This window comes from Actinorugispora endophytica, from assembly GCF_004363075.1.
In the GTDB taxonomy this organism is placed as follows: Bacteria; Actinomycetota; Actinomycetes; order Streptosporangiales; family Streptosporangiaceae; genus Actinorugispora; species Actinorugispora endophytica.
On record NZ_SNYN01000014.1, the window covers coordinates 1 to 103,551 of the forward strand.

47 protein-coding genes are annotated in these 103,551 nt (G+C 73.3%); 19 read left to right on the forward strand and 28 right to left on the reverse strand.

What is annotated here, in order from left to right; all coding sequences use genetic code 11:
• Nucleotides 1-100: 100 nt before the first annotated feature.
• From EV190_RS15900 to EV190_RS15910, 3 genes are all read right to left on the reverse strand, one after another.
• Entirely contained in the window at nt 101-1,258 is a 1,158-nt protein-coding gene (locus tag EV190_RS15900; RefSeq protein ID WP_243742608.1) for a methyltransferase domain-containing protein, read from the reverse strand.
• Between the two features lie 375 nt (nt 1,259-1,633).
• A complete protein-coding gene (locus tag EV190_RS15905; protein ID WP_208113202.1) occupies nt 1,634-2,206 on the reverse strand; it encodes a DUF6069 family protein in 573 nt (190 codons plus the stop codon).
• A gap of 123 nt (nt 2,207-2,329) precedes the next feature.
• Nucleotides 2,330-3,643, reverse strand: a complete 1,314-nt coding sequence (locus EV190_RS15910; RefSeq protein WP_133742360.1) for an aminotransferase class I/II-fold pyridoxal phosphate-dependent enzyme — start codon at nt 3,641-3,643, stop codon at nt 2,330-2,332.
• Between the two features lie 95 nt (nt 3,644-3,738).
• On the opposite strand from EV190_RS15910, the gene EV190_RS15915 reads away from it, so the two are divergent.
• Complete coding sequence (locus EV190_RS15915; RefSeq protein WP_133742361.1) at nt 3,739-4,320, forward strand: hypothetical protein; 582 nt, start codon at nt 3,739-3,741, stop codon at nt 4,318-4,320.
• A gap of 214 nt (nt 4,321-4,534) precedes the next feature.
• On the opposite strand, the gene EV190_RS15920 is transcribed toward EV190_RS15915, so the two are convergent.
• The 5 genes from EV190_RS15920 to EV190_RS15940 form a co-directional block, all read right to left on the reverse strand.
• Nucleotides 4,535-5,395: an ABC transporter ATP-binding protein gene (locus EV190_RS15920; protein WP_133742362.1), complete on the reverse strand. Its 861-nt coding sequence runs from the start codon at nt 5,393-5,395 to the stop codon at nt 4,535-4,537.
• Between the two features lie 22 nt (nt 5,396-5,417).
• Entirely contained in the window at nt 5,418-6,485 is a 1,068-nt protein-coding gene (locus EV190_RS15925) for a FecCD family ABC transporter permease (RefSeq protein WP_133742363.1), read from the reverse strand.
• The gene (locus EV190_RS15930) at nt 6,482-7,468 is read right to left on the reverse strand and encodes a FecCD family ABC transporter permease (RefSeq protein WP_243742609.1); all 987 of its coding nucleotides are present in this window, start codon (nt 7,466-7,468) and stop codon (nt 6,482-6,484) included. The genes EV190_RS15925 and EV190_RS15930 overlap by 4 nt, the downstream gene beginning before the upstream one ends.
• Nucleotides 7,469-7,753: 285 nt before the next feature.
• Nucleotides 7,754-8,032, reverse strand: a complete 279-nt coding sequence (locus EV190_RS15935) for a hypothetical protein (RefSeq protein ID WP_208113203.1) — start codon at nt 8,030-8,032, stop codon at nt 7,754-7,756.
• Between the two features lie 288 nt (nt 8,033-8,320).
• Nucleotides 8,321-10,648 (reverse strand): molybdopterin-dependent oxidoreductase, encoded by a 2,328-nt coding sequence (locus tag EV190_RS15940; RefSeq protein ID WP_133742365.1) that lies wholly within the window; start codon nt 10,646-10,648, stop codon nt 8,321-8,323.
• Between the two features lie 119 nt (nt 10,649-10,767).
• Between EV190_RS15940 and EV190_RS15945 the strand changes: the two genes are divergently transcribed.
• The gene (locus tag EV190_RS15945) at nt 10,768-11,730 is read left to right on the forward strand and encodes an HpcH/HpaI aldolase/citrate lyase family protein (protein WP_133742366.1); all 963 of its coding nucleotides are present in this window, start codon (nt 10,768-10,770) and stop codon (nt 11,728-11,730) included.
• A 70-nt stretch (nt 11,731-11,800) separates the two neighbouring features.
• Here the strand turns inward: EV190_RS15945 and EV190_RS15950 are convergent, their stop codons facing one another.
• Nucleotides 11,801-12,235, reverse strand: a complete 435-nt coding sequence (locus tag EV190_RS15950; protein WP_133742367.1) for a hypothetical protein — start codon at nt 12,233-12,235, stop codon at nt 11,801-11,803.
• Nucleotides 12,236-12,438: 203 nt separating this feature from the next.
• On the opposite strand from EV190_RS15950, the gene EV190_RS15955 reads away from it, so the two are divergent.
• Both EV190_RS15955 and EV190_RS15960 read left to right on the forward strand, forming a co-directional pair.
• Complete coding sequence (locus EV190_RS15955) at nt 12,439-13,137, forward strand: response regulator transcription factor (RefSeq protein ID WP_133742368.1); 699 nt, start codon at nt 12,439-12,441, stop codon at nt 13,135-13,137.
• Nucleotides 13,134-14,561 (forward strand): HAMP domain-containing sensor histidine kinase, encoded by a 1,428-nt coding sequence (locus EV190_RS15960; protein ID WP_133742369.1) that lies wholly within the window; start codon nt 13,134-13,136, stop codon nt 14,559-14,561. Before EV190_RS15955 ends, EV190_RS15960 begins: the two co-directional genes overlap by 4 nt.
• Before the next feature lie 25 nt (nt 14,562-14,586).
• On the opposite strand, the gene EV190_RS15965 is transcribed toward EV190_RS15960, so the two are convergent.
• On the reverse strand, nt 14,587-15,363 hold the full coding sequence (locus tag EV190_RS15965) for a hypothetical protein (RefSeq protein WP_133742370.1): 777 nt from the start codon (nt 15,361-15,363) through the stop codon (nt 14,587-14,589).
• A 57-nt stretch (nt 15,364-15,420) separates the two neighbouring features.
• On the opposite strand from EV190_RS15965, the gene EV190_RS23455 reads away from it, so the two are divergent.
• Complete coding sequence (locus EV190_RS23455) at nt 15,421-15,597, forward strand: hypothetical protein (RefSeq protein ID WP_166655475.1); 177 nt, start codon at nt 15,421-15,423, stop codon at nt 15,595-15,597.
• A 202-nt stretch (nt 15,598-15,799) separates the two neighbouring features.
• Here the strand turns inward: EV190_RS23455 and mnhG are convergent, their stop codons facing one another.
• The 6 genes from mnhG to EV190_RS15995 are packed head-to-tail and all read right to left on the reverse strand — an operon-like array spanning nt 15,800 to nt 22,401.
• The gene (gene mnhG / locus EV190_RS15970) at nt 15,800-16,141 is read right to left on the reverse strand and encodes a monovalent cation/H(+) antiporter subunit G (RefSeq protein WP_133742371.1); all 342 of its coding nucleotides are present in this window, start codon (nt 16,139-16,141) and stop codon (nt 15,800-15,802) included.
• Complete coding sequence (locus tag EV190_RS15975) at nt 16,138-16,434, reverse strand: monovalent cation/H+ antiporter complex subunit F (protein WP_133742372.1); 297 nt, start codon at nt 16,432-16,434, stop codon at nt 16,138-16,140. Before EV190_RS15975 ends, mnhG begins: the two co-directional genes overlap by 4 nt.
• Nucleotides 16,431-17,012: a Na+/H+ antiporter subunit E gene (locus tag EV190_RS15980; RefSeq protein WP_133742373.1), complete on the reverse strand. Its 582-nt coding sequence runs from the start codon at nt 17,010-17,012 to the stop codon at nt 16,431-16,433. The genes EV190_RS15975 and EV190_RS15980 overlap by 4 nt, the downstream gene beginning before the upstream one ends.
• The gene (locus tag EV190_RS15985) at nt 17,009-18,652 is read right to left on the reverse strand and encodes a Na+/H+ antiporter subunit D (protein WP_133742374.1); all 1,644 of its coding nucleotides are present in this window, start codon (nt 18,650-18,652) and stop codon (nt 17,009-17,011) included. Before EV190_RS15985 ends, EV190_RS15980 begins: the two co-directional genes overlap by 4 nt.
• Entirely contained in the window at nt 18,653-19,465 is an 813-nt protein-coding gene (locus tag EV190_RS15990) for a Na(+)/H(+) antiporter subunit C (protein WP_133742375.1), read from the reverse strand. It abuts the gene before it with no gap.
• The gene (locus tag EV190_RS15995) at nt 19,462-22,401 is read right to left on the reverse strand and encodes a Na+/H+ antiporter subunit A (RefSeq protein ID WP_133742401.1); all 2,940 of its coding nucleotides are present in this window, start codon (nt 22,399-22,401) and stop codon (nt 19,462-19,464) included. Before EV190_RS15995 ends, EV190_RS15990 begins: the two co-directional genes overlap by 4 nt.
• 118 nt (nt 22,402-22,519) lie before the next feature.
• Between EV190_RS15995 and EV190_RS16000 the strand changes: the two genes are divergently transcribed.
• Complete coding sequence (locus EV190_RS16000; protein WP_133742376.1) at nt 22,520-22,963, forward strand: MarR family winged helix-turn-helix transcriptional regulator; 444 nt, start codon at nt 22,520-22,522, stop codon at nt 22,961-22,963.
• A gap of 180 nt (nt 22,964-23,143) precedes the next feature.
• Entirely contained in the window at nt 23,144-24,028 is an 885-nt protein-coding gene (locus EV190_RS16005; RefSeq protein WP_133742377.1) for a DMT family transporter, read from the forward strand.
• Between the two features lie 28 nt (nt 24,029-24,056).
• Here EV190_RS16005 and EV190_RS16010 read toward each other — a convergent pair whose 3' ends face one another.
• The 4 genes from EV190_RS16010 to EV190_RS16025 all read right to left on the reverse strand — a co-directional run bounded on the left by EV190_RS16010 (nt 24,057) and on the right by EV190_RS16025 (nt 27,639).
• Entirely contained in the window at nt 24,057-25,700 is a 1,644-nt protein-coding gene (locus EV190_RS16010; protein ID WP_133742378.1) for a trypsin-like peptidase domain-containing protein, read from the reverse strand.
• A gap of 296 nt (nt 25,701-25,996) precedes the next feature.
• A complete protein-coding gene (locus tag EV190_RS16015) occupies nt 25,997-26,848 on the reverse strand; it encodes a sulfurtransferase (RefSeq protein ID WP_133742379.1) in 852 nt (283 codons plus the stop codon).
• Between the two features lie 22 nt (nt 26,849-26,870).
• Nucleotides 26,871-27,284, reverse strand: coding sequence for a hypothetical protein (locus EV190_RS16020; RefSeq protein WP_133742380.1), 414 nt, complete (start codon nt 27,282-27,284; stop codon nt 26,871-26,873).
• Nucleotides 27,274-27,639, reverse strand: coding sequence for a hypothetical protein (locus EV190_RS16025; RefSeq protein ID WP_133742381.1), 366 nt, complete (start codon nt 27,637-27,639; stop codon nt 27,274-27,276). The genes EV190_RS16020 and EV190_RS16025 overlap by 11 nt, the downstream gene beginning before the upstream one ends.
• Before the next feature lie 344 nt (nt 27,640-27,983).
• On the opposite strand from EV190_RS16025, the gene EV190_RS16030 reads away from it, so the two are divergent.
• The gene (locus tag EV190_RS16030) at nt 27,984-30,110 is read left to right on the forward strand and encodes a HelD family protein (RefSeq protein WP_133742382.1); all 2,127 of its coding nucleotides are present in this window, start codon (nt 27,984-27,986) and stop codon (nt 30,108-30,110) included.
• A gap of 12 nt (nt 30,111-30,122) precedes the next feature.
• Here the strand turns inward: EV190_RS16030 and EV190_RS16035 are convergent, their stop codons facing one another.
• Nucleotides 30,123-30,776 (reverse strand): DUF998 domain-containing protein, encoded by a 654-nt coding sequence (locus tag EV190_RS16035; RefSeq protein ID WP_133742383.1) that lies wholly within the window; start codon nt 30,774-30,776, stop codon nt 30,123-30,125.
• A 260-nt stretch (nt 30,777-31,036) separates the two neighbouring features.
• On the opposite strand from EV190_RS16035, the gene EV190_RS16040 reads away from it, so the two are divergent.
• From EV190_RS16040 to EV190_RS16055, 4 genes are all read left to right on the forward strand, one after another.
• Nucleotides 31,037-31,945, forward strand: a complete 909-nt coding sequence (locus EV190_RS16040) for a universal stress protein (protein ID WP_133742384.1) — start codon at nt 31,037-31,039, stop codon at nt 31,943-31,945.
• Between the two features lie 385 nt (nt 31,946-32,330).
• Entirely contained in the window at nt 32,331-32,570 is a 240-nt protein-coding gene (locus EV190_RS16045) for an acyl carrier protein (RefSeq protein ID WP_166655476.1), read from the forward strand.
• A complete protein-coding gene (locus EV190_RS16050; RefSeq protein ID WP_133742386.1) occupies nt 32,570-33,793 on the forward strand; it encodes a beta-ketoacyl-[acyl-carrier-protein] synthase family protein in 1,224 nt (407 codons plus the stop codon). Before EV190_RS16045 ends, EV190_RS16050 begins: the two co-directional genes overlap by 1 nt.
• Before the next feature lie 58 nt (nt 33,794-33,851).
• A complete protein-coding gene (locus EV190_RS16055) occupies nt 33,852-35,690 on the forward strand; it encodes an acyl-CoA dehydrogenase family protein (protein ID WP_133742387.1) in 1,839 nt (612 codons plus the stop codon).
• A gap of 79 nt (nt 35,691-35,769) precedes the next feature.
• Here the strand turns inward: EV190_RS16055 and EV190_RS16060 are convergent, their stop codons facing one another.
• Nucleotides 35,770-37,395 carry a peptide chain release factor 3 gene (locus EV190_RS16060; protein ID WP_133742388.1) on the reverse strand — a complete coding sequence of 542 codons (1,626 nt, stop codon included), beginning with the start codon at nt 37,393-37,395 and terminating at the stop codon, nt 35,770-35,772.
• A 134-nt stretch (nt 37,396-37,529) separates the two neighbouring features.
• Between EV190_RS16060 and EV190_RS16065 the strand changes: the two genes are divergently transcribed.
• Nucleotides 37,530-38,516, forward strand: coding sequence for an NADPH:quinone oxidoreductase family protein (locus tag EV190_RS16065; protein ID WP_133742389.1), 987 nt, complete (start codon nt 37,530-37,532; stop codon nt 38,514-38,516).
• 176 nt (nt 38,517-38,692) lie between these two features.
• On the forward strand, nt 38,693-39,481 hold the full coding sequence (locus EV190_RS16070) for an SDR family oxidoreductase (protein WP_133742390.1): 789 nt from the start codon (nt 38,693-38,695) through the stop codon (nt 39,479-39,481).
• Nucleotides 39,482-40,340: 859 nt separating this feature from the next.
• Here EV190_RS16070 and EV190_RS16075 read toward each other — a convergent pair.
• Genes EV190_RS16075 through EV190_RS16085 form a run of 3 tightly spaced genes read right to left on the reverse strand, consistent with a single transcriptional unit; the run spans nt 40,341 to nt 42,851 of the window.
• Nucleotides 40,341-41,603 (reverse strand): Dyp-type peroxidase, encoded by a 1,263-nt coding sequence (locus EV190_RS16075; protein WP_133742391.1) that lies wholly within the window; start codon nt 41,601-41,603, stop codon nt 40,341-40,343.
• On the reverse strand, nt 41,603-42,166 hold the full coding sequence (locus EV190_RS16080; RefSeq protein ID WP_133742392.1) for a copper chaperone PCu(A)C: 564 nt from the start codon (nt 42,164-42,166) through the stop codon (nt 41,603-41,605). The genes EV190_RS16075 and EV190_RS16080 overlap by 1 nt, the downstream gene beginning before the upstream one ends.
• Before the next feature lie 37 nt (nt 42,167-42,203).
• On the reverse strand, nt 42,204-42,851 hold the full coding sequence (locus EV190_RS16085; protein ID WP_133742393.1) for a copper resistance CopC family protein: 648 nt from the start codon (nt 42,849-42,851) through the stop codon (nt 42,204-42,206).
• A gap of 201 nt (nt 42,852-43,052) precedes the next feature.
• Between EV190_RS16085 and EV190_RS16090 the strand changes: the two genes are divergently transcribed.
• The 4 genes from EV190_RS16090 (at nt 43,053) to EV190_RS16105 (ending at nt 47,089) form a co-directional block, all read left to right on the forward strand.
• Complete coding sequence (locus EV190_RS16090; protein ID WP_133742394.1) at nt 43,053-43,535, forward strand: DUF3592 domain-containing protein; 483 nt, start codon at nt 43,053-43,055, stop codon at nt 43,533-43,535.
• Between the two features lie 498 nt (nt 43,536-44,033).
• Nucleotides 44,034-45,458: a hypothetical protein gene (locus tag EV190_RS16095; protein ID WP_133742395.1), complete on the forward strand. Its 1,425-nt coding sequence runs from the start codon at nt 44,034-44,036 to the stop codon at nt 45,456-45,458.
• A gap of 25 nt (nt 45,459-45,483) precedes the next feature.
• Nucleotides 45,484-46,173, forward strand: coding sequence for a hypothetical protein (locus EV190_RS16100; RefSeq protein WP_133742396.1), 690 nt, complete (start codon nt 45,484-45,486; stop codon nt 46,171-46,173).
• Nucleotides 46,174-46,390: 217 nt separating this feature from the next.
• Nucleotides 46,391-47,089 (forward strand): DUF11 domain-containing protein, encoded by a 699-nt coding sequence (locus EV190_RS16105; RefSeq protein WP_133742397.1) that lies wholly within the window; start codon nt 46,391-46,393, stop codon nt 47,087-47,089.
• Nucleotides 47,090-47,365: 276 nt separating this feature from the next.
• On the opposite strand, the gene EV190_RS16110 is transcribed toward EV190_RS16105, so the two are convergent.
• From EV190_RS16110 to EV190_RS16120, 3 genes are all read right to left on the reverse strand, one after another.
• Nucleotides 47,366-50,695 (reverse strand): right-handed parallel beta-helix repeat-containing protein, encoded by a 3,330-nt coding sequence (locus EV190_RS16110; protein WP_133742398.1) that lies wholly within the window; start codon nt 50,693-50,695, stop codon nt 47,366-47,368.
• Between the two features lie 94 nt (nt 50,696-50,789).
• On the reverse strand, nt 50,790-52,508 hold the full coding sequence (locus EV190_RS16115) for a hypothetical protein (protein WP_133742399.1): 1,719 nt from the start codon (nt 52,506-52,508) through the stop codon (nt 50,790-50,792).
• Between the two features lie 384 nt (nt 52,509-52,892).
• Entirely contained in the window at nt 52,893-102,350 is a 49,458-nt protein-coding gene (locus EV190_RS16120; RefSeq protein WP_208113204.1) for an ADP-ribosyltransferase, read from the reverse strand.
• A gap of 636 nt (nt 102,351-102,986) precedes the next feature.
• Between EV190_RS16120 and EV190_RS23740 the strand changes: the two genes are divergently transcribed.
• Nucleotides 102,987-103,551: hypothetical protein (locus EV190_RS23740; protein ID WP_208113205.1), on the forward strand; the 565-nt coding region annotated here is incomplete at its 3' end.

The following is a 103,551-nucleotide window of genomic DNA, read 5'->3' on the forward strand; positions in this document are numbered from 1 at the left end:
TCTTGGGCTTTCTGCCCTTCCCGGCCCCGAAACGGGCAGAAAGCCCACGACCGTCAACAAAACCACCGGTGCCCGAATTCACCCCCGCGCCGGAGCCTCCCTAGCCCGCGCGTTCCTTCCCGGGGTCGGGTACGAGGTCGAGGACGCGGTCGGGGGTGTCCGTCCACAGGTGCTGGCGGCCGTCGGGGGTGACGGTGAGGCCGAACCGGTCGTGCGCGGGGCGTCCGATCCGCCGCCACCAGTCGTAGGCGGCGGCGAGCTCGTCGAAGAGCGCGCGCGGGCCGTGCTGGCGCACCCGGTACCTTCCCCGGGGCCGGGGGGTGATCCGCCATGACGCCCACGAGTCCGATCCGGGGTCCATCAGGTAGACGGTGAACCGGCCGTCGGCGGGCGCGCCGTCGTGGACGACGGTCGCGAGCATGCCGGGAACGCGCAGGCCGATCGCGAAACCGGCGTCGAAGTCGGACACCGGCTCGTAGGGGTGCAGGTCGGTGGTGCTCTCGGTGTGGTCGTGTCCGGGGAGGACGCGCTCCTCGACCGATCCGTGCGGGGTGCGCTCCGACCGGGTCCACATGAACCCGACGTCGCCGCCGAAGCGGCCCGACGCGGTTCCGTCGTCGCGGACGTCCAGGCGCAGCAGGGTCCCGTTGTGGAACGCGGTGCCGAACGGGGTGACGATCCGTCCTCCCGGGCGGGTCTGGGCCACCCACGCGTACGGCACGCGCCGCACCGCCGCGGTGGCGATCACCCGGTCGTAGGGGGCGTGGCCGGGCCAACCGGCCATCCCGTCGGCGGCCACCACGGCCGGGCGGAACCCCGCCCGGGCGAGCCGGGCGCGCGCGAGGCCGGCCAGGACCGGGTCGACCTCGACGGTGGTCACGTTCCCGTCACCGAGCCGGGCCGCCAGCAGGGCGGCGTTCCAGCCGGTGCCGGTGCCGATCTCCAGCACGCGCATGCCCTCGGCGACGTCGAGCTCGTCGAGCATCAGCGCCACGATCGACGGCATCGACGCTGACGAGGAGACGTATCCGACGCCGTCCGGCGCGCCGTCGTCGAGTTGGGTGACGACCGGGGCGTCGCGGTGGACGAGCCCGCTCCACCGGCCGGGCTCCCGGGCGCGGTGGACCGGGCGGCGGTCGTCGTCCCAGACCAGGTCGGGGACGAAGGCGTCGCGGGGCACGCGCTCGAAGACGCTCCGCCACTCCCCGGGCAGGCCGCCCGCCTCGACGAGCCGGGCGACCAGGTCGGCGTGTCCCACCTACCTGCCGCCGTCCTTCTTCGGCTCCGGCGGCGGAGGCGGCGGGACCGGCCTCTCGGGCTTGTGCCCGTCGTGGTTGGAGCTGTCCTCGTGCTTACCCATGGGGACCTCCTCGGAATTCTCCGGAATCGTAGCCGGTCAGGCGCGCTCCACCAGTGGGAACGGCCGACTCCGGCCAGAAGGGGCGATCCCGCTCCCCCTCGCCTTCCCTCGCCGATCTTGACCTTTTCGGGGTCTCGGAAGCGGTTGAGACCCCGAAAAGGTCAAGATCAGCGGAGGGAGAGCGGGCGGACCCCGGGAAGCGGGGGGCCGCCGGGGGCCGGACCCCCTTTTCGAGGTCCGGCCCCTGGTGCGTTCGTCAGGACGGGTCCCGGCTCAGTCCCGGTACAGGCGGGTCCGGCCGAGGTAGGTGTCGGGCGGCAGCGCCGCCGGGCGGCGGGCGTCGTAGCCGGTGCCCGGGAGCGAGCCGTCGCTCCTGGTGGGGCGGCGCTGGAGGCGCCGCCTGCCCGGGCGCGAGGACGCGCCCACGTTGCCGAGCAGCGACAGGACGACGGAACCCACGGCCAGGTTGACCAGCGAGGTACCGATCGCGTCGGCGGGGGACGCCCCCCGCGTGAACGGGGTGATGGCGGCGACCACCGTCGCCAGGCCGACGATCCAGCCGAAGAAGGTCAGCGGACGGGGCGCGCTCAGCAGCAGAAGGTGCAGCAGGCCGGTCGCGGACAGCGCCCCGAACGCGGCCAGCGCGGTGTGGGCGGCGGTCCCGGTGCCGCCGAAGCGCCCGGTCTCCTCCGGCGCCAGGACCGGGATGCCGAGAAGCCCTCGGATGATCAGCGTTCCGACCAGGACGACGAGTGCCGCCACCACGGCCGTGGCCAGTCCACCGGCCCACAGCTTCGTCGGATCGGTTCGTCGTTTGCCCCCGACGTCGGGTCCATATTGGGCCATGCCGTTACCCCCCGATACGGCGCCTATACGGTCGATTCCGCACATACCCCCTGGTCAGTGGGGGGTAACCCCGGATCGGGCAATGCTCGCCAGGGGAGAGTGTGGGAGGCGCGCCGCGCGTTTTCACACATGTGGACCGGAAATGTGGACGGACGCGGCGATGTCTGCGGCCAGGCCGGGCATGTCCTCGACGTCGAGGCCCGAGACGGTCACCCGAATCCCCGGGGGAGAGCCTGTCCGAAACCTGCCACCGGGGGTGACCGCCCAGCCGTCGGCGAGCAGCCGTGCCACGGCGGTGGCCTCCTCGGGCACCTCGACCCACACGTTCAGCCCCGACCGGCCGCGCCCGGTCAGGCCGTGCTCGCGCAGCGCCCCGATGAGGGCCGCGCGCCGTTCGGAGTAGTGCGCGTCCACCCGCGCGGGGTCCACGGCGCCCGCGCGCCACAGTTCGACGAAGGCCTCCTGCAGCACGTGGCTGACCCAGCCCGGACCCAGCCGGTGTCCGGCCCGCACCCGGTCCACGGTCACCGGGTCGCCGGTGAGCAGCGCCAGCCGCAGGTCGGGGCCGTAGCTCTTGGTCACCGAGCGGACCACCGCCCAGTGCCCGGTCGCCCCGGCCAGGAACGCGAAGGGCCGGTCGACGAAGCCGAAGCCGTGGTCGTCCTCGATGGTGAGCACCCGGTCGTGCCCGGCGAGCGCGGCGCGCAGGGCGGCCGCGCGCCGGGCCGAGAGCACCGACCCCATCGGGTTCTGCGCCCGGTTGGTGACGATGACCGCGCGGGCCCCCGACCGCAGGGCCCCGGCCAGGTCCTCGACCAGCATGCCCTCGTCGTCCACCCGGACGGGCAGCCGCCTGAGGCCGAGTGAGGCGACCAGGTCCAGTTCGCTGTGCCAGCCCGGGTCCTCCACCGCGACCGCGTCGCCGGGCCGCACCCCCGACCGCAGCAGCCGCTCGATCGCGTCCAGCGCCCCCGAGACCGCGGTGACCTCCTCGGCGGGGACGCCGTCGGACGCGAAGAGCTCACGCGCCACCGCCAGCAGCCGGGGGGAGAGCGCGGGGGCGTCGTAGAGGGGGTGCCGCCCGTTCCGGGCGGCGGCCACCGCGGCCAGCGCCGCGCCCAGGTCCGGCAGCAGCCGGGGGTCGGGGTTGCCGTTGGAGGCGTCGCGCGCGCCGGGCGGGACCGTCCGCACCCCCGGCTCGCGGGGGGCCTTCGCGGACTGGGCCCGGACCCGCGTGCCGCGCCGCCCCGCGGTCTCGACCAGGCCGCGGTCGCGCAGCAGCCGGTACGCGGTGGCCACGGTGCTGGCGTTGACGCCGAGCTCCCCGGCCAGGTCCCTGATCGGGGGCAGCGCGGCCCCCGGCCCCATGCCCCCGGTGATGATCGCCCGCTCGACGTTGTCGGCTATCTCGTGCGATCCGCGCCCGGTGATGACCATGCCCCCATTGTGCAGGAGCGGGTGGCGCGCTCCGCGAGGGTGTGCTTTCCAGAAGGATTATCACGAAGAGTGGCGGATGCGATACTTTGTGGCGCATGTCGTCGAACGCACTGACGACGTGGCGGAAAGACCGCCACTCCCGAATTGATCGACTTCTCACCCTGCACGCCCGAGTTCGTGGCCCAGGCGAGGAAATCGAGGAGTTGAACCACGCTGTCGTCCTCAGGCTCGCAAGCGAGTTCCAGGGGTTCAGCAGACAGTTGCACACCGAATCCCTGGACTTCCTCAAAGGGAGACTCCTGCCCGGACAGCCGCAGTTCTGGACCTATCTCCTGGTTCCTTACACCAAGGCGAGCATCCTGAACACGGGCAACGCCACGGCGAAAGCACTGGCCGAGGACTTCGGCCTGTTCGGTGTCCTGCTCTGGGAGAAACTGAGGCAGACCTATCCTGGTCAAGTGGATGCCTGGCGTCGAGAGCTGAACTGGCTCAACAAGGCGCGTAACGCGCTGGCGCATGAGGACTACAACCAGTTGGTGAAACTCACTGCGGACAGCGTGTCGATCGACGACGCGCGAGCGCGGAAGTGGAAGACAGTTCTGGATGAACTCACTGAGGGTATTGACCGGATCGTAGGAGACCACTTCGGAATCGTGTTCGGAGTGCGGCCTTGGTAGGAGGATTGATGGACAGCGCTCCCGAGATCGCGGACAGGGTTCGGGTTCCATGGGGTGTCGACCACGTGGAAGGCGTGGTTACCGAGATGATCGGGATGCCACGGGAACCATGGGCGCAGGTCGAGATCCTGCTTGAGGGGATGGAGGAGCCGATGTACATCAACTTCCCCATCTCCATGATCGAACCGGCCCAGGCCGCCTGACGCCCCTTTCCTCAGTTCACCCGGGACCTCAGGGCCTGGCCGGCCCTCTTGGCGGCGAGGCGCCGGGTGATCCTGCCCTGGCGGTCGCTCGGAACCACCAGCGGGGTCCCGGTCTCGGGGTCGGGGATGACCCGGCAGGGCAGGCCGAAGACCTCCTCCACCAGTTCGGCGGTGACGATCTCGTCGGGGTCGCCCTCGGCCACCACCGCGCCGTCCTTCATCGCGATCAGGTGCGTGGCGTACCGGCACGCGTGGTTCAGGTCGTGCAGCACCGCCACCAGGGTGTGCCCGCGCTCGTGGTGCAGCTCGGCGCACAGGTCCAGCATGTCCATCTGGTGGGCGATGTCCAGGAAGGTGGTCGGCTCGTCCAGCAGCAGCAGCGGGGTCTGCTGCGCGAGCACCATCGCCAGCCACACGCGCTGGCGCTGGCCGCCGGAGAGCTCGTCCACCATCCGCCCGGACAGCTCCGACACCCGGGTGGACTCCATCGCCTCGGCGATGATCCGCTCGTCGGCGCGCGACCACTGCTTCAGGAACTTCTGGTGCGGGTACCGCCCCCGGGCCACCAGGTCGGCCACGGTGATGCCGTCGGGCGCGATCGAGGACTGCGGCAGCAGCCCCAGCCGCCGCGCGACCTCCTTGGACGGGTACGAGCTGATCAGCCGCCCGTCCAGGTGCACCGCCCCGGCGGAGGGCTTGAGCATCCGGGACAGCGCGCGCAGCAGCGTGGACTTGCCGCACGCGTTGGGTCCGACGATGACGGTGAAGGAGTTGTCCGGGACGGCGATCCCCAGGTTCCGGGAGATGACGCGCTGGTCGTAGGCCAGCGTCAGGTTCTCCCCCCGCAACCGCTCCTGATGGGGCTGGGACATGTCGTCTCCTCGTCGTTCTCCGTCAGGCACGGCCGCCCCGCCATTCCGAGTAGAGCAGCCAGACCAGATACGTTCCGCCGATGACCGCGGTGACCACGCCCACCGGGAGCTGGACGGGCGCCAGCAGCCGCATCGCCGCCAGGTCCGCGCACAGCATCAGCGCCGCGCCCATCAGGGCCGAGCCGAACAGGGTCGTGCCGTTGGCCCGGGTCAGCCGCCGGGCCAGTTGGGGCGCGGCCAGGGCGACGAAGGAGATCGGCCCCGACACCGCGATCGCGAGCCCGGTCAGCGCGCTGGCCGCGACCAGCGCCAGCACCTGGGTCCGCTGCGTGGACACGCCGAGCGCGTGCGCGATGTCGTCGCCCATCTCCATCAGCCGCAGCCGTCGGCCGAGCAGCAGGAGCAGCGGGACCAGCACCGCCGCGCCGGCGCCGACCGCGGCCACGTGCCCCCAGGTGCGGGCGTTGAGGCTGCCGATCAGCCAGACCTGCGCCGTGGACGCGTCGGTGAGTTCGGCGCGGGAGACGAGGTAGTGCGTCGCCGCCGACAGCATCGCGCTGACGCCGATGCCGACCAGGACCAGCCTGTACCCCTGCACGCCCCGCCGCAGGGCCAGCAGGTAGACGGCCCCGGCCGTGGCCACGCCGCCGACGACGGCGCCCAGGGACACCTGGAGCATGCCGCCGTTCAGGACCAGGATGGTCAGGACCGCGCCGGTGGACGCGCCCTGGGTGAAGCCGATGATGTCGGGGCTGCCGAGCGGGTTGCGCGACAGGCTCTGGAACACCGCGCCCGCCACGCCCAGCGCCGCGCCCGCCAGGATCGCGGTCAGGGCGCGGGGCAGGCGGACCCCCCGCACGAAGAACGTGTCGATCCGCTCGCCCCGGCCGAGCAGCGCGTCCAGCACGGCGGGCGGCGGGATCCGGTAGTCGCCGACCATGAGGGCGGTCAGCAGGGCCGTCGCGATCAGGGCGGCCAGGGCGAGGCAGGAGCCGAAGAAGCGCGGGCGAAGCCGGAAGTCCAGGGGGCCGAGGCGGACCGCGCGGGCGGGGCGGGGCGCTCGGGCGGGGCGGGGGAGCGTCGCGGTCACGGCTGGGCCGCCCTCGTGCGCCGGACCAGGGCGATGAAGACCGGGGCGCCCACGAACGCGGTGATGATGCCGACCTCCAGTTCGCCGCTGGGCAGCACCACGCGGCCCAGGGTGTCCGCGCCCACCAGCAGGACCGCCGCCAGCACCGCCGAGTAGGGCAGCACCCAGCGCTGGTCCGGGCCGGTGACCAGGCGCGCGACGTGCGGCACGGCCAGGCCCACGAAGGCGATCGGCCCGGCGGCGGCGGTGGCCGCCCCGCAGAGCAGGACGACGGCGAGCGCGGTGAGCAGCCGGATCCGGTTGATGTTCGCGCCGAGCGCGGCGGCGAGGTCCTCGCCCAGGGCGACCGCGTTCAGCGCCGGGCCGAGGAACAGCGAGACCGCGATCCCGGCCAGCAGGAACGGGGCGACCTGGGCGAGGACCTCCAGGTCGCGCCCTGCCAGGGACCCCACCTGCCAGAACCGGAGCTCGTCGAAGACGAACTCGTTGACGGTGATGACGGCGTTGACGAGGCCCAGCAGCACCGCGCCGACGGCGGTCCCGGCCAGGGCCAGGCGCACCGGGGTCGCGCCGGTGCGCCCCCGGGTCCCCAGGAAGTAGACCAGCGCGGCGGTGAGCGCGGCGCCGGCGAAGGAGAACCAGACGTAGACGCCGGGGTCGGTCAGGCCGAAGACGAAGACCGCCGCCACCACGGCGGCGGTGGCGCCCATGTTGACGCCGAGCAGGCCGGGGTCGGCGAGCGGGTTGCGCACCAGGGCCTGCATGAGCGCCCCGGCCAGGCCCAGCGCCGCGCCGACCGCGACGCCCAGGACGGTGCGGGGCACCCGAAGCTCCATGACGACGGTGTGGTCGTAGGAGCCGTCGAAGCGCCACAGGGCGTCCCACACGGTGCCGACGGGGATGGACGCGGCGCCGACCGCCACGCTCAGCAGGGCCAGGAGCGCGAGGAGGCCGAGGGCCAGCAGCAGTCCGACGGCTCGCAGCGCGTGCGTCGTGGCCTTCGCGGTGGTGCGCCGGGCGAAGGCGGTCCGCGCGACGGAGGCGTCGTCCGTGTCGGAGAGGTCCGCGACGACCGAGGCCGGTCGCTCCAGGCTCACGGGGAGCCGCACCCGGGCACCGGGGCGGGGTGCCGAAACCGCAGGGACAACACAGGCCTCCGTGGACGCGTCGTCAGAACTTAGACAAGGCTAACCTATGTCCCATGCGGCCTGAAGGGGAGGGGAGTGTGCGGTACGTCGCCGACGCGCGCGGGGCCTCCCCGGAGGTGCTCACGAGGGTTCGGCGTCGTGCGCCCCGCCCGCCCGCCGGTGCCCTTTGCGCCGCGACCGGGAGGCCGCGTGGTGCAGGTGGTGCAGCCACCAGGCCCCGGCGCACACGACCGCGCTGACCCCGGTGAGCACCCACGACGCCGTGGTCCCGCCCGTCATGGTGTTCACCAGGAGCGACCCGAGGGTGAGGGCGGTGGCGACGACCGGCAGCGCCAGCCGCAGCAGTGGCCCGAGGGAGCGCTTGCGCCGTGGGGGGCGAGAAGGGTTGCGACGTTTCATGATGGTTCGCACTGTAGGGGATCGGGGGTCGGCGTGGTGCTGGAAAAGGGGGGAATGGGGGAGGCTCCGGCGCGGGGTCCGAGGGTCGGTCCCGCCCCCGCTCGGAATGATCACGGGCTTTCCGCCCTTCCATGCCCGGAAACGGGCGGAAAGCCCAAGGCCGTCAACGAAACCCCCACGCGACGGACATGATGGGCGCGGCCCGGCGCTTGAGTTCGTGCCCGCCGCACCCGCCCCCGGTGGACGCCTTTCCCGCCGCGCGCCCGGGCGCGCCCACGGCGCCGGGCCCTAATCCGCCGGTCCGGTGATCCTCGGGGGCTCGAAGGCGCGGACCGGGGGGACGGGGCCGTCGACGCGGGCGGCCTCCACCAGGGCCAGCTGGCCCGTGCAGCCGTGGCTCAACCGGGACGTCCCCACGTCCGTGGTCAGCGCGTTGGGGTTGCCGTGCGCGCAGGTCACCTCGGTCGAGGACGGGTCGAACCAGGCGCCCGTGGACAACTGGACCACGCCCCGGCGCACCCCGTCGTCCAGCACCGCCCCGGCCAGGCAGCTGCCCCGGTCGTTGAACAGCCGCACCACGTCGCCGCCCGCGATCCCGCGCGCCGCCGCGTCGGCCGGGTGCAGCCGCACCGGCGCGCGGTCGGCGACCTTCTGCGCGCGGCTGTGCGCGCCCATGTCCTGCTGGCTGTGCAGCCGCCCGTCCGGCTGGTTGGCGACCAGCGTCAGCGGCCACTCCCCCGAGCGCGCCGACCCCGGGCGCTCGGCCGGGTCCAGCCAGGCCGCGTGCCCCGGGCAGTCCGGGTACCCGAACCCCGCGACGGTCTCCGAGTACAGCTCGATCCGCCCGCTGGGGGTCCCCAGGGGGTTCGCCGCCGGGTCCGCGCGGAACGCGCCGAACAGCGCCGCGTCCTCCACCCGGTGGGGGATGTCCACGCCGCCGTCCGCCCAGAAGGCGTCGAAGTCCGGCAGCGGCGCCGCGCCCTGCCGCCCGCGCCACTCCTCGTACATGTGCCGCAGCCATTCCGCCGAGGTGCGGCCCTCGGTGAACTCCGCGCCGACGCCCAGCCGCCCGGCCAGCGCGGCGAACGTGTCGTACTCGTCGCGCGCCGATCCGTGCGGGGGAACCGCCCGCCGCATCACGCGCAGCCGCAGGTCGCCCTGGCTGGCGGTGAAGTCGTCGCGCTCCAGCGTGGTCGTGGCGGGCAGCACGATGTCGGCGTGCCGGGCCGTGGCCGTCCAGTGCGTCTCGTTCACCACCACCGTGTCCGGCCGCCCGAACGCCCGCCGCAGCCGGGCCAGGTCCTGGTGGTGGTGGAAGGGGTTGCCGCCCGCCCAGTACACGAGCCTGATGTCGGGGTAGCGCAGCCGCCGCCCGTCGAAGTCGAATGGCTCGCCCGGGTGCAGCAGCATGTCCGAGACCCGGGCCACCGGGATCAGCGAGTCCACCGGGTTGGTCCCCTGGGGCAGCCGGGGCGGCGCGACGGGGGTCGCCCCCCCGCCGTAGTTCCCGCTGGAGCCGTACCCGGTGGCGAACCCGCCGCCGGGCAGCCCGATCTGGCCCAGGCAGGCGGCCAGCGCGATGCCCGCCCACATCGGCTGCTCGCCGTACCGGGAGCGCTGCACCGACCAGCCCACGTTGACCAGGGTGCGCCGCTCCGCCATCCGCCGCGCCAGCGCGCGCAGCACGTCGGCGTCCAGCCCGCTGATCGCGCCCGCCCATTCAGGCGTCTTGGGGGTGCCGCCGTCCTCGCCGAGCACGTACCGGCGCAGTTCGGGCCAGCCCGTGGTGAAGCGCGCCAGGAACGCGGTGTCGGCCAGGGAATCGGTGACGAGCACGTGGATCAGCGCGAGCAGGATCGCGGTGTCCGTGCCCGGTTCCGCCGAAAGCCACCGGGCGCCCAGTCCGGCGGCGGTGTCGTCGCGCAGCGGGCTGATCGAGACGATCTCGGTGCCCGCGCGCGCCGCCGCGCGCATGCCCGGCTCGGCGGTGCGCGCGGCCCGCCCGCCCGAGGCGGTCCAGGTGTTGGAGACCCGCAGCCCGCCGAAGCTCACCAGCAGTTCGGTGTGCTCGGCGACGGCCTCCCACGTGGGCGCGCGCCGCAGCAGGTCGTGGGTCCCGGCCGCGCCGACCACGTGCGGGAACAGCACCTCCACGGCCGCGTGGCTGTAGGTGTTGACCGACCGGGTGTAGCCGCCGAGCGTGTTGAGGAAGCGGTGCAGCTGGCTCTGGGCGTGGTGGAACCGGCCCGCGCTCGCCCAGCCGTAGGAGCCGCCGTAGACCGCCGCGTCGCCGTGCTCGCGGCGCACCCGGTCCAGCTCCCCGGCCAGCAGGTCCAGCGCGGTGTCCCAGCCCACCGACACGTACTCGTCGTCGGGGTCCCCGCGCCGGGGGTCGGGCCCGGGGCCGTTCTCCAGCCAGCGCCTGCGCACGACGGGGCGGTCCACCCTGGTGGCGTGGTGCTGCGCGGCAGGCGCGTTCCCGATCATCGGGGAGGGGTCCGGGTCCCGCGGGTCGGGCCGCACCCCCACCACCCGGCCGTCGCGCACCAGCGCCTCGTAGACGCCCCAGTGCGAACTCGTCGGGTGGGCCGTCGTCGGCCCGGTGTCGCCCGCCATCGTCTTCTTCCTCCCCGAGTACGGAAAATCCCCGGGCCAGCTTATGCAGCGGCGGCCGCGCCCCGGCGCGGAGGGTTTTGCCAGGATGGGGCAACGCAGTCGATGGGGAGGAGCCGCGCATGAACGCGGTCGTGGCGCGCTCGCGCAGGTCGGTGCTCGCGGTCCCGGGGTCCAACCCCCGGTTCGTCGAGAAGGCGCGCGGGCTGGAGGTGGACGCGTTCTTCCTGGACCTGGAGGACGCGGTGGCGCCGCTGGAGAAGGACGCGGCCCGCCACGCGGTGGTGGCCGCGCTGAACGAGGGCGGCTGGGGCGGCAGGGTCCGCTCGGTCCGGGTCAACGACATCGCCTCCGAGTGGACCTACCGCGACGTCATCACGGTCGTGGAGGGCGCCGGGGCGAACCTGGACTGCCTGGTCCTGCCCAAGGTCTCCGACGCCTCCCAGGTGCGCTGGCTGGACACCCTGCTGTCCCAGATCGAGCGGGCGGTCGGCCTGGAGCAGGGCCGCATCGGGATCGAGGCCCAGATCGAGGACGCGCGCGGGCTGGTCAACGTCGACGAGATCGCCGCCGCGTCGCCCCGCCTGGAGAGCCTGGTCTACGGTCCGGCCGACTTCATGGCCAGCATCGCCATGAAGACGCTGACGGTGGGGGAGCAGCCGCCCGGCTACGACGTCGGCGACGCCTACCACTACGTCCTGATGCGCATCCTGACGGCCGCGCGCGCCAACGGCCTCCAGGCCGTCGACGGTCCCTGCCTCCAGATCCGCGACGTGGAGGCGTTCACCCGCTCGGCCCGGCGCACCGCCGCGCTCGGGTTCGACGGCAAGTGGGTGCTGCACCCGGGGCAGGTGGCGGCCGCCAACGAGGTCTACGCCCCCGCCCAGGAGGACTACGACCACGCCGAACTCGTCCTGGACGCCTACGAGTACGCCACGACGGTGCGCCGCCGCGGCGCGGTGATGCTCGGCGACGAGATGCTCGACGAGGCGTCCCGCAAGATGGCCCTCGTCGTCGCGGGCAAGGGCCGCGCGGCGGGCCTGGAGCGCACCACCGCGTTCGTCCCGGAGGAGTCCCCTCGGTGATCCCGGCGCCGGCGTCCCGGCGGTCCCTGCTTCGGGGACGCCGGCGCCGGGACCGCCACGGGGAGGGGCGTCACACCCTCGGCCCGCAGGCCTCCTTCCCGGCCAGGCCGTCGAGGAGCAGGGCCAGGCCGATGCCCAGCAGCCAGCTGTCCTTGGCCAGGGCGATGCCCTGGGGGGAGGGGCGGATGCCGTCCGAAAGGCGGGCGTCGGGGTCGGTGAGGTAGAGCCGGACCAGCCCGCTCGCGAAGCCGGTGAGGGCGGCGCCCGCCAGGGCGCTGGGGACGACCGGCAGCAGCAGGGCCGCGCCGAGCGCGATCTCGGTCGTGCTCAGCAGGCGGGTGAACTTCTCCGGTTCCATGTCCTTCAGCGGCGGGAAGACGCGGGCCCCGCCGCTGTGCAGGTAGGCGGCGGTGCCGGGGTCGGCGCCGCGCTTGCCGAGGCCGGAGTTGAGGATGAACGCGCCCGAGATCAGGCGCAGCGGCAGGTGAGCGGGACGGATGCCCATCATGGTCCTCCACGGGAAGCGGTCGGGGAAAACATCCCCCCACCCCTACCCGCCCGGCGCGCGCGGCACCTCCCCGCCACGCGGTCCGGACCGCTTCTTTGCCGATCGGGAGGTCCGGGAGCGGTGTCCGTCCGCCGGGCCTCTTACCCCGGTCGACGTGTCCTCTTACCGATCGCTAACCCCCATGGGCGACGATGAGGTCCATGAGCCCCGCCTGCACCGTGCTGATCGCCGACGACGACCGCGCCATCCGCGAATCCCTCGAACGGGCCCTCCAGTTGGAGGGCTACGAGGTGCGCGTCGCGGCGGACGGGGTGCAGGCGCTCGCCGCCGTGCACGCCGACCCCGTCGACCTGCTCGTCCTCGACGTGATGATGCCCGGGGTCGACGGCCTCGGGGTGTGCCGGGTCCTGCGCGCCGAAGGCGACCGCACCCCGATCCTGATGCTCACCGCGCGGGTGGAGACCCCCGACCGGGTCGCCGGACTGGACGCCGGAGCCGACGACTACCTGCCCAAGCCCTTCGACCTGGACGAGCTGCTGGCCCGGATGCGGGCCCTGCTGCGCCGGGCCGCGCCGCAGACCGGCGAGGGGACGGCCGAACCGCTCATCCAGGTCGGCGACCTGCGGATCGACCCGGGCGCGCGGCGGGTCTGGCGGGCCGGGCGCGAGGTCGAGCTCTCCAAGACCGAGTTCGACCTGCTCGAACTGCTGGCCCGCAACGCCGGCATCGTGCTCGACCACGCCACCATCTACGACCGCATCTGGGGCTACGACTTCGGGCCGGAGTCCAAGAACCTGGCCGTCTACATCAGCTACCTGCGCCGCAAGCTGGAACCGGCGGGCACCTCCCCGATGATCCAGACCGTCCGGGGCGTCGGCTACACCGTCCGCCCCCGATGAGCGGGACGTCCGGGGAGGGCGCCGTCCGGGGCTCCCGGACCAGGCTCGGCGAGGCGAGCCTGGGAACCCGCTTCGCGGTCACGTTCGCGCTGGTCGCGGCGGTGGTCATCGTGCTCGTGGGGTCGCTGGCCTACAACGCCGCCGCGACCCTGGTCCGCAACAGCGCCCAGCAGGAGTTCGACAGCACGGTCTCGGGGGTGGCGCAGACCCTGAGCGCCTCGGCCGAGGGCCGGAGCGGCTTCAACGAGCTCAACCTGGTGCACTCCAAGACCTTCTCGTTCCAGGTGGTCGACGGCAACGGCGACGTGATGGTCCCCCTGGGCGGGGGAGCGGCGTCCGACGCGCTGCCCGTCACCGACGCCGACCGCGCCGCCGCCGCGCACCGCGCGGCCGGCCTGGTGAACGTGCGCCTCGACGGGTCCCGCGGCGAACCGCTCCGCGTCGCGACGGTCTCCTTCGGCCAGGGCCTCGGCGCCGTGCAGATCGTCCAGCGGCTGAGGCCCACCGAGCAGCTCCTGGACACCCTGGCCTGGCAGATGGTCATGGTCGGCATGGTGGCGCTCGCCGGCGCGGGCCTCGCGGGCTGGCTGGTGGCGCGCCGCGTCACCGGCCGCCTGGTCCGCCTCACCGAGGCCGCCGAGTACGTCACCTCCACCGGGCGCCTCGACCGGGTGACCTCCACCGACGGCAACGGCGGCAAGGACGAGGTGGGCCGCCTCGGCAACGCCTTCAACGCGATGCTGGCCCGGCTCGCCGCCTCGAAGGAGGAGCAGCGGCGCCTCGTCCAGAACGCCTCGCACGAACTGCGCACCCCGCTGACCAGCCTGCGCACCAACGTCAGCGTCATGAAGCGGTTCGACCGGCTCTCCCCCGACGCGCGGAGGCGGCTCGTCGACGACCTCCAGGGCGAGACCCGGGAGCTCACCGACCTGGTCAACGAGTTGGTGGGGCTGGCCACCGAGACCCACGAGGACGAGGTCGCGCAGGAGGTGGCGCTGCGCGAGGTCGCCGAGCGCGTCGCCGCGCGCGGCCGCCGCCGCACCGGGCGCGAGATCGTCGTGGACGCCGACGGCAGCGTCGTCGAGGGGCGGCCGAGCGCGTTGGAGCGCGCCCTGTCCAACCCGGTGGAGAACGCCGCGAAGTTCGACCCGGAGGGCGCCGCCCCGATCGAGATCAGCGTCCGCGACGGCGTCGTGGAGATCCGGGACCGGGGCCCCGGAATCGACGAGGCCGAGCTCGCGCACGTCTTCGAGCGCTTCTACCGCGCGACCTCGGCGCGCGGCCTCCCCGGTTCGGGCCTGGGCCTGTCCATGGTGCAGGACATCGCCGAGTCCCACGGCGGGACGGTCCGCGCCCGCAACAGGGAGGGCGGCGGCGCCGTCATCGAGATACGCCTGCCCGTGGTGCGGGACCCCCACGGGTGAACCGGCCCGGCCGCCCGCGGGCGGCCTACGCGGTGGGCCGCCTGCCGTTCCCGGGCCGCGCCGCCGGGGCCCGGCCCGGTCGGGGCGGGCCGCCCTCCGGCCGGGCTCCGCGTCGCACGGTCCCGCGCAGCCCCTGCCCCGGGGGGTGGTCGAGCGCCCCCGCGCCCACCCCGGGCGGGACGGCTCCCAGGTCGCCGCGCCACCGTTCGATGGTGTCGAAGAAGTCCTCCCCGCGCCGGGCGTCCTCCGCGGCGGACGGCAGCCAGACGCGCACCCCCTCGTCCTTCAGGAAGGTGTGGAGTGCGAACGGTTCGAGCGCGCGGTTGATCTGGTCCGGGTCCAGGACCCCGTGCCGCAGGAGGGGCCGCGCCAGCGCGTCGTTGGCGGCCCGGAGCCGGTCGGCACCCAGGATTCGCGCCGCGTCGGCCGCGGCCCGGTCCAGGTCGACCACGTCCTCGGGGAAGGCGCGCCGGAGCTGCTCGACGTAGAAGTGGTCGTGCCGCGGGTGGACCCGGGTGACGGCCGAGACCAGGCGGGGGTGCGTCGCCGCGGTCACGCCGTTGCGGCCGAGGAGGTCGAGTTCCGCCCGGTAGCCGGCCATGGCGGCGATCGCCGCCTGCTGGAGCTCCGCCTCGATCTCGAAGAGCGCTCCGCCGGCGAGCGGGAGCCCGCTCCGGGGGTGGCGCCGGGCCGTCCCGTCGAGGCTCAGCCAGAGCTCCCTCGGCTCCGCCCCGAACACGCTCGCCACCGTCATATGGCCGCACTCGTGTTCGGCTCGCTGGCGGTTCCGTTCCAGACTCAACAGCGCCTCGCTCCCTCGGCCCGGCAGGCTCGCGGGCAGTGCCTTTAGGGTAGGCGCATGAAGTCTTTGGACGACGGCCAGAGCCCCGCCGACGACGGTCCGACCCCCGCCCCGGGGAAGCCCTCCCGCAGGCGCCGGCTGAGTGTCGCGCTCGTGACGCCGGCCGAGGACGTCACGGACGAGGGGTTCGGCGCTCCCGAGCTCCTCCCGAAGGACGCCCCGGAAGCGCCCTAGCGTCCCGCGTCCGGCGCTCCTCTCGAAGGACGCGCCGGACGCGGGACGCCAGAGCGCTTCCGGGGCGGAGCCCGCTCCGTTGTGTCAGGGTTTCGTTGACGGTCGTGGGCTTTCTGCCCGTTTCGGGGCCGGGAAGGGCGGAAAGCCCACGACCGTCAACAAAACCACCGGTGCCCGAATTCACCCCCGCGCCGGAGCTTCCCTAGTCCCGGTCGAGCTGCTCCTGGAGTTCGTCGACCGCGATCAGGTCGCTGCGGACACGGCCGGTGCGGTAGGCGACGCGGCCCGCGATGTGCGAGGCGACCGGGACGGTGAAGATCTGGAACAGCAGGATCAGCGCGAGGACGCCCACCCTGGGGTCGGGGTACAGGCGCAGCCCGATCCCCGCCAGGATCAGGGCGAGCCCGACGATCTGCGGTTTGGCGGCGGTGTGCATCCGCGACAGCAGGTCGGGGAAGCGGACCAGGCCCACACCCGCCGCGAACGACAGGGCGGCCCCGGCCAGCAGCAGCACGATGGCGATCCAGTCGAGGACCTCTGTCATGGCGTCCCGCTCCTTTCGTGTGACTCGGCCTTGTCGCGCTGCTTCCTGGCGACGAACCGGGAGATGCTGATCGACCCCACGAAGCCCAGCAGCGACAGCACCAGCAGGACCGGCAGCACCGTGGGGTCGCGGTGGAACGCCGCCCACGCGCCGATCCCGGCGATCGCCGAGGCCAACAGGACGTCCACGGACAGCGCCCGGTCCAGGATGGTCGGCCCGACGACCAGGCGCGCCATGCCCAGCAGGGAGGCGGCGCCCAGGAGAACCGCGATCGCGATCCACAGGTAGGTCATGACAGGCTCCCCGATGATTCCAACCGTTCGATCTCCGTCCGCTTCCCGAACGCCCGGACGATGCGCTCCTCCAGCGCCAGGAGGTCCCGCCGCGCCTGCTCGACGTCGTCGGCGCCCGCGCCCAGCACGTGCGCGAACAGGGTGAAGGTGCCCGAGCGGACCTCCACGATCACGCTGCCGGGGATCACCGAGACGCAGATCGCGGTGAACGTGAACAGCAGGTCGGACCGGGTGCGCAGCGGAACCGCGATGATGGAGCTGTGCAGCGGACGCCCGAACGCGAACGCCTGCGTGACGACCCGGGCGCTCGCCAGGACCATGTCGACCACGAACCGGAACAGGAACACCGCCGTGCCGACGGGGTGCAGCCGAAACCCCGAGTCCAGCGGCGGCAGCGGGAACACCAGCGTGACCGCCAGGCCCACCAGCAGGCCCGACACCACCGTGTCCACCGAGAGCTCGCCGAACAGCAGCACCCACACGATGGTCAGCGCGAGCAGGGCGGGCAGCTGGACGACGCGCCGCCCGACCCGGACGCTCAGCGGCGGCAGGTCGGGGGCGGAGGGGGAAGTACTCATCGGACGCCTCCCGGGAAGACCGCTTCGACATAGGGGGTCCGGGCCAGCAGTTCGGCGGCGGTGGCCTCGCTGTACCCGATCAGGGGGCCCGCGAACACCGTGTACGCCACGCCCAGCACCACCAGCGCCACCGTCGCCGCCAGCATCAGTGGCGGGAAGACGTCGGAGGTCATCACCGCCTTGCCGCCGATGCCGATCGGCGGGCGGGTCCCGCCGACCACCGAGATCCCGGCCGGGGAGGAGGGCCCCATGACCGAGTCGTCCTCGGAGCTCTCCAGCAGGGTGCCCAGCGCCACGGGCCTGCCGTCGTCGGGATCGCGCCAGAAGGCGTAGTTCCACATGCGCACGATCGAGAACAGCGTCAGCAGGCTGGTCAGCACCGCCCCCGCCACCAGCAGGTACGCCAGCGGCGTGCCCTCCCGGACACCCGCCTGGAGCAGCCCGAGCTTGCCCAGGAAGCCCGACAGCGGCGGGATCCCGGCCAGGTTCATCGCCGGGAGGAAGAACAGCACGCCCAGCATCGGGGAGAGCTTCGCCAGCCCGCTGAGGTCGTTCAGCGAGGTGCTGCCGCCACGGCGCTCGATCAGCCCGGTCACCAGGAACAGGGTGGTCTGCACGGTGATGTGGTGGGCCACGTAGAACACCGCGCCGGACAGGCCGTGCAGGCTGGCCAGCCCGATCCCGAACACCATGTAGCCGATGTGGCTGACGAGGGTGAACGACAGCAGCCGCTTGATGTCGTTCTGCGACATCGCGCCGAAGATGCCGATCACCATCGTGGCCAGCGCCGCCCACAGCAGCACGCCGTTCAGCGCGTCGTTGTCGAACAGCAGGGTCTGCGTGCGGATCATCGCGTACACGCCGACCTTGGTCAGCAGGCCCGCGAAGACCGCCGTGACCGGCGCGGGCGCCGTCGGGTAGGAGTCCGGCAGCCACGCCGACAGCGGGAACACCGCCGCTTTGATCGCGAACGCCAGCAGCAGCATGACCTGCAGGACCAGTTGCAGCTGGACGGGGAGCTCGCCCAGCCGCACCGACAGCTGCGCCATGTTGACGGTTCCGGTGGCGCCGTAGATCAGGCCGATCGCGACCAGGAAGATCACCGAGGACACCAGCGACACCACGACGTAGGTGGAGCCCGTGCGGATGCGCGCGGCCGTGCCGCCCTGGGTCAGCAGCACGTAGCTGGAGGTCAGCAGGATCTCGAAGCCCACGTACATGTTGAACAGGTCGCCCGCGAGGAAGGCGTTGGAGACGCCCGCCACCAGGATCAGGAACGTGGGGTAGAAGATCGCCAGCGGGGTGGCCTCCTCCTGGTCCGCCGCCCCCTGCCCGACCGAGTACACCAGCACGCACAGCGTGATCGCCGAGGACACCGTCACCATCAGCGTCGAGAGCCGGTCCGCGACCAGGGTGATCCCGATCGGCGCCTCCCAGCCGCCCACCTGGACGACCTGCGGCCCGTAGGCGTCCACGCCGAACAGCAGGACCAGGCCGATCACCAGCACCGCGGCCAGCGCCACGACGCTGACCGCCTGGCTGAGGCGCTGCAACCGGACACCGAGGGCGAACTTCAGCCCCGCCGCGAACAGCGGGAGTACCACCGGAAGCGGTACCAGGTAGTGGAGAAACGCTTCCATCTAGTCGGCTCCCTGCAGGTCGCTGTCCTCGGCGCGGGCCAGGCGCTCGCGTTCGGCGCGGATCTGCGAGCGCACCTGCCGCTTCTGCGCCCGGATGCGCCGGCGCAGCTCTTTGCGCTGGCGCCGCTCGGCCTCCTTGTCGGCGCGCAGGTGCGAGGCCAGTTCGTGGCGGGAGGCCCGCACCCGTCCGCGCGCCTTCTCGATGGTCGCGCGCACGCCCTCGGTCCGGTCGTCGATGTAGCGCTGGCGCGTCTCGTCGTCGTGGTCGTCGCTGAGGCAGGCGTCGAGGTCGCGCTGGGCCGCGGCGAGCTGCTCGCGGATCTCGGCGCGTTCGGCCTCCTCGCGCCGGTCCTCGGCGGCGATCCGCGCCTTCAGGTCCGAGCGTTGCGCCTTGATCTCCTTGTACAGACCCCGGCGCTGCTCGCGTATGCGCCGGCGCAGCTCTCTGCGCTCCCCTCCGGTGGAGATGCGCCGGTCCTCGGCGTCGTCCTGGACCTCGTCGTGGCCCTGCAGCTGCCAACTCCGGTAGGCCATGGCCAGCAGGAACGCGGTCACCCCCAGGGTGATCACGATCGCGGTGAGGATCATCGCCTGCGGCAGGGGGTCCGACATCTCCTCGACGGGGGTGAGGCCGAGCAGCGGCGGGCCGCCCGCGGCGCCCCCGGTGGACAGGATCATCAGGTTGACGCCGTTGCCCAGCAGGATCACGCCCAGCAGGATCCGGGTCAGGCTGCGTTCCAGCAGCAGTGCCACCCCGGCGGCGACCAGGACGCCGACCACGACGACCAGCAGGATCGTGGGGGTGTCGTTCACGCGGTCACCTCCTCGCTCTGCGGCGCGCGCCCGGCCTGGCGTTCCCGCTCCATCTGTTCGTCGATGCCCGATCCGAGGCTGTACAGGATGTCCTGGATGAGCCCGACCACCAGCATGTAGACCCCGAAGTCGAAGGCCAGCGCCGAGGTGAGGTGGACCGGCTCCATGAACGGCAGGTGCAGGTCGTAGGCGCCCCCCGCCAGGATCTCGGTGCCGAAGACCGCCCCGGCCAGGGCCGTCCCGGTGGTGATGGTCATCCCCAGGCCGATCAGCACGCCCGGCTGGAGCCCCAGCGTCAGGTACAGCTCGTGGCGGCCGCCGGCGAGGTAGCGCACCATCAGGCCCAGCCCCGCCACGATGCCGCCGGCGAAGCCGCCGCCGACACTGCTGTGGCCGGTGACGAGCAGGAAGACCGAGAGCACGAGGATCACGGGGAACAGCAGCCGCGCGACCACCTCGAAGATGATCGACCGGCGCTCCTGCGACAGCGCCAGCACGCCGGGCAGCCACAGCGGCTTGGCCTCGGCGCGCACGGTGACGATGTTCTCGGCGACGCCGAGGGGCAGCGGGCTCCACTCCCCGTCGGTCTGGGCGGAGCCCGTCGCCGACGAGACCGGGACCGAGAGCCGGCCGGGAACCGCGGGGGCGCGCAGCCGCCGGGTCCGCCGCCGTACGAACAGCAGGCTCGCCACGCCGGCGGCGACCGAGGCCAGCACCGAGATCTCGCCCATGGTGTCCCAGGCGCGCACGTCCACCAGCAGGACGCTGATGATGTTGTGGCCGCCGGCCTCCTCGGCCGCCGCCGGGTACCCGCCGGAGATCGTCTCGGCGCGGCGTCCGGCCAGCGCGAAGTAGGCCATGGACGCCACCAGCAGGCCGGTGGCCGCGCCGATCAGCAGGTTCAGGACGCGGCGGGTGCGCAGTACGGGGGTGGAGAAGCGCGGCGGCAGGCGGCGCAGCACCAGCACGAACACCACCAGGCTGACCGTCTCGACCAGGAACTGGGTGAGCGCCAGGTCGGGGGCGCCCTGGAGGGCGAACAGGGTGGCGGTGCCGTAGCCGGTCATGCCGGCCAGCACCACCGCGAACAGCCGTCCGCGCGCCATCAGCGCCCACAGCGCCGCGGCCACGATGACGGCGGCCGGGATGAACTGGACCGGCGTGTCCCACCAGCGGACCGGGGGCGCCTCCAGGGTCCACAGCCGACCCTGGATGATGGGCAGGGCGCTGGCCGCGACCAGCGTCACCAGGATCGTGCCGAGGTAGATCGGCAGCGAGCCGCGCTGGGTGGCGCCGGTGACCTGGGTGGCGAAGCTGACGATGTAGTAGACGATCCGCCGGTACACCGCGGCCGCGTCGGGCAGCGCGAACCGGGCGCCCGCCCAGGCGACGGCCGTCCGCCACCGGAACAGCGCGAGGCCCCCCGCCAGGCACAGCGCGGACAGGAGCAGGGGCAGGTTGAAGCCGTGCCACAGCGCCAGGTGCGCGGGGTCGTTCCCCGCGTTCCACGGGACGGTGTCGGCGTAGGCGGCCAGCACCGGGTCCAGCAGGGACGAGGCCGGGCCGCCGACGAGCCCGAGCAGGCCCAGGAGCAGAGCGGGGGCGACGAACAGGGGGGCGGGGGGGTGCACGGGGGTGGGCGGGACGTCGGGCTTGTCGAAGAACGCGCCCCACAGGAAGCGCAGGCTGTAGCCGACGGTGAAGACCGATCCGACCACCAGCCCGACGAGGGCGACGAGGAGGACGGGGCTTCCGGAGTGCTCGAACGCGCCGAAGACGGCCTCTTTGGCCGCGAACCCGGCCATCGGCGGCAGGCCCGCCATGGAGGCGAGCGCGAGCACCGACGTCCAGAAGACCGCGGGCATGCTCCGGCGCAGCCCCGACAGCTCGCGCAGGTCGCGGGTGCCGGTGCTGTGGTCGATGATGCCGACCACGAGGAACAGCGGCGCTTTGAAGACCGCGTGCGCGCACAGCATGGCCAGGCCCGCGAGCGCGGCGTCCCTGGTCCCCGCGCCGAGGACGGCGGTGAGGAAGCCGAGCTGGCTGACCGTTCCGTAGGCCAGGAGCAGTTTCAGGTCGTTCTGGCGAAGTGCTTTCCAACCGGCCGCGACCATCGTCACCGTGCCGAAGGCGAGCGTCGTGTACTGCCACACCGCCAGGTCGCCGAAGCCGGGCGTCAGGCGCGCCACCAGGTAGACCCCGGCCTTGACCATGGCGGCGGCGTGCAGGTAGCCGCTCACGGGGGTGGGCGCCTGCATGGCGGACGGCAGCCACAGGCTGAAGGGCAGGATCGCGGACTTGGACAGCGCGCCCACCAGGACCAGCGCCAGCGCGACGGTGGTCAGCGGCCCGCCGGGCGGGTCGGCCAGCAGCTCGGAGATCAGGTAGGTGCCCGCGGCCTCGCCCAGCATGATGAGGCCGACCAGCATCGCCAGCCCGCCCAGCGTGGTCACGTTGATCGCCAGCGCCGCGGCCCGCCTGCTGTCACGCCGCTCGGTGTAGTGGCCGATCAGCAGATAGGAGAAGACCGTGGTCAGCTCCCAGTAGACGTACAGCTGGATCAGGTCGTCGGCGAGCACCAGGCCGACCATCGCGCCGGCGAATCCGGTGAGGACCCCGGCGAAGCGGCCCAGGCCGGGTTCGTCGTCGGTGAAGTAGCGGGCGCAGTAGACGAGGATGAGGGTGCCGATCCCGGCCGCGATCAGCGTCATCACCAGGCTGAGCGTGTCCATTCGGAACGCCAGGGTGAGGTGGTACTCGGGTGCCCACGGGATGCGGACTCCGACCGGTGTCCCCGCGACCACCCCCAATGCCTGCGCCAGCGCCCAACCGGTGGTCGCGGCGGGAACCAGCGCGAGTGCGAGGAAGGCGTTGCGCCCCCACCACCGCACCAGTAGTGGAGCCAACGCCGCGGCCGCGAAGTGCGCGGTCAGCAGCCACACCAATGTGCGTCCCCCCTTCACATTGACCGTGTGTCACTTAAGTTTCTTTTATGTACAGTAGCTATTTAATGTCTATGCTATCTACAGGTCAAGTGCTGGACGGGGCAGTCGGGTGGAGCGTGGCGACGCCGATTTCGCGAGGTTCTCGCAGGCGTGGGGCGAGTTGGTGAGCGCGGTCGCCCGCGCTCGGAGTCGTGGCGCGGCGGCGGCTGAGGTCGAGCTCACCTTCGCCCAGGCGCTGTTGTTGGAGATCGTGGCCGGGCTGGAGGAGCCGACGGTCGGGGAGGTCGCGCACGCGGCGGGCATCGCCTCGCCGTCGGCCACCCGCATGCTTCAGCAGCTCGAACGCAAGGGCATGGTGGTCCGCCGCCATCCCGAACGGGACGAACGTGTGACTGTCGTCACAATGACGAAGGCGGGAGGGCGGGCGCTCGCGGAGCACCGTCAACGTGTCGGGGAGCGGCTCCGGGAGCTCTTCGCGGGGGTGGAACCCGGTCTGCGGCCGCTTCTCGTCGAACTCCTCCACGACATGCGCGACGCCGTCAACGAGATGTGACCGCCTCGAGGCCCTCGGCGACGGCCCCGGCGGCGGAGTCCCGCCCCGGGCGACGGCGAAGGTCAAGGGCGTTTCGACAGGGCTCCCGAAGCCAGTAATCTCACGTTGTTCCCGTTTCCGTGCCCGCCTTCCGCGGGGGTCGCCCGCCGTGCGGTCAGATTTCAGGCAAGGGGCTGGTACATGACGTGGGCCATCGTCGTGGCCGTCATGGGGGCGGTGTCCTTCGCGGGCGGCGCGGCCCTGCAGGAGCGGGCGGCCATGAACGCCCCGGCGATCGGGGTCAGCCAGCTCCGGCTGCTGCGCCACCTGGCGCGGAACTCCGGATGGCTGCTGGGGATCGGGCTCACCGTCGCGGGTTTCGCCGCCCACGCCTGGGCGCTGTTCCACGCGCCGCTCACCGTCGTCCAGCCCATCGGGGTCAGCGGACTGCTGTTCGCGGTGGTGTTCTCCGCCCTCCTGCACAAGCGGCCGCTCACCCGGAAGCAGGTCGTCGGCTGCGTCGTGGTCACCGTCGGCCTCACGGCACTGCTGGCCGTGCTGCCGAAACCGCCCGACCATCCTCCGCCTCCCCCGCGCGGGCCGCTGACCGTGCCGCTGGTGTCGATGGCCGTGATGCTCGGCTGCCTCGCGGTCGCCGGCCGGACCAGCGGCGCCGTCCGGGCCTGGACGCTCGCGTTGGCCGGGGGCGTGGGCTTCGCGGTCACCTCCGCCCTCGCCCGGATCGTCGGGGTCGCCGCGCTCCACGACCCGATGACGCTCCTGAGCCCGTTCACGCTGTTCGCCGTGTTCTTCGGGCTGTTCGGGGCGGCCGTGGTGCAGAACGCCTACCGCACCGACCACTTCGCCCTCGCCTACGCCACCATCCTGATCAGCGACCCGATCGCGGCCGCGCTGATCGGGGTGGTCATGCTGGGCGAGTCCCTGCCGTCGGGGGCGTTCGGTTCGACCGTCGCCGTCCTGGCCGTCCTGGCCGTCGCCGCCGGAACCGTGTCCCTGGCCCGCTCCTCCCGCCCCGCCGCCCCGCACCCGGGGGCGGCCGGACTCCCCCAGCCGGTCCGCGACTGACCGGCGTCCGCCCTCCGCGCGGAGCCCTCTACTCCCCGATGGCGGAGGCCGACTGGCCGGACAGGGTGACCAGGGCTTCGGCGGTCTCGCCGTCGCGCTGGTAGGTGACGGTGACGGTGTCGCCGGGACGGTGCGAGCGGATCTCCGCGATGAGCACGTCGGGGTCGCTCACCACCCGGTCGTCGACCTTGGTGATGACGTCGTCCGCCCGGAGCCCGGCCTGGTCGGCGGCGCCGTCCGGGTTCGCCTCCACCACCCGCGCGCCCGGGGCGTCGTCCTCCGGCACGGTGATGGTCGCCTCGATCGCCGCGTAGCTGGCCTCCCCGTCCGCGATCAGCTCCTCGATGATGGGCCTGGCCTGGTTGACCGGAATGGCGAAGCCCAGGCCGATGGAGCCCGACTGGCCGGCCGAGCCGACGCCGCTGCTCGTCGTCGCGATCGCCGTGTTGATCCCGATGACCTCGCCGCTCATGTTCATCAGCGGGCCGCCGGAGTTGCCGGGGTTGATCGGCGCGTCGGTCTGGATGGCGTCGATGACGGTGGACATGCCGACCCGCGGGGCGGACCGCTCCTGCTGCTCGGGAAGGCCGAAGGGGCCCTCCTGTCCCTCCTCCTGCTCCCCCTCCTCGGGCTGCTCCTGGGTGGAGCCGGTGTTGACCGGCCGGTCCAGGGCGCTGACCACGCCGGAGGTGACGGTCCCGGACAGGCCCAGCGGGGAGCCGATGGCCACCACGTCCGCCCCCACCTCGACCCGGTCCGAGTCGCCCAGGACCGCCGGGGCCAGCCCGGACACGCCCTCGGCCTGGATCACCGCGAGGTCGGACACCGGGTCCGTGCCCACGACGGCGGCGGCGGCCTCGGTGCCGTCGTCGAACCGCACGGCCAGCTCCTCGGCCCCGGACACGACGTGGTTGTTGGTGACGATCAGGCCGTCGGAGCTGACGACGAACCCGCTGCCGCCCCCGGTGGCGGTGCTGATGGACACCACGCTGGGCAGGGTCGTGTCGGCGACCGTGCTGACGCTCCCCGAGGACGCCGATCCCCCCGCCGTCTCCAGCGAGCTGATCGGGCCCTGGTCGGACAGCAGCTGACTGGTCGCCACGGCCGCCGTCGGGCCGACGACCAGGCTCGTGACCAGCGCCGTCGCGGCGGCGATCAGGGCGGTGCGGCTGCGGCCGGACCGCTGGTCCGCCCCGGCGGGACGCGGTGCGGGCCAGGAAGCCGACGGGTCCTGGGGGAACGGGCCGTGCGGCGGGACGGGCGGGGCTCCGAAGCCGCCGCTGTACGCGGTGAACGGGCCGGTCGGGGACGGGTCCCGGGGAGGCTCGGCCCAGTGGCCCCGCGACGGGTCCGACGAGGGCTGCCCGGCGGGGCCCGTCGGGCGCGCCGCGCCGGCCCGCGGGAAGAGGGAGCGCCCCCGCGTGGGCCGCTGTGGCACGGCGGACCGCCCGATCGGGGCGGCCTGCGGTTCGGGACCGGGGGCGGCCCGGTCGAAGGAGGCGGCCGGCCCGGCGTCGAAGGCCTGCGGCCGGGAGGCCGGGGCCCCGTGGACCGGGCCGGTCTCCTCCGCCCCGGTGATGTCGGCCGCGCGCTCCGGACCGTCGTCCTGCGGGACGCCGGTGTTCTCCGGCTCCTCGACGGGGGAGCCGTTGTCGCGGTCGAATGCGCTCATGGTTCTTTCCTCCGGACGCTCGTCGCTACTCCCCAAGAATCGGCGGGCAGGGTTAGAGCACGGTGAGACGGCGGATAGGCCCGGTTTCAAAGGATCGGGGAATTTCGGTCGGTCCCTCCCGGGGCGCCGGATGTACCCGTAAAGGCGGTCACGCCCGGTGTCCGGCGCGTCGCGCCGGCCGTCCCGCGGATGTGGCCGACCATGGAGGTGTTCCTGCCTCTGCCGAGTCCACCGCGTGGCCGCCCACTAACCCGAGACACCAGGCCACGCGGTGCTCCCCTGTGGAGGGGCCGGTGTCAGTCCCCCGTCTCGGCGGGCAGCGACTCGTCCGCGCCCCACGCGCTCCACGACCCAGGGTAGAGCAGGGCCCCGCCGAAACCGGCGTGCTCCAGGGCCAGAAGGTCGTGGCAGGCGGTCACGCCGGAGCCGCAGTAGGCGGTGATGCTCTCCGCGGCCTCCGCGCCCAGCGCCGCGAAGCGCGCCCGCAGCACCTCGGGCGCGGCGAAGCGGCCCTCGGAGTCGAGGTTGTCCTGCCACGCGGCGCTGCGCGCGCCGGGGATGTGGCCGGGGCGCGGGTCCACGGGGGCCGGGGCCTCGCCGGTGAACCGGCCGCGCGTCCGGGCGTCCAGCAGGAGCCGGGAGCCGTCGCCGGTCCGCGCGGCGACGGAGTCCCGGTCGGCGATCCGGTCGGCGGGCCACGGGCGCGGGGTGCGCGGTCGGGGCCCGGGGATCACCGCTCCCCGCTCGAGCGGGCCGGGCCAGGCCTGGATCCCGCCGTCCAGCACCGCCGCCCGCGAACCGAGCACGCGCAGCAGCCACACCAGCCGCGCCGCCGTCGAGCCGCCGGTGTCGTCGTAGGCGACGACGGTCGTGTCGTCGCCGATCCCCGAACGGGACAGCGCGGCGGCGAAGTCGTCGGGACGGGGCAGCGGGTGCCGTCCGCCCTCCGGGGTCGCGGGGGCGGCCAGGTCGGTGTCGACGTCCAGGAACACCGCGCCCGGCAGGTGCCCGTCCAGGTACGCGGCCCGTCCGGACCGCCCGTCCAGGTACCAGCGCACGTCGGCGACGACGACCTCGCCGATGCGTCCGCCCAGCCAGTCCGGGCCGACGACGACGGGAAAGGCGGAAGAGTCTTCGGAGCGATCCATGCGGGCCAGGGTATCCGCGCGGTCACACCGCGCGCGGCCGTACGCGCCGCAGCCAGAGCAGGCCCAGGACCGGAAGCACCAGCGGGACGAAGCCGTAGCCCCGGCCGAACGCGGACCAGACCGTGTCGTGCGGGAACGCCTCGGGGACGGCCAGGGTGAGGGCGCCGACCGCCACCACGCCGGTGAACTCGACGAGGCAGCAGACCACCGCCACCCAGTAGGAGGCGCGGCCCGCCCGGGCGATCCCGACCGTCGCGACGACGTAGACGACGGCGGCCACCGCCGACAGCGTGTAGGCCAGCGGTGCCTCGTCGAACCTGGTGAGGATCTGCACGGCGGAGCGGCCCGTGGCGGCCACCGCGAACACGGCGTAGACCGCGACCAGCAGCCGTCCCGGTCCGGTGGTCCGCGCGGCCGGGGTGGTCTCAGACGACAAGCGGGTTCCAGATCTGTTCGAGTCGGACCATCAGAACGGGCAGGACGAGGCAGGCGAACGCGATGACCGCGGGCCCCCACCTGCTGCGCTCCGTGAACCCCCACACCGCGCAGGCGACGGGGGCCAGCACGGCGGTGGCGAGGTAGCTGACGAAGGTGGGGGTGTCGGCCGGGCGGTGGCCGTCCGCCATCAGCGTGATCGACACCACGAGCTGGACGAGCAGCAGCACCTCCAGGACGGCGATGCCGACCAGGTGCGGCACCAGCATCGGCTTCCCCCGGAAGGACGAGACCAGGCACCACACGGCCAGGACCAGGGACGCCGTCTGGATGGTGGTGGTCAGGGCGTCAACCACGACTGCCTCCGCGCATCGCCTCGTCCATCCCCCGCCGACTCGTCCGCCCAGGTCCGCCCAGGTCTCCTACGCAATGTAGTACGGGCCGGCGCAGGGCCCAAACCGGGGTGGGCCCCTCCGCCGCGGCCCCGCGGCCTCCCCGGCGTCCGCCCGGGAGCCGGGGGCGGGGCGCGGCGGAGGGCACGGGTTGCCCGGGGTAGCGGATTGGAATAGATTCGTCTCTCCAATTCGGGCGGCACTCAATTCTGCGCGCTGAGGATCGGCACGAACCGGCACCCCCGGGGCGGGACCCACGCACCGCCGCCTTCCCACCGTCCCGCAGACCCCCGCAGAGGTGCCGTCCCATGCTCGACCCAGGCCACAGCCATGCCCTCGACGCGGCCGCCGACGCCGTCGCGCCCGATCCCGAGATCCAGGCGGAGCGCGACCACCTGGCCGCCTCCCGCGAAGCGCTGCACCGCATGCGCGAGGACGTCATTGGCACCGGGACCGCCCTCGGCGACGCCGTCGCGGACAAGGTCACCAACGAGGTCCTGCGGCGCGCTCGCAAGAAGCGGGCCGAGGAGCTCGTGGACCTGCCGGACGTGCCGCTCTTCTTCGGCCGCCTCGACTACGCCCCCGGGGACGTCTTCGAGGCCGGCCCCGGGGAGGGGCACACCGCCACCCGGACCCCCGAGGCCGACCGCGTCTACATCGGCCGCCGCCACGTCCACGACCGCGCCGGGAACCCGATGGTCCTGGACTGGCGCGCGCCCATCTCCATCGCCTTCTACCAGGCGACCGCGGATGATCCGATGGGAGCGCGGCTGCGCCGCCGGTACGGCTTCTCCGGCCGCGCCGAACTGACCGCGTTCGAGGACGAGCCCCTCACCCCCGGCGCGGCCGCTCCGGGCGGCGGACGGCTGCTCGCCGCGGAGATCGAGCGCCCCCGCTCGGGGCCCATGCGCGACATCGTCGCCACCATCCAGCCCGAGCAGGACGACCTCGTGCGCGCCCCGCTGGAGCGTTCGCTGTGCGTGCAGGGCGCGCCGGGGACCGGGAAGACGGCGGTGGGCCTGCACCGGATCGCGTACCTGCTGTACGCCGAGGGCAGGCGGCTGGGCCGCGGCGGGGTCGCCATCGTCGGGCCGAACCGCTCGTTCCTGTCCTACATCCGCAACGTGCTCCCGGCGCTCGGCGAGGTCGACGTGCGCCAGACGACGGTGGAGGACATGCTCGGCGCGGTGCCGGTCCGGCGCGCCGAGGACCCCGAGGCCGCGCTGGTCAAGGGGGACGCGCGGATGGCCGAGGTGATCCGCCGCGACCTGTGGTCGACGCTGCGCGAGCCGGTCGAGCCGCTGGTGGTGCAGCGGGGGTCGCGCCGGTGGCGGCTGTACCCCGAGGAGATGTCCGAGATCCTGTCCGAACTGCGCGGACGCGGCGTCGCCCACGGGTCCGGGCGGGAGCTGCTGGCGCACCGCCTCGCGCACGCGGTCCTCACCCGGATCGAGGAGGCGGGGGAGGCCTGCGACGACCGCACGCACAACCAGGTCCGCCGCGACCGCGCGGTGCGCGCCGCCGTGCTGTGGATGTGGCCCAAGGCCGACCCGGCAAAGCTGGTCCTGGGACTGCTCACCGACCCCGAGCGGATGGCCCGCGCGGCCGAGGGCGTGCTGACCCCCGAGGAGCAGGCGGTGGTGATGCTGCCGGGCCGCCCGCGCGGCCCCCGGTCGGCGAAGTGGTCCCTGTCGGACCTGGCCCTCGTCGACGAGGCCGCCGGTCTGATCGAGCGGCCCGCCTCGCTCGGCCACATCGTCGTCGACGAGGCCCAGGACCTCACCCCCATGCAGTGCCGCGCGATCGGCCGCCGCGCGGCGACCGGGTCGGTGACGGTGCTCGGGGACATTGCCCAGGGCACCGCTCCGGGGGCGGCCACCGACTGGTCGGTGCTGCTGCGCCACCTCGGAAAGCCGGACGCCCTGCTCTCCGTGCTGGACCGCGGGTACCGGGTGCCGGCGCAGATCATCGACTTCGCGGCGCGCATCCTGCCCCGGATCGCCCCCGGCCTGGGCGCCCCGGTCGCGGTCCGCCAGGCCCCGGGCGCGCTCACCCTGGTCGACGCCGCGGAGGGCGGCCTGGCCGAGGCCGTCGTCCGGGCCTGCCGCGCCGAACTGCGGAGGGAGGGGTCGGTCGGGCTGATCGCCGCCGACGCGGACATCCCGGCGCTGAACCGGGCCCTGGCCGACGCGGGCCTGGAGGCGGCGGTGCTGGGCGAGACCGAGGACGCGCTGGAGGCCAACCGCCTGGTCTGCGTTCCCGCGACCCTGGCCAAGGGCCTGGAGTTCGACGCGGTGGTCGTGGCCGAACCGGCCGCCGTCGTCGCGGCCGAGCCCCGGGGCCTGCACCGCCTCTACGTGGTCCTCACCCGCGCGGTGTCCAGCCTGACCGTGGTCCACGCGGCCCCCCTGCCCGAGGCCCTCACGGACCACTGATCCCCGGGCCGGTCACGCGCCGCCGGTCCGGGGCCACCACACCCCCGGCAGGTACGCCACCGCCACCAGCCACGCCGCGACGCCGCCGGACCGGATCCGCTGGACCAGGCCGAAGCCCTCCACGGGCTGCCCCGAACCCGCCGACAGCAGGAGCAGCACCGCGATCATCGCCACCGCCTGCGTGCCCAGGACGCCGGCCGCCGCCAGGAACGGCCTCCCGCCGCGCCCGCGCAGGGCGATGGCCAGGCCCGCCGCGCCGACCAGTGCCGCCGCCCCGGCCAGGCCGCTGCTCACCGTGTGCCAGGCGTGCACCGCGGACAGGGTCCCGGCGGTCTCGGCGGCGGCGCAGGCGGTGTCGGCCGAGACCGCGCAGTCCATCGGCAGGAACGAATCCACGGCCACCGCCAGGCCGAAGCCGCCGAGGCCGAGCCAGCCCACCCGGTGCCACCGGCCGCGTTCGCCCGACCACAGGCCGAGCACCGCGGCGAGCGCGGCGAGGACCCCTGTCGCGCGGTCGCCCGCGCCGAACAGCCAGGCGTACGGCTGGTCGGCGGCGGCCAGTTCCCCCACGAAACTCAGCGAGGGCCGGAGCCCCGTATCCAGCCCGAACTCCAGCAGCCACAGCGAGTAGCAGCCCGCCGCGATCAGCGCCGACGTCCGGCCCATCGCCCGCGCGGCGTGCGTCCGCCCCGCTCGCGCCGCATTCGCCGTGACATCCAATGACTACCCCCAGTTTTCATTGACTACTATCAGTAATTTACTGAGGTGGTCGCCGAGCGGGGGCAGACCCACCCGCCGGTCCTTGGACACGGGGGCCGCGGGGCCGTCGGCCCGGTGGCTGATCCGGGATCCTCTGGGTATACGACCGGAGTCGCCACCGGGTGGAGGCGGCGGCACGACGGCGAGGCAGGGACGGGGCGGAGCGGATGAACGGGACGGCCGAGGCGCGCAGGGTGATCGTCGGGGTGGACGGTTCCGACTCCAGTCGGTACGCCCTCGAGTGGTCGGCGAACGAGGCGCAGCTGCGCGGGCTGGGGCTGCACATCGTGACGGCGGTCGAGGCGGGCGAAAGCGACGGACCGTTCGGCGGCCTGATCGCCTCGTACTCGGAGGCCGAGGAATCACCGCAGGTCAAGGACGCGCAGGCGCTGCTGGACTATGCCGCGGGCTGGATCGGCCGCCTCTATCCCGAGGTGGACGCGCGGACCCGGCTGATCCTGCGGCGCCCCGTCGACGCGCTGCTGGAGGTCGCCGGGGAGCCGGGGGCCGCGGCGATCGTCGTCGGCTCGCGCGGGCGCGGCAGTCTGGCGTCGGCCTTCGCGGGGTCGGTGGGCGTGGAGCTGGCGGCGCACGCCCCCATCCCGGTGGTGGTGCTGCCGAAGAAGCACGAGGCCGTGCGCGGGGCGAGGGCCCGCATCGTCGTCGGCGTCGACGGCTCGGAGAGCGGGATGCGCGCCGCGGAGTTCGCCTTCGCGCAGGCGGACACGCGCGGCATCGACCTGATCGCGGTCTGCGCCTGGCAGCCCATCACCGCCTTCGCCATGACCATGGGGCCGCTTCCGGCCGAGGTCTTCGACGAGGAGTCCATCGCCACCAGCGCCCGGGAGACCCTCGAAGCGGCGATAGCGGACCTGCGCGCGCGGTACCCGCGGGTGCGGGTCGACGCCCGCGAGGTCCGCGCCCATCCGGTGGTGGCCCTGCTGGAGACCGCGACCCCGGCCGACCTGATCGTCGTCGGCTCCCGGGGCCGGGGCGGCTTCGGAGGACTGCTGCTGGGCTCGGTGAGCCAGTCGGTCCTCCACGGCGCCCACGGACCGGTCGCGGTGGTGCACTGACAGGGCTCGGCGGGGCGAGGGGGCGTCGGCCGGACCCCGCTCGACGGTGTCCTCAACCGGTCGGCGCGGCCGTGTCCGGGGTTTCCCCGGAAGCCCTGCGACCACTGTGATCTATTTAACTGATCTTGACAAATGGTTGCTGACCTTGAGATTCTTCGAGCGTTATCGGAATTCGACCCGGTCGTGGAGATGATTGGCGCAGGCTGATCGGAAGTTCGGCTGTGCCTTGATTGTCGACCGCTGTTTCCCTGTTTCGACCTCGGAGTTCATCCTCGGTTCCTTTGCTGTCGAATAGCGGCGGAGGTGAGGGAAGAAGAGCTCCGACGGCATGGGGAATTGTCGATTTCCTTTTGAAAATATTCCCCTCCGCATCCCTGGTGGTTTTGTGTCCAAGACGATTGAAACAGTTGCCGGAATTCTCTCCGCAAAGTTCAGTGTTCCCGAAGGGGAGGTAAAGGAGAACGCCGAACTCGGCGAGCTTCTGACCGACTCCCTGGACCTGGTGGAGTTCTCGGTGGTCGTCAGCGACCAGTTCGGGGTCTTCATCAGCGGTGAGGAAATGGCAGCGGTCGTCACGGTCGGTGACGTCGTGGAGCTGGTCGACGGCAAGACCGGTCCGGCCTGATGGTCGACCAGAGCGTGGTGATCACGGGGCGGGGACTGGTCACCCCCGCCGGGATCGGCGTCACCGAGAACTGGACGCGCCTGTGCTCCGGCGAGTCCGCGGCCGTGCCAGGACCGGACCTGGGCCGACTCGGCGCGCAACTCCAGTGCCCCGTCCCGGGTTTCGACGCGGACCTGCTGCTGGGACGGCCCGCCGCCCGCCGCCTGGACCGCTTCAGCCAGCTGGCGATCGTGGCGGCCCGGGAGGCCGTCGGCGACGCCGGACTGAGCCCGGACACCTGGGACGGCGCGCGGGTGGCGGTGGTGATGGGATGTTCGGTGGGCGGTATCGCCACAGTGACGGCCCAGCACGTCAGGCTGCTCGACCGGGGCCCGGAGGCGGTCTCCCCGCTGACGCTGCCGATGGGACTGGGGAACATGGTCGCGGGCCATCTCGCGATCGACCTCCGCGCCACGGGACCCAACCTGACCGTGTCGACGGCCTGCGCCTCGGGGGCCACCGCGATCGGCACCGCGCGGCAGATGCTGAGGTCCGGCGCGTGCGACATCGCCGTCGCCGGAGGGGCCGACGCGTCGCTGGACCGGCTCATCCTGTCCGCCTTCGCCCGCATGGGGGCCCTGACGAAGCGCACCGCGGACCCGGCCACCGCCTCGCGGCCCTTCGACCGCGACCGCGACGGGTTCGTGGCGGCGGAGGGGGCGGGCGTCGTGGTCCTGGAACGGGAGGGCGACGCCCGGGCACGCGGCGCGCGCGTCCACGCGCGGCTGGCCGGCTACGGGGCGTCCGCCGACGCGCACCACGTGACCAGCCCCCATCCGGAGGGAGTCGGCGCGCTGGCGGCCATGCGCGCCGCCCTCGCCGACGCGGACGCCGCCGGCCACGACGTCGACCACGTCAACGCGCACGGGACGTCCACGAAACTGAACGACCTCGCCGAGGGCCGGGCCATCCACGCGCTGTTCGGGGAGGAGGTGTCGGTGACCTCGACCAAGGGGGTCACCGGACACATGCTGGCCGCGGCCGGTGCGGCCGAGGCGGTCTACTCGACCCTGAGCATCGAGCACCGGATGGTGCCGCCCACCGCCAACCTCGAAGTCCTCGATCCCGAGATCCGAGTGGACGTGGTCGCCTCCGCCCCGCGTGCCCAGAGGGCCGACATGGTGATGAGCACCTCGTTCGGGTTCGGCGGCCAGAACGCCGCGCTGCTCGTCGCGGCCCCCTGACCCGCGTCGACCGTAGAGCCCCCCGCACACTTCCGCGCCAGGAGCACTGATGCCCTCCGTGAACACTTCCCCCCGCCCGCCCCTCCCCGGAGCCGGGCAGATCCCGTATGAGGCAGCGGCGGAGCTGCGCCTTCTGCTGAGCGACGGCCGCTGCGTCGACGACGAGCGGTTCGCCGACCTGTTCGCCGACGAGCTCTTCACCCCCGTGGACGGCATGAGCCCCGCGGAGAACGCCGAGCGCTCCTACCGCGGGCTCCGCCATGTCGGCAGTCGGATGGAACCGGCGCGGGAGCTGGTCTCCACCGGCGCGGACCGCTTCTTCTCGTTGCACGAGTGGGCGGCCGTCGTCGACCCGACCATGGTGTCGATGATGACGATCCACTACAACCTCTGCATCGGCACGATCGCCGCGCTCGGTGGAGGCCGCCCCGAGATCGACGCCCTGCTCGGGGAACTGGAGCGCATGGACTCGATCGGGGTCTTCCTGGCGACCGAGCTCGGCTACGGCAACAACGTGGCGGCGATGCGGACCAAGGCGGTCTACGACCGGGAGGCCGATGAGTTCGTGATCACCACGCCGGGTCCGGAGGCCCGCAAGTTCATGCCCAACACGGGGCTCTCCGGGGTGGCGAAGCTGGGCGTCGTCCTCGCCCGGCTGGAGGTCGAGGGGAGGGATGAGGGGGTCTTCCCGTTCGTGGTGCGAATCCGGGACGGGGACGGCACGTGCCCCGGCGTGCGCGTCCAGCCGCTCGGGGACAAGCCGGGGCTGGCGCTGGACAACGCCATCACCACGTTCGACGGGGTCCGGGTACCACGCGCCCACCTGCTCGACGGCGGTGAGGACGTGGTCGCGGGCGGGGGCGCCGGCAGCGCCAGCACCAGACGCCTGCGGTTCGCGCGCGCCATGCAGCGGGTGCAGACGGGGAAGGTGTGCCTGACCTCCGGGGTGGTCGCCGCCGCCCGGGCCGGGGTGTACATCGCCGTCCGCTACGGCAATCGCAGACGGGTCGCCTCGTCGGGGCGGTCCGTGCCGGTCATGGCCCACCGCACCCACCACGACGCGCTGCTCGCCGCGATGGCGGAGATGTACGCGATGACCTTCCTGGTGAACGCGGCGAAGCGGCTCCACTCCAGCGGCCGGGACGCCGGTTCCGGCGAGGCGAAGCACGAGCTGGCCATCACCAAGGCGGTCGCGTCCTGGGCGGCCCAGGACGCGATCGCGACCTGCCGTGAGCGCTGCGGGGCCCAGGGCATGTTCTCGCGCAACCGCATCGCGACCTATGTCGCGCTGGCCCAGGGCACGGTGACGGCCGAAGGCGACAACCAGGTGGTCCTGCTCGACGCGGCGCACGAGATGCTGCTCGGGCTCGCCTACACGCCGCCGGCCGACGCCGCGCCCGACATGGCGGCCCCCGACTCCCTGCGGACCCCCGAACAGCTCGCGCGTCTCTTCCGCCACCGTGAACGCCGCCTGTACGACGACGCGCGCTCTCTCCTGGCCGACACCCGGAGGAGCGGGGCGGACGCGTTCACGACCTGGAACACCACCAGTCCGAGGGCGGCCGAGTTCGGCAGGGCCCACGGCGTGCGCCGCGCGGTCGAGGAGTTCGCGGAAGCCGTGGCGCGCGCGGAGCACGAGGAGAGCCGGGAACTGCTCGGGTCCGTCCTCCTCCGCTTCGCGCTGGCCGAGGTGTCCCGGGACGCGAGCTGGTACCTGTGCGAGGGCGTGCTCTCCCCCGACCAGGTCCGGGGCCTGCCCGACCTGGTGGCAGAGCTCGACCTGCGGCTCCTGCCCCACTCGGAGGAGCTGGTGGGGGCGTTCGGCGTCTCCAACGACCTGCTCGGCGCGCCCATCGCCTCCGACGACTACTTCGCCGCGTACGACGACGCCGGGTGACCCCGGCCGTCCGCCGGTCCGGAGCGCCGTCCGCGGGGTTCGGGCCGGCGGACGGGGCGCCGCGGGCGCGCGTCCGCCGTCAGCCCTCCTCCTCGACGCCTCCGGCGAGGAGGACGTCGAGGGTGAGGTCGGGGTGGTCGCGCTGGATGACCTTGAGCCGCCACTTGTTGTGCACCAGGACCAGCAGCTCGTTGTCGGAGCGGCGGGTCAGGACCTCGGCGCCGGACAGGCCGTGCAGGGCGGGGGCGGAGTCGGGGTCGGTGCGGCGGGCGGTGCCGTAGTCCAGGTGGGCGAGTTCGATGGGGGCGTTGAACTCGTGCTCCATGCGGTGCTTGACCACGTCGAACTGGAGCGGGCCCACGGCGGCCAGGACGGGGGCCTGGTCGCCGCGCACGTCCGAGACCAGGACCTGGACGACGCCCTCGGAGTCGAGCTGGTCGATGCCGCGGCGGAACTGCTTGTAGCGGCTCACGTCGATGGCGCGGGCCACGGCGAAGTGCTCGGGCGCGAAGCTGGGGATGGGCGGGAACTCGACCTTGGGGCCGTCGTAGAGGGTGTCGCCCACGCGCAGCGACTGGGCGTTGACCAGCGCGATCACGTCGCCCGCGAACGCGGTGTCGATGGTGTGGCGCTCGCTGCCGAACACGGCCTGGGTGTACTTGGTGGCGAAGGGCTTGCCGGTGGCGGCGTGGGTCAGGACCATGCCGCGGTCGAAGCGGCCCGAGCAGATGCGCACGAACGCCATCCGGTCGCGGTGGGCCTTGTCCATGTTGGCCTGCATCTTGAACACCAGCCCCGAGAACGGCGCCTCGACCGGGCGGGGGCGGCCCTGGTTGTCGGCGCGGGGGGTGGGCGCCGGGGCGATGTCCACGAGGGTGCGCAGCAGCTGGGCGACGCCGAAGTTGGGCAGCGCCGCGCCGAACATCACGGGCGAGGACTTGCCCGCCAGGAACGACTCGGGGTCGTAGTCCGCGCCGATCTCGGTCATGAGTTCGAGCTCCTCGACCGCCTGCTCCCAGGCCGGGCCCTCGAGCCGGGCGGCCTGCTCGTCGGTGAGGCGCTCCTCGCGGGCCTTGGTGGCGCCGCCGGGGGTGCGGTGGAGTTTGACGTAGCCGCCGCCGTTGCGGTCGACGAGGCCGCGGAAGTCCCCGGCGATGCCCACGGGCCAGTTCAGCGGGGTGGGACGCAGCCCGATGCGCTGCTCGATCTCGTCCAGCAGCTCCAGGGGCTCGCGGCCGGGCCGGTCCCACTTGTTGACGAAGGTGATGACCGGGATGCCCTGGTTGCGCGCCACGTCGAACAGCTTCAGGGTCTGCGGCTCCAGGCCCTTGGCCGAGTCCAGCAGCATGATGGCGGCGTCGACCGCGGCCAGCACCCGGTAGGTGTCCTCGGAGAAGTCGGCGTGGCCGGGCGTGTCGAGGAGGTTGAGCACGTGGCCGTCGTAGTCGATGCGCAGGGCGGCCGAGGTGATGGAGATGCCGCGGGCCTGCTCCATCTCCATCCAGTCCGAGGTCACGCCCTTGCGGTCGCCCTTGCCGTGCACCGCCCCGGCCGAGGTGATGGCCGCCGCGTGCAGCGCGAGCGCCTCGGTGAGGGTGGACTTTCCGGCGTCCGGGTGCGAGATGACCGCGAACGTGCGCCGCCGCGCAGCCTCACCGACCGCTTCGGAGTTCTTGCTGGTCGGGGTATGCGCTGCAACAGTCACCGGTACTCGTCTCCTCGTCGACTTCCCCAGCGAATCTACCCCAAAGGCGTCGGCCTCCGGGCTTGACGGGAGGGCCCGCCAGACGATTCACTCGTGACCGACTGGTCGGTATCCCGGGATGTCGGAGGCAGACGGTGAAAGCGTTGCGGGTCCACGAGCTGGGCGAGCCCAAGGACGTCCTGCGCCTCGACGAGGTGGCGGTTCCCGAGCCGGGGCCGGGCCAGGTCCTGGTGCGGGTGCGCGCCGCCGGGGTCAACTTCCCCGACGCGCTCATGTGCCGGGGGCTCTACCAGGAGAAGCCGCCGCTGCCCTTCACCCCGGGGGTGGAGCTGTGCGGCGAGGTCGCCGGCCTGGGCGACGGCGTCACCGGGCGGACCGAGGGCGAGCGGGTGATCGGCTCCCCGGCACTGCCCGCCGGGGCGTTCGCCGAGTACGCGCTCATGGACGCGGGCCGGGTGTTCCCCGCCCCGCCCTCCCTCACCGACGAGGAGGCGTCCGCGCTGTTCATCGGCTACCAGACGGGATGGTTCGCGCTGCACCGCCGCGCGGGGCTGCGCCGGGGCGAGACGGTCCTGGTGCACGCGGCGGCGGGCGGGGTGGGCAGCGCGGCGGTCCAACTGGCCAAGGCCGCGGGCGCGCGGGTGATCGGGGTGGTCGGCGGCGCGGCGAAGGCCGGGTACGCCCGGGACCTCGGCGCGGACATCGTCGTGGACCGGCACGCCGACGACTTCGTGTCGGTGGTGAAGGAGGCCACGGAGGGGCGCGGGGCCGACGTCGTCTACGACCCGGTCGGCGGGGACTCCTTCACCCGCTCCACCAAGTGCGTGGCCTTCGAGGGCCGTATCCTGGTCATCGGCTTCGCGAGCGGGACCATCCCGACCCCCGGCCTCAACCACGCGCTGATCAAGAACTACTCGCTGGTGGGCCTGCACTGGGGCCTGTACAACAAGCGCGACCCCGCCCTGGTGGCCCGGTGCCACGAGGAGCTGACCGCACTGGCAGAGCGAGGGCTCGTCAGGCCCGCGGTCAGCGAGACCCTCGCCCTGGAGGCGCTGCCCGACGGCGTCCAGCGGCTCGCCGACGGGGGGAGCGTGGGGCGGCTGGTGGGGGTGCCCGCGTAACCGCGCCGGACCGCCCCGAAGACACACCCCGCCCTCCCAAAGGGGGGCCGCCCGCACCCGAATCGTGAAGCCGCCTGCTCCCGGCTCCCACCATCCCCGGCGCCGCCCTGGCTCCGGGGCCAGACAGTACTTACCTGTGGACAACCCGAGAGGGCCGCGTAGAGAGGACCCCTTCCATGGGCCGACCGTTCATCTTCCCCGGCCGGACGATCGTCGTCACCGGTGGCGCGAACGGCATCGGGTACGCGCTCGCCGAACGCTTCCTCGCCGAAGGCGCGGCGCGCGTGGTGATCGCCGACCTGGACGGCGAACGCGCCGAGGCCGCGGCCGCCGGGCTTGGCGGGAGCGCGCGGGGGTGCGCGCTGGACGTCACCGACCCCGCCGCCGTGGCCGGGGTGATCGACGCGGTCGAGCGGGAGGGCCCCATCGACCTGTGGTGCTCCAACGCCGGGGTCGGCACCGGCGGCGGGCTGGGCTCCGCCGACGAGTGGGACGTCACCTGGCGGCTCCACGTCCAGGCGCACGTGCACGTCGCCCGCCTGCTGATCCCCCGGATGGTCGAACGCGGCTCCGGCCACCTGCTCGTCACCGCGTCGGCGGCGGGCCTGGTCACCAACATCGACTCGGCCCCCTACTCGGTGACCAAGCACGGCGCGGTCGCCCTCGCCGAGTGGCTGGCGATCCGGCACGGCGACGAGGGCGTCGACGTCTCCTGCCTGTGCCCCCTCGGCGTCAACACCGCGATGACCGCCGACGACGGACCCGACGCCGCCACCCGCCTGGGCGGCGACTACCTCGAACCCGCCGACGTGGCCGAGTCCGTGGTCGCGGCCCTGACCGAGGGCCGGTTCCTGATCCTGCCCCAACCCCAGGCCGCCGTCATGGAGCAGCGCCGCGCCTCCGACCGCGACCGCTGGCTGTCCGGCATGCGCCGGGCCAGAGCCCGGTTGCGAAGCGGGAGCTGACCCCGGGCGCACGTCCCGCGCCGAGCGCCCCCCGCGACCCGCACAGGGGTTTCTACCGGTCGCGGGGGTGTTCCGGGCTCTGTCGGGTCGGGGTCCGCTCGGGGCCTGTGACGGCGGGCGGCGACGGCGGGTGGGACTGGAGGCCCGCGCGTATCCGCCGGACGTCCGTGACGCGGCGGGCAGGGAACCACTCCTGCCCTCGCTCGCGACGATCATGGGCTTTCCGCCCTTTCAGGATCCGAAACGGGCAGAAGGCTCAAGATCATCGATCGGCGTCCCCGAGATCCGCGTCTCCAGATACAGGACCTGGCCTCGAGCAGGAATCGTGATCACCTGGAATCCCGCCATGAGCACCGAACCAGGGCCTTAGCCGCCAACTGCCAACACAGCTGGAGACTCGATGGAGCAGGCTGCTCCCGTCCCGAAGCCGTCACCCTGCCGCCTCGCCGTTCCGGCGGCGGGCCGGTGAGCGTCTGCCTCACCTCGTTCCCCGGGGTGGTGGAGAGCGTCGCGCCCGCGCGGCGGTTCGTCACCGGGGTCCTGCGGATCGCCCCCGGGGTCACCGTCCCCGAGGCGTTCGTGGACCGGGCCGAGCTGATCACCTCGGAGCTGGCCGCCAACGCGGTGCCGCACACCCGGTCTCCCTCCGCTGATCTTGACCTTTCCGGGGTCTCAACCGCTTCCCAGACCCCGAAAACGTCAAGATCGGCGGAGGGAAAGCGAGGGGAAACGGACACCACGGACAACCGGGGAGCCACCCGCCCGCCTGCTCATCCGAGGGCGGTGCTGAGGGCGGGGCGGTCGGTGCGGCCGTGCTCGCCGTCGAGCGCGCGAAGGGCGGACCCCCGTCCGCTCCCGGTCAGGCGTCGAACAGGGTCTCGCCGACGAAGCCGCCCTCCTCGCAGCCCGGGGGGATCGCGAAGACCGCCGACCCGATCGGGCTGATCCACTCGTTGAGCAGGTCGAGCTCGTCCAGGCGCTTCTGGATGGGAACGAACTGGCGGTCCACGTCGGCCTGGAACGAGGCGAAGACGAGACCGGCGTCCTGGCCCTCGGACCCGGTGACGGGCAGGTCGTAGTTGTACGCGCGGCGGAAGATCCGTTCGGCGGGGTCGTCCGTTCGCGCCCGGCGGATGTGCGCGAACTCGGCGATCACCGGGAAGCCGAGCGGTGTGACGGCGTCGAAGTCGGGCTCGTCGTGCTCCCGGGAGCCCGTCAACGGGGCCCCGTCGGCCAGGCGGCGGCCGACCGACTCCTCCCGCCCCGACCGGTCGAGGCGGTCCCACTTGTCGAGGTCCATCGCGATCCGGCGGATGACCAGGCTCGTGCCGCCGCGCAGCCAGTCGGGGTTGCCGCCGCCGTCCCAGACGATCCGCTCGAAGTCGTCGGTGCCCGGGGCCGTGTTGACGGTCCCGTCGACCTGCCCCATGAGGTTGCGCATCGTGGTCCCGGCGGCCTCCGAACCGCGGGCCCGCCGGAAGCCGGCCTGGACCCAGCGCACCGCGCCGAACGCCCGCACGTCCTTGGTCAGCATCCGGGTGGCGTGCGCGACGGTCAGGGGGTCGTCGGCGCAGACCTGCAGCAGCAGGTCGCCGTCGCTCCACTCGTCGCGCAGCCGGTCCACGGCGAACTCCGGCAGTGGCCGGAGCCAGGACGGCGCGGCGTCGGGGGCGACGCGCTCGACCAGGCCGGGACCGAACCCGAAGGTCACGGTCAGCCGGGCCGGGACGTAGGCGAGTTCGGGCTCCGAGTCGGCCAGCGCGGCGTCGCCCTGGGAGAGCTTCGCGACGTCGTCGGTCAGCAGCGTCAGCAGGCGGCGCGTCCTCTCCCGGTCGACGTCGGCGGCCAGGTCGAACGCGACGAAGTTCGCGTGCGCCTGCGGCGGGGTCTCGACCCCCGCCTGGTGGGGGCCGTGGAACGGGACGGTCTCGCCCCCGTCCGGCTCCTCGGGCGCGGGCGCGGGCGAGGGCGCGGGCGCGGGTGGCTCGCCCCGGCCGGCGAGCAGGTCCGCGCCCACCAGGGCGGACGCGCCGAGACCGGCGGCGGCGCCGCCGAGGAGGAGGTGCCGCCGACTGAACGGCGTCCGGGGTCTTTCCGCGCTGCCCTGCCGGTCGCCGTCCATCAGTGCTCCGCGTGGCCGTCGTCGTGGCCGTCACCGTGGCCGCCGTCGTAGTTCTCGTTGGCGCCCTCGTACGCCTTCACCGGCGCGGTGAACTCCGCCGTGGAGCCGTCGGAGAACTCCAGCGCCACCGCGACCTCGGTGCCCGGCTCCAGGTCCTTCTCCAGGGCCATCAGCATGATGTGGTCCGCGCCCGGTTCGAGGACGTGGGTCCCGCCCGCCGGGATGGTGAAGCCGCCCTCCTTCTCCCGCATGACCGAGTTGCCGTCGTCGCCGGTGACGACCTCGTGCAGCTCGACCATCCCCGCGCCCGAGGCGGTCGCCGAGACGACGGTGGCGTCGGTGCCGGAGGCGTTGCCGAGGATCCCGAAGGCGCCGGTCATGCCGTCGTCCTCGGTGGCGGCCTTGACCCAGGCGTCCTCCGCGCTGAACGACTCCGCGGCGGTGCCCGTGGCGTCCTCGGCGGCGGCCGGGGCCTCGGCGTCCGCGACAGGGCCGCCGCACCCGGTGAGGGCGATGGCGGCGGCCGCCGCCATCGCGGCGAACGCGGTCTTCGTGGTGCTCATTCGAGTCTCTCCTCAGGCCGGACGCGGCCGGCCGTGGTCACTGGTCCTGGTGGTGGGGGGCGCGCCGGGAGCGCCGTCGGGCGGCGAACACGGCGACGCAGTAGACGCTCAGCCCCGTGGCCGCGCCCAGCAGGGCGAGGACGACGGTCCGGACGGGAAAGGACGTCTGGGAAGAGGCGGCCGCGTCGGCGGCCGGTGAGGGCGGGGGTGGCGCGGTCCCGCCGTCGGCCGTGGCCGGAGGAGGCCCGTCGGTCTCCTCGGGCACGTCGCCCGCGATGAAGTCGAAGGTCCCGCTGATGGGGTGCCCGTCGCCGGAGACGACCCGCCACCGCACGGTGTAGGCCCCGTCGGGCAGGTCCGGCGGCAGCCCCTGGACGACATCGGGGCCGTCGACGCGCGCCTCGCCCTCGGCGACCGGGGTGGATCCGCTGTCCAGCACGGTCACCGCCGCGCCGAGGTCGAGGACGTCGCCGCTGAAGGTCAGCGTGATGTCCTCCGGGGCGCTGTCGAGCCGCTCCCCGTCCTCCGGCGTCGACGCGATCAACTGGTCGTGCGCGGCCGCGGGCGAGCCCGCGAGCACGACACCGCCCAGCGCCGCGCACCACACGGCCGCCGCTCCGGCCGCGAGCCGCAGGCCCGGACGGAGCCTCCGCCGGGGCCTTCTGTCTCCTCGCCAAACAGTCACGCCTCAGAAGTCGGACGCGCACCCCGAGAAGTTCCCGGCGATCTTGACCTTTCCGGGGCCTCAGAAGCGGTTGAGACCCCGGAAAGGTCAAGATCACCAGGAAAGGGGGGTAAGGGACACCGGAACCGCCCGAAGGCCGAAGGCGTCCCAACCGTTGTCACGCGTTCCGACGCGTTCTCTTCCGACTGACAGGGGACGGCCATGAACTCCTCCGACCGCAGCGTCCGGATCTCGTTCGGGGGCGGGGGGAACCCCGGCGGGTTCGTCCTGGGGGTGTTCGGCCTGGTACTGCTGGTCCTCGGGGTGGTCTTCACGCTCGTGGGCGGCTCGGACTACTCCGACCACACCGGGCGGGCCGAGGCGGTCGTGGTGGAGAGGGAGGTCGACACCAGGCGGAGCTCGGACGGCCGGAGCAGGAGCGACGTCGACGTCTACGTCAGCTACGAGGTGGAGGGGACGCGGTTCGAACACGTCTCCCTCAGCGGTCTCGACCCGTCGGACCACGACGAGGGGGAGCGGCTCACCGTCGCCTACCACCCGGACTCCCCGGAGTCTCCCGTCACGGTCGGGAGCACCGAGCCCGGGGCTTTCGATATCTTCCGGTACATCGGGATCGCCGCGGGGGTGGCCGGGCTCGCCTGTCTGGGCGGCGCCGCGGCCCTCTTCCTGCGCAAGCGGTCCTGAACAGCCTGGCAGCGAGTTCCGGTCAGGTTTACAACGGATGAGTAAGCGGCCGGATGTGGCCACTTCTGCCCCGACTTCACGGGCTCCGCAGCCCAGGAAAAGGTGGGATCGGTTTGTTCGCAGCGTGTTCGAATAATGACCGTACGGTCTGTAAGCGCAGTTCACCGGGCTTTTCCAGGAGAGCTTCCGAATCTGTCTCCAGCCAGGGCGCGCTGATCGGACGGCTGATCCTCCTCTCCGCAAAACGCAGGCCATCCCGGTTTCGGATCGGTATGATCGCACGTGTCGGCGGGCAATCGCCTCTGTCCCCCAGCAGCCCCCCCGGCCCCCTGTCGGCTCCCTCCGACCACACGAACCGCTCCCGCGTTTCCGGGGCGCGCACGCACCGTACACGGACGGGTTCGAAGCAGCGATGATCACAGCGCCTCTACCCCCAGAGGGCCGCGACGTGCTTCCGGCCTCGCCGTGCCCGGCCGCCCGATCCGACTCGGAGGTGTCATGAGCGGCAACGGCACCCCGCCCCACGTCGAGGAGCGCGTGACCGTCGTCATCTCCCCGGACGAGATGAGCGCCGATGTCACCATCCAGGGCCAGACCCGGACGGTGCGCGGCGGCGACGCCAAGGAGACCCGCAGGGCGGCCCTCGACCACGCCGCGGGGTACGCCACCCACATCGGCCGCCCGGTCATCATCGAGGCGCGCGACGCGTTCAGCGTCCAGCGGTTGCAGGCGCTGCCCGGAGGGGTCATCCGCGGCCTGACCGAGACCCCGCCCCCGAGTCGGCCCCGGAAGGCGCCGAAGCCGCGCGGCGGCGGCAGCGGCAGGCTCCCGGTGGTCATCACCGCGGTCGTGCTCGCGGTCGTGCTGGTCGCGGTCGTCGGGATCATCGTCGTCCGGTTCATGCCCGATTCCACGGCCGCCCAGGAGGAGACCGGGACCGAGGTCGAGACCGTCCCCTTCGACGCGCGGCCCGCGCCGGCGGGCTTCTCCGACGAGGCCATCTGGCGCATCCCGCTCTCCGAGGGCACCCGCCCGGCCGTCGCCGACGACGGCAGCAGGGTCGCCGTCATCGGTGCGGACGGGAAGCTCGCGGTCATCGGTGCGGACGGCCGACGCACCTGGGAGGCCGACCTCCCTCTCCCCGTGGGCGACCTCCAGGGGCCGCTGAGGTTCGCGGCGGCCGAGGACGGCTTCCACGTCGTGGCCGTGGGTTCCGCAGGGCTGTGGATCTGGCCCGTCGAGGGAGGCGAACCCCAGGACTACGAGCTCTCGGAGGACGCCCAGGTGACCTTCGGAGGCAGCGGTCCCCTCGTCACCACCGAGGACGGGGCGTCGCTGCCCGTGGACGGTGAACTCGTCCCGGTCGAGGCCCCCGACGACACGGGCGCCATGCTCGCCCACCAGTCCACGGTGCTCATGGCCTCCGCCAACGACGCGTGGTTCTGGGCGCCGGCCGAGGGCGAGCCCGACAGGGTCGCCCCCGCCGAACCGGAGAACGCCGGAGACCTCGACAGGGTGATCACCGCTTCCGAGAACCACGTCGTCGTGCGGTGGGAGAGCGAGGAGGACGACCGCGTCATCCTCGCCGTCCACGACGCCGACGACGGCTCCGTCTTCTCGTCCACGGTGATCGCGGCCGGAGAGCTGGCGGACGCGCGCTGGATCGAAGGTCCGGACGTGGCCGCCTACGGGCCGATCGTGGTCGACCTGGGTTCCGGGGAGAACCGGGTGCTGCCCGGGTTCAGCCCGCTCAGCGCGGCCGGCGGCACGCTCTACGGTGAACTGGACGACGGCCAGGTGGCGGTCGGAGCCGACGGCGAACCCATCGAGATGGACCAGGACGCCGCCCGTCCGTGGGGCCTGCTGGACGGCCACGCGATCGTCCTGGCCGACAACGACCTCTATGCCCTTTCCCCCAACTGACCCCCGTTCAAAGAACAGGAGACACATGTCCTATACGGCACGTGCGATCGGCGTGACGGCCGCGGGCCTGCTGGCCTTCGGCTTCACGACGGCGCCGGCTATGGCCGACACGGTCGAGGAGGCGCCTGAGACGGCGCTGTCCGTGGAGCTCGTGGCCACCCTCGACCTTCCGATCGACCCGCCGATCGACCCGCCGGTGGACCCGCCCGTGGACCCGCCGGTGGACCCGCCGGTGGACCCGCCGGTGGACCCGCCGGTGGACCCGCCGGTGGACCCGCCGGTGGACCCGCCGGTGGACCCGCCGGTCGACCCGCCGGTCGACCCCCCGACGGACCCGCCGGTGGACCCGCCCACGGACCCGCCGGTGGACCCGCCCACGGACCCGCCGGGTGACGGCGACGACGAGAACCCGCCCGTCGACCCGACTCCGCCTCCCGGCGGCGGTGGCGACGACCGTCCCGGTACCGGTGGCGACACCGATGGGGGCGGCGACCGTCCCGCTGGCGACACCAACGGCGACGTCGACGACGCCGACAACGGCGACCGCGACGGCTCCTCCGACGACGGCGACGAGAGCGACGACGAGGCCGACGAGGAGCTGCCGGTCACCGGTATCGACCTCAGCGGCTTCGTGCTCGGTGCCTCGATCATCACCGGAATCGGCGCGGTGACGGTCTTCGCGACCAGCCGCCGCCCCATGCGGGTCCAGCAGTAGCAGCACCGGATCCGGCCGGACGCGGTCGGAACGGGTGAAAGAGCCCCCTGCGCGCTTCGGTGCGCGGGGGGCTCCGCTTTTCCCGCTCCTCGTCCACTGCCGCCGTGATCAGGACGGCAGGGCGCGAAAGCGGGGGTGCGGTGTCGCTCCGTGTTGATATGGCTGCTCTTGGTTATCCTCGTGTTGTTCGATCGGACATCGTTGGGGAGTGCGTGGAATGGCCGTCCTGAGCAGCGACTTCGTCGCGCGTGGTGCCGCAGTCCTCGTCGCGGTGGGGAGTGTCGCCGCGATCCAGGCCGGCGGGGTGGCGCTGGCGGGCGGGAGGCCCGAAGCCCCGCCGCCGTCCCCCTCCAAGCCCCCGCCGCCCGCTCCCGAGCTCTCCGTCGCCATCACCGACGCCCGCGACCAGATGGCCGTGGGAGAGGAGACCCGGTACATCGTCACCCTGCGCAACGAAGGCGAGAAACCGGTCAAGGACATCGTCCTGGCGCAGACGGCCCCCGTCCAGCTGGAGTTCCTGGCCGCCGACGAGAACGGCGAGATCCACGAGGGGACGGCCCTCTGGCGCGTCTCACTCGACCCCGGCCAGGAGGCCACGCGGACGGTCACCGCCCGCCTGGACGAGGCCACCTCGGACCTGTGGCGCGTGGCGACCACCGTGTGCGCGGGGCGGGAGTCGGACCCGGCCCCGGTCGTGTGCGGCACCGACTCCAACCTGCTGCCCGCCGCCACCCAGGCGAGCACCGCGAACACGGGGTCCACCGGACTGCTCGCGCCGCTGCTCGCCGGTGCCGCGGGCATGGCCGCGGTCGTGCTGCTGGCGGCCGCCGGGGCCTTCCTCTTCGTCCTGCGCAGACGTAACCGCGAACGCCGCGCCCGGGCGATCCGGGTCCTGAGAGACCTCTCCGACCAGTAGGGACCGGCCAGGGCCCGCTAGGGAAGCTCCGGCTCGGAGGTGAATTCGGGCACCGGTGGTTTTGTTGACGGTCGTGGGCTTTCTGCCCGTTTCGGGGCCGGGAAGGGCAGAAAGCCCAAGACCGTCAACGGACCCCTCACGCAACGGACATCATGGGCGCGGCCTTGACCCTCACCCGCCGTCGCCGCCCGCCGTGACCCCGCGATCCGCGTGGCGTGAGGCCGAAAGACCCCCCGAAGCACCGGCACGCCGAACCACCCCCGCGTCGGAGGCTTCCTAGGGCGCGGGGACGTCCTCGGGGAAGAGGGTGGTGAACGCCTCCAGGTCCGCGGCCCCCGCCATGTTGACGAGGCGGCCCGCCTGGCGGGTGATCATCCGCTCCATCACCTGGCGGGCGTAGCGCGCGTTGCCGAAGGAGGCGTCGCGCTGCACCGAGGAGAAGTGCTCGGCCAGGGCGGCCAGCGTCTCCTCGCCGCACACGTACCCCGAGCTCTTCGCCATCCGCTCGACGATGGTGACCAGTTCCTCGTCGCTGTAGTTGCCGAACTCCACCCGGTGGCTGAACCGGGACGCGAGACCCGGGTTGGAGTCCAGGAAGCGCTGCATCTCGTTGGTGTACCCGGCGACGATCACCACGACCTCGTCGCGGTGGTCCTCCATGAGCTTGACGAGGGTGTCCACGGCCTCCTGGCCGAAGTCGTTGCCGCCGCCCTTGGGGGTCAGGGTGTACGCCTCGTCGATGAACAGCACGCCGCCCTTCGCGCGCTCGAACACCTCCGTCGTCATCTGCGCCGTGTGCCCGACGTAGCGGCCCACCAGGTCCGACCGCGCCGACTCGATGACCTGCCCCGAGGAGAGCACGCCCAGCGTCTTCAGCAGGCGGCCGTACAGCCGCGCGATCGTGGTCTTACCGGTACCGGGGGCGCCCGCGAACACCAGGTGGTGGCTCATCGAGGGCACCGGCAGTCCGAGGGCCTTGCGCTGGTTGGACATGACCAGCAGGTTCGCCAGGTCGTTGACGGTGGCCTTGACCTCGCCCAGGCCGATCATGGAGTCGAGTTCGCCGCGCAGCACGGTCAGCTCGTCCGTCGGCTCCCCGTCGGGGCCGGCCTCGGAGACCTCCACGCCCAGGTCCACGGGCAGCAGCAGGGTGAGGTCCCCGGGGTTGTCGGGCGGCTCGCTGCCCAGGCGGAACGCCTGCCGGTCGATCATCTCCTCGAAGATCTTGCGGGCGGTGCGGCCGTTGCCGAACGTCGCGTCCCGGTGCATGTCCTCGAAGTGCGCCCGCAGCGCGGTCTTCGTGTCCTCGGCCAGCTCGTACTGGTGGGTGGCGCACATGCCCTCCACGATCCGCACGAGCTCGTCCACCTCGTAGTTGGGGAACTCCACCGTGCGGCTGAACCGCGAGGCCATACCCGGGTTCGCGGCGAGGAAGCCCTGCATCTCCTCGGTGTACCCGGCGACGATCACCACGACGTCGTCGCGGTGGTCCTCCATGAGCTTGACGAGGGTGTCGATGGCCTCGCGGCCGAAGTCGGGGCCGCTGCCGCCGCCGTCCTTCTTGCCCGAGAGCGTGTACGCCTCGTCGATGAACAGCACACCGCCTTTGGCGCGCTCGAACACCTCGGTGGTCTTGATGGCGGTCCCGCCGACGTACTGCGACACCAGGTCCACGCGCGCCACCTCGACGACGTGCCCGTAGCGCAGCACGTCCAGTTCGGCGAGGATGCGGCCGTAGAGGCGGGCCACCGTGGTCTTACCGGTACCGGGAGGCCCGCCGAACACCAGGTGCCTGCTCATCGGCGGAGTCGGCAGCCCCATCTCCGCGCGGCGCTTGGCCATCTGGTTGCGGTTGATGAGGGTCTTGACCTCGTGCTTGACGTTCTCCAGCCCGATCAGGGACTCCAGCTCGGCCAGCGGCCCCTCCGGCTCGGGCTCCGTGCCTCCGGCCGGGGCGCCCGCGGCCGCGCCCGGGACCCCTCCGGGCATCGGCGGGGCGGGGGCCCCGGCGTCCTCCCCGTAGGCGTCAGGCGCGCCATTGCCGCTGCTCAGCAGCTCCTCGGCGCGCATCCGCTCGCTCTGCACGGTCTGGCGCAGGCCCGCGCGGCTGTTGTCCCGCACCGAGCAGTCCTCGATGAGCACGTCCTCGGTGCTGTGCACGAGCACGCCGTCCCCGGCGTTGCCGAAGACCTCTGTCCTGCGCAGGGCGGCCTTGGCGCCCGAGGCCACCAGCACGCCGTTGCGGCGGCCGTTGTAGACCCGCGAGCGCAGCACCGAGACGTCGCCGCCGTTCTGCACGGCGACCCCGTCGCCCGTGCACTCGGAGATGTCGCAGTCGCGCATGTCCACCTTGGCCTCGGCGCCGACGGTGACACCGCTGTCGCGGCTCTCGCGGATCTGCACCCCCGTCAGCAGGGGCCGGGAGCGCTCGTCGGCCTGCACCGCGTTCTTGCCGGTCCGCTCGAACGTGACGTCCTCCAGACGCCCCTGGCCGCCCTTGCGGAACCGCACGCCCTGGCCGCGCGTGTCGACCACGGCCACGCCCCGCAGGAACGGGCTGCTGGCCTCGATGACGAAGCCCGGCCCCTTGCTGCCGGTGACCAGGCCCCGGTCGAACTCGACCGTGCTGTTGCCGCCGATGCTCACGCCGGTGCCGCCGCGCACCGTCAACCCGATGAAGGACGTGGCGGCGCGGTCCTCGGCGCGCACGCCGTCGCCTTCGGGCTCCTCCACCTCGCAGTCGGTGAACAGGCCGCGCGCCTTGCCCCAGAGGTGGATGCCGACGCCCTTGGAACGGGCCACCACCACCCGGTACAGCTGCGGGTCGGAGCCGTTGTACACGCCCACGCCGCGCCCGCCGACGTCCTCGAAGCGGCAGTCCTCGACCGTCGTCCTGGCGCGGGTGGAGATGGCCAGCCCGTCCTCGGAGGTGTCGTGCACGCGCACGTCGCGCAGGGACGTGCTCGCGTTGTCCTCCAGCGCGATCGCGGGCTTGGCGCAGCCGGAGATGTCGCAGTCCTCGATCGACCCGCCGGCCTGGCCGCTGGCGAAGACCCCGTTGCCGCGCACGTCGCGGAACACGCACGCGCGCACGACGGGCCGCCCCCGGTCGCTGATGACCAGGGCGCTGGTCTCGACGTCCTCGATGACGCAGTCCTCGATGATGCTGGGCTCGGCCGTCGTGATCACCACGCCGGCCCCCGCCGAGCAGGTGACCCGGCTCTCGCGCATCGCCAGCGCGCCGGTCTCGCGGACCACGACGGCGGTCCACGCCGAGCCGTCCACCTCGCAGTCGGCCATCTCCGCCTGCCCGGCGGGGATGTCGACCACGGGGCGCTCCTCGTCGCGGCCGCGCAGGACCAGCCCGGAGAGCTTGACGGCCTCGGCGCCCGAGATGACGGCGCTGCCCGACTCGGCGATGACCTCGACGCTGCCGCGGCCGTCCCGCGCCAGCAGGGTGACGACCTTCAGCAGGACCAGGCTCTCCTCGTAGCGTCCTGGGGCGATGGTGATGAGCGCGCCGCTCTCGGCCGCGGCCACCGCGGACTCGATCGTGGCGTACCCCGTCGATCCATCCGGAGTGACCGTGAGGAGTTGCCTGGCCATCTGCGGTTCCTTTTCTCGTTCCGGGCCCGGGACGGCCCTGTTCACGTGCGGGCGGAGTCGGCGCGCGCCGACCCCGCCCAATGCTGCTCCGGCGTCAGGAGCACGTGGCGCGGACCGCCGAGGCGGCGACGTGCGTGCTCGTGTTCTCCTGTCCCGCAAGGGGGTTCTCACCGATGTTGGTGAGCTGGACGGTGAACTGCTCGGCCGGTGAGGTGAAACCGGTGACCTGCACCCATCCTCCCTTGACCTGGGACTGGTTGATGCCGAAGACGGCGACGGCGTCGCCCTCGGCCTTGTCGCGGGGGAAGATCTGGTACCTGGCCTCCTGCTCGCCGATCCAGAGCGGGGACTCGTCGTCGGGGACGTGGACGTACAGTTCGCACTCCGCGTCAGCGTATCCGGGGGAGAAGGTCCAGTACGCGAACTGGCCGTCCCCGTGCTCGGGATCGCCCGACACCGGGATCGCGTCGTAGCCGCCGGCGCAGCCGTCCTGGTCGTGGCCGCCCTCGCGGGTGGCCCAGCCGGCGGTGCTGTTCTCGGGGTACCACGATCCGGCCTGGCCGTAGGCGCCGCCGTCGGTGGCGCAGCCGGGACCGGCCAGGGCCGAGTACCGGTCGCCGGAGGGCGAGGCGGAGGGCGAGGCGGAGGGCGACGGGTCGCCGGAGGGCGAGGGGGCGCCGGAGGGGGAGGGATCGGCCGAGGGCGACGGGTCGCCGGAGGGGGAGGGGGCCGAGTTGGAGGGCTCGCCGGAGGGGGAGGGCTGCCTCTCCTCGGCGGAGGGGGAGCTGTCGGACAGGGCGGAGAACGTGCCCGCCTCCTGATCCCCGGAGTCGTCGGAGGGGGCCGAGCGCTGGTTCGAGTCCTCCTCGTCCCCGCTCTGCTCCTGCCGCTCCTCCTCTTCCTCCTTGTCCGAACCCGCGGTGTTCACGTCCGGCAGGTCGTTGATGATCCCGCCGTTCGCGGGGGTGTCCGCGTCCTCGGACCCGCCGGCGGCCTGGCTGCCGCCGCCGTTACCGCTGTCGTCCTTGTCCGCCGTGCGGGAGCTCCCCTTGGAGGAGTCCCCTCCGCCGCCCGCGGCCACGTTGCTGCCCGCGCCGCCGGTCTCCTGCTCTCCGCCGCCGCTCCCGCCGCCGTCCTCGGGGGAGGACGACGGGATCCCGGCCTGCTGCTCCATGGCCTCGGGGACGTAGCCCGGACCGGGGTCCGGCGCGTTGTTGACGCCGCCGCCCCCGCCGCCGTCCGGCGCGCCGCCGCTGTCGGCCTGGCCCTGGTCGGCGGAGCCGCCCTGGCCGCCGGTGCCGGAACCGTCCGAGGAGGTGTCCTGCTCGGAGCCGGTCTGGCGCTCGTCCCCGGTCTGCTCGTCGTCTCCGGCCGGGCCGCCCCCGGAGAGCGGGACGATGTCGAGCGAGACGCCCTGGACGCCCGCCGAGACCGCGAACGGCGCCGCGATGAGGAGCAGGCCGGCGATCGCCGCGCCCGCCAGGACGGGACTGCCCGGTCGCCCCGGACGGGGGGAGGCGTCCACGGGGGCCAGCGGTTTGACCGCGCGGGCGCCCACGGCGTCGATCTGGGGGCGTCCGGCCTCGGCCGTGTCCGCGGCGGTGGCCGTCGCGGCGTCGGCCCTGGTGCCGGGTTCGGTGGGCGGAGGCGCGGAGAGGTCCTCGGTCCCGCCGGGCCTGAGGCTCTTGGGCGCGGACGCCTGCCCGGCGTCGGTGTCCGGCGAGGCCGCCGGACGGGCGGTGAGCGAACCCCAGTCCGCGGACAACGCGGAGGAATTCGCCTTGTCGGGCTCACCCTTGGATTTGTCGGTCATTGACGAGCGTCCTTTCGAAACCCCTCGGCCGATCGTGTGGTCGCCTTGCGGGGGCGTGTCCTCAAAACACCTGGGTCGATGTCCGGTCCGCGGTCTGGGGGTGGGAACGGCGTCGAGGGTCTCACGGCCCGGAGGGCCTGGTACCCGGGCGCCGACGGGCCATTGTGCGGTTCCTGGACGGGGTGACGCGATAAGGGCCGGGCCTAGGGCTGGTGTTCAGGCCCATTCCTGGTGCTGCCGCACCCTTTTTACCATCCTTCGCCCTAATAATTCTTCTGGCAATAGTTGGTTTTGTGTAGGTGTCGTGTCGGTTTTGTGTCCGTTTCGTGTTTCCGGCCCGTGCTTCGGTGTCCTGCGGCAGGGCCGGGGCCTGGTGCTTCCCGACTATCCGGCGTCCCCGCTTCCCTCCGCGGAGGCGCCGGAGGGCCGGGGAAGCGTGTCGAGGAGCCCGGCGGGGACGGGGACGCCGCGTGCGGCGAGCGCGCTGAGGGCCTGGTAGAGGGCGCCGCTGTCGAGCCAGAGGCGCCACTGGGCGTTCGCGGTCTCCGCGGCCTGCCCGGCGGTGACGGCCCCGGAGACGAAGGGGGCGAGCGCCTCGTCGAGGGGGCGGCCGTTGACGTGGTGGTCGTAGTAGGCGTTGAGGAGGGGCAGGGCGAAGCCCTGGTCCAGACCGGGCAGCAGGTCCGCGCCCAGCCCCTCGGCCACCGGTCCGAGGTCCTGCCCGGAGAGCGGCGGGGCCACGGGGCCGCTCTGGGTCTGCTGGGCCGGGAGCTCGTCGAAGTCCCAGGACAGCAGGTCGTGCGGTTCCACCTCGGAGCCGGGCTGGTAGCCGTGGTGGGCGTCGCCCCGGGCGGCGGGCTCCCAGTCGTCGCCGGGGGTCCAGTCATGGGGGACGAGCTCGATCTCGATGAACCACAGGTCCTCGACGGGGAAGAGCGAGCCCTTCTGGGCGCTGCGCTGGTAGACGGAGTGGACGACGAACCTGGTCTCGCGGGGCAGCAGGATCTCGCGCTCGGAGCCGCCGAACCCGGAGAACGGCTTGGCGTCGAGGGCGGGGTGGCCCTTGGGCGCGCGGATCACGAAGTAGGCGTCGTAGGGGTGGCGGGACCTGGCGCCGATGGAGGTGGAGGAGTAGCTGCGCTCGACGTGGGTCGTGCCGACGAGCCCGTACATCGAGGCGGGGTCGCCGAGGTCCGCGCCCATGGTCTTGATGTAGGAGGCGTCCACGCCCCGGTGCAGGACGACCGACTCGGGGAGGACGGGGGAGGCGGCGATGGCGGAGTCCAGGTTCCGCACCAGGTCGACGTAGTGGTCGTCGTTGCCCTCGTGGACGACCCCGTTCCGCAGCCCGTCCTTGAGAAGGGCATAGCCCGACCCGGTGTAGTCGTAGACGGATTCCTTCTGCTCTTCGGTCAGGACCTCGCTCATGGGCCTGCCGTCCACGGACGACATGTTCCTGGACGCCCACTCCGCGCCGTCGTCGTTGGTGAACAGGACGGCGTCCCGCATGCCTTCGCCGGAGGGCTCGCCGGGGCCTCCCCGCCAGTGGGAGGGCTGGGGAAGCCTGGGGAGGACGGCCTCGGCGTACGGCAGGACGGGGCGCTCCCTCCGGTTCCTCGCCACGGGGTCGTCGTCGTTCCCGAAGACGTCCTTCAGCCACTGGTCGGTGTCGGTCGGAACCGGGGCGTCCGGCTGCTCCGGAAGCCGGGTGTCCGCCTGGTCGGGCAGGGAGTCGAAGTCGAGGTCGGGCAGGTCGGGGTTCTGGGCGGCGGCCCAGTCGGCGAGGTTCTGGAGATCCTCGGGGGAGAGCGCGGACAGGTCCAGGCCGATGTCGGGCAGGGAGTCGAGGTCGGGCATCGGCTCGTCCGTGTCGGCCGGGGGCGTCGCGGCGGGCTCCGTGTCCGGCGCGGGCGCGGGGACCGGTTCGGGTTCTGGGGCCGGTTCGGGTTCCGGGGCGCCGAGCAGAGCCTGCTTGAACAGGTCGGTCATGCTCGGCGGTTCGCTCCGGGGCGCGGAGGCGCCGGAGTCGCCGCTGCCCGTGGCGGTCCGCGGAGCGGCCGAAGCCTCCGTGGCCCCTTGCGGGGCCGGGGCCGGGGCCGGTTGCGCGGTGGGGGGCGCGGGGGTGCCGTTGTGGGCCGGGGCGGCGGGGGCCGGGGCCGGGGAGCCGCCGGCCGCGGCCTCGGTCCAGCCCGTGGACGTCCTGGTCCAGGCGCGTCCGTTGTCGGCGAGGAGTCCGGCGGCGTCCGGTCGTGCCGGGGCCGTGGACGGGGCGTTCTGGGCGCCGCCCTGGGCGGTCTGGCCGGTGGGGACGAGGAGGGCAGCGGGGAACTCCTCCGTGATCACGGTGTGGTCGCCCTCGACGGTGACGTCGTGCGAGCCGTACCGCAGGGTGATCCGGAGGGCGGCGGGGGTCTCGGCGACCGCGTACCTGCGGTGGGGGCCGGGGGTCCCGGGGGCCTGGTCGTGGATCGAGGTGATCCTGGGGGCGCGGCGGACGGTCTCGACGGTCGCGGTGGCGGAGCGGGTCTGGCCCCTGGCCTCGGCGCGGAAGGAACCGGAGGAGCCGCTCCCGTCGCGGCGGCTGCCGACGCGGGTCTGCAGGGCGCGGAGCTTGACGGGCACGGAGACGCGGTCGGAGGCCCCTTGGAGTTGGGCGGTGACCTGGGCCAGGATCGTCTCGCGGCTCCGTCCGGTGAGCTCGTAGTTGTCGGCGCGCAGCCCCTCGGTCAGCTTGTCGACGGTGGAGCCGGCGGAGGAGGGGGCCGGGGTCCTGTCGAGGAGGCGGCCCTGGTCCGCGGAGTGGGGGTCGACGCGGAACTGCCCGGGGCGCAGGCCGCTGCCGGGAACGGGGTGGTCGAGGGTCTGGCGCCAGCCGTTGGACGGGCGGGGGAACCCTCCGTCGGCCAGGCGCCGGGTGGTGACGTCGAGGGCGCCGGCCAGGCGCCAGTGCTCCCACTGGCCCAGGAGCGCCTTCCGCTGCTCCTCGTGGGTGCCTCCGGGGAGGTGGCGGGTGTTCTCGCGGGTGAGCGCGTCGATGTCGCGCCGGTGGACGTGGTGCTGGTAGAAGGCGTCGAACACCGCCCGCTTGGCGTGGGGGGAGACCCCGGGGGTGAGCGTCCAGCCGGAGGACAGGTCGGCCAGGTGGGCGTCCAGCGGGGGACCGGTGAGGTCCTCCAGGCGGGGGACGCGGTCGGCGGGCAGGCCGTGGCCGCGGAGTTCGGCCAGGGCCGAGTCGGCCGCGCCGTTTCGCTCCCAGCCGGTCCAGAGCTGGTGCAGCAGGCCGGCGTCGATCCCGGTGTTCGATCCCTGGCGGCCGGTCGGCATCTCGTCGAGGACCTGCGGCACGCCGCGGCCGCGGACGTGGTGGTCGTAGTAGGCCCCGAAGAGCGTGATGACCTGGCCGGAGGACAGGATCTGGCCCGGGTCCAGGATGGCGGCGATCCGGGACCGCGCGTCCCGGGGCAGGTCGGCGATGCGGACGGGGGGCTGGTAGTAGACGTTGGGGCCGTCGGGGTCGCGGTCGAGGGCGATCCGCGTGATGTCGCCGATCAGGTCGAGCTGCTTCTGGTTCAGGACGCCGGTTTTCTCCTTGGCGCCGCTCATGATGTTCGAGGGGCTGTGGTCGACACGGGACTGGTCGGGACGGCGCCGGAAGACGCTGCCCTGGTCCTGGTCCTTGGAGCTCTCCTGGTAGTCGTCGAGGAGGCCCAGCAGGTGCAGGAGCTCGTGGACGTAGACGGCGGGGTCGGCGTCCATCGCCCAGTTCGCGGAGTTGCTCCGGGGGACGGCGCCGCCCGGGGGCGTGGGCAGCCACTTCACCTGGGCGTGGACCGGGCCGCTGCTGTCGCGGGCGTCCAGGAGGCGGACGTGGAGCTGGTCGCCGGGGCGGCCGTCGGGGCCGGTGAAGCGGTGGCGCCCGTTGATCATCCGGTCGAGGGCCTTGCGGGCCTCGGCCAGCCGCTGCCGGGCGGCGGGGGTGTCGAGGTCGAAGGCGACGCGCAGGGTGAGCTCGCGGACGTGGGTAGGGCCGCCCGGGGTCCGCTTGTCGGGGTCGACGGGGACGCGGCGCACGTCGAAGCTCACACCGGTCCGGTTGGTGACGTACCTTTCCATCCTCGCGGCCTGGAAGCTCTTGGGGGCGCCCGGAGGGTTCCCCGGGACCGTCACGGACACGCCGCTGGCGTGCGGGCCGGAGACGCCGGCGGGTTGCGCGGTCACGGTGTCGCGCGTGACGTCGAACTCGTTGACGCGCTGGACGCCCAGGTCGTCGATCGGGGTGACGGCGGCGGCGTCGCGGTTGTGCTCCCACGCCGAGGACGGGGCCAGGTCGGAGTGGACGGTCGCGGCGGGGGGGCCGGGGGAGAACGGGGCGGTGACGAAGGAGAGGCGCGCCAGCGAGGTGGCGGTGACCTTCGGGGGGAGGGTCGGGAGGGGGAGCGGGTTGCCCTGCGCGTCCACGCGGGGGGTGCTCCGCTTCTCCTGGGACGCGGTGGACTCGGTGAGGCCGAAGTGGGCCAGGATGCGGGGCGCGACGGAGTCCGGGAGGGAAGGGGACGGGGAGGCGTTGGGGGTCTGCCTCAGGACCAGGTCGGCGTGGGACTTCTGCGGGTGGAAGGCGCCGATCTCGACGCGCAGGCGCAGCAGCGACCCGTCGCGCAGGGTGTAGGGGACGGTGTGCGTGGTGCCGTCGGGATCGGTGACGGTGCGGCCGTTGTTGACCACCGATTCCAGCGCGTCGGTGATGTCGCGCTCGGCCCGGGCGACCAGGGCGCCGTCGATGTTGCCGTGGCCGAGGCGGCGCAGGCGCACGACGACCTCGGTGGCGTCGTGGCCGTCGTGGACGGTGCGGTTCCACTCCAGGAACGGTCTCGTGGTGTGGGACAGGACGCCGCCCTGGATAGTTCCGTCACCCGGGAGGGTGAAGGTGCCCAGCGACTTCGGGGACAGGCTGTAGTCGAGGGCGGTGAGGAACGAGTTGGGGAACGGGACGGAGTGCCGCTTGTCGGTGTCGTCCGCCTGGGCGGGCGCGGGGGAGTGGTGGTCCTGGCCGGCGGGCGCCTGGCCCGGGGCGGACCGGGGGGCGGGGGCGTCGACGTCACCGGGCGCGGAAGCGGGATCGGGCAGGGACGTGCCTTCGGTGAGGGCGCGGTACTCGCGCGTCGCCCGGTCGGCGCGGTCGTGCGCGTTTCCGGCCGTCTCGCGCAGCGTGTCGGCCTCGCTGGAGAGGGAGAGGTCGCCGTTCTCCACCGCGTCGGCCAGGGCCTGGAGGAGGGCGGCGTCCCGGTGGTGCTGAGCGGCGCGCTGGTAGGCGGTGTGGAGTTCGGGGGCGCTGTCGGGGTCGGGCGCGGGACCGGGCAGTGAACCGGGGGCGGAGGGGGCCGGCTCCAGGCCCAGGTTCTCGGCGAGCCGCAGCGCCTGGTCGCGGTACTCGTCGTTGAGGTCCTGGAGAAAGTCCTCGCTGTCCTCGTCGTCCTCGTCGCTGTCGCTGTTGTCGCGCAGGTCCTCGATCTGGTCGCGGGTGTCCCTCAGGGCGTCTCCGTAGTAGTCCTCCACTGCTTCCCTCATGGTTTCGGCGGAGTCGTCCGCGAATTCGCGGAGGGTCTCGGCCTCCTCGGGGAAGGGGAAGTCGTCGCGTTCCGCCGCGTCGGCCAGGGACCGGAGGATGAAGGATTCCCGCTGCTCCCGGGCGGCGCGCTGGTAGCGGTCGTGGAGTTCGGGGGTGCTGTCGGGGTCGGGGGCGGGGCCGAGCAGGGGCGCGGGGTCGGGTGCGGGGCCCAGGCCCAGGTGCCCGGCGAGCCGCAGCGCGTGGCCGCGGTAGACGTCGTTGAGCTGCTGGACGGCGTCCGCGTCCTCCTCGCCGTCCCCGTCGCGCAGGTCCTCGATCTGGTCGCGGGTGTCCCTCAGGGCGTCTCCGTAGTAGTCCTCCACCGCTTCCCTCATGGTTTCGGCGGAGTCGTCCGCGAATTCGCGGAGGGTCTCGGCCTCGTCGGGGAAGGGGAAGGCGTCGGACTCCAGGGCGTCGGCCAGATCCCGGAGGAGGAAGGACTCCCGCTGCTCCCGGGCGGCGCGCTGGTAGGACTCGTAGAATTCGAAGGCGCTGTCGGGGTCGGGGGCCGGGCCGAGCAGGGCTGCGGGGTCGGGGGCGGGGCCCAGGCCCAGGTACTCGGCGAGCCGCAGCGCGTGGTCGGTGTAGTCGGTCCTGCGCTGTTCGGCCGCTTCGGGGTCGCCCTGCTCCTGCAGCTCCTCGATCTGGTCGCGGGTGTCCCTCAGGACGTCTCTGTAGTAGTCCTCCACCGCTTCCCTCATGGGGTCGGCGGAGTCGTCCGCGGCTTCGCGGAGGGTCTCGGCCTCGTCGGGGAAGGGGAACCCGTCGGTCCGTGCGGCGTCGGCGAGGGCCTGGAGGAGGGTGGCCTCCCGGTGGTGCCGGGCGGCGCGCTGGTAGGTCTCGTAGAGTTCGAAGGCGCTGTCGGGGTCGGGGGCGGGGCCGAGCAGGGGCGCGGGGTCGGGTGCGGGGGCCAGGCCCAGGTTCGCGGCGACCCGCAGCGCGTATTCGCGGTAGGCGTTGTCGAGCTGCTGGACGGAGTCCGCGCTGTCCTCGTCGTTGTCGCGCAGGTCCTCGATCTGGGCGCGGATGTCCCCCAGGGCGTCTCTGTAGTAGTCCTCCGCCGCTTCCCTCCTGAGGTCGGCGGAGCCGTTCGCGGCTTCGCGGAGGGTCTCGGCCTCGTCGGGGAAGGGGAACCCGTCGGTCCGTGCGGTGTCGGCCAGGGCCTGGAGGAGGAAGGCCTCCCGGTGGTGCTGGGCGGCGCGCTGGTAGGCGGCGTGGAATTCGGGGGTGCTGTCGGGAGCGGGGGCGAGGCCGAGCAGGAACGCGGGGTTGGGGGCGGGGCCCAGGCCCAGGTGCTCGGCGAGCCGCAGCGCGTGGTCGGTGTAGTCGGTCCTGCGCTGTTCGGCCGCTTCGGGGTCGCCCTGCTCCTGCAACGTCTCGATCTGGGCGCGGATGTCGGCCATGTCCCGGCCGAGCGTGTAGGTCCGGGCCGTCCGCTCGGCGCGGTCGTGCGCGTTTTCGGCCGCCTCGCGCAGCGCGTCGGCCTCGCTGGCGAGGAAGATGTCGCCGTTCCCCACCGCGTCGGCCAGGGCCTGGAGGAGGGCGGCGTCCTGGTGGTGCCGGGCGGCGCGCTGGTGGGCGGTGTGGAGTCCGGGGGCGCTGTCGGGGTCGGGGGCGGGGCCGATCCGGGGGGTGGGATCGAGAGCCTGGCCGGGATCCAGCCTGAAGTGTCTGGCGAGCCGCAGCGCGTAGCCGCGGTAGGCGCTGTCGAGCCGCTGGGCGAAGTCCGCGCTGTCTTCGCTGCTGTCGCTGTACTCGCCGTTTTCGACGCGCAGGTTCTCGATCTGGCCGCGGGTGTGTGCCAGGGCCGCGATGAGGTAGGTCTCGGCGGCCTGGGCCGCGTCGGCGCGGATGGTTCCGGACTGGCCGTCGAGTGTGCCGGCTTCGGAGGGGAAAGGGAAGCCGTTGACGCGTGCGGCCCTGGCCAGGGCGGGGATCAGGACGTCTTCCCGGTGAGCCTGGGCGGCGCGCCGGTAGGCGGTGTGGAGTCCGGGGGCGAGGTCGGGTGAGGGGACGGGGGCGGGCGGGGGGCCGAGCAGGGGCCCGGGGTCGGGGCGGGGGCCCAGGCCAAGGTGCTCCGCGAGCGCCGCGGCGTCCCTGCGGTATTCGGCCGAGGCCTGCCGGACGGCGGCCTCGTCTCCCCGCGCCTGACTGATGCGGGCGCGGGCAACCGCCATGTTCAAGCCGAGTACGTAGGTGCGCGCCGCTCGGTTGGCGGAAAACTGGTATTGGGCGGCCTGGGCCTGCAGGAACGCGGTCTCGCCCGGAAGGGGGAAGCCGTCGGTGTGTGTGGCGTCGGCCAGGGCCTGGAGGCGGGCGGCCGTGTGGTCGACGCGAAGGGCCTGGATGCGGGCGGCTTCGAGTTCGGGACTGTTGCCGGAGGTCAGCAAAGGGGGGAGGTAGCGGGGCGGTTCCACGGCGAGGATCCGGGCGAGCTGCAGCGAGTGGCGGACGTAGGTCTGGGCGTGCTGATTGGCTTCGGCCGGGTTGTTCTGGGCGGCCGAGAACTGGGCGCGGACGCCGGCCATGTCCGCGCCGAGCCGCTGGATCGACACCGCCTGCTCAACGGTGTCCCGCGCGGTTTCGGCCAGCTCCTGCAGCGTGGTGGCCTCGTCGGGGAAGGGGAACCCGTCGGCCATGGCGACGTCGGCCAGGGCTTCGAGGAGGACGGCCTCGCGGTGGTCCCGGAGGGCCTGTTCGGGAAGTCCGGCGGGCTGGTCGGCGGCCGGGGCCAGTCCGAGGAGGTCGGCCAGGGCCAGTGCGTGGCGGCGGTAGTCGTCGTTGAGCGACCGGGCGCCCGCCTCGTCACCCTGGGCGTTCAGGGCCTCGACCTGCGTGTGGATCTGCGCCAGGACCGCGCCGCGGTAGTCCAGCGCCGTCTGGTGGGCGTGGGCGCGGGAGATGTCGGCCTGGTCGCCGAGTGCCGCGGTCTCGTCGGACAGGGGGGAGCCGCCAGTGGACTCGGCGTTGCCCAGGGCGCGGAGGCGTGCGGCGTCGCGGGAGGCGTCGGCGAGGGTCTGGAGGCGTGCGGCGTCGCGTGCGGCGTCGGAGGCGCGCTGGTGGGCGGCGTGGAGTTCGGGGGCGTTCGCGGGGTCGGGCGCGGGGCCGAGGCTGTCGGCGGGGTCGGGCGAGGAGGCCAGGCGCAGACTCTCGGCGAGGGCCAGGGCGTGGCGGCGGTAGTCGGCGGAGAGCTGTTCGATGGTGGCTTCGTCGCCTCGGGCGTGCGAGTCCTGGGCCTGGGCGCGGGCGTGGGCCATCGCGGTGCCGTGGTACTCCAGCGCGGCCTGTTCGGCGTGCGCGCGGGCGTTGTCGGCGAGTTCGCGCAGTGCGGTGGCTTCGGCGGGGAGAGGGAACCCGTCGGCGCGCGCGGCGTCGGCGAGGGTCTGGAGGCGTGCGGCGTCGCGTGCGGTGTCGATGGCCCGCTGGTGGGCGGTGTGGACCTCGGGCGCGGAGTCGAGCAGATCGGTGAGGTCGGGGGTGGTGTCCAGGCCGAGGTGGTCGGCGAGGGCCAGGGCGTGGCGGCGGTAGTCGGCGGCGGCCTCGTCGCCTCGGCCGCGCCGGCCCCCGGTCCGGGACCGGAGCAGGTCGAGGCCGAGCAGATGGGTCCGCGCCGCCTGGTCGGCGGTGTTCCGGGCGTTGCCGGCGAGTTCGCGCAGCGCGGTGGCTTCGGCGGGGAGGGGGAACCCGTCGGCGCGCGCGGCGTCGGCGAGGGTCTGGAGGCGTGCGGCGTCGCGTGCGGTGTCGATGGCGCGCTGGTGGGCGGTGTGGACCTCGGGCGCGGAGTCGAGCAGGTCGGTGAGGTCGGGGGTGGTGTCCAGGTCGAGGTGGTCGGCGAGGGCCAGGGCGTGGCGGCGGTAGTCGTCGGCGTGCTTTTCGGCGGTGGTTGCGTCGCCTCGGGCGTACAGGTCCTGGGCCTGGGCGCGGGCGTGGGCCATCGCGGTGCCGTGGTAGTCCAGTGCGGTCTGGTCGGCGTGCGCGCGGGCGAGTTCGGCCTGGTCGTCGAGCGTGCTGGCCTCGCCGGGGAAGGGGAACCCGTCGGCGCGCGCGGCGTCGGCCAGGACGCCGAAGCGGGAGGCTTCCTGGTGGGCGTCGGCGGCGCGTTGGTAGGCGGCGTGGACCTCGGGGGCGCTGTCGGGGCCGGGCACGGCACCGAACCGGTCGGTGAGGTCGGGGGTGGTGTCCAGGTCGAGGTGGTCGGCGAGGGCCAGGGCGTGGCGGCGGTAGTCGCCGGCGTACTGCTCGGCGGTGGTTGCGTCGCCTCGGGCGTACAGGTCCTGGGCCTGGGCGCGGGCGTGGGCCATCGCGGTGCCGTGGTAGTCCAGCGCGGTCTGGTCGGCGTGCGCGCGGGCGAGTTCGGCCTGGTCGTCGAGCGTGCTGGCCTCGCCGGGGAAGGGGAACCCGTCGGCGCGCGCGGCGTCGGCCAGGACGCCGAAGCGGGAGGCTTCCTGGTGGGCGTCGGCGGCGCGTTGGTAGGCGGCGTGGACCTCGGGGGCGCTGTCGGGGCCGGGCACGGCACCGAACCGGTCGGTGAGGTCGGGGGTGGTGTCCAGGTCGAGGTGGTCGGCGAGGGCCAGGGCGTGGCGGCGGTAGTCGCCGGCGTACTGCTCGGCGGCGGACTCCTCGCCCAGGGCGTACAGGTCCTGGGCCCGGGCCCGGGTGTCGGCGAGGGCCGCGCCGATCCGGTAGGAACGCGCCGCCTGGTCGGCGGTGTCCTGGGTGTTGCCGGCGAGTTCGCGCAGCGCGGTGGCTTCGGCGGGGAAGGGGAACCCGTCGGCGCGCGCGGCGTCGGCGAGGGCCTGGAGGCGTGCGGCGTCGCGTGCGGTGTCGGCGGCCCGCTGGTGGGCGGCGTGGAGTTCGGGGGCGCTGTCGGGGTCGGGGACGGCACCGAACCGGTCGGTGAGGTCGGGGGTGGTGTCCAGGTCGAGGTGGTCGGCGAGGGCCAGGGCGTGGCGGCGGTAGTCGCCGACGAGCCGCTGGGAGTCGGCCTCGTTGCCCCGGTGGCGGAGGACGTCGGCGTGGAGGCGGGTGTGGTTCAGGGCCGCGCCGCGGTAGTCCAACGCCGTCCGGGCGGCGTGGTCGCGGGCGGTCCGGGCGTCGTGGGCGAGCCGGTCGGCCTCGTCGGGGCGGGAGGACCCGTCGGCGCGCGCGGCGTCGGCCAGGGCGTCGAGGAGGGCGGCGTCCCGGTGGGCCTGGGCGGCCCGCTGGTAGGCGTCTCTCAGTGCTCCCTCCATCTGCCACGGCGCGGGGCCGAGACCGTGGTCGGTGGAGGGGCGGAGGCCGAGCCGGTCGACGGCCTCCAGCATGCGCAGGCGGGCGTCCTCAGTGGTTTGCCGGCCTCCGGCCCCGTCACCCTGCTCGTGCGAGGCCCGGGCCCGGATGTCGTTCTGGGTGACCCGGTCGCGCAGGTGGTCGATTTCCTGCCGTACCTCGGCCAGGCGCTGGTCGCCCTCGCCCTCGTCCACGGCCATCGGCTCGGGCCCGGGCTCGGTGGCCTGGACCTGCGGAGTGTAGGGGGGCGGGGCATCGGCGGGGACCTCCTCGGGATCCCCGAGGAAGGACCGGACGGCCGCAGGGGTGGTGTGCGGGGCGAGGATGTAGGTCGCGGCCCGGGTGTAGACGGTGGTGACGGTTCTGCTCCACTGGAACCTGCTGTCGATGAAGTGGTGGTTCCGCTGGGCGGTCGACAGGTCCCAGCTGTGGCGCGCGTCCCCGTCGCGGACCTCGTTCAGGTCGAATATCCGGTCCTGCCAGAGCCTGAACTCGTCGGCCAGGTTCTGGAGCAGTTCTCCCTCCGCGCGGAGCAGGCCGCGGATCTGGACCGCGGCGTCGAATCCGAGGGGGTCCTCGGCGGTGACGCCCAGGGAGCGGACGACGCGGGAGACGGCGTCCCTGTGCTGGTCCTGGAACCGCTGGGCCTCGGAGGTCCAGGACTCGTGCTGGGTTTGCAGCTGATCGGCCCGGGCGAGCAGGTCCCCGATGATCGCCTCCTCGGCGGCGATTCGGCTCCGGAGCCAGTCGGCCCGCTGGGCGGGGTCCGACTCCCCGGGGTCGGAGGCGTCGTGTTGGCGGGTGAGCGCCTCGGCCCGGACGCGGTGGAGGTCGGCCTGGGACAGCAGGCGGCCGGCCTGCTCGCGGAAGCCGGCGTACTCGCCGTCGAGGCGCTGGATCTCGGCCCGGAGACGGTCGCGGGCGGCGGTGTCGGTTTCGGGCGTGCCGCGCAGCCGGTCCCGCGCCTCCGAGGCGAGGGAAAGGGCCTCGTCGGCGGATTCGACGTGCGACTGGGCCTGCCGGCTCAGTTCGGAGGACTGCTGGAGCGCCTCGTCGATCAGGGAGGCGGTGTCGGGTGCGGTGACGGGCTCGCCGGGATAGGTGGGTGGCGCGTCATCGGTGATGTGGAGTTCGGCGAGCTCCTGCTCGGCCGAATCCCGGATCCGCCGGTGGTGCTCGGCCTGGGTGAGGAGGTCCCGCGTTTGGCCCAGGAAGCTGTCGGCCGCGCTGAGAAGTCGGGTGACGTGCTGGACGTAGTCCTGGAACCGGGTGCTGGTCGCCGCGAGCCCCTGGACGGTGCGGTGGGTCTCGCCGTAGGTGTTCTGGACTTCGTTGTCGATGTTCTGGGCGGATTCGACTCCGAGGGCACCCAGCCCGATGAAACGGACGGCGCTGCTCCGCGCCCGCGCCTCCTCGGCCGCCCGGACTTGTTCGGCGGCGCGGGTGTAGGCCGCGTGGACCTCGGGGATCCGGGGCGCCAGGCCGGGGGAGCCGGCGGTGAGGTCGCGGGTGGTGAACCCCAGGACCTCAGCCAGCTCCAGGGCGCGGTCGTGGTAGTCGCGCAGCGGGGCCGGGGCCGAGTCGGGGTTGTGCAGGACCCGCTGCCCGGACTCCTCCAGGAAGTTGCGGTGGTCGTCGAAGTCGCCGCTCGTCCGCAGGCTCTCCAGCACGAACCGGCTGTGGCCGCGGACCATGTCCGCGCCCAGTTCCCAGGCCCGGGCCAGTTCCGGCGGGAGGCTCCCCCGAGCGGGGCGGGCCTGTTCGAGGAGGGCGTCGACCTCGTCGAGGACCTCTCGGATCCGGCCGCCGTTCCCCAGGTTCCGGGCGGTGTCGGCCGAACGGACCAGGACGGCCGCCTGTCCGAAGGCCGCGAAGGACGCGGGGAGCGATCCGTCATGCGGAGCCGGCGCCTCCCCCGCGTCCTCCGGGGCGGCGTCGTGGCCGTCGGCCATCTCGACGTCGGAGTCGGCATCGACGTTGACGGGGAAGGCGGTGACGTCGGCGCCGGCGCCGAGGGCGTGCGCCTGGGCGGCGGCGGTCGCCTGGTAGCGGCGCAGGTCCTCGTCGGCCCGCGCCTGGGCGGCGGCGGCCTCCGCTTCGAGCCGGTCCGCGTCGGGGGTGTCGGCGGCGCGGGCCGCCGCGGCCTCGGAGGCCAGCCGGCCGGCCTCGACCTGGCTGGCGAGGGCCTCCCTGATCTGGGCGCGGGCCAGGTCGCCGAACTCGCGGGCCAACGACAGCGACCGGACGCCGTCGGAGGGCCGGTCCGCGTCAGAGGAGGTCCGCCCGGGCCCCTCCCGCCGCGCGCCCGGCGAGTCGGGGAGCGGGTTCTCGTTCCCCGACGGCCTCGGAAGGTTCTCCGCCGGGGTGGCGCCGAGCCTCTCCCCGGGAGCCGTCTCCCCGTCGGCCTGCGACGGCCGGGGGGCGCGCCGGTCGTCCGTTCCGGGCCCGCGCGTCGAGGGCCGCGGCGCGGCGTCGCCCGTTCCCGGCCGGGCGGGGCCGGTGTCCGGGGAGCCGGTGCCGTCGGCCGTGGAGGTCGGGACCCAGCCGGTCCCCGTCCTGGTCCAGTCGCCGCGAGGGCCGCTGTCGGGCTGCGGGGCGGCGTCGGTGACGGGGCGGGCGAGGGACTGCTCCCAGCCGTGGCCCGGCGCGGGGAAGCCGTTCCGGGTGAGCAGGCCGGTGGCGTCGCGGAGGGCGCCGCTGCGGCGCCACGCCTCCCACTGGCGCAGGAGCGCCTGCCGCTTCTGCTCGGGGGTGTCCCCGGGCAGGGCGCGGCGGTTCTCGCGGGTGAGGGCGTCGAGGCCGCGCTGGTGGACCTGGTGCTGGTAGTAGGCGTCGAACAGCGAGAAGACGTCCCGCGTGGTGCTCCGGCGGCCGTCCGTCGCGGGGGGGAGGTCCCAGTCCGCCCCCAGCACGTCGAGCAGGTCCCCCGTGAGGGCCTCGGACGCCGTGTCCAGGCGGGGGGCGGGGGCGGTTCTCACCCCCAGGGCGTCGAGCCGGTCCAGCACCCGGTCCAGAGCGCCGCTCCGGTGCCACGAGACCCAGGTGTCCTCGAGCCCCTCCAGGATCTCGGACCCCCGGTAGCCCTGATCCGCGTGGGCCAGGCCGGACTGGGTGGCCGCGAGGTAGTCCTCGACGACCTGTCCGGGCGCGCGCCCGTGGACGTGGCGGTCGTAGTAGGCGCCGAACACGGTCAGGGCGTGCTCGGCGTTGGAGCCCTCGTCGAGGTCCCGCAGGAGTTCGTCGGCGATCCGGGTGCGCTGGGGCTCGGGCAGGTCGGAGAGGCGCAGGGGCGGCTGGTGGTCCTGCCCCCGTTCGGCGGCGTGGCGGGTGAGGGCGTCGAGCCGGTCGAGGTGGTGCTGACGCAGTCGGGCCGTGGCGCCCCGCGACCTCGACATGATGTTGTTCTCGTTCACGCCGTAGACCCCGCCGGAGACCCTGCCGAGGTCGGGGCGGGCGCGGAAGACGCTCGGGTCGCCCAGGGGGGAGCTCTCCGCGTACTCGTCGAGGAGACCGAACCGGTGCAGGATCTCGTGCACGTAGACCTGCGGCTTCTCGTCCGTCTTCCATACGCCGCTGTCCGTGCGGAAGCCCTGGTCGTCGGTCCAGGCGACGCGGCTGTGGACGGGACCGGTGACGCCGGGGTCGTCGGTGAACTCCACGCGGACGTGGAACTGGTCGCCGTATCGCGGCGCGGGGCGCCGGCCCCCGCTCCCGCTGCCGGAGCCCGCGGTGTCGGCGAACCGGTACTTCCCGTTGATCCTGCGCCGGAGGTCCTCGCGGATCGCGTCCTTGTGCCGCTGGACGGTCTCGGGGTCGACGCCGCCGGGCTCGAAGTGGACGCGCTGGGTGAGTTCGCGGACGTGGGTGGGGACGTCCGCGAGGTCGGTGCCGGTCTCCTCGGCGATCCGGGCGCGCGTCTCCTCGGGGATGGGGATCCGCCGCTCCTCGTAGCGGGGGCTCGTCTCGAAGGTGCTCGGCTTCCACGGGTGGAACCACTGGGGGTCGCCGTCGCGGTGGTCGGGGACCTCGCGGACCTCGCGGGTGGTGTCGGGGTCGGCCTCGTCGTACGGCTTGGCGGGCACGGTGCCGCGCCTGATCTCCGGGGAGTCGACGTCCACGCCCGAGGCGCCGTCGTCGGTGCCGGTCTGGACGGCGGGGACGGTGTCGCGCAGCGCCTCCCAGTCGTCGGGGTCGGCGAGGTTGGTGTGGACCTGTGCGGCGGGGCGGTCGTTGCGGACGGTGATCCGGCCGAGGCGGGACAGGGAGGCGGCGGTGACCTCGGTGGTGTGGGGCAGGACGTTGTCGGGGTCGCGGGGGTCTCTGCGGTGGGGGGCGCCGCGCTGTTCCTGGGCGTCGGCGGTCTCGGTGAGGCCGTACCAGGACAGCACTTCGGGGACGGCGCTGGTGTGGTCGGGCAGGTCTTGCGGGGTGGTGTCCTGGGTGGTGGTGTCCCAGGTCAGGTCGCCGTGGATCTGCTGGGTGTCGTGGTCGGCGTCGACGAGTTCGACGCGCAGGCGCAGTCGGGAGCCGTCGCGCAGGGTGTGGGGGACGGTGCGGGTGGGGGCGGGGCGTTCGCCGTTCTGGCCGGGTTCGGGGAGTTCGATGACGGGGCGGCCGTTGTCGATGACGGCTTGCATCTGCTCGACGAGGGTGGTCTCGGCGTCGCGGGTGTCGAAGGCGGGTTGTTGGGGGCGGCGCAGGCGCAGGACGATCTCGGTGACGGGGGTGCCGGTGTCGGGGTCGGTGGTGCGGTTCCACTCCATGCGGGGGTGGTCGAGGTGGCCGGGCAGGGCGTCGCGTTGGCGGATGGTGGCGCGCAGCGGCGTGCCGTCGGGGGTGGGGACGGTGAAGGACCGCTCCTGCCCCGGAACACTGCCGAACCTCTCCGCCAGCCGGTCGGGCACACCGCTGGTGTTCCTGGTCGGTTCGAGCAGCGCCCCCCACCCGTTCGGCGGCTCGGTGATCGCGCCGGTCTCGGCCAGGCGCTCCAGCGCGGTGCGCAGCGCCCCGGACTCGCGCCAGTAGTCCCACACGCCGAGGCGCTCCGCCTCGCTGGTCCGGTCGCCGACCTCCTGGCCGGACCGGAGCGCGATCGTCTCCATGCCGGCGTTCTCGCGGTGGTAGTCGTAGTAGTCCGAGAACAGGCGCAGCGCGTCCTCGTGGCCGAGGTGGTCGGCCAGCCCCTCGCGCAGGGGCCGGAGGGCGTACTCCTCCAGCGGGTCCGGCTCCCCGGACGGGGCCGCCGTGGGAACGCGGTTCCCGTCCCCGACGGGCGGGGACGACCCGATCGACGGCTCGGTGTCCGGGTCGCTCCGGAAGGGCAGCCGCGACGAGGAGTCCCGGGCGAGGCCCGTGACCTGGTCGTAGGCCAGGCCGTAGGGGGACGGGGTCCAGTCGGCGGGTTTGGTCCAGCCGTCGGGGACGAGCTCGGCCTCGACGAACCAGGAGGTCCCCCCGTAGGCGTCGGTGTATCCGCTGACGGCGTGGACGACGAACGTCGCGCCGCGCTTGACCAGGATCTCGTGCTCGTTCTCCTGTCCGTTGCGGGCGGTCCCCTCGGCGTTGAGCGCCGGGTAGCCCTCGGGGAGCCGGAACATGACGTAGATCCTGCGGCCGCTGTAGTCGGGGTCGACGTTGACGGACGTCGACATGTACCCCGGTTCGGTGTGCACCCGGCCGACCAGGTTCCGCATGCCGTCGGCGTCGCGCACCGACGTCCCCATCCGGTTGGCGAGGTCGCTGTTGAACCCCCGGTACACGACGACCGACTCGGGGGCCGGGCTGCTCCCGATGGCCGAGTCGAGTGCTTCGACCGCCGTCCGCATGCTCGGGGTCGCGGCGTCGGGGAACCGCCCGCTCAGCAGTTCGTCGTTGATCGTGGCGCTGCCGTGGGCCCGGTAGTAGGAGACGTACGCTTTCCGCTGGTCGGTCAGGTCGGGAACGGGGAAGCGCTCCTTGAGCCAGGTGACGGCCTCGGAGTTGGTGGCGAACGGCGAACGCCCGTTTCGCATGCCGGAAGAGCCGTACGAGGCCCGGCCGTCGGAGGACGATCCCTCCGAGAGGTCCCACTCCGGTCGCCACGACCCCGTGCCCCTGCCCCTCGGCTCCGGAGGGGGGGTCGTCTCCACGGAGCCGTTCCCCGTGGAGGTGTTCACGGGTGAGGGCTGCGGGGGCGCCGGGGAGGCGGCCGCTCCGGGCGCGGGGGTGCGCAGGGCGGTGTCCCAGCCTCCGCGCGGCGTGGGCAGGCCCCGGTCGGTGAGCAGGTCGAGGGCTTCGCGGAGCGTTCCGTTCCGGCGCCACCTCTCCCACTGCCCCAGGAGGGTCTCGCGCTTCTCCTCGGGGGTGCCGTCGTGGAGGGGGAGGGAGCCGGCGCGGACGAGGGCGTCGACGTCCTGGCCCTGGACGTGGTGCTGGTAGTAGGCGCCGAGCAGGGCGAGGACGGTGTCGGGGGCGTCCCCCAGGTCGAACTCGTTCCAGTCCCGGGTCAGGGCCGGGAGCGCGAGGGCCCTGAACTCCCGGTCGTCGAGGACGGTGTCGAGGAGGTCCTGGACGGGGGTCTCGGCCCAGCCGCCGGAGGGTGTCCTGGTCCAGGCCAGGCCGTTGTCGGGGGGCGTCGCGGCGGCGCCCGGGACGGTCCGGCCGTCGGAGAGGAGGCGGGAGGCCGGGAACTCCTCGGTGATCGTGGCGCGGTCGCCGGTGGCGGTGACGGTGTGCTTCCCGTACCGGACGGTGGCCCGCAGGTCGGCGGGGGTCTCGGCGGTCGCCCGGAAGCGGTGGGCGTCGGGCTGCCCGTAGCCCCCGTCACGGATTCCGGTGACCCGGGGGGTCCCGCGGACGGTCTCCACGGTGACGGCGGCGTCGCGGATCTGGCCCTTGGCCTCGACGCGGATGGTTCCGGTGTCGTCGTCGGTGAAATGGCTGCCCATGCGGTAGCTCAGGGCGCGGAGCCTGACGGGGACGGTGACGGGGCCGAGCTGGGGAGGGCCGGTGAGCTGGTGGGCGATCTGGGCGAGGACGGCTTCGCGGCTGCGCCCGGTGAGCTCGTAGTTGTCGGCGCGCAGCCGCTCGGCCAGCCGGTCGGCGGTGGAACCGGCGGTTTCGGGGACGGGGGTGCTGCCGAGGGGGTGGCCGTGGTCGGCGTGCCGGGGGTCGACGCGGAAGTCCTCGGGGCGCAGCGCGCTGCCGGGGACGGGGTGGTCGAGGGCCCGGGACCAGCCGTCCGAGGGCCGGGGGAAGCCCTGGTCGGCCAGGAACCGGGTGGCGGCGCCGAGGGCTCCGCTCAGCCGCCAGCGCTCCCACTGGTCGAGCAGCGCGGCGCGCTTCTCCTCGGGGGTGGAACCGGGCAGGTTCCCGGGGTTCCCGCGGACCAGCGCGTCGATGTCTCGGCCGTGCACGCGGTGCTGGTAGTAGGCGTCGAGCACCGCCCGCCTGGTGTCCGGGGTGTCGCCCGGGACGGGGCTCCAACCGGGGGTCAGAGCGTCGTCCAGGGTGGTTGCCGCGGCGGTGTCCAGGCCGTCCAGCCGGGGGGCGGGGTCGGTGGGGACGCCGGAGTCGCGGAGCTCGGTCAGAGCGGTGTCCAGCGATCCGTTGTCCTTCCAGCGCTGCCACAGCGCCTCCAGGTCCTGGAGGGAGGGGTCGGCCGGGGGCGGGAAGGCCGGGAGGTCCTCCCTGACCTGTTCGAGGCTGCGGCCGCGGACATGGTGGTCGTAGTAGGCGCCGAAGGCGTCGAGGAGGAGGCCGGACGGCAGGCGGGGACCGGTGGCCAGCGCGGAGAGGATCTGCCGGCGCGAGAATTCGGGGAGGTCGGCGACGCGGAAGGGCGCGTACCGGTGGTAGGCGCCGGGCCCGCCGCTCTCGCGGTCGAGGACGTGCCGGGTGATGGCGTCGAGGAATTCGAGGTCGCGTCGGGACAGACCGGCGGGGAACTGCCCGGAGGCCATGACGTTGCCGGTGTCGTGGTCGACGCCGGAGCGGTCGGCCCGGTAGCGGAGGGCGCTGCCGTCGGCCCGGTCCCGGAAGTCCTCCGGGTACCGGTCGAGGAGTCCGAGCAGGTGCAGGAACTCGTGGACGTAGACGCTGTCGGCGGCGTCGACGGCCCAGTTGTTGGCGTTGCTGCGGGGGACGGAGCCGTCGGCGTCCGTGGGCCGCCAGCCCACCGTGGTGTGCGGGGGACCCGAGAAGTCGTTCGGGCCGAGGTCGTAGTCGTAGGCGTCCTGGAGCCGGAAGTGCACCTGGTCGCCGAGCGTGCCGTCGGGTTCGGTGACGCGGTGGCGCCCGTTGAGGGCGCGGTCGATGGCCTGCTGGGCGGCCGCCAGCCGCCGGGCGGCGGTGGCGTCGTCGACGCCGTTCTTTTCGAACCGGACGCGCACGGTGTACTCGCGGACGTGGGTGGGGCCTCCGGGAACCTGCTTGTCGGGGTCGATGGGGATGCGGTCCAGCCTGAAGCGCACGCGCCCGTTACCCGCGGTGTAGGACCGCAGGCGCGCGGCCTGGAAGCTCTCGGGGGCCCCGGGGGGGTTCCCGGGGACTGTCCTGGACATGCCGCTGGTGTGCGGGCCGACGGCGTCGGCGGGCTGCGCGGTTCGGGATTCGCGCCGGACGTCGAAGGGGGCCAGACGCACGACGTCCGACGTGTCGGGGGAGGAGTCGATGACGTGGGAGAGACCGGGGGCGCGGTTGTCCTCCCAGTCCGAGGGCCGGGCCAGGCCGGTGTGGACGGGCGCGGACTCGTGGGAGTGCCGGACGGTCATCTGCCCGATCCGGTCCAGCGACACGGCGGTGACCCTCGGGGGGAGGGACGGGAGCGGGAGCGGGGCGCCGTTCGCGTCCTTGAGGGGTGTGGCGCGCTTCGCCTGGGACTCGGTGGACTCGGTGAGGCCGAAGCGGGTCAGGACCTCGGGCGCGGCCGTGGTGTGGTCGGTGGCGCCCGCAGGCGGGGAGGCCGTGTCGAACCGGTCCAGGACCAGGTCGGCGTGGATCGAGTCGGGGTTCGTGGCGGGGCCGGCGTGCTCGACGCGGAGGCGCAGCACGGAGCCGTCGCGCAGGGTGTAGGGGACGGTGCGGGTGGTGCCGTCGGGGTCGGTGACGGTGCGGCCGCCGTCGACCAGCGACTTCAGCGCGTTGGTGACGGTCTCCTGGGCCCCGATGACCGTTTCGGGGTTCATCCCGGGGGGGCCGATGGTCCGCAGGCGCAGGACGACCTCGGTGGTGTCGACGTCCGGCCCGTTGAGGACGGTCTCGGCCGCGTGGACCGGCCGCCCGTCGACGTCGGTCTCGGCGGTGGGGACCCCTTGCCCGTCGAGGGACGCCTCGGCGACGGGGACCCTGCGCCCGTCGACGACGACGTGGGTGACGTGCGCCCTCTGCCCGTTGGCGACGGCGTCGCCGACGGGGACCCTCCTGCCGTCGACGACGACGTCGGTGACGAGGGCCTTCCGGCCGTCCACGGTGACCTCGGCGGCGAGCGCCTGCTGCCCGTCGACGACGGTCTCGACGGTGGGGACGAGCCGTCCGGTGAGGCTGGTGGTGCCGCGGGACCACTCGAAGAACGGTCCGTGCATGACGTTGTCGACGCGGACCAGGACCGGGTCCCCGCCGACGTCGACGGTGAAGGGGTCGAGCGGCTTCGCGAACGGGCCCCGGCCGAACGCCTCGAGGAAGGAGAAAGGCAGGTTCGAGACCACCGTGGCCGGGGGCGTCCCAGCCGTCTGGTCCGGTGACGGGGCGGAGGCGTCGGTGTCGGTCGTGGGCGCGGTGGCGCCGCTGCCGGGGGCGTCCTGGACCGGCGCGTTCGGCGGGGTGTGCGACCGTTCGGGGCCGGGAGCGGGCGGGCCGCCGGCTTCCGGGGCCGCGTCCGAGGGGCCCTGCTGGGGGGCGGGTCCGCCCGGGGGGACGGACGGGGTTCCGGAGGTTCCCGGTTCGTCGGCGTCGCCGGGGTCGTCGTTGTCGTCGGGGTCGGTTCCGCGGGTGCTGGTCGGGATGGTGGTGTCGGTTCGGCCGGAGCGGAGGAGGTAGTTCCGCAGCGCCTCGTCGGCCCGGTCACGGGACCGCTGGATGACGGTCTCCAGGGTGGAGAGCTCGTCCGGATGGGGGAAGGAGGTGGCGCGCGCGGTCTCGGCGAGGGCCTCCAGGAGGGCGGCCTCCTGCGCGGCCCCGAACGCCTGCCGGTAGGAGGACTGGATCAGTGGATCGGCGGCCCCGCCGGGGACGGCGCCGAGGGGGGCCGCGAAGTCCTCGTCCGGGTCCAGACGGAGGTTTCCGGCGAGCGCCAGCGCGTGGGCGCGGTACTCGTCCAGGAGCCGGTCGGTCCCGGCCTGGTCGTCCTGGGACTGCTGGGCGTCGATGCGGGCGCGGACCTCGGCCATCGCCGCGGTGAGGCCGTCGGGGATCTCCCGCAGGCTCCGCTCGTGGAGTTCGTCGGCCCGCTGCCTGGTCTGCTCCGCCTCGCGGACGAGCCAGTCGGCCTCCTGGGGGAAGCCGGTGGCGCGCGCGGTCCCGGCCCACGACCGGTACTCGTAGGACTCGAGGGAGAGCCGGTGGGCGGCTTTGGCGGTGTCCATGACCCGGGCCGCCAGGTCGGGGGGCAGGTTCCTCGTGTCGGGCAGGGACGGGACGGGGACGCCGGGGGCGCCGTTCAGGGCCTGGTACTGGGCGCGGGAGTGGCGGTGGTAGTCGCGGGTGAGTTCGTCGAGCCGCGCCTCCAGTTCCCCGCGGGCGGGGGAGCCGTGGTCGGCGGTGGTCTCGTCGAGGCTCCGGCGGAGCTGGTCGATCTCGTGGCGGGTCCGCGCCAGGAGGCGGCCGCGCTCCTCGGGCGACAGCGGATCGTCGAGGGGAAGGGTGTGGCGGATGAACTCCCCGGTCCGGTGGTAGATGTTCCTGATGCGCTCGCTGAGCTCGGTCCGCTCCGAGAGGAGGGTCACGTTGGCGTGGGCGATCCCGGAGTCCCAGGTGTGGCGCGCGCTCCGGTTGGCGTCCACGCGCAGGTCGAACCACTGACTCCTCGCGGTTTCGAGCCGACCCAGGTGGTTCCACCGCAGGTCGGTCTCCGCGTCGTACAGGTCGCGGAGCTGGTCGGCCGCCTCGGTGCTGAAGACGTCGTCGGCGGTCACGCCGATGTTCCTGGCGAGCTGGGGCACGCTGTCCCGGTACGGGTCCAGGATCGTCCGGATCCGGCCCCTCAGGTCCTGGTATCGGGCTTTCTGCTCCTCGGCCCGGGCGGAGAGGCTCTCGGCCTCGGCCACCGCCTCCTGGATCCGCAGGCCGAGTTGGCCGGGGTCGGTGAAGGCGGGGTCGTACGCGTGGTTCCGGCGCAGCTCGGCGTGACGGCGCAGGACCTGGGACCGCTCGCGCAGTCGGGCGTACTCGTTCTCCAGGTCGGTGACGGTCCGGGTCAGGTGGTCGCGGGCGGCGTCGTCCTCCGGTGTCTGGTCGAGCTGGCGCTGTGCGCGGACGAGTTCGGGGAGGAGCGCGTCGGCCCGGCCCGCCTCCTGGACGGCTTGTTCGATGAGGAGGGAGGGCGGCGCGGTCTCGGCGGAGCCGTTCCCGATGTCGGCGAGCTCCTGTTCGAGGGCTCTCGCTTCGAGCCGCCGGTCCGATGCCCGCGTGAGGAGCTCCCGCGCTTCGCTCAGCGCTTCGTCGGCGGTCTTCCGCAGTTCGGAAGCGCTGATGCGGGGTTCCCTCAGCTCCCTGGCGGGGCCGGAGAAAAGCTCGAAGAGACGGCCCGCTTCTTTGTGGGCGTTGTCGGCGGCGGCGCCGAGTTCCTTGACGCCGTCGCGGATCGGCTCGGCGGCCGCGTTGATTCCGAGGAGTTCGACCGCTTGCAGCGCTCCGCGGAGCGCGGTGAGGTCGCGGAGGCGCTGGACGGCGAGTGCGTAGGACTCGCGCGCCCCGGGGAGCGGCGGAGCGAGGTCCGGTGCGTCGCTGTTCAGGTCCCGGGTGGTGAAGCCGAGGGCGTCGGCGAGTCGCAGGGCCTGGTCGCGGTAGTCGTCGGTGAGGGCCGGGCCGTCCTGCGGGGCGGGGGCGTCCGGGGCGGCGAGCCGGTTTCGGGCCGTCTCCACCAGGGAGCGGCCGTGGTCGCGGACCAGGTCCGTGGCCAGTTCCCAGATCCGGTCCAGCTCCGGGGCGGTCTCCTGGTCCTGGGGCCGGGGGCGGTCCGTTCGGGCGAGTTCGTCGAGGTCGGCGAGCAGTTCCTCGGCGCGCTGGAGGTCCTCGGGACCCTGGGCCTGCCGGGTCTGCCGGGCGATCTCGGCGACCGCGCGGTTCGCGCCGTGCAGGGAGGCGGAGACCGCGCGGAATTCCTCGGGAGCGACCCGGGGGGAGGAGGGGTTGTCCTGGGCGCGGGGGGACAGGACGTCGGCCAGTGCCAGGGCGGCGCGGTTCCAGGCGATGCGGTCGAGCGGCTCGCGGAACTGGTCGGTCTGGTGGGTGAGCCGTTCGGCTTCGCGGGTGAGCCAGTCGGCTTCGTGGGGGAAGCCGGTGGCGCGCGCGTTGGCCGCCCACGTCGTGTGCTCGGCGGCCTCGCTCCGGAGCCGTTCGATGGTGTGGAAGGCGTCGAGGGCTTCGAGGCGCTGCTTGTGCGGCAGGTTCTCCAGGCCGGGGGGCGGGGTCGGCCGGGTTTCGGAGTCGGTGGAGGCGGCGGGGTTCAGCTCCCGGTGCAGGGCGCGGGAGTGGGCGCGGTAGTGGTTGGTGCTGCTTTCGAGGCGGGTGGCGAGGTCCGCGCGCCGTGCGTGCAGGGCGTCGCGGGCGGCGTGGTCGTCGGGGGCGGTGCGGTCGAGTTCGGCGGTGGTCTCGTCCAGGCGCTGGCGGAGCTGGTCGATCTCGTGGCGGGTCCGCGCCAGGGTCTGGCCGCGCCGCTCCACCGACATCGGCTCGGCGGAGGTATCGGTGGAGGTATCGGTGGTGGAGTAGGCGGGGACGGGGCCGGGGTCCTCGGACCTGTCGAGGGAGCGGTCGTCCGACCGGTATCCGGGCGCGAAGCGGGAGTCCTCGACCGTGTCGGGGTCGGTGGGGTCGAGGAACGCCTCGATGGCCTCGGGGCCGGACAGGGGGAGGAGGGCGTGGGCCGCGGCCTGGACGTAGGCGTCGGAGACCGTCTCGCTCTGCTGGATCCTCTCCAGGAGGAAGTCGACGTTGGCCTGGAGGGTCTCGGCCTCCCAGGCGCGGACCGCGCTCTGGTCCCTGTCCTCGAGGCGGCCGAGCCGCTCCTCCTCCCAGACGAGCCGGTCGTCCATCCGCTGGAGGGCCTCGGTCTCGGCGTTGCTCAGGTCGCGGAGCCGGGTGGCGGTGTCGAGGCCCAGGGGGTCGGTGGTGGTGACGCCCGCCTTCCGCACCAGTGAGAGCGCGTCGTCCCTTCCGGCGTCCAGGGCCTGCCGGAACTCGGCGTTCAGTTCCCTGGACTCCGTCTGCTTGTCCCGGGCCTGGGCTGTGAGGTCCAGGATCCGGGCGGTGAGTTCCTGCACCTCCTGGCGGAGCTGGTCGATCTGCTGTTCGGGGGAGAGTTCGGGGTCGGGGGCGGTGGTGTCGCGCTGGCGGACGAGGGCCTGTTCGCGGGTCTGTTCCAGGTCCGCGCGGCCGTGCAGGGCGCGGGCCTGTTCGCGCAGGCGGGTGTACTCGTTCTCCAGGTCGGTGACGGGCGCGCGCAGCCGGTCGCGGGTGGTGGCGGTCTCCGCCGCCTCTCGCTCGGCCCGGTCCCGGGTGGTGGTGAGGTCGGGAACGGTCTCGTTCAGCCGGTCGCGGGTGGCGGCGGCGTCCGCGATCCTCTGCTGGAGCCGGTCCCGGGCGGCGGTGAGGTCGGTGATGGTCTCGTTCAGCCGGTCGCGGGCGGCGGTGTCGCCGTCCGGGGTCCGCTCCAGTTGGTTCTGGGTGTCGGAGAGTTCGGCGACGGTCTCGTCCAGCCGGGCGCGGGTGGTGGCGGCGGTCGTCTCGGCCTGCCGGATCCGGTTCCGGGTGGTGGTGAGGCCGGCGTCGGCCCGGTCCAGGCGGGCGCGGGCGTCGTTGGCTGCGGCCGACGCCTGGTGGAACTGTTCCCGGGCGGCGGTGAGGTGCAGGAGCGCGTCGTCGGCGGAGTCCGCGTACGAGCGGGCCTGGGCGCGCAGCTCCTCGGCCTGCCGGTGGGCCTCGTCGATGAGGCGGTCGTGGTCGGGGGCGTCGGTGGGCTCGCCGGGGTAGGTGGGCGGGGCGTCGTCGGGAGGGGGAACCCTCAGGTCGGCGAGCTCCAGTTGGCGGGCGGTCATGACGCGCCGCTCCTCCGCGGCCTGGTCGAGGAGTTCCCGCGACCGGTGCGACGCCTCGTCCGCGCGCTTCTTCAGGTCGGCGAGCGCTTCGTTGCGCTCCTTGGCGCGCTCGACGGCCTCGGTGAGCTCCTCTACGGCGCGGTAGACCTCGTCGCGTGTCGCCTCGGCGTCCTTCGCCACGAGGTCGCGCAGCGCCGTCAGGCCGGCCGTCTCGACGCGGACGGACTCGGCGGCCCGGATCTGCGTTTCGACCGCGTGCAGGTCCTGGGCGTGCCGGACGGCGCGGGCGTGGGCGTCGCCCGCGCCCGGGACGGGGGGCGCCAGGCGCGGGTCGCCCGCGGCCACGGGGACGCTCGTGAAGTCGAGGGCCTCGGTGAGTTCCCGGGCGTGTTCGTGGTAGGCGCGCAGGGCGGCCGGGGCGCTGTCGGGGTCGGTCCTGAACCGCCGCGCGGACTCGGCCACGAAGCGGGTGTGGTCATCGAGGGTGCTCGCGGAGCCCAGGGACTCCAGGGTGAAGCGGCCGTAGTCGCGGAGCATGTCGGCGCCGACCTCCCAGGCCCGCTTCTGGCCGGGGGAGAGGTCTTCGGAAGAGGGACGCGCCTGTTCGAGGAGGGTGTCGACCCGGTCGAGGACCTCTCGGACCTGTTCGGGGGCCCCCAGGTTCCGGGGGTCGTCCACGGCGGAGCGGACGATGTCGGCCGCGTCCTGTAGGAGGGTGAAGGGCGACGGACCCTCGTCCGCCCGGGTGTCGGCGTCACCGCCGAAGGGGTCGTCCTCGTCGAGGGCGTCGTACCCGGCGAAGGGGTTGTGTTCGTCGAGGTCGTCGTCCTCGTCGAGGGTGTGGTCCTCGGTGTCCTCGGCGTCGTCCTGGTCGAGGACACCGGCCTCGACGAGGGCGTCGTACCCGGCGAAGGGGTTGTGTTCGTCGAGGTCGTCGTCCTCGTCGAGGGCGTAGTCCTCGGTGTCCTCGGCGTCGTCGAATACCGGGAAGGCGGTGATGTCCCGGGAGGCGTTCGAGGCGTGGGCCTGGAGGAAGGAGAGGGCCCGGAGCCGGTTCTCCTCGTCTCGCGCCCGGTCGGAGGCGGACTCCGGCTCGGTGGTGTCGTCACCGGTCTCGGTCGGGGTGGGTGTTCCGGTGCCGGTCGGGTCGGGTGTGGTGTCGGTGGGGGTTGGGGGTTGGGGGCGTGTGGGGGTGCCGTCGGGGGTGTAGGTGCCGCCGGCGTCGGTGAAGGCCTGGTGGGCGTCGGCGAGGTCGGTGAGGGCGCGGTCGAGTTCGGTGCGGGCGCGGTCGGCGGCCTCGCGGGCGGTGCGGCGGCCGCTTTCGGCGCGGTCGCCTCGGGAGTCGGCCAGGAGGGTGTTGGCGAGGTCGGTCTCGGCGCGGGCGGCGTCCACGCGCAGCTGCGCGGCCTCGACCTTCCCGCCCAGGTGGTACAGGTCGGTCTCGGGCAGGGCGAAGTTGGTCCGGGCGTTTTCGAGGTCGGTCTCGAAGCGGGCCACGTCGGCCTGCGCCCGGGCCACCCGCTCCCGGGCGTCGTCCACGGCCGACCGGTCGGGGGCGGGGACGTCCCGCTGACCTGAGCCGGCGGTGTCGGTCCGGACCGTGTAGACCTGGACGTCGGAGTCGCTGTCCGACTCCTCCTCGCTGCTGTCGTCCTCCCGTTCCGGGTAGGTGTACTCGGCGTCGCCGAGAGGGCTGGGGGTCCAGTCGGGGGGCGGGGTCCAGCCGTTGGGGACGATCTCGGCCTCGATGAACCACAGGTCCATCAGGTCGCCGCTCTCGGGCTGGACGACTTCGCGCCGGTAGACGTCGTGGATGACGTACGAGGTGTGGCGGCGCAGGAGGAGTTCCATCTCCCCGGCCCCCTGGCGGGCGAACCCGATGGTGCTGATGGCGGGGTAGCCCTTGGGAACGCGAAGCATCACGTAGACGTCGCGTTCGACGGGGGCGTGGGTGCCCATGGCGGTGGACATGTAGGCGGGGTCGGTGTGGACGGTGCCGATGAGGCCGCGCATGGCCTCGGGGTCGTCGACGTCGCCGCCGATCTGGTTGATGAAGTCGCTGTTGACGCCGCGGTGGACGATGACGGCTTCGGGCAGGGGGAGGCGGTGGACGGCGCCCTCGAGCCCGTTGACGGTGAAGAAGAAGCGGGGGGCGTGCTCGCTCGCGACGGTCCCGTCGCCGCGCAGGGCGTCGTTGACTACGTCGAAGAAGTCGCTGGTGTAGTCGAGGACGGCGTTCTGCTGCTCGGGGGTCAGGAACTGGTCGAGCGGGCCGTCCTCGAGGTTGTTGATGGCCCAGTGAATGGCCGAGAGGTTGTTCTCGAAGCGCTGGGCGGGGCGGGTCATGCCGACGCCGCCCGGCTCCTCGGGGGTGCCGTTCCAGGGGCGGGCCGGGATGTACTGGCGTACGTCGCGCTCGTAGTGGATGCTGGTCGGCGGTTCGTTGACGTCCGCGGGGATGGTGATCCACGTCTGCGCCCGCGCGGAGCCGCCGGCCTGGGCGGGGCCGCCGTGCGGCACGCCCGCAAGGGCGAGCGCGTTGGCGAGTGCGCCGGACCGCTCCCAGGCGTCCCACTGGGCGCGCATGATCTGCGCCATCCGGTCGGAGGAGAGGGTGGCGCTGGTGAACGGCGCGGTGACGGCGTCCATGGGGAAGCCGTTGACGCGGTGGTTGTAGTAGGCGTTGAACAGGGGCAGGACGGAGCTGTCGTTGAGACCGGCGAGCCGGGCGGGGCGCAGCTGGTTGAAGACGGCCTGGCCGGCGTCCGCGGGCGCGGGTGGGGCTGCCGGGTTCCCGGTGGGGTCGATGCCGGCCATGTTGACCTGGACGGCGGGGTCGTTCTGCCATTGGCGGAGGGCTTCGTCGGCGCGCGCCAGAACGGCGGGGTCGGGGGTGTCTCGACGCTGACCGGTACCGCCGTCGGTGTCGGTCCGGGTGGGTGTGCCGCTGTCGGTCGGGGTGCCGGTCGGGTCGGGGGTGGTGTCGGTGGGGGTTGGGGGTTGGGGGCGTGTGGGGGTGCCGTCGGTGGTGTAGGTGCCGCCGGCGTCGGTGAAGGCCTGGTGGGCGTCGGCGAGGTCGGTGAGGGCGCGGTCGAGTTCGGTGCGGGCGCGTGTGGCGGCCTCGCGGGCGGTGCGGCGGCCGCTTTCGGCGCGGTCGCCTCGGGAGTCGGCCAGGAGGGTGTTGGCGAGGTCGGTCTCGGCGCGGGCGGCGTCCACGCGCAGCTGCGCGGCCTCGACCTTCCCGCCCAGGTAGTACAGGTCGTCGTCGGGCAGGGCGAAGTTGGTCCGGGCGTCCTCGAGGTCGGTCTCGAAGCGGACCACGTCGGCCTGCGCCCAGGCCGCGCGGGCGCGGGCGCTGCGCACGTCCGGGGCGCCGGTGTCCCGCGCGGGGACGCCGGCCGGAGCGGGATCGACCTCGGCCCGCATGATCTGGAGCGGGGGGATGTCGAAGTCGGAGTCGGAGTCGAGGTCCATCGGGGCCGGTTCCGGGCGGGAGGGGTTCCCCGTCTCGTCGCCGGAGGAGTCGAAGCCCGCTGCCATGTAGGCGTCGGGGTCCAGACCCAGGGCGGCGGCGATGTCGGGATCCAGCCCCAGCCCCATGTGCGGGTCCAGGCCCATCGACCGGTCGAAGTCCGAGTCCGAGTCCGGGTCCGAATCGGAGTCCATGTCGGTGTCCGAGGCGGAACCGGGGGCGGGGGGTGCGGAGGCCAGGCCGCCGACCGGGATGCCGTTGGCGGCCAGGGTGGCGGCCGCCTCGCGGAGGGCCCCGGGCCGGTTCCAGGCGTCCCACTGGGCGCTGATGGTCCGTGCCGTCTCCTCGGGCGAGGCGGAGCCCTCGGTGAGGGGGGCGATCGAGTCGGTCAGGGGCAGGCCGCCGACGCGGTGGTCGTAGTAGGCCCGGAAGACCGCGAAGGCGCGGTTCGGGTTCGTCCGCAGCTCGGGGACCAGGGTCTCCCCGAGCTGGTTGTCGAGGACGACGCGGACGTCCCCGGCGAGGTCGGGCAGGCGCGGCGGGGTGGGGGCGTCCGGGGCGGGGGACGCCTCCCGCCAGGTCCCGGTCTGGTCGTCCCTGGTCCAGGTGCCGCCGCTGTCGGGCGCGGGAGTGGAGCCGGTGACGGGGAGGACCGGACGGGGGGCGGTGTCGGTGGACACGCCGAGCCGGGAGAGCTCGTCCAGGACGGGGGCGATGACCTGGTCCCGCTCCCAGGACCGCCAGGCGCCCTCCAGGTCGGCGCGGACCTGGGCGGGGTCCTGGGACGGGTTCTCGTCCGAGGTGACGGCGATGTAGTCCTCGACCACCCGGTCCATGTCGTGGCCGCGGACGTGGTGGTCGTAGTAGGCGCCGAGCCGGGCCAGCGCGGTCTCCTCGGAGGGAGGGGCCGACTGGTTCCGCCGGAGTTCGGCCGCGATCCTGGTCCGGGTGTCTTCGGGCAGGTCGGCGACGCGCACGGGACGTTGGAGGCCGCCGTGCTCCCCCGCGTGCCGGGTGGTCTCGTCGAGCCGGTCCAGGTGGACCTGGCGAACCTGGGGGAAGAGGCCCCCGTCGTGGTTCATGATGTTGCCCTGCTCCGGACCGAGAACCCCGGTGTGGTCCATGCGCATCCGCACCACGGTGGGGTTGCCGTCCTGGTCCAGGTACTGGTCCAGCAGGTTCAGCCAGTGCAGGAGCTCGTGGACGAAGGTCTCGACGTCGTCCTCGACGGCCCAGTTCCGGGCGTCGCTGCGGGGGGTCTCGCCGTACTCGTCGTCGGGCATCCACCGCACCGTGCCGTGCACGGGCGCGTCGGGGGCGACGCCGGCGTCATCGGTGTTCTCCACGCGCACGTGCAACTGGTCGCCGAGGCGGCCGTTCTCATCCCGGAACCGGAACTTGCCGTTGAGGTACCTGTCGATGGCGGCGTGGAACTCGGGGAGCTTCTCGTCGGCGATCCGGTCGAGGGTGTCCTGGTCGGTGATCTCCGAGGAGTCGAACCTGCCGCGCCAGGTGAGTTCGCGGACGTGGGTCGGTCCGCCCTCGACCCGCTTGTCGGCGGGGATCGGGATGCGCCGCACCTCGAACCGGGAGGTCGGGTTGAAGAAGCCGAAGTCCACGGGGTGGGGCGGCTGCCGGCGTTCGCCCTTGGTGCGGGTGTCGGTGGCGTGCGCGGACCACTCCGTCGCGTCGCGCTGGACGTCGCGGAAGCTGACCTCCACGCCGGACTCGTCGTCGATCGTGCCGATCTGGGTGACGGGCACCCGGCCGCGCTCGGCCTCCCAGTCCTCGGGGCGGGCCAGGTCGGTGTGGACCGTGGCGGGCACGGCGTAGTTCTGGATGGTGATCTGGCCGAGGCGGTCCAGGGAGGTCGCGGTGACCTTCGCGGGGAGGTCCGGGAGGGGGAGCGGGTTGCCGTCGGCGTCCTCGCGCGGGGCGAGGCGCCGCTCCTGGGAGGCGGTGCCCTCGGTGAGGCCGAACCAGGACAGGACGTCCGACGCGGCGGCGGTGAGCGGGTCGGCGCCGTCGGAGGGCCGGACGGCGGAGGCGCCGGCGTCGGGGGACAGGGCGAGGAGGCCGTGGACCTGGTCCAGGGGGTGGTCGCTGTCGACGATCTCCACGCGCAGGCGCAGCACCGATCCGTCGCGCAGGGTGTAGGGGGAGCGCCGGTCGGTGGCCGGGCGGTCGCCGTCCAGGGCGCGCTCGGGGAGTTCGCGGACCGGGCGGCCGTCGTTGACCACCCTCTCCATCGCCTCGGCCAGGGCTCTCTCGGCCTCGGGGTGGTGGGAGCCGGGAGCGCGCTGGAAGCGCATGACGACTTCGGTGGTCGGGAGCGGCCTCCCGTTGGGGCCGACGACGTCGGTGGTCGTGCCGCGGTGCCACTCCAGACGGGGGTGGGTGGGGAGGCCCTGCAGCTCGGGGCGCTGCGTGACGGTGGCCTGGACGGCCGGGCCGCCGGTGGTGGGGACGGTGAAGACCCTCGTCTGGCCGGGGACGCTGCCGAACGCCTCCGCCAGTTCGTCGGACACGGCGGGGGTGTGTTTGGAGGGGGTGAGCAGTCCGTCCCAGCCCTGCGGGGGCTCGGTGACACCCGCGTTCCGCAGGTGCTCCAGCACGGTCCGCAGGACCCCGGTGTCGCGCCAGTAGTCCCACCGGTCGCGGAGGTTCGTCTCCCCGGTCGGCCAGGTGTCGGGGTCCGGGTCGATGGCGTGCAGGATCGCGTCCATGCCGGCGCCGTTGGCGTAGTGGTCGTAGTAGGCCGTGACCGCCTCGCGGGCCTCCTCGGTGTAGAGCTCGCTGGTGAAGCCTTGGCGCAGGGTCTGCACGACGGGCTGCCACTGGTCGGGGGACAGGTGGCCCGGCTGGAGGCTCCCGGAGGGGGCCGTCGGCGTCGGACCGGGGGCCTGCCAGGCCGGCGCGGACGAGGACGCCTGCCCGAAGGAGGGCTGGAACGGCTGGTTCGGCGGGGCCTGCCTGGGACGGCCGCCCGGCTGGGGGGCGGGCTGTTCGGCGGTGGAGCGGTCCGAGGACGCGGTTTCGCCGGTGCCGGCCTGGGACCCGCCGCCGGACGAGGTCGCGGGCTGGGGGGAGTGCGCGGGGTGCGGGAAGGTGTGGTTCCATCCGCCCGAAGGGGTGGGGAAGCCGCTTCGGACGAGCAGGTCGGTGGCGTCCTTGAGGTTTCCGAACTGGCGCCAGGACTCCCACTGGTCCAGGAGGGCGCGCTGCTTGTCCTGAGGGGTGGCGCCCGGAAGGAGGTCGGAGAGCTCGTGGGTGAGGGTGTCGAGGTCGTAGCCGTTGACCTGGTTCCGGTAGTAGGCGTCGAACACGGCCACGAGGGATTCGTCGTCGGTGTGGGACAGCTGCCAGCTGAAGTCGAGTTCGTTGGCCAGGCTGTTCTTGAAGCCTGCGGAGGTGGAGGACGGTCGGGGCGCGGTCCTGGTCTCCATGCCGAGGGAGGACAGCCGTTGCAGCGCGGCGTCCAGGGCGCCCTTCCGGGACCACGACTCCCACAGGTTCACCAGGTTCTCGGCCACCTGGCTCAGGTCGAGCCCCGATTCCGCGTACCCCTGAGCGGAGCGGGTGGTCGCGAGGTAGCCCTCCACGGCGGCGCCGAGGTCGTGTCCTCGGACGACGTGGTCGTAGTAGGCGCCGAGCGCGGCCAGGACGAGGTCCGGTTCCAGGTTCCGCGCCCGCCCCCGCTGGAGCGTGCCGACGATCCGGGCCCGGTGGGGCTCGGGCAGGTCCGCGATGCGGAGGGGCGGCGGGGTGCCGTCGCCCCGCTCGGCGGCGTGGCGGGTGAGGGCGTCGATGCGCTCCAGGTGGTGCCGGCGCAGCCCGGCCACCGTAGACCGCACCTCCGCCATGATGTTGGTGCTGCTCCTGCCGTAGGCGCCGCCGGTGACCTGGGTGAGGTCGGGGCGCCAGCGGAACACCGGAGCAGGGCTGGTGTCGTCGGGGTGCTTGACGTACTCGTCGAGAAGGCCGTACCGGTGCAGGGTCTCGTGCACCAGGGTCTCGACGGGAGCGTCCACGGCCCACGCGCCCGCGTCGCTTCGGGGAACCCTGCCGTCGACCGTGGGCAGCCACGTGATGGTGCCGTGGACGGGACCGGTGACGCCGGGGTCTCCCGCGAACTCCACGCGGACGTGGAACTGGTCGCCGAACGCGGGGCCGGCTTCGGGGCGGCCGGAGTGGGCCGGGTCCAGGAACCGGTACTTCTGGTTGGCCCTGTCGTTGAGCGCCCAGAGGAACTCGTACTTCTTCTGCTCGATGTCCTCGGGGGAGACGCCGTTGTCGCCGAAGGCCAGACGCAGGGTGTGCTCTCGGGTGTGGGTGGGGACGTCCGCGAGGTCGGTGCCGGTCTCCTCGGCGATCCGGGCGCGCGTCTCCTCGGGGATCGGGATCCGCCGCACCTCGAACCGGTCCATCCCTCTGTAGCGGCGCATCCTCGCCGGGTGGAACCGCTCGGGCCCGTCACCGCGATCTCCCAGAACGTCGACCGTCTCTCGGGTGGTGTCGGGATTGTCGGGGTCGTAGGGCTTGGCGGGCTCGGTGTCGCGCGTGACGTCGTGGAACGAGACGTCCACGCCGGACTCGTCGGCGGTGGAGGCGGTCTCGACGCCGATCTGGACGGCGGGGACGGTGTCGCGCAGCGCCTCCCAGTCGTCGGGGTCGGCGAGGTTGGTGTGGGTGGTGAGGGCGGGGCGGTCGTTGCGGACGGTGATCCGGCCGAGGCGGGACAGGGAGGCGGCGGTGACCTCGGTGGTGTGGGGGAGGGTGGTTTCGGGGTCGCGGGGGTCTCTGCGGTGGGGGGCGCCGCGTTGTTCCTGGGCGTCGGCGGTCTCGGTGAGGCCGTACCAGGACAGCACCTCGGGCAGGGCGCTGGTGTGGGTGGGCAGGTCTTGCGGGGTGGTGTCCTGGGTGGTGGTGTCCCAGGTCAGGTCGCCGTGGATCTGCTGGGTGTCGTGGTCGGCGTCGACGAGTTCGACGCGCAGGCGTAGTCGGGAGCCGTCGCGCAGGGTGTGGGGGGTGGTGCGGGTGGGGGCGGGGCGTTCGCGGTTCTGGTCGGGTTCGGGGAGTTCGATGACGGGGCGGCCGTTGTTGACGGCGGCCTGCATCTGCTCGACGAGGGTGGTCTCGGCGTCGCGGGTGTCGAAGGCGGGTTGTTGGGGGCGGCGCAGGCGCAGGACGACCTCGGTGACGGGGGTGCCGGTGTCGGGGTCGGTGGTGCGGTTCCACTCCATGCGGGGGTGGTTCAGGTGGCCGGGCAGGGCGTCGCGTTGGCGGATGGTGGCGCGCAGCGGCGTGCCGTCGGGGGTGGGGACGGTGAAGGACCGCTCCTGCCCCGGAACACTGCCGAAGTCCCCGGCCAGCGCTTCGGGCACCATGGCGGTGTGTTTGGCGGGGTGGACGAGCGCGTCCCAGCCGCCGGGCGGAACCGGGACCGCGCCGGTCTCGGCCAGGCGCTCCAGCGCGGTGCGCAGCGCCCCGGACCCGCGCCAGTAGTCCCACATCCCGAGGATCTCCACCTCGGTGGCCGAGGAGTCGACAGCCCGCCCGAGGCGGTCGAGCATCCCCTCCATGCTGAGGTCCCCGCTGTAGTAGGCGTAGTAGTCGCCGAGCGAGGTGAGCGTGAAGTCGACGCCCATATGGTCGGTGAGCCCTTGACGCAGGGGAGCCGTGACGTACTCCCGCGAATCGGTTTCGGGGGAGCGGTCGCTGCCGGGGTCGCGATCGTCGTCGGAGTCCAGGGTCAGCGGGAAGGGGATGTCGGTCTCGGCGGTGTCGGCCTGCTCCGGGCCGCCCTCGGAGATCGGACTTCTCCGCGGGACGTCGAAGTCCATCGGGGCCGGTGTCAGGCGGGAGGTGTTCCCCGTCTCGGCGTCGGAGGGCCTGACCGTCGGGTGGGGGCGGAGGGGCTGCTTGCCCTTGCCCTCGGGGGCGGTCTCCGTCTCCTGGGGCCGTGAGGCGCTGCCGGACGCGATCTCCTCGCGGGCGGCGGCGAGCGCGTCGATCCAGGCCGCGGTCTTCTCGTTGAACTTCGCGAGCGCCTCCTGGAACTCCTCCTCCTGCCGGTCGTAGGTGTCCCTGAGCGCCCGGTCGTCGGGGGCGGCCAGGGACGCGGCGGCCGACTCCTCCAGCGGCGCCCGCTTGTCCAGGTACTCCATTTCCGCCCGGGCCATCTCCTCCTGGGCGTTCCTGAGGGCGTCCGCCTTCCCGCCGAGCCCGGTCGTCGCCGGGTCGGGGATGATCCCCATGGCGATCGCGTCCTGTTCGAACACCCAGGCGGTGATCTTGGAGTCGGTCTCGCCGATCTGCCACCGGACCGGGGTCGGACGCTCGTCCCTGCCGAGCGCGTTCATCGCGGAGTCGAACTTCTTGGCGAAGGCCCCCTGGGTCTCCGTCCGCACGCCGATCGCCCACTTGGTGTCGATCTCGACCAGGTAGGAGCGGCCGCGCCCCACGACCTTGGCGTCCGAGTCGCCGTCGGCCGACCGGGAGGCGGACTCGCCGCTGCTGTTGCTGTTCCCGTTGGAGGCGTTGATCGACCCGTAGTAGATCCCCTCGTGGTTGTCGTGGAGGGGGGTCTGCGTCGACAGCCCAGTCGGCCGCAGGTCGGCGGTGTGGCTCTGGGCCACCGACTGCTCCCTGCCCTCGCTGGACGACTCGGAGCGCGGGCGCGAGTGGCTCACGGTGGTGTCGGGCGCGACGTCGACGACCCTGGCGCTGGAGATGTCGGGGAGCGCCTTGAGGTTCCAGGAGGTCTTGCCCATCGTGAGGAGCCCGGTGCCGCCGTCGTTGGGGGCGGCGTCGGCGAAGAGCCCCAGGAGGGCGAGGTCGGAGAGGCTGCGGTCCACCGTGCCGCCGCGCTTGTCGAGCTTGAGCTCGTCGATGACGTGGGCGCGCGCGGAGTCGACGGCCGCGTCCGTGTACTTGCCGTTCTGGATCGCGTTCGCGGGCGGGGTCCAGCCCAGGGACTTGGCCACGACGACCTGCGCGAGGTCGCGGATCGCCTTCCCGCCGTCCTCGACGGCGCTCGGGATGACGATCGGCTGGTCGTCCGCTCCGGTCCGGGTCTCGGCGGTCCACTGCTGGACCAGGTCCTCGATCGTCGTGGCCTGGTAGTCGCGGGGGTGCTCCGGAGCCGTGTCCGCGTCGGTCGTGCTCTCGGTCCCGGTCGTGCTCTCGGTTTCGGCCTCGGTCTCGGTCCCGGCCTCGGTCTCGGCCTCGGTCTCGGTCGTCAACGGGTCGGGCTCCGGGGGCGCGGAGCGGTCGGGGGAGAGCAGGTAGGCGGCCGGGTAGGAGGTCTCCGTCTTGCCGCCCTCGCCGCTGCCGGAGAACGTCGGGCGCGCCCCGGCCGGGGGGTCGGTGATGTCGAGGGTGAGGCCGACCGTGCTGTCCTCGCGCACCACCCCGTAGGGCGTGGAGAGGGTGATCTCCACGGTGTGCCCGCTGGAGACGGTCGTGGACCCGTTCTCGGCCGTGGTCACCGAGACGCTGTTGATCATCGCGGGCGTCACGAAGAGCCAGCGGCTGCCGGGCTGCTGGTCCGCCGGCTGGTCCTGCTCGGGGTAGTAGGTCGGCTGCAGGAGCATGCCCTCGTGCCCGAACCCCAGGCCCTTGGCGGTGCTCTTGCTGATGGTCGCGGAGTCGGCCCAGGACCGCCGCTCCGTGAAGTCGGTCTTGCCGCCGACGTACTTGACCTCGGGGTTCGCGGTGTCGACCCGGACGTTGAGGAAGGCGTTCAACGAGGTGTCCACCGTGCGGTCGATGGCGCGGATCTTCACCGGCAGGGGAGCCAGGGAGTCCGGGTGGTCGGCCAGGCCCGACGTCAGCTCGTGGAGGATGTTCTCCCTGCTGTTGGAGGTGAGCTCCCATCCCTCGGAGGCGAGGTCGTCGATGAGGGCCTTGAGGGCCTGCGACGGGTCGGCCGGGGTGGTCCGCCTGCCCGAGTTCTCGAACCCCGGGCGGACGGTGACCGCGGGCTTCTCGGGGAGGGGCTGGGGCTGGAGGGACGTCTCGCCGTCGAGTTCGACGATCCGGTCCTCCACCATGCCCGACGTGTAGGCGTCGTGCGCGGCGACGTAGCCGGAGACGAGGTTGTCGACCAGCGCGGTCCAGCCGTTGAACCGGGCGTCGCGGCGCAGCGACGGGCCGATGCTCCAGTTCCTGGCCGCCTCCATGGCCTGGGTGACGCTGCCCGAACCGGTGAAGCGGAACACCGTTCCCTGGGGGGTGAACTCCACTTCGGCGGTGTAGGACTTCGCGGGGGAGATCCCCTTGCTCTTGGCGAACGGGGTCCAGGACGCGTTGGGGCCGCCGAGCGGGATGGGCGCGCCCGCTTCGGAGGGCAGGGCAGCGGGGGTGGCGCCGGGATTGACGTTGGGGTTGGGGTTCCGCCCCGCGAGGATGGAGAGCGCGAGGGAGAGGGACTTCGACGTGCCCTCGCCGATGGACAGGGCGATGGTCGTCGAACCCTTCCAGCCCTTCTCGGGCCGGGGGACCGGGAGGAAGGAGTCGACGGAGTCGAGGGAGAGCTTGGTGACGACGGTGAAGCGCACGTCGTGGGGGGACCACAGGCCGCCGCTCATCTCCTGGCGGCTGCGGCTGCCCGTGCCGTCGATCAGGCTCCGGACCGTGCGCAGCTGCTCGTCGGACAGCTTGTTCTCGTAGAACAGCCGCCCGCCCTTGCTGTCGGTGAGGTAGTGCTCCAGCTTGCGGCGGTAGCCGTCGTGGAGTCCCCGCTGGCCGAAACCGGAGAACGACTGGTAGGTCTCGCTGAGCAGGGTGCTGGTCCGGGTCTCCCCGGTGTCGGGGTCCACCCACTGGAAGGTGGTGCTGACGTGCTCGATGACCGGAGTGGACCGCTTGAGCAGGTCGGCCCTCCGCTCCGCCTTCGTCAGGAGGGGGATCTCGGCCCCGTCGTCGGAGCGGGAGGCGGACGTCGTGACGGGCGCGGGGGTCGGGGCCCCGCCCAGCCGCTGCCGCGCCGCGTCCCAGCGGGTCCGCTTGCGCACGGCGTCCGGGGAGGGGTCGAAGTCGCCGCGGACGACGCGCCGCGCCGCGTCCGTGCTGATGGGCTGGGGCGCGCTCGCCCGCCCGGGGCCGTGCACCGGCTCGGTGTTGCGCCCGGTGTTCTCGAAGGTCTCCAGTTCCATCTGGGCGCGGAGAGGGGCGGCGAGCACGGAGGTGCCCCTGTCCCGCAGCGGGACGTCGTCGTTCCGGGAGAGGCCCAGGTCGTCGTGCTCGTAGAACCGCACGTCGAAGTCGGCGGTGGACCTCCAGGTCTCGCCGCCCTTCGTCGACGAGACCGTGTCCTCGGTCGAACGGGAGAGGCTCTCGCTCACGTCCCGGCTCGTGCCGTAGTTCCCGGTCACGGTGAACATGGGGACGTCGAGGCGTTCGGGAACGCCCCGCGCGTCGCTGCCGTTCTGTCCGCGGTTGATGCCTCCGACCTGGCCCATCAGCGTGTGGGTGGTGCTGCGCCCCGAACCCCTGCCGAGGCCGGCGGAACCGGCGAAGACGCCGCCCGTGCCGCTGGGGGAGGGGCGGACGAACTCCAGCTTGCCGAAGTCGGCGGTGATCCGGATGCGCGTGAACTTGGGCCGCCAGAGCTCCTTGAGCCTGACCCAGGAGGGCGGGTCGATCCACGCGGACTCGTCCAGCTCGACGGGGATCCCCTCGCCGGCGAGGTCGTTGGGACTGCTCTTCAGGCTGCTCTCGGAGAGCGCCTGGATGACCTTGAAGGTGTTCTCGCGCGCCACGTTGTAGTTGCGCCGGAAGCCGTAGTGCTCGCGGAAGGAGCGGTCGAAGTAGTCGGCCTCCTCCCTGCCGGGCCGGCGGGCGTAGTTCCCGCGGGTCCTGGACAGCTCCGGCAGCACGAGACCGGGGCGCTTCCGGGCCAGCCCGGTGAGCACCTGGTCGATGAGGGCGTCGTTGAAGTTGTCCGTGCGGGGGGCGCCGGACGAGTCCCGGGCGTCGTCGGGCCAGGTGAAGCCGCGAGGGGTCGCGCCGCTGAAGTCGGTGGGGCGGTCCGCGGCCAGGTTGGCGAGGGCGGGCCTGCGCTCGGTCCCCGGCCGGTCGGTCCCGCGGTCCGCCGGGGCGGTGCTGATCAGCCCGGCGTCCTCCACCGTCAGGACCTCGACGGTGTCGCCCTGGAACCGGAGGATCTCGCTCTCGCCGTCGAACTGCAGGTAGTAGTTGCGCTGGACGTCGTACTCGACCGTGTCGTCGTTGGTGATGACGCGGGTGGTCGACCCGGATTCGGACCGGCTCTGGTTCTGGGTCCTGCCGTGCGTGAACGTGTACTCGACGTTGGGCACGTCGATCCGGAACACCTTGTTGTCGCCGTAGGGGATGGCGAAGCCGAGCCCGCCCCCGATGGTGACCGAGATGTTGTTCCCGTGGGTGACGGACTCGGAGACCCCCTTCTCCGACTTGCCCTTCCGGGAGAGGTCCGCCTCCGGTGACACGGCCTTCTTGGAGTAGCCGGTGGGCACCGACCACATCTTCGCGAGCCTGGCGCCGCCACCGGGGGTGGGCACCCGCAGGGGCAGCGGGGAGGCGGTCATCGCGGGCAGGTCCCGCTTCACCGGGCCGTCGGGGGCGAAGAGTTCCTGGATCTTCCGCTCGTAGTCCCGCTGGCGCTGGGCCCGCTTATCCCGTCGGCCCTCCGTGGAGAGGGTGTCCTTGACGGAGTCCCAGACCCCGGGGTCGGGGGTGAGGTGGCGGGCGATCCGCTCACCGATGGTGACCGGGTTGTTCCCCGTGCTGGTGATCGCGCCCACGTTGGTGGGGTGCCCGTTCCTGGCCCTGGCGCCGGGGAGCGGCGCGGAGCCGTCGCTCCCGCGCTGGCCCCGGACGGTGTGCGGGTCGTGCAGCCGGATCGTCTCGGGAGCCCGGGCGGGCGCGGGCTTGGGCGGGCCCAGGGTCACCGCCAGCCCGTCCCTGAGCGTCGTCGTGGCCGTCCGCGGCGGGCTGTCCGCGGTGGTGTCCGGGCCCGTGATCGTGAGGTCCACGCCCAGGTCGGTGACCAGCTGGTTGGAGGGCCCTCTCCGGTCGAGGCTGCTCCCGGCGCTGGTCAGGGTGGTGGCCTCCTGGCCGGTCGAGCGCACCGAGAGGCCGCCCCTGAGGCCGAAGGAGATCAGGGGACCGGCGTTGAAGTCGCCGATGGAGCCGAGGTAGAGCGGGTTGATGGTGATCTTGCCGCCCACCCCCTTGTTGCCGCCGCGCGCCCCGCTGGACGTGACCGGGGCTTCGTCACCGGTGGCCTCCGAAGCGGAGCCGGGCGCGCGGGTGTCGCCGCTCGGCGGACGCAGGGCGATCCGGGTGGTCCACTCCCCTCCTCGCGGGTCCCGGAACGTGACGGTGTCGCCGCCCTCCTGGAAGAAGCGCCCGAGGTCCTCGTCGAAGGCGTTGACGACCTCTCGCTCCAGCCCCTGCCGGACGGCCTGGGGGACGGGGGAGCCCTCCGCGTTGATCGTGTCGCGCACGAACTCGCCCAGGGGCTCACTGGTGTAGCCCAGCCCGTCCGGGACCACCGGGGCGGTCACGGTGGTCGGCGGGATCTCCGGGCCGCTGTCCCTGGAGGCGGCGTCGGCCTCGGCGTCGGACAGCGCGGTCTCCAGCGCGGCCCGGAGGTCCAGGACCCTCTGCTCGGCGGCCTCCGCCTCGGTCCGCAGGGTTTCGAGGCGCGCGTCGTCCCGCTGGTCCTGGGACTCCCGGGAGTCCGGTGCGGCGTCGTCGCGCTGGTCGCGCTGGTCCTGGAGGGTGCTGATCTCGGTCCGGACGGCGGTCGCGTCGAACTCGGCGAGGGCCAGGTCGGCGCGGGACGACCTGGCGATGGCTTCGCTCAGGCCGGCCCGCGCCTCCCTCAGCGACTGGTCGGCGGTGGCCGCGTCGCGGACGCGCGCGTCCAGGTTCGCGCGGGCGGCCGCGGCGTCGAACTCGGCCCACCGCTGCGTGATCCCGGCGTCGCGGGCGTCGAGACGGGCCTTCTCCTCGCGGGCCGCGGCCTCGACGCGGTCCGATTCGGCGGCGTCCGCCTCCTGCCCGGCGAGGGTGTGGTCGCGCAGTCTCCGCTGCGCCGTGCCGTGCGCCGCGGTGACCTTCTCCTGGGCCTCCTCCTGGTCGCGCTGGTTGCGGGTCGCGGTCTTCTCGGCGCGGTCCTGCTCCTGTTCGACGCGTCCGCGCGCGTCGGACCGTTCGGTCAGGGCGTCGTCGAGCCTGTCACGCGCGTCCTTCAGGGCCTCCTCGGCCCGCCGGAGTTCGGCCCGCGCCTCGGCGACGGGGCCCGTCTCGGTGTCGGAGCCGGCCTCGTCGTTGTCGGAGGTCGCGGTCTCGCCGGTGGCGGGGGCCTCGTCGCCGTCGCCGTCGGCGGGCGCGGGAGCGGACGCCTCCTCGGCCTCGCGCAGGTCGGTCTGGGCCTTGCCGACGGCGGCCTCGGCGTCGGGAAGGGCGGCCTCGGCGTCGAGGACCTTCTGCTCCGCGAGAACCACCCCGGCCTGGGCGGCGTCGATCCGGAGCTGGGCGGCCCCGTTCTCCCGCCGCGCCCGCTCCTCGACCTCCCGCAGCTCCTCGCGGGCTTTGGTCTCCGCCACGGCCGCGGCGTCGCGCGCCTTGCGGGCGGTCTCGACGCGCTCCCTGGCCGCCCGCGCCGCCTCGGACGCCTCGGTCATGGCCCGCTGGGCGTCGCGGACCGCTCCGTCCGCCTGCTCGGCCTTCCAGCGCGCGGTCTCCTCGTTCGTGAGGGCGGCCTCGACGCGTCTCCCGGCTCCGGCGGCGGCGTCGCGCGCGGTCCCCGACCGCTGTTCGGCGTCCTCGAGGCCGCGCAGCGCCGATTCGGCGTCGCGGCGGGCCTGCCCGGCCCGGGCCGCCAGACCGTCACGGGGGGCGGGGGAGGTCTCCGGAAGGTTCCCGGACGGCTCCGGGAGGAGGGGAGCGCCGGGGGCACGGGTGTCGGTTCCGGCGGTGTCGACGCCGACCATGTTGACCTGGACGGACGGGTTCTGCAGCCAGTCGCGGAGGACTTCGTCGGCACGCGCCTGATCGATCGGGGTGCGGCGGTCGGAGGGCGCCCCGGTTTCGGTCCGCGTGGGGGTGCTGGTCCGGTCGCCGGCCGCGGTGGGGGTGGTGTCGGTGGGCGGAGTGGGCAGGGGGCGGTGGGGCTTACCGTCGGGGGTCCACGTTCCGCCGTTGTCGGTGAAGGTCTGGCGGGCCTGGTTCAGGTCGGTGAGGGCGCGGTCGAGTTCACGCGTGGCGCGGGCGGAGTCCGGCCGGGTGGCGGCCGATTCGATCTCGGCGTTGGCGGCGTCCACGCGCAGTTGCGCGGCCTCCACCTTTCCGCCGAGGTAGTAGAGGTCGTCGTCGGGGAGCGCGAAGTTGACGCGGGCGTCCTCGAGGTCGGTCTCGAAGCGGGCCACCCGGGCGCGAGCCTCGTCCACGGGCCGGGGGGCGTCGGCGCGGTCGGTGTCGGTGGGCTGCTGCCGGCCGGGGCCGGTGGTGTCGATGCGGGCCGTGCCGACCACGAGGTTCGGGTTCTGCTGCCAGTCTCCGAGCACGGTGTCGGCCCGGGAGTCGGTGGTGTCGTCCCCGGGGGCGCGCGAGGAGGACGCGGCCTCGGGGGACGCCTCCACGGTCGGGGACGCGGGGTTGAGGATCTGCTGGAACAGGCTGTTCTGGGGAACGGTCCGCTGAGGGGCCTCCGGAGCCGCGGGGGGCAGCGGGCGCACGGCCGTGGTCTCGTCCGCGGGCCGGGTCTCGGGAGCCGGGGACTGGTCGCCGTCGCGGATGGCGGGGCCGCCGAGGCGCTGCCGGGCCTTCTCCTGGGCGTCCTTCCAGGCCGCGAACTTCTCCTCGAACGCGGTCCTGGCCTTGTCGTACTCGCGTTCCTGGTCCTCGTAGCGCTGGCGGGCGCCCTGGTCGCCGGGGTCGCGGACGAGGTCGTCGACGAGGTCGGGAAGCTTGGCGCGCTCGGTGTAGTAGGTCTTCTCGGCCTCGGCGAGGTCCTTCTGGGCGTCGGCGACGGCGTCCCACGCCTTGGTGTCGACGCGGTCGTCGTCGAGCAGGCCGAGGGCGCGGGCGTCGTTCTCGCCCACCCAGGTGGTGATGGTGGTCTCGGTTTCGGCGAGGCCGCGGGTGGGGGAGAGCTGGAGGCCGGGGACGCGGCTGATGCCGTGGATGCGGGGGCGCAGGTTCTCGGCGACGGCGATCCAGCTGGTGGGGATCGAGACGAGGTAGCTGCGCTTGCTGGTGGGGTCGGGACCGGGCTGGGCGGGGTCGGTGTCGATGTGGCCGTCGCGGCGGGAGGTGGCGCCGCCGCCGGAGGTGGCGACGGTGGGCTGCCCGACCAGGAGGTTGCCGGGGACGGGGATGGGGGTCTCCCCGGGATCGACCTGGGGGCGGTCCTCGGCGATCCAGGCGGCGGGGCGGGTGTTGATGTTGGCGTTGGTGCTGGTGGAGCGGGTGTTGATGGTGAGGTCGAGCACGCCGGTGCTTCTGGGGCTGGCGATGCTGGAGTCGACGGCGACGTCGATGATGGTGGCGCGGTCGGTGTGGGGGACGGCGCCGAGGCTCAACCGGGTGCGGCCGATGTCGAAGAGGGACGCGCCGTCGGGGCTGGCGGGGTCGGCGGCGTCGTGGAAGAGGATCTTGAGAGTGTCGTCGTTGACGTTGGCGCTGACGGGGTCGTTGTCGGGGGTGGTGCCGGTGTGCCGCGCGATGTGCTTGTGGCTGTACTTCCGGGCGTTGTCGACGTCGTCGCTGGTGAGAGGGCGGTTGGTGGGGGGCTTCCAGCCGTGGGACTCGGCCAGGGCGATGTAGGTGATGTCCTGGATGGCGCGGCCGTTGTCCTGGATGCCCAGCGGTGCCAGGTCCACGAACGGGCGGCGGTCCTGCCGCCCCTGACCGCGGTCCTGGTCCTGGCCCTCGTCCCGGTTCTGCTGTCCCTCGTTCCGGGCCTGGCTGTTCTTGCCGGCGCGCCAGTCGCGGATGGCGTTGTCGGCCTGGCCCGGGTCTTGGACCAGGGACGGGACCGGGCGCGAGGTCTCGGGCGCGGGGGCCTGCTCGGGCTGCGGAGTGTCGTCGGCCTCGATGCGGTCCGGGTCGGTGTCCTGGCCGCTGCTCCTGTCCGGCTCGGTGCCGTCCGTGTCGCCGGTGTCCTGCTCGGTGAGGGAGAGGTAGGCGGCGGGGAAGGCCTCCTTGATGGTGGAGTGGTCGCCCTCAAGGGTGATGGTGCGGGAGCCGTACTCGATGGTGAGGCGGATGTGGGCGGGCGTCTCGGTGATGGCGTAGGGGCCGTTGAGGGTGGTGGTCCAGGAGGCGTCGGTGAGGTCGCCGCTGACGTTGATGTTGCTGGTCTGGGTGGCGACGCCGGCGGTGGGAGTCGGGGTGATGTTGACGAAGCGCTTGCTGGGGAGGTTGTCGGAGTAGTTGCCGGGCTGGTCCTGGTTGGGCAGGGGGGTGGGGGTCTGGATGAGGAATTCACCGCGGGTGCCCACGCTGGCGGTGATTCCGGCGATGGCGTCGTGCTCGCCGGAGAGTGAGTGGTCGTGGCCGAAGGAGGAGCTGCCGCCGAGTTGGGTGACCTTGGGAGGCTGGCGGACGGCCTCGATGGTGACGGTGCCGTGGCGGATCTGGCCTTTGACCTCGGCGCGGCGGGTACCGGGGACGGTGCGGCCGTCGGGGGTGGCCTGGTCGGGGTGGCGGGTGAGGTAGCGGTTGTGCAGGGCGCGGAGTTTGACGCCGACGACGCTGGGGTCGTCGGTGCTGCGGGTGAGCTGGCTGGTGATGTGGTTGAGGACGGCTTCGCGGCTCTGGCCGGTGAGCTCGTAGTTGTCCTCGTGCAGCCGCTTCGCCAGCTGGACGCCGGTGGAGTCCGCGCGGTCGTCCGCCCCCCGGTCGGTGGCGGGAGCGGTCGGGGGCTGCTCCGGGGTCTCGTCCGGAGCGGTGTCCTGGGCGGTGTTCTGCTCCGTGTCCTGGGCGGGAGCCGGCTCCGGGGCCCGGGGGGTGGTCTTGAGGTGGTGGCCGAGGTTCTCGAAGCCGGGGCGGACGCGGAACTGGTCAGGGCCCAGTCGGGGGTTGGGTTGGGCGGTGAGGGCCCCGGTGTCGGGATCGACGCGGTCGTTGACGAGGTCGGCGTGGTAGAGGGCGTGCAGGGGGGCGAACCCGAACTCGGCACCGGGGACGACGGTCTGGATGCTGTTGTAGTGCCTGTCCTGGGGGGTGCGGGGGACGTTGGCGGCGAAGTCGAACTCGTCGCGGATCTCGGCGGTCTCGGTCAGGCGCAGGTCGGCGGTGTAGGGGCGGACGCCGCCGGCGGGTTTGAAGCTGGTCTGCTGGCCGAAGACCTTGGTGTCCTCGGTGCCCTGGCTGCTGCTCAGCGATCCGGTGAGGAAGTTCCAGCCGATGTGAGGGGAGGCCTTGTTGGCGCTGTCGATGGTGGTCAGGCCGGGAGTGGGGTTGTCGGGGGAGTCCTTGAGGGAGCGGGCACTGGGGTTGGTGTTGATGGCGGCGCGGACCTCGACGTCACCGGACCAGGTGCGGACGTTGACGTTGTTGCGGACCAGGCGGGTGGGGCGGGTGTGGCTGGTCTTGAGGTCGGCGTCGGGTTGGAGGCTGTGGAAGGTGACGTCGGTGCGGTCGGCGTGGACGGTGGTGGTGTGGCGACCGCTGAAGAAGTAGTCGCGCATCCAGTTGCGGGTGCGGTAGCCGGGGTTGGAGCTGAGGGCGTGGGTGTGCCCGGCGAGGGGCTCGCGGCTGAACAGGGTGGTGAAGAAGTCGTGCCCGGCGGGGCGCTTGAGGAAGTTCTGCAGGCCGGGGGCTTTGCCCAGGAGGCCGTAGAGGCGCTGGCGCAGGGTGGTGTCGCCGCTGCGGGTGCTGATGCCCTCGGTGGCGGTGGGCAGCGAGTCCAGGGCCACTGCCTGGGGTGACCGCTCGTTGTCCCCGATCGGGGGGCGGGCGCCGTTGATGATGTCGCGCGCCTGGGCGGCCTCCAGCGGGGTGGAGGTGTGCTGGGCGGCGTCCTGGTCCTGCTCTCGCGGGGCGGTGTCGGGGCCGTTGTTGGCGGGGGCCTCGAGTTCGATGCGGCCGTTGAGGGCGATGGGGGCGCCGTTGCGGTCGGTGAGCAGGTCGACCCGGTAGCCGTCGTAGTCGGGGCGGGACTGGGCGGTGGCGGCGCGGGCGTCGAGGGGCAGGTCGTCGGTTTTGCGGAACTTGCCCATCTCGGCGTGGAACTGCAGGTCGTAACGCCAGATGTCGGTGTCGCCCTTGTGGGTGACCGAGCTGGCGGTCTTGGTGCCGCTGGTGTCGTTCTCGGATCCCCGCGAGGAGAGCCACTGGTGCTGACCGCGGAAGCCGCCGCCGGCCTGGAAGCGGGCCATCCAGCGGGCGTCCCCGTTGGGGATGTCGCGGAACATGCCGCGGACGCGGACGCCGATGCGGTGGGCGCGCTCGTGCTCTTCGAGCCTGCGGTGGCCGGTGGTGCCGTCGGTGCTGGTGGCGGTGTGGTTCTTGGTGACGGTGCCGCCGAACTGACGGTTGCTGGGGGTGGCTTTGAGGCGGACGGTGATGTAGTCGGGGCGGAACCAGCCCTCGGTGTTCCGGGGGTCGACGAGGGCGGTCTCGATGAGGTGGACGTCGACGCCGTCGCCGGTCCACTCGTCGGCGCGGCCGACGAGGTTGGCCTCGGAGATCTGCTCGAGGATCTGGCCGGTGTTGTAGAGGGCGACCTCGTGGTCACGGCGGAAGTGGTTCTCGCGGGAGAAGAACCGGCCGCTGCGGTCGACCTGGCCGGGGGGTCTGCGGGAGTACTCGGCGCGGGCGCGGGCGATGTCGGGGATGACCAGGCCGGGGTACTGGCGGGCGATCCCGGTCAGAACCTGCTGGGCGTACGCGTCGACGACGGTGCGCGGAGGAGCGGGAGGGGCGTCGGCCTCGGGAGTGGTCCCGGGATCGGTCTGGGGAGCCGCGCCGGTGTCCGTGACCGGATCCGGGGCCGGGGTGATCGCGTCGGGGTCGGTGCCCTGCGCGTTCAGGGTGTCGGTGCCTGACGCGGTGGTTACGGGAGCGGGGACCGTTGTCGCGGCGGGCGCGTCGGGGGTCCAGTTGGTGTACTGGTCGCCGTTTTCCCAGGTGATGCCGCGGATGGGGGTACCGCCGAAGTGGTCGGGGCGGTCGCGGCGCAGGTGGGGGTAGACGGGGGTGTGGTCGGGGCGGGCCTGGGCGTCGTCGTTGTTGCGGTCGGGGTCGGCGAGCAGGCGGGCGTCGTCGACGCTGAGGGCCTCGACGGTTTGGCCGGTGAACCGGTGAGGGGTGTCATCGCCGTCGAACTGTAGGTAGAAGGTGCGATCGACGGCGTACATGGCGGCGTCGTCGGTGTGGGTGACGCGGGCCGTGCCGCCCTTGTCGACCTGCATGGTGCCGGAGGCGCCCTCGCGGTCGTGCCGGTAGTCGGCCAGGGGCAGGTCGGCGCGCAACTGGTTGCCGAACGCCTGCAGGACCATGCCGCCGCCGAATCCGCCGGCCACGGAGTCGGCGCGCAGGAAGGTGTTCTCGACCTCCTTGCTGGAGCTGACGGAGTGCTCCAGGCCCAGCCCGGCGGGGATGTCGGGGATGCGGGTGAGCCGGGTGGGCACCGACCACATCCTGACGAGGCGTTCGCGGCCCTGGTTGTCCTCGACCTCCAGGTAGATGGGGCCCTTGGTCATGGATTTGAGGTTGTCGCGGACGCTGTCGTCCGAGAGCAGGGAGCGGATCCCCCGGGCTTCGTGGCTGTCGTTCCAGGGGGTTTTCCTGCTGCGTACGAAGCCGGGAAGCACCGCGTCCTTGACGGCGTCCCCCGCGCGCCGGAACCAGGAGCGGGGGCGCGGGTCCGACAGGTGGTCCACCACCCAGTCCGCCATCGTCCGGCGGCCGCCCCGGCCACCCCGACCGGGGGCGGCGACGTCGCGCTCCTGGACGGTGTCCTGGTTATTCGTGTCGTCGGTGCTCTGCTCGCCGTCCTGGCGGTTGTCGCCCGGCTGGTCCCGGGGGGCGTCGTCGGCGGCGTAGATCCCGTTGACGGAGACGGGGTGGCCGCCGCCCAGGCGAATGCCGGGGTTGCCGCGGGCGACCGTGCCCGGTTCGGGCGTGTCGGCGGGGTCGAAGGGGTCGCGCAGGTGGATGAGGTCGGGCGCGTCGGAGGACCGGTCGGCCAGCTCCACGGTCAGGCTCAGCCCTTGGGGCGCCTCGAACACCGTGTCCAGGGTGTCCAGTTCGATGCCCTGGTTCTGGGTGTCGTCCCCGGCCTGGTTCTGCGCCGCGGGGTCGGGGTCGATGGTGAGGTGGGCGCGCAGGTCGGTGATGTGGTCCACGGCCTTGCCGCTGACGCTGGCGCCGCTCTGCATGCCGGTGTCGCGACCGATGAGCTGGTTGCTGGAGGGCTGGTTGAAGCCGCCCAGCAGGGTGAAGATGACGGCGGGGCCGATGCTGCCGGGCAGGGGGATGGGGAACAGCGGGTTGATGTAGACGGTGCCGCCGATGCCGCGGTGGACGGCCTCGCCGCGGACGTCCTGGTGCAGCAGGGGCTTGCCCGCGGAGTCGGAGTTGGACAGGTCCGGGACGGTGTCGTCGTTCTTGGGCAGGTCCTGCCCGCGCCGCCAGTCGTTGTCGCGCGAGCCGATGCGCAGGGTGGCCGTTCGTCCGCCGACGGTGACGGAGGCGCCGTGGTGACTGAAGAACGGGTACGGGTTATCGCGGAACTTCTGCTGGAAGGCGTCGCGGAAGGGCTGGGTCAGGTCCTGGTTCCGCTCGGCCAGGCCCTCGATCACGCCGTCGAAGCCGCGCCCGCCCTCGGGGCCGGTCACGGTCAACCCGATGCGCTGGGACTCCAGCAGCTCGCTGCCCAGCAGGTGGTCCAGCTGGCGCGAGTACGTGCGGAGGTCGTCCTCGCGGTTCTTGCCGGACTCCCGCTCCATCCTCGCCACGTCCGCCTCGAGGCGCGGGATGTCGCGGGTGGCGGACTCGGTGAGCTCTTTCCCTCTCTCGTGGTCCTCGTTGAGGACGTCGGCCTGATCGGCGTCGCCGATCATCTCGTTCCTGGCGTCCTCCTCGGCCCGCGCCAGGTCGTTCGACGCCTCCTCGGCCGTTCGGACGCGCTCGTTGTACGTGTTCTCGGCGGTGGTGAGGGCCTCCCGGAGGGCACGGGCCTCCTCGTCGAGGTTCCGTGCCCTCTCCCGCTCCTGTTCGAGCGTGCTGTCGGCCCGGGTGGCGCCCTCGGTGTCCTCGGGCGGGACCGTCCGGCGCTCCTGCTCCAGGCGCTGGACCTGTTGCTGCTGCTCCCGCGCCTCCCGGCTCTTCTCCTGCGCCTTCTCGGCGGCGTCGCGCCTGTCGTCGAAAGCTTGGTCGGCGTCGCGCTGGGCGGAGTCCCTGACCGACTCCAGCTGTTCCAGCCGTGCGATCCGCAGGTCCATCCGGGCGTCCAGAAGGTCCTGGCCGACGGTCGCGGTGTTCTGGAGCGCCGCACCGTAGGACTGCTCGGCCCGGAACAGGTCGAGTCGGTCCCGCGTCCAGTTCCGCTGGTCCCTCTCCATCGTCCGCCGCGTGGTCTCGACCTTCTCGTCGGCCTTGTCCACGGCGCGCTTCTGGTTGGACGCGGCGTCCTTCGCCGCTGCCTGGTCGCGGCGGGCCGTCTCGGTGTTCCGGGCCGCGGCGGTCCGGTCGTCGCGGTAGGCCACCGCGTCCTGGTCCCTGGTCGCGGTGGCCTCGGCCAGGGACCGCGTGCGCACCGGAACCAGGTTCTGCGCTTCCTGTTCGAGCCGGTCGGCCTGCTCCCGGAGGTTCGCGATGTCGAGGTGCGCCTGGTCCGGCGGCTCCTGGGTGTTCTGGTCCCGGGGGCCCGTGTCGTCGGCGGGGTTCTGCGCGTCCTGTTCGAGCCGGTCGGCGTCCGCTCGGAGCTGGCCGGCCTGCCTCCGCAGGTCCTCGGCGTCGCGGGGGGCCTGGTCCAGTGACTCCTGGGCACTCTGGACAGCCCGCTCCGACGTCTCCGCCCGCTGCCTGGACGCGTCCGCCCGCTGACGGGACGCGTCCGCCCGCTGCTCGGACTGCTGGGCCCGCTGCTCGGCCCGGTCGACCCTGCCCTGCCACTCCGCGCGGGTGGCGGCGGCGGCGCTCACGGCCTCGTCGTAGGCGGTTGCGGAAGCGTCGAACGCGGTCCTGGAGTCGGACTCGCGTGTCTGGGCGGTCTCCAGTCGGACCTGCTCGGCCTCGCTCCGCTGTCGGGCCTCGTCCACCCTGGCCTGTTGCTCGGCGACCTGCTGCTCGCGCTCCCGGACGCTCTCCGTGAAGGGGTCGGTGGCCTCGGGATCGGTGCCGGGCGGAGGAGCGCTCTCGCTGTCGGTGTCCTCGGCGGCCGTCTCGGGGACCTGGGTGGTCGGCGGCTGCTCCGAGGTCTCCGTCGCGTCGTGGACCGTGTCCGAGGAGTCGCGCCCTCCTGCGTCGCCGTCCCGCTCGTCCGCCGGTTGGACGGGGGAGTCGTCCCCCTGAGCGTTGGGGGAAGAGGGCTGGACGATCTCGGGGGAGGACGAGACCGTCTGCGGCGGGTCGCCGACCGGAGTGGTCGACGAGGGAGCCTGACCTGCTGCGTTCTGAGGGGAGTCGGCGTCGGTCTCCGTGGGGACGAAGGGCTGGTCGCCTCTGCCGTCCGAAGTCTGCGTGGCCTGGGGAGAGGTAGCCGAGGTGTTCGTGCCGGGGGCGCCGGAGCGGTTCTGGCCCTGGCCCTGGCCCTGACCCTGGCCTTGGCCCTGGTTCTGGGGGGTGCCGGTCTGCTGAGTGGGTGCCGAGGGGGTGTTGTTCGACCCTGTGGCAGGGGGTTGGGGAACGGGCGTGGTCGGCTGGAAAGTGGGGGACTCGTTGTCGCTGTTGTCGCCTTGGCCGGAGCCGGGGAGGAAGGCGGACGCGACGGTGAGGTCTCTGGTGTCGGCGGGGAGGTCGCCGAACGGGTCGTTCTTGAGGTTGGTGAGGGAGTCGATGAACCTTTGGGTGTCGAATCCCTTTTCCTGTGGGCGGGGGGCGAACTCGTCGGGGGTGGAGGGGAGCGAGCTCTCGGGGGTCTGCGTGGGGGAGTCGTCGAGGTCGGGGAGGGACGAGGCGTCGTCGGAGAACTCGTTGGCGTCGTCGAGGAGCGCCTGGTAGTCGTCGTCGCTGAGGGAGCTGACGTCGTCCAGGAGCGCCTGGTAGTCGTCGGTGTCGTCGAGGGAGCTGACGCCGTCGTCGTTGGTGTGGGGGAGAGGGGACCGGTTTCCGGTGTTCGTTCCGGTGTCGGTGTTGGTGCCGGGGGTGGGGCGTGGGGTGGGTGTGGGGGTGTCGTCGGTTCTGTTGTTGGTCTGGTTGTTGTTGGTGGTGTTGTCGGTTTCGGTTTTGGGTGGGGTGAGGTCGAGGTTGATGGTGCGGGGGGTGGTGTCGGAGACCGAGTCGGTGTCGGTGTCGAAGACG

What these genes read in the sequence shown, in the direction of transcription:
- EV190_RS15955 (WP_133742368.1), top strand. Translation starts at nt 12,439, where the DNA reads ATGAGCCCCGCCTGCACCGTGCTGATCGCCGACGACGACCGCGCCATC.
- EV190_RS16010 (WP_133742378.1), bottom strand. Translation starts at nt 25,700, where the DNA reads ATGAGCGCATTCGACCGCGACAACGGCTCCCCCGTCGAGGAGCCGGAG.
- EV190_RS16050 (WP_133742386.1), top strand. Translation starts at nt 32,570, where the DNA reads ATGGTCGACCAGAGCGTGGTGATCACGGGGCGGGGACTGGTCACCCCC.
- EV190_RS16080 (WP_133742392.1), bottom strand. Translation starts at nt 42,166, where the DNA reads ATGAGCACCACGAAGACCGCGTTCGCCGCGATGGCGGCGGCCGCCGCC.
- EV190_RS15920 (WP_133742362.1), bottom strand. Translation starts at nt 5,395, where the DNA reads ATGTCCCAGCCCCATCAGGAGCGGTTGCGGGGGGAGAACCTGACGCTG.
- EV190_RS23455 (WP_166655475.1), top strand. Translation starts at nt 15,421, where the DNA reads ATGAAGTCTTTGGACGACGGCCAGAGCCCCGCCGACGACGGTCCGACC.
- EV190_RS15915 (WP_133742361.1), top strand. Translation starts at nt 3,739, where the DNA reads ATGTCGTCGAACGCACTGACGACGTGGCGGAAAGACCGCCACTCCCGA.
- EV190_RS15950 (WP_133742367.1), bottom strand. Translation starts at nt 12,235, where the DNA reads ATGGGCATCCGTCCCGCTCACCTGCCGCTGCGCCTGATCTCGGGCGCG.
- EV190_RS15905 (WP_208113202.1), bottom strand. Translation starts at nt 2,206, where the DNA reads ATGGCCCAATATGGACCCGACGTCGGGGGCAAACGACGAACCGATCCG.
- EV190_RS15975 (WP_133742372.1), bottom strand. Translation starts at nt 16,434, where the DNA reads ATGACCTACCTGTGGATCGCGATCGCGGTTCTCCTGGGCGCCGCCTCC.
- EV190_RS16090 (WP_133742394.1), top strand. Translation starts at nt 43,053, where the DNA reads ATGAACTCCTCCGACCGCAGCGTCCGGATCTCGTTCGGGGGCGGGGGG.
- EV190_RS15985 (WP_133742374.1), bottom strand. Translation starts at nt 18,652, where the DNA reads ATGGAAGCGTTTCTCCACTACCTGGTACCGCTTCCGGTGGTACTCCCG.
- EV190_RS16095 (WP_133742395.1), top strand. Translation starts at nt 44,034, where the DNA reads ATGAGCGGCAACGGCACCCCGCCCCACGTCGAGGAGCGCGTGACCGTC.
- EV190_RS16005 (WP_133742377.1), top strand. Translation starts at nt 23,144, where the DNA reads ATGACGTGGGCCATCGTCGTGGCCGTCATGGGGGCGGTGTCCTTCGCG.
- EV190_RS16035 (WP_133742383.1), bottom strand. Translation starts at nt 30,776, where the DNA reads ATGGGCCGGACGTCGGCGCTGATCGCGGCGGGCTGCTACTCGCTGTGG.
- mnhG (WP_133742371.1), bottom strand. Translation starts at nt 16,141, where the DNA reads ATGACAGAGGTCCTCGACTGGATCGCCATCGTGCTGCTGCTGGCCGGG.
- EV190_RS16075 (WP_133742391.1), bottom strand. Translation starts at nt 41,603, where the DNA reads ATGGACGGCGACCGGCAGGGCAGCGCGGAAAGACCCCGGACGCCGTTC.
- EV190_RS16030 (WP_133742382.1), top strand. Translation starts at nt 27,984, where the DNA reads ATGCTCGACCCAGGCCACAGCCATGCCCTCGACGCGGCCGCCGACGCC.
- EV190_RS16100 (WP_133742396.1), top strand. Translation starts at nt 45,484, where the DNA reads ATGTCCTATACGGCACGTGCGATCGGCGTGACGGCCGCGGGCCTGCTG.
- EV190_RS15910 (WP_133742360.1), bottom strand. Translation starts at nt 3,643, where the DNA reads ATGGTCATCACCGGGCGCGGATCGCACGAGATAGCCGACAACGTCGAG.
- EV190_RS16040 (WP_133742384.1), top strand. Translation starts at nt 31,037, where the DNA reads ATGAACGGGACGGCCGAGGCGCGCAGGGTGATCGTCGGGGTGGACGGT.
- EV190_RS15980 (WP_133742373.1), bottom strand. Translation starts at nt 17,012, where the DNA reads ATGAGTACTTCCCCCTCCGCCCCCGACCTGCCGCCGCTGAGCGTCCGG.
- EV190_RS15960 (WP_133742369.1), top strand. Translation starts at nt 13,134, where the DNA reads ATGAGCGGGACGTCCGGGGAGGGCGCCGTCCGGGGCTCCCGGACCAGG.
- EV190_RS16110 (WP_133742398.1), bottom strand. Translation starts at nt 50,695, where the DNA reads ATGGCCAGGCAACTCCTCACGGTCACTCCGGATGGATCGACGGGGTAC.
- EV190_RS16015 (WP_133742379.1), bottom strand. Translation starts at nt 26,848, where the DNA reads ATGGATCGCTCCGAAGACTCTTCCGCCTTTCCCGTCGTCGTCGGCCCG.
- EV190_RS15935 (WP_208113203.1), bottom strand. Translation starts at nt 8,032, where the DNA reads ATGAAACGTCGCAACCCTTCTCGCCCCCCACGGCGCAAGCGCTCCCTC.
- EV190_RS16115 (WP_133742399.1), bottom strand. Translation starts at nt 52,508, where the DNA reads ATGACCGACAAATCCAAGGGTGAGCCCGACAAGGCGAATTCCTCCGCG.
- EV190_RS15940 (WP_133742365.1), bottom strand. Translation starts at nt 10,648, where the DNA reads ATGGCGGGCGACACCGGGCCGACGACGGCCCACCCGACGAGTTCGCAC.
- EV190_RS15945 (WP_133742366.1), top strand. Translation starts at nt 10,768, where the DNA reads ATGAACGCGGTCGTGGCGCGCTCGCGCAGGTCGGTGCTCGCGGTCCCG.
- EV190_RS16105 (WP_133742397.1), top strand. Translation starts at nt 46,391, where the DNA reads ATGGCCGTCCTGAGCAGCGACTTCGTCGCGCGTGGTGCCGCAGTCCTC.
- EV190_RS16070 (WP_133742390.1), top strand. Translation starts at nt 38,693, where the DNA reads ATGGGCCGACCGTTCATCTTCCCCGGCCGGACGATCGTCGTCACCGGT.